We start from the raw sequence: 114,445 nt of genomic DNA, 5'->3' as shown, positions 1-114,445 counted from the left end.
AGGAAGATCCTGCAGGACTTCCCGCGCGAGCTGAATCGCCTGGTGGCCTACCGCCTCTCCAAGCTCTGACGGTTGCTTCACGGGTCCTCCCCGGGCCCCCGACCACTGCGGGTCGAAACGAGCGCGATCTTCGCCGCCTCGCAGACTTTGGGAATTGGTTTCCAGGGTTTCCATTCACAGTTTCCAGGGTTTCCAGACATGGGCGTTTCAGTTCGGGCATGTGCGCGAGAACTTGGGATCAGCCATACGGCGATCAACAAGGCCGTCGCGGCGGGGCGCGTGGCCAAGGCTGCGGACGGCACCGTGGAAGTTGAAGCTGTGCGCCAGGCCATGAACCAGACCGCAGATCCGTTTCGCGGCGGCCAGCGCCAGGCGGGTGTGGCCGGGCAGGTGCAGTTAGGGCCGACTGTAGGAGCAACTCAAGCCGAAGGAGCAGCTGGCGCATCACACCAATCGGCTCCGACCGTGTCTGCTCAGGGGGCGCTGTTGACGGCCCGAACTTTGAGCGAGCAGGCGAGGGCTGAGCGCGAGCAGATCGAACTGGCGAAGCTCAAGGGCTTGGTGGCTGAGCTGGCGCCCATGACCCAGGCGGTTCACGACGCGATGGTGGAAGCCCGCTCTGAAGTGCTGGCCCTGCCCGAGCGGCTGACCATGCTGGTCACGCCGGAGACGGATGCGGCGAAGGTCTATTCGATGATCGAGGCGGAAGCGAATCGCATATGTGATGCGCTGCAAAGCAAGCTGAAGCAGATGGCGGTCTTGCGGGCGACGGTGACGGTATGAACCTCAGTGATGGTTACACGGCGATCATGGAAGCTGCTGCAAGCGCCTGGGCGCGGCCTGAAAAGCTGTGGGTCTCCGACTGGGCGGACAAGTACCGTGTAGTGCCCAGCAAGTCGACGTCGGTGCGTGGGCCGTGGCGTACCAGCCTTACACCCTATGCGGCCGAGCCAATGAATGAGCTTTCGTCGCTTTCGCGGACGCAGGAAGTGGTCATCATGGCTGCCTCCCAGGTCATGAAGACCGAGGTGCTGCTCAACTGGGTTTTTGAGACCATTGATCAGGACCCCGCACCGATGCTGGTGGTGCAGCCGACGGAAAAGGCAGTCAAGGACTTCGTGACGCAGCGCCTGGATGCTGCCATCACCGTCATGCCGCGCATCGCAGAAAAAGTGCCCAGTGCGCGCAGGCGCGACAGCGGCAACACGATGACCGAGAAAAACTTCCCTGGCGGCGTGCTGTATCTAGGCTGGAGCAACAGCGCCAGTGAAATGGCGAGCAAGCCGATTAAGAAGCTCGCGCTCGATGAGGTGGACCGCTATCCCATCAGCGTGAAAGACGAAGGCAGTCCGGTCAAGTTGGCCGAGCAGCGCACCGCGAACTTTCCACGTCGCAAGATCCTCAAGACCAGCACGCCGAAGCGCAAGGGCGAGTCCGTTATCGCCGATGAGTACGAGGCCAGCAGCCAGGCGCAGTACTGGGTTCCCTGCCCGCACTGCGAAGGCATGCAGGTGCTGGAGTTCCCGAATCTGCGCTGGAAGAAAACCAAAGACCCGGGCACAGGAAAAAACATCCATTGGACCGATACGGCGGCGTACGTCTGCCAGCACTGCGGCGCGGAAATCGAAGAACGGTTCAAACCACAGATGCTGGCCAGAGGTGAATGGCGCCACCGGCACCCTGATCGCGCTAAGCGTGGCTATCACATCAACGGACTGTACAGCCCAGTGGGTCTGGGGTTCACCTGGGCAGAGCGGGCACAAAAATTTGTTGAGGCCAAGGCCGACCCGGCCAAGCTGCAGACCTTTGTCAACCTGCATCTGGGCGAACCGTTCGAGGACCACTCGGACGCCGTGCAAGCCAGCGCTTTGCAGCAGCGCGCGGAAGCCTACCCGCTGCGCACGCTTCTGCCGGGCTATCTGGTGCTTACGCTCGGCGTGGACGTGCAGCGTGATCGTTTCGCTTTCCACTTGGTCGCCTGGGGCCGTGGCGAACGCTGTCACACCGTGGATTACACCGAGATTCCTGCTGATACCACGCGCGAAGAGGAATGGGAGCGCATCACGGAATACCGGCGCAAGCCAGTGCGTAACGCCTTCGGTGTGGATCTGCGCGTGAGCATGACGGCCGTTGACAGCGGCGACGGCGTGACCGTTCATGAGGCCTACAAGTATGGTCGCAAGTACCGCCATGACGACGTCATCATCATCAAGGGTGCCAGCACGCAGAACCGCCCGATACTTGGCCGCCCGACGAAACAGGACGTGAAAAACGAGCGCGGCGCGATGGACCGCAACGGCGTGGATCTGTGGCTGGTGGGCAGCGACACGGCGAAAAGCGCGCTCTTCGCGCGCCTGGACGGCGATGCGCTACGCGAAGATAAAGCGGAGTGGCTGGTGCGCTTCAGCAGCGAGCTGCCGCCGAGCTTCTTCGAGGGCATCGTCAGCGAGTACTACGACAACGATCTGGGGCGATGGGTCAAGCGTAACGGCAAGCGCAATGAACCGCTGGACACCTGGAACTACGCATACGCAGCCGCGCACCATCCGCGAATCGAAATCCACAAAGCCCGCTCGGCGGACTGGGATGAACTGGAACGCCTGCTGGAGCCGCGTGTGCATGACATGTTCACTGCCGCACCGTCCACGAATGTGGACGGCAGTATCGAAGTGCAGACGCCTGTACCACCGCAATCCGAGGCCGGCAGGGAAGAGGCCTCGAGCTCGCAACGCGGCGCGCGAGATGATGGCTGGGTACCTGACGTGCCCGATAACTGGATCTGAAAAGGAGCGACTATGTTTGGTTTGCTTGAAAACTTGACCAAGGCAGCCGTGGCTGTGGCAGTCACGCCGGTGGCAGCGGCCGTGGATGTGTTGGCAATTCCTGCCGATGCCTACGATGGCAAGGATATGTTCTCGCGTACTGGTGCCATGCTCAGGGCCGCGGGCGAGAACCTCTCCGAAGCTGTCAAGCCGGATGGCAAGTGAAATGCCAGGCTTTACCGTCACCCAGCTCGAAGCCATCGAGCGCGCCATCGCCAGCGGCACCCTCAAGGTGCGTTACGACGGCAAAGAAGTGCAGTACCACAGCATGACGGACTTGATGAGCGCACGCGTAGTCATCCGTGAAGAGCTGCTGGCTACTGGCCTGCTGGCCGACGTCGCCACGCGTGGCCGCGCTACCTTGACCGAATTCAGCCGAGACTAACCCGCCATGCAGCACTCAGCACACATCGCGCCAAGCACTCGCCTGGAGCGCGCGATCGAGTACGTTGCGCCTAGCTGGGCGCTGCGCCGCTCCATAGCCCGCATGGGTCTGGACATGGCGCGCGGTTACGACGCGGCCAAGTCGGGCCGACGCACCGCAGGCTGGAACGCGACCAGCGGCAGTGCGAATGCGGAACTGGCCGAAGGTCTGTCCAGAATTCGTAACCGCGCGCGCGATGTCATCCGCAACAACGAATACGCGAAACGCGCCGTGCGCGTGTTTGCCAGCAACGTTGTTGGCTACGGCATCACGATCACGCCGGAGAACAAGCGCGAGCAAGAAGCCTATCTCGCCTGGGCCGATAGCCTGGAATGCGACGCCGACGGCAGCGGCAACTTGGCCGCGCTGCTCAGCTTGGCTGCCAACGAGCGATTCGGCGCAGGCGAGGTGCTCATTCGCCGTCGCTGGCGCCGCCTGTCCGATGGTTACTCCATCCCCATGCAGATCCAGGTGCTGGAGGCGGACCATCTTGATGAAAGCCGGACGGGTCCTATCGGCAACGCGGGTAATTTCTGCATCCTTGGCAAGGAATTCAACGCCATCGGCGAATGCGTGGCCTACTGGCTTTTCCCCGAGCATCCGGGCGAGATCGCGGGCCGCAGTCTGCGGGGCTTCGAAAGTCGCCGTGTGCCTGCCGGCGAGATCATTCACTACCGCTATCGAGACCGACCCAGCGCCGTGCGCGGCGTCAGCGAGTTGGCCGTCAGCCTCATGCGCTACCGCGACCTGGCCGACTACCTGGACGCTGAGTTGATCCGCAAGAAGATGGAGGCCTGCGTCGTCGCCATCGTCAGCAGTGACAAACCCGACAAGGCTCTGGGTTTGGCTGGTAGCGACAAGGGCGTGGAAAAGATGCGCCCCGGCATGATCTCGCGCATCGGCGCGACCGAAAGCGTGACGTTCAACAACCCAGTGCCCAGCGCGGGCGGCGGCGAATTCACCCGTCACCAGTTGCACGCCCTGGCCGTCGGCTCAGGTATCACCTACGCCCAACTGACAGGCGATATGTCACAGGCCAACTTCGCCAGCAACCGCATGGGTCTGATCGAGTTCCGCCAAATGGTGGAGCAAGAGCAGTGGCTGGTCCTGGTGCCGCAAGTTCTGCAGCGCATCCGCGCCTGGTGGCAGGAAGCGGCGGTGCTGGCTGGTGTACCTGTCGGCCCCCGGGCCAAGGACAAGTACTCGATGCCGCGCAAAGCACAAGTCGATCCGCTCAAGGACACCACGACTGCCAAGGAGGCTATCCGCGGCGGCGGCAAGACGCTCAGCGAATGGCTGCGCGAGGAAGGCACCACGCTCGAGGCCTACATCGAAGAGCGCAAGAAAGAGCAGGCCGCACTGCGGTCGGCGGGCATCGTGCTTGATACCGATGCAGCGACTACCGAGCTCGGACTGACTGGAGTAGATCTGCTGAAAACACCGCAAGAAGCCTGACAGCCTCACACCCCCTTAACCAGCCCGCCGCGGGTAACCCGGCGGGCTTTTTCCTTGGAGCTATCCAATGCCTCAAATCCTTGAACAGCGCCGCGCTGAAATGCCGCTGGCCAGCATCAGCATGGCCGTACGCAATGTCGTTGCACGCGCCGAAGCGGCAGCAGCGGAAGCGGCCGAAGGCGCGGTGACGGACGCCGCCGCCCGTTTCGAGCTGGTCTTCACCACCGGCGCGCCCGTGCGTCGCTACGACTGGCTAAACGACCGCTACTACCTGGAAGAACTGGTCGTTTCGCCCGAGGCCATCAACCTCGCCCGCCTGGAGCGCGGGGCGCCGCTGCTCAACACGCACTGGGCTTGGAGCCTGGAAGACCAGATTGGCGTTTGCGACCAACCCGCCATCGAAGGTGGCGCGGGCACCGTGCAGGCGCAGCTCAGCCGCCGTGACAGCGTGCGCGGCATCGTGCAAGACCTGGAAGACCGCGTCATCCGGAATGTCAGCGTGGGCTACAGCCGGGACGCCATCGAAATGGTGGCCCCGGGGGAAGAAAACGGCATGTGGGTCTATCGCGTTACGCGCTGGACACCCATGGAAGTGTCCCTGGTGCCCATACCAGCGGACATGGACAGCCAAGTTCGCAGCGAGTCTGTGGAAGGCCGTCAACGACTGCTCGACCGTGAAGGCCATGAACTGCGCACCTACCCCTGCGCAGTGACCGAAATTCAAACCCGAATCCCCACGGCGGGGTCAGCCGAACACCGCAACTTTGAAGGAAGCAATATGCCCCAAACTGCAACCCCGCAGTCCGGCAGCGGCAATCATGCCCCAGCCGATCAAACTCGCGCCACCCCGGTGCAAACGGCCACCGCTGCGCCCGCGTCCGATGCCACCGAGGCCGCGCGCCAGGCCGGCATGCAGGCCGAGCGCCAGCGTCAGGCCGACATCCGTGCTGCCGTGCAAGCGGCACGCTCCACGCTCGGCGCCTCGGATGCCGAGGCGTTGTCCGTGCGCCTCATCGACGCAGGTGTGAGCGTGGACGCAGCTCGCCGCGAAGTGCTGGAGCAGCTGGCTCAGCGCAGCGCCGCCACGGCCACGCGCAGTCCTGCCGACATCCGCACCGAGCGCGATGAGGTCGAAACCGCTCGCCACCGCATGGCGGACGCGCTGTTGCTGCGTGCCCGGCCCGACCGCGCCGCCGGGGCTGACGTCGGTGGTCGCGCCATTGACGCCGAAGGCGCGCGCAACTTCCGAGGCATGGACCTGATGGACATGGCCCGCCATGCCATCCGCGCGGCGGGCGGCAACCCGGATGGCCTCTCCCGTCGCGAGATTGCGCAAGCAGCACTCAACTTGGACAGCGATGCACGCCGTGCGGCCGGCATGCACGGAAGCAGCGATTTTCCCAACGTGCTTGCCAACACGGTCAACCGAAGCTTGCGCGCGGCCTATCAGCTCGCGCCGCGCACCTTCACCGGCTGGGCGCGTCGCAGCAGCAACAAGGACTTTCGCGAGAAGGCGGTGGCCCAGCTTTCCGAACTGTCGCGGATGCAGAAGGTAAACGAAGGCGGGGAATACAAATTCCTTTCCTTCGGTGACAGCGCTGAGAAATACAGCCTTTCCAAGTACGGCGGCATCATCGCCATCACCTGGGAGTCGCTCATCAACGATGATCTGGCCGCCTTCGATCGCCTGCCTCTCATGATTGCCGCCGAGGCCGCTGCCCTCGAAAGCGACATCGTCTACGGCATCTTGACGGGCAATGCCACCATGTCGGACACCAAGGCCCTGTTCCATGTGGACCATGGCAACTTGGCCGGTGCGGGTGCAGCCATCACGGACGTGACGCTGGGGGCCGCGCGTGCGGCCATGCGCAAGCAGACGGGCGCCAAGGGCCGCGTGCTCAACCTGACCCCCGACTTCCTCATCGTCGGTCCGGACAAGGAAGGCGAGGCCAACAAGTACACCAGCGCCCAGTTCGTCGCTGCCAAGAGCGCCGACGTGAACCCGGCTTACAACACCAGCCTGGAAGTGGTGGTGGAGGCACGCCTCACTGGCAACCAGTGGTACATGGCTGCTACTCCCGCGCTCATTGACACGGTCGAGTACTCCTACCTGGAGGGCGAAGAAGGCCTCTTCACCGAGCGCAAGGATGGCTTCGAGGTGGACGGCTTGCTGATCAAGGCCCGCCATGTCGTTGCGGCCAAGGCCATCGACTGGCGCGGTCTCTACAAAAACGCGGGCGCGTAAGCCGCTTGTCCACGCAGGTGCGGTCCAGCCTTGTTGCGCTGGACTGCACCGCTCGTCCCCTTCATCACTTTCAAGGAATTCACCATGAAAAACTTTGTCCAGCGTGGCGACACGCTTCCGCTCACCCCGACTGCGGCCGTCGCCAGTGGTGTCGGCTATCTCTTCGGCGCAGCGCTGTTCGGCGTTGCCGTCAGCGACGTGGCCGCGAACACGGAAGGCGAGTTCAAGACCGAAGGCGTGGTCGAGATCGGCAAGACCAGTGCCTTGGCCATCAGCGTCGGCGACCGCCTCTTCTGGGACGCGGCCAACAAGGTGGTCAACAAGACCACGGCTGCCCAGCAGTGCGTTGGTATCGCTGTTGCCGCTGCGGTCAACCCCAGCGCCACCGTGCTCATGAAACTGGTACCCAGCGTACCGGTGGCTACCTGATAGCCAGGGAGGCGGTTTTCGTGTTCGACCCCAGCATCTTCATGCAAGCCTTCGAGGCACATGGCTTGGTCCATCGTGCCACGCGCGCAAGTGTTCCAGGCGACACCGGGTTCCTATGCGGCTTCGTACGCCCGGATGAGCTCATTTTGGGCGACGACGTGCATGCGGCCGGTCCGGAAATCGAATTCGAGACTGCCGCCGCGCCGGGCCTGGTCCGCGGCCAGACGCTGACCATCAACGGCCAGGACTATCGCCTGGTGAGGGACCCGCGTCGCCAGGGCGATGGCTACTTCAGCCGCGCCGTGCTGAAGGAGATTTGACCATGCACCGTCGCACCGCCATCCGCGCCGCTGTCGCCGCGCGCCTGCAGGCCCATTTGGCCGTGGTGGGCCTGACCGACTGCTACGCTGGCCGCGTGCAGCCCACGCGTGAAGACCGAATGCCCTTCGCACGCGTCTTACTGGGCGACGAAAGCAGCGAGCTGTTGACCGACTCGGGCGACGAGAAACGGGCCCTTTCCGTGTCCATACGTGTATACGAAAGAGCCGAGGAAGACCTCGGCGCCGCGCTCGATGCCATTGCCGAAAAAATCGAAGGCCTGTTCTGGCACGGTGGCTTCCTCGGGGACCTAGCCGGCGAATGGCGACACACCGGCAGCGATCTCGAAGACGGCGAGGGCGACAGCGTGGCGGCGCGGCATGAGGCTGGCACGCTGACCCTCAACTACGAATGTACTTACCGCTGGTCCCCGCCCGACACCACGGCGGATCTGGCGCCCTTTGCCCACGCGCACGTCACCACCCAGGCCGCTTCGGCGTCCGGGGTGGCGCGTGCCGAGGATCACATCGAATTGCCTCAAGACTGAAAGGATTCACCATGGATGTCCAACCCGTGCCGGGTCGCCTTGTGCGAGACCCGGCTACCGGCCGTGAGCTGACGGAGCGCATGACCGTTCCCGATGGCTCGCCCTTCTGGCTTCGCCGCCTTACTGCCGGCGATGTCACGCGCGCCGATGCTGCGGCAGCTGCGCCGAAAGGCCGTGTGCAGACGCCTGCACCCGCCGCCGGTTCCCCCAGCTCCGCTGACAAGAAAGGCGGCTCGCAATGAATTTCAACCAGATCCCCGTCAACCTGCTGACCCCTGGCCAGTACGTCGAGTTCGACAACTCCCGTGCCGTCCAGGGTGCGGCGCAGATGCCGCAGCGAATCCTCCTCATCGCCCCGAAGTTGGCTGCAGGATCTGCTGCAGCTGACGTGCCCCTGCAGATCACCAGCAGCGCCCAGGGCGTGGCCGCTTGCGGCCGGGGCAGCTTTGGCGCTGCCATGTGCGATGCCCTTTTTCGTGTGCCCCAGGCGGGGGACGTGTGGCTGCTGCCGGTGGCCGATGACGAAGACGGTGTCGAAGCGACGGGTGAAATCACTTTCGGCGGCTCCCCCACGGCGGCCGGCGTGGTGTCGCTCTATGTGGCGGGCACGCTTGTCTCCGTCGCGGTCGCCGCCGCAGCAACCGCTGCGAGCGTTGCGACCGCAGTGGCTGCAGCGGTGAACGCGAACACGGATCTGCCTGTCACAGCGGCTGCGGCCGGGGTCGTTGTCACGCTCACGTCGCGACATGCTGGCGCCCTGGGCAATGACATCGATCTGCGCTTCAACTACTACCCGTTGACCGAGCGCATCCCTGCGGGTCTGACGGCCAGTGTCGAAGCAATGGCGGATGGGGCCACGAATCCGAGCGTTGCGGTCGGTCTGTCGAACATCGGCAGTTCCCAGTACAACACTGTCATCTGCGCCTTCAACGATGCGGCGAACCTTGCGCTGGTGGAAGCCGAGCTGGACACGCGCTGGGGGCCGATGCACATGAACGATGGTCACTGCCACGTGGGCCTGCGCGGCACGGTCGGCACCATCAACACGTTTCTCGCGACTCGCAACAACCCGCACCTGACGGTCTGGACGATGGAGCAGGGGGGTGAACCCCAGCCGTTGTGGGTCAAGGCAGCCACGGCTGGCGCGGTGGCGGCCTACTACCTGGCTATCGACCCGGCGCGTCCTTTGCAAACCCTGGCCCTGCCTGGCTTGCTGCCCGCGCCGCAGGAGAAGCGGTTCATCCGGGAAGAGCGCAACAACATCCTGAGCTACGGCGGCGCAACGACCGAGGTGAATGCCGGCGGCGAAGTGTGCATCGAGCGCGGGGTGACGACCTACACGCAGAACTCCTCGGGCCTGGCCGATCCCAGCTACCGGGACATCGAAGTCCTGTACACGCTGAGTCTGCTGCGCTACCAGGTGCGCGCCCGGTTCGCGCAAAAGTACCCGCGTCACAAGCTGGCCAATGACGGGACGCCGGTCCAGCCTGGTCAGCCTGTCATCACGCCGAAGATCGCCAAAGCCGAGATGGTTGCCCTCTGCGGTGAGTGGATTGACCTTGGCCTGGTCGAGAACCTGGAAGCCTTCAAGGCAGGCCTTGCCATCGAACGTGCCAGCGGGGACGCGGATCGCCTCAACGTCCTGCTCCCGCCGGATCTCATCAACCAACTGCGTGTCGTCGCCGCGCAGATCCAGTACCAGCTCTAAGAAAGGCGCATACCCACCATGAGCAAGAAGCTTCTCGGGCGCGCCTTTGTGCGCGTCAACGGCAACACGCTGGCCAGCCTGCCTGGCACTGCAAAGCTGCGCATTGGCGGCATGGCGCGCACGCCGATCAATGGCGACAGCGGCTACCTCGGTTACACGGAGAAATTCGTGAACTCCGAGATCTCGCTGGAGTACGCGGTCGATGAACTCACCGATCCCATCGCGCTCAACGATGTGAAGGACGCCGTGGTCACCTTCGAAGCGGACACAGGCCAGGTCTGGGTCATCCGCAATGCCACGGCCTCCGGCGCTGAAGACAACGAAGTCAGCAGCGGTGAGGGCAAGGCCACCATCAAATTCTTCGGCGATGCCGCGCAGCAGGTCTGACATGAGAAAACCAGTTGAAATGCCATTGGGCGAACCGATTCAGGCGCACGGCCAGACGGTGAATTCCTTGACCTTCAAGCCGCTGAAGGGCAAGGACATCCGACAGATGCCGGCGAGTCGCAGTGCTGACGCCCTGTTGGCCATGGTGGCGATCAGCGCCGGCATACCGCCTAGCTCGGTGGACCAGATGGATGGTGGCGATGTCACCCGCGCCATGGAGATCGTGAGCGATTTTTTGCTCCCGGTTACCCGGATTGGCGAAGCGTCTGGGGAGAAATCCGAGCCCTCGCCCCCGAGTGGGACTGGGGAGACGACAGGCGCAACGGCGACCGCCAGCTGATTCTGCAGGGCGTGCCAGGGTATCCCGCCTGGCACGTCGCCCTGCAGGTCATCCGGCCGATGGTGGCTTACATCTTCCATTTCCCTCCCTCAGAGATATGGGAGCTGGACGTGGACGAGCTGCACTTCTGGTACGCACAGGCGCAACAGATTGCAGAGAGCGCAAGGGGCGAGTAGGATGCCGACCATGGACAACCATCCCCGCCGCAAGAACCTTGTCGAGATCGTCAGCACCCTTGCGCTGGCCGTGAGGGCCGCACTCAGCCTCGGCGTGCTTGCAGCGATTGTCTGGGCGATCTGGCCACTGTTGAGCAGCTGATAGAGCGCTACACCGTTTCGTGTGAAACCCGCCTTCTGGCGGGTTTTCTTTTTGTGGGGTTGAAATGGCAACAAGACCAGAGCGCGCCGCAATCGTCCTCTCGGCCGTCGACCGCTTTACCGAGATGTTTGACCGGCTGGATGCACGATTGAACCGCGTGAGCAAGCCGGTGAAGGCTATGCAGAAGGCGCTCAAACCTATTGCCTCGGATCTCGCCACCCATATCCGCACGTGGATTGGTACGACGGTGGCGATCTGGGCCGGTGTGGGGGCGGTCACGGCATTTGCAAACCAGGCCGTGAACTCGGCGGACAAGGTGGGCGATCTGGCAGCTCGATACCAGCTGAGCGCTCGCTCAGTACAGGTCTACGGCAGTTTGGTGGAGGAGGCGGGGGGAAGCGTAGACACTGCCGCAAAGGCCATGGGGCGCCTGCGCAAGGCCATGAATGAGGCTGTTGCCGGGGACGAAGAGCAGCGGGCAGCCTTTGCTGGCGTGGGCCTGGGGGTCGAGGAATTGCGGCGCCTTGCGCCCGATGAGGTCATGCTGCGCATGGCCGATGCCTTCAAGGCCAGCGACCGGGAGGGACAGAAAAACGCGGTCCTGCTCAAGGTCATGGGCGAAGAGGGCACCGTCTTCATGGACGTGATGAACCAGGGTGGCGCGGCATACCGCCGCCGCTTGGCCGAGATGCGCGCCGATGGATCTCTCCTCAGCCGCGAGCAGCTCGACCAAGCCGATGCGTTCGACAAAAGCTGGTCGCGTCTCATGCGCACCATCACGGGGGTCAAGAACGCGCTGGGCCTGCAGCTCGCCAATGCGCTGGGGCCTTTTGTCGATCAGGTTCAGAAGTGGGTCTCGGCCAATCGAGGGTTGATCCAACAGAAGTTCGACACCTTCCTGGAGCGTTTGCCCGGACTGCTGGAGTCTGCCCGGCGGTTCTTCGTTCAATTGGCCACGGTGGCAGATGCGGCGGCGAGCGTCTTCGCTCGATTGGTGGATGTGTTGGGGCCAGTGGGCGCGGTGTTTTCCATCCTCACCGTTGTCTCCGCGCCTACCGTGGTGGCCTTCGTGAGCTTGATCGTCACGGTGGGTAAGCTGACATGGGCAGTGGTGTCATTCACCCGAATCCTGCCCGTGCTCGCCGTGCTGCTGAGGTTTGTTTGGGGCGTGCTGGCGGCCAACCCCATCGCAGCGATCATCATGGTGGTGGCCACCTTGGCCATGGTGGTCTACAACAACTTCGGCAAGATCGTCGACTACATTTCCGGTGCCTGGAAGCGTATCAAGTCCGTGTTTGAGATCGGCTTCTTTGATGGCCTCTTTCAACTCTGGCTGGAAGGGTGGCAGGCGTTCGGTAACGCGATCATCGGCATCATCAAGGCCATCACGCCGGATTTCTTGCTGCCTGAGTCGTTCAAGAATTTCCAGTTCACTTTCGCCACTGATCGCGCCAATCGTCTGCAGAACGGCGAGGAAAAGAGCCTCGCGCAAATGCAAGCGGAGCAGCCGAAGCAACAGTTCCCCCTGACTCTTTCTCGGGGGCCAGCGGCACCCACTACCGGCGGCATCTTCACTGCAGCCCAGGCCGCACAGGCTCAGGCGGGAGTCCAGCGCCAGGCGATCCAAAACACGATCCGCCTGCAGATCGACGGAGACGGGAGGCCAAAGGTGAAGGAAATCAGCTCTGGCTCGGCCAACACGAAGATCAGCGTTGGAACTGGCCATCAACTTTTGGGTGCTTTGTAAAAATGGCTTGGCGAGACGAACTGAAGCCCGCGAGCTTTCGCGGGAAGCCCTTCCATGTCGAAGGCGGCTCTGTCACCGGTGGCCGCAGACAAGCGGCGCATGAGTACCCGCAGCGCGATGCAGGCTGGCAGGAAGACATGGGGCGCCGGACCCGTGTTTATAAGGTGGATGCTTTCCTGCTCGGCGCTGGCTACATGACCCAGCGTGATGCGCTCATGGCCGCACTGGAGGCACCAGGCCCCGGCAAGCTGGTGCACCCGTACCACGGTGAGCAGCGTGTTGTAGTCGAAACCTTCGAGATGGAGGAGCGCACTGAGCGCGGTGGGTACGTCCAGATCTCGATAACCTTTACCGAGGCCGGCGAGCAGCTTGAGCCCAGCGCCACCACGGATCTGTTGGCACAGGTTCAAGAAAAGCAGGCCGCCGCCGAATCAGCTGCGGCGCAAGGTTTCGCGGACAAATGGAGGGTTCTCGGCCAAACAGGTAGCGTCGTGGGCGCTGCTCTGGACAAGGTCAACAAGCTGATGGCCCTACCCGCCATGAGCGTTGAGAACTGGGCCTGGGTGCGAAGCAATCCAGTTTCCGCCTTGGGGGCGTTGTTGCCAGAGCGGCTTCAGCAGAGCATGGGCAATCCCTTTGCCCTGGCGCGCGGCCTGCAGACGTTGATGCGCCGCAGTGAGCGGGTGGGTGACCTGTTGAAGGGAACGGCGGCTGATTGGGGTGGTGGCAGCACCAGATCTGCACCCTCCCTTTCACAGGCGGGCATCGCCCAAAGCAATTCCTCGGCGCTGGAAACCTTCGTGGCTCAGAGCGCAGCCATCAATGTGATGGCGTTGGCGGTGGGCGCGCCACGCGAAGATGCGCAGGGCAACATACCGACCAGTAGCAGCGCCTGGACGATCAACAGCATGGACGAGCAGAGCGCAGCCGTGGCGCGCGCGGCTGTCCTCGCTCAAACTGACGCGCTGCTCTTTGGTGATGGAACGGCCAGTGCCGAGGTGGGTGGCCTGGTCATCAACGCGCCCGAAACGGAGATTGCGCAATCGTTGATGGATCTGCGTACAAGCGTCATCGACCGACTGGCGGAGCTGGCGCGGGGAGGTGGCGTGGTTCGAAGTAGTACGCCCCTGCAGACGGTCCCCGCTGTAGTGCTGGCACATGCCCTCTACGGTGACGATTGGTTTCAGTCTGGCCGCGCGGAAGAGCTGGCTGCACGCAACCGCATCATTCACCCCGGCTTCGTGCCTGCTGGCCAGGTCATCACGTACATCGTCAACTGAACATGGCAAACGCTGATGACATGCTCACCTTGAGAGTGGGCGGGCAAAACTACGCCGGTTGGACGGGCATTCGCATCCCTCTCTCGCTGGAACAGCTCGCGGGTAGCTTTTCACTGAGCCTGACGGAGCGCTGGCCTGGTCAGCCTACGAGCTGGGCTATACCTCCCGGTGAGTTCTGCGAGGTGCTGATCGGGCGAGGCGAGGGGGGCGGTACGCCCGTCATCAGCGGCTATGTCGATACGGTGAATGTTGGGTATGACGGGCAGTCTCACTCGATCGATGTGGCCGGTCGCGACAAGGCTGGAGATCTGGTGGACTGCAGTGCGCCCATCATCACCTACAAGGACCTCACCTTCGGCCAGATCGCGGATAAGCTGCTGGCTCCCTACAACATGCAGCTCACGTGGCAGGTGGCGCAGGGCAAGAAGATTCCGGTGTTCACGGTCCAGCCCGGCGAAAGTGTGTACCGGGCGCTGGATCGTCTGGCCAAGCAGGAGGCCATCCTGCTCATCAGCGACGCGCAGACTACCGGTGGCCTCATCGCCACGCGCGCGGGCAAGGGTGGCTTTGCTGGCACAGCCTTGCGCTTCGGCCAAAACATCAAGGCTGCGACCGGTGAGCACAGTCACTTGGACCTGTTCAGCGAGATCTCGGTACAGGCCCAGCAGGGCGCGGGCGGGGCAGAGGAGTTCAACGTCAGCAAGTCCGCGCCGAAGGGCACGGTTCGACGCAACTCGGGACTGGCGGGCAGCAGCGCCGTGCTTCGTCATCGGCCCTTGCTCATCCTGGCAGAGACGCAGGCGGACGGTGCGCGCTGCCAGATTCGTGCGGAGTGGGAGGCCGCCCGCCGTCAGGCACAGGCGCAACGTTACGTCATCACGGTGCAAGGCTGGCGGCGGCGAAATGGCGAGCTATGGCGACTCAACCAGATCGTCTCGGTCTGGTGTCCTTGGCTTCGGGTGGATGGCGACCTGCTCATTGTCGGCGTGAACTACGTCCTCGATGACCAGGGCACTCGCACCGAGCTGATCGTTATTGACACCCAGGCTTACGTGCCCTTGCCCGAGATCCCGGCGCCGGGCAAAGGCAAGAAATTCGACCTGATAGGCTGATATGAGCATCGAGAGATTTGTCGCGGCCGCGCTTGAGCCGCTGCGCAGCCGTGTCCAGCTGATGGTCGGGCGCGCCATTCTGAAGGTCGTGGATGACGCTGGCGCCATTCAGCGAGTGCAGATGTCTGCACTGGCCGGCGAGCTGATTGAGGCAGAGCGGGTGCAGCAGTATGGATTTTCCAGTGTGCCGCTGCAGGGCGCCGAGGCCGTCTTCCTGGCCGTCGGCGGTGATCGGGGCCACGCGGTCGTGGTGGCCGCAGACGACAGGCGGCACCGCCCCCGGGAGCTGAAAGCCGGTGAGGTCTGTCTCTACAACAACAAGGGCGCGTTCATCCTGCTGGACAAGGACGGGCACGCCACTGTCTCCGCCCCGATGGTCACCCTCGTGGCCAGCGACAAGGTCCGGATCGATGCGCCGACAGCGGAGTTCACGGGGGACGTGGTGGACAACTGCGAAACCAACACCGTGACCATGGCTCAGATGCGGACCATCTTCAACCTGCATACGCAACCGGTTAGCGGCGGCACGGCGGGGGCTCCGACACCACTCATGGAGTAGTTCACACGTATGGACATTGCCACTTTGCCGCGCGCCGATGGCGCGGGGTACGACATTGCCGTGGACAACGGCGCGCTGGCCATGGACGCCAGCTTGCAGACGGACATCACGCTGAGTCTGCTCACGGACCGCCGCGCAGATAACAGCGAGGCAGAAGCCCTGGGCGCGAATGCCTCGCGGCGGGGATGGTGGGGTGACGCGCTGAATGCGCGCCCTGTCGGCTCGCGGTTGTGGTTGTTGCGCCGCGAAAAGCTCACCGCCGATGTGCTGACCACCGCTGCTGACTACGCGCAAGAGGCGCTTGACTGGCTGGTAACGAGGGGGCGGGTGGACAGTCTCAACGTTACAGCTTCTGCCGTTCGCCTTGCTGGCGCGGGCAACAAGGAAGCACTGGCACTGGCGGTACGCATTGTGCGCGGCGCAGAAGTCCAGATCTTCAACGTGAACGTACCGGGGGCCTGAGCGATGGCATACAACAAACCGAACCTGCGCACGATCATCGACGGTATTGTCACCAACATCAATGCCCGGCTTCAGGGTGTTGATGCCCGTCTACCGGGCAGCAACCTGAACGCGCAGGCCTATGCATTCGGAGCGGCCGTACACGGCCTGTATGGCTACGTCGAGTGGGCACTGAAGCAAGCCAACCCGATGACGGCCGAAGAGCAGTACCTGGAGGATTGGGCGGATCTTCTCCTGCCCACAGGGCGCCTGAGTGCCGTCCCAGCTGAAGGGGCTGTCGTGGCCTCGGGTGCAGAAGGCAGCGTCATACCGCAAGGCGCGCTGCTACAGCGTGCAGACGGCGTGCAGTACCAGACGGCGGAGGAGGGCGGTATTGGTGAATCCGGCTCTGTCGAAATTGACGCAGTGGCCGTTGAGCCTGGCCAGGCTGGCAACTCAGTGGCAGGCATGACCCTGAGCTGGATCAGTCCGGTCGAAGGTGTTGCCGCACAGGCAAGCGTTGCATCGGTCGGAATGACCGGCGGCGCAGAGGCCGAGCAAGATGATTCCTTGCGTGCCCGCATCAAGCAGCGCCTGCGTGCCCTGGCCTTCGGCGGTCGAGTGGAGGACTACATTGCCTGGGCGCTGGAGGTGCCAGGGACCACGCGAGCCTGGCTGCGCCGAGAGATCGACGGCGACAGCATCAATCTCACGCTGTATTTCGTGCGGGACGGCGACGAGTCCATCGTGCCAGACGCAGCAGAGGTAGAGGCCATGCAGGCGTACCTGGATGCGAAGCGCCCGGTCAAGGGGTTCTGCACGGCGGCCGCTCCCACCCTCGTCCCGATCAATTTCAACATCAGCAGCCTGCAGCCGGCCACGCTGGCGGTGCGGAATGCCATCGATGCTGAGTTGAGCGACCTCATCCTGCGCGAGGCCGCGCCTGGTGGTTCGGTCCTCACCAGCACGCAAACCGTACTCGGCGGGACGATTCCTTTGAGCCACATGCGCGCAGCCATCAGCGCCGCCAACGGCGAGGAGGACCACGTACTCACCAGCCCTGTGGCCAACGATGTGCGAGGCGAAGGCGAGTTGGCGGTGATGGGCACTATCGCCTGGAGTTGAGCATGGCAGACAACGTAAGCCTGGACGCGCTGGATGGCGTGGCCTATCTTCGCCAGCTACAGGCGCTTTTGCCCACCGGCGCCGCCTGGCCGCGCGACGACGACAGCAATCTCACCCGCCTGTTGAGTGCTCTGGCACAGACGCTGGCCAACGTGGGAATGACTGCCGGCGTCATGACGCAAATCCCGGATCTGTTCGATGTCAGTCTGGGCGGGGTCGGTGGTGGTGCAGCGCACCTGGAAGTTTTCGAGGAGTGGGAGGCCTCGCTTGGCCTTTCGCCTGTCGATGGGGATGGCGAGGCCTATTCCATGGCCGATCGCGTAATGCGCGCGCGCTTCATTCTGACGGACGCGGGGGGCGCGTCCAGTTCCTACTACACGCGCATCGCGGAGTTGCTGGGCATGCCAGGCGTCACGGTTGACGAGACCGGCACCGTGGACGGAGATCCCATGCCCGGTTATCTCTGGCGCGTGAACTTGCCCATCCCGATCAGTGGCGTGTTGCGGCTGGCCAGCTGCAATGACGATTGCAACATGGTGCTCGGCATGTTTTCGCGCAGCTTTGTCGAGGAAGAGATCTACAAGCGGCGCCAGGCGCAGACAGAGGTTCTGTTCGCCTATCTGGATGAATAAGGAAAAGGTCTATGCAGCGCATCGATACATTGACGAAGGCCGAGGACCTGTTCGGTCCCGGCAAGCACGGGTTCAAGGACGGCAATCCGGGCGAGGGCATTCTGCCCACGGGTCTGAATGCCAAGTATTTCAACATCACGCAGGAAGAGATCGCGTCGTTGGTGGAATGGGCAGGCATTGTGCTCAACGAGGCGGACAGCACTCAGTTGCGGCAAGCACTCATCGCGAAGTTCCAGGCCAAGCATGCGATCTTGACCGCGTTGGCAGGCCTCGCGGGTACTGCCAACAAGCTGCCGTACTTCACGGGGGCCGACACGATGGCCCTGGCCACCGTGTTCGAGCTGGGCGCGGCACCCCTGGACAGCGCTGCGCTCACGGGTTCGCCCACCGCGCCCACGCCAGCATTCGGGCTCAACAACAACCGGATCGCCACGATGGCGGCGCTTCAGGCGGTGCGTGCAGACATCCTCGGCGGCGCCGCGCCTGAACTGCTGAACCAGATCGCGGAGCTGGCAGCGGCCATCGGCAACGATCCCAACTTCGCGGTGACGCTGGCAACCCAGTTGGGCCAGCGCCCAAAGAAGTACGCCAAGAATGCGCTACCCGTTGTAGACGAAGGCCCCATCATCGTCGTCGGCGGCGATGGCGTTTGGGAGTGGTCCGCCTCGGCCTATTACACGGGCTACCGGCATCCAAGGTGTGGCGAACCTATCTTCGGCGTCACAGCCGCGCCTCGCCCGTTTGAACTTCCTGGCCTTGGGGGTCTTTTCGACAAGGCTGCATATCCGCAGCTCTGGGGTCAGGTCCAGGAGTCTGGTTTGGTCGTGTCTCAGGCCCAGTACGACGCGGAGCTGGGCGCGTATTGGTTTGTTAATGTGTCCGCAACGCAGTTTCGTGTGCCCAACATGCTTGGGCCGAATAGCTGGGGTATGTTTCCGCGCTGGGCAGCGGGTGGTGTAGACGCAGACACTGCAAATGCAATTGCCCTCGGCACGCGCAAGCTGGACACGATGCAAGGGCATTTTCACGGGCCATCAAGCATTGGCATATCCGTCGATTTAATCGGTCAATCTGGCACAAATCGCAACGTTCCACAGGGGGCAAGCACGACAGGAGGCCCGGTCGCAGACACGCAGCACGGCATACCTCGTGTCGGCATGGAGACCTCTGGTCGCTTCATTGCCTTCTATCCCCGCATTCACGTCTAGACGTGGATGCGGGGATGGAATGCGACGAAACGCGGCGTAGTTTCGGCTGTGCCTGCGCTACCGGTTTGGGTGCCGTCAGCAGTGCCGTCGTTTGATCGCGCACGGTTTCCTGCTCCGCCAGCAACGAACGATGTAATTGCCTCGTGGGTGTGGGCTTTGATCGTGTCCAACTTGCGCGTTCCGAGGGCAATTGCATTTGCAGCGCAACGGCCAGGTCAGACGTGGATGCGTGGATGAAAGGCCGTGTTGATCCCGCGCGTTTCCTGAGCCTTGCGGCCACTACCTGTCCCCATCGGGTCGGCGCGATTTACGTTGGACCCACTCGCGTAGTCAGCCACCGCGCCTCCCGCTCCAAACACGCGGGAGGCGCCGCTTCCGTTTGGGTGGGTGTGCTCTTGGTAGGCGTCAAGCTGCCTGGTGCCCATGCCCCGCGCATTTGCAGTGTCACAGCCAGTTAGCCACCAGCTCGCGTGCTGATCGGGCCTCTACAAGTAGGCACCCCTGGTGGGGTGAGCAGTTGATCATGAATCACAAGCCTGAGTTGAAAAGTCTGGCACGGGGCGTGAGTTGACTCGATTGCCGCGCAGAGCGTTACTGAGGCCATCGCAACACCCCGCCGGAGACCATGATGTTTAAGTTCACCAAGCTCGCCAACGCCCGCAGTTTCGCCAACCGCGCTGAGAAGCTGATGATGATCGTCATGGGGGATGACGAGCGCTTCTGGGTCACAACCCCGGCGCATGCAGAGCGCCTGGTTAAGGCGGGGTACGAGTACGCAATCTGAGCCACCGCAGAGCTGAATCTGGAAGGGCCACCACGCGGTGGCCTTTTCTTTTGCGCGCAACCAGTAGTTCAGGTTGTGAACGCGGTTCCCCCAAGAGTCGGCCAGAGATGTGGCCAGGATTTAAAGCTGTATCTCTTCTTTCTCGCCCGTACCAGGCCCTGGTGCGGGCTTTTTACTTTCCGCCTTCCATGACGGAGATATCAACCATGAGGATCAACATGACCGAACCTGGCACTACCGCTGGTGCGTTTGCAGCGCACAAAGCTTTTCTCTATTCGTTGCCGGTCATCGGCTTCGTGCTGACCTTCTGGCTCGGGTTGCGCTATGCGCCCCTACGCAAGGAAGCGCAGTGGAAAGACCTGGTGGACCGGCTTGCAGCTTGTGTCGTCAGCAGCTTCGTCTGCGGTGTGCCAGCGGTGCTGGCGCTCATGCACTACTACCCCGAGGCCTTCGCGCTGGCCAGCCAGCTTGCCTTGGCTATGGGCGTGCCGACGAACCTTGGCGCGGTCGCCGGCATCGTCATCGTGTGCGCCTGGATCTTGCCGCTCTGCAGCTTGCCGGGGCCTTGGCTCTTTGCGGCCGTCTACCTCTGGCTCAAGCGTCAGAAGGGCAAGGACGCCGGCGAGATCATCAAGACCGTGAGGGGGAAGTGATGAAGCTATCCCCCAATTTCTGGCTTTCCGAGTTCACGGACTCCGACACGGCCGAGCGCCTTGGCATCGACAACACATTGCCGGCTGAGCTGATGGCAGAAGCCAGGCAGACGGCTGCGTTCATGGAGCAGATCCGCGCCCATCTGAGCGGGGTCAAAGAGGATGACGTGCCCATCGATGCGTTGAGCGGCTATCGCTGCCTGGCGCTCAACCGTGCGCTGAAGAGCGACGACGGCAGCGATCACCGCCGCATGCAGGCCATTGACTTCATCGCGCCCACATTTGGCTCTCCCTTGGAGATCTGCCGCGCCCTGGCTCCTGTGGTGGACCGGCTGGGCATCGGCCAGCTCATCTACGAGCACACGTGGGTCCATGTCAGTCGCCGGCCGCAGGTCAAGGCGTTCAACCGAATCTTGACGCTCGCGAAAGCCGGCGGCTACCTGCCGGGCATTGTCGAGGCCAAAGCATGAATCCCTGGCTGATCCTCATCGCGGTCCTCGCGGCCGTGGGCAGTGGCGCAGTGGGCTTCAACCTTGGCCAGGATGCCGAAACCGCGCGCAACGCGCGGGAAGAGCGACTTGTGCAACAAGCCACCAATTCCGCCGCAACGGCCAGCGCGCAAGCGATCAGTGCCATCCGCGTCACCAACACCACCATCCACCAGGAGCTGCAGCGTGAAATCCGTGAAAAGCCTGTCTATTTTGACTGCCGTCACAGCCCTGACGGGCTGCGCGCCGTTAACGCAGCACTCGTCGGCGCCAGGCCCGAGTCCGTTGGTGGTGGCCAGCTGCCCGCCGCTGACAACCCTGGCCGATGACACCTTCGCGTCGACCAGCGAGAAACTGGTGGAGGTGGCCGGCCTGTACCACGCTTGCCGTGCTGCGGCCGGCATCGTCGATTTGCGGCCCCCCTGACGCAGTGCAGACGTCTGGACCGCCCTAGAAAAAAGACAAGGCGACCGGCCAGAGAGCGGTAACTCCCTGACCGGCCGCCAATTCACAGAGCAAGCCTGTGAGCCAGCCAAGGCCTTGCCACCTCCCGGGAGGCAGGGCAGTGTATCCCCTTGACGAAACTCACCCATGGCATTCCCCATCATCCCCTGGCTGGGTGGCAAGCGCCGCCTGGCCGAAACCATCATTCCCCGTTTCCCCGCACATGAGTGCTATGTCGAAGTCTTCGCCGGCGGCGCAGCGTTGTACTTCCTGCGGCCGCCAGCGGCCGTGGAGGTTATCAACGATGTCAACGGCGACTTGGTCAACCTGTACCGAGTCGTGCAGCGCCACCTCGAAGAGTTTGTGCGCCAGTTCAAGTGGGCGCTGTCGAGCCGCGAGATCTTCAAGTGGACGCAGGACACGCCACCGGAAACGCTGACGGACATCCAACGTGCCGCGCGCTTCTACTACCTGCAGCACCAGGCCTTTGGTGGCAAGGTGCAGGGGCAGACCTGGGGCACGGCTACGACGGCGCCTGCACCCACTGTGAACCTGCTGCGTCTGGAGGAAGACCTCAGCGCTGCCCATCTACGGCTCCATGGCGCCTATATCGAGCGCCTAGACTGGCAAGAGTGCATGCGGCGGTACGACAGGCCCCACACGCTGTTCTATCTCGACCCGCCGTACTGGCAGACCGAGGGATACGGCGTGCCCTTCGAATGGACGCAATACGTGGCCATGGCCAAGCTGCTGCACGAGATCCGCGGCAAGGCGGTTTTGAGCCTCAACGACCACCCGGAGATCCGAGAGTGCTTCAAAGGCCTGCACATGGAAACCGTCCCGATCAGCTACACGGTTGGTGGGGGCGGGCGGGCAGTCGAGCGCACCGAGTTGCTGATCTTCAGTTGGGACGTAATCGCTGAGCCTGCAGGTCTGTTTTGAGGCGATGAATAGAGCCTATCGCAGCAGGCAATGCTTGTGCGCTGCGCGGTGTCATTGGCAAATCTGCACCGCGCCTTCTCCCCGCCCCAGGTACCCCGCAATGGGGCGCTTGGGGCGGGGATTTTTGTTTTCTCCCGTGGTAGAAGCAGCGGGGTTCGCTGGCTTGCGTGACCCGATCACGTCCTCGAATGATTTATAGGCGAGGCAATCGCAGTGGTGGGTAATGCGCGTCGACATCAATAGCCAGCAATGCTGGACGTAAGGGCTTTTCGCCGCTCCGCTAGTCTCTGAATCTCAGTGTTGATTCGATTCTTCAATTTGACCATGTCTAGCTTGGAGAGATCGTCAACTTGGGAGTTGTGATACTTGATGTCCGTCAAAAGGTCTTCTTGAAACTTTAGAGCTATGCCGTTCTGAAAATCTGAGTACAAAAGACGATGGATTGTGAGGTTGATCCGCCGCACGCGCCTTTGGTAGTCGTTGATGTCGTTTGTAAGATCGAATGAGATGTCGCCAAGCTGTGGTGCTTGTGTATCAAACGAAGTATCGACCAGCATCTCGCGTGGCATCTTAAGTTGAAGCACTGGGACTGTCTTCTCGTTTCTTAGTGCTTGCATTGCCAATGCGGGGCCAATGGGGAAGACGCCGCCTACTTTCTTTTCAGCCTTTTTCATGACGTCAACCAGATCAAGAGGCTCACCCAATTTGATCTCAACACGGTAGTCTTGCTTCAGCAACAGCTCCGTGTTCTTGTCCACCTCTGCGCGGATGCTGTTTAAATAGGCGACGTCCTGTTGGAGGCTCTTAAGCAATTCAACGTTCTGTGAGTACTCAAATGACTTTGTAAGGCTGTATAGCCCAGTTGCAAACGAAATGGCTCCAGCTACAGACGCGCCTACGACTGCACCAATGACCTCGCGTTGATATCGTTTGATGAATGATTCCGGTCGCACTGAAGTTTCCGATGGCATATTCCTCCCTGTGGATAATTTAAATTGCAGTACCTTGCCCGATTAATTCAACGTTGACGCCATATGCTGGGCGCACGGTGATCGGCAACTTCCTTCTTTAGTGTACGGATTCAATTTGGTCTGGACAAGGCATCTGAGCATGATTGTGAGAGCTGGAAGCTTGCTCGCCTTGTGTGAGGCTTGATACTTGACCACGTGCCAAGCGATATCCGCCGTCATGAAGGTCTTCAAGGCAGCTATGTGCAACCGCTACGTCTCCCCCCAGGAAGCCGCCATCGAGCGCATGTGGCACATTGGCGGCCACAACAACAACCCTTGGCGTGGCGGAGGGGTCTTCCCGCGCGGCCAGGGTGCATTCATCCGGCGCGCCAGGCATGACGCCGGCTACACCCGCGAGCTGGCGGCGGGGCAGTGGGGCCTGATCCCATGGTTTGCCAAGACGCCGAAGCTGCCCTACAGCACCAACAACGCCCGCAGCGAGGAGCTGGCCAGCAAGGCCAGCTTCAAAGCCTCATGGGCGCGTGGCCAGCGCTGCATCATCCCAGCCGAGTCCTTCGACGAGCCGTGCTGGGAGACTGGAAAAAACGTCTGGTGGACCTTCCGGCGCGCGGACGGCGAGCCCTGGGGCTTGGCCGGCCTGTGGAACGTGTGGGTGGACGAGACCACGGGCGAGGAGGTCGAGAGCTACACCATGCTGACCATCAACGCCGACGCGCATCCCATCATGTCGCGCATGCACAAGCCAGACCCCAAGCTTCCGCCAGACCATCAGGACAAGCGCAGCGTTATTTCGATTGAGGTGGGGGATGTCGATCTCTGGCTTCAGGGGACGGTTGATCAGGCTCGGGCGCTGCTGGCTGCACCGGCTGCGGGACGGTTCGCTCCCCAGGGGTAACGCCGGCCGGCGGGGCAGTCATGTAGCGGCTGTGCTGGCTTGGGCCCAGGCGCTCATCGGGATCTGGTAGATCCCGAATTTCTTTTGTCCATTCCAGGGGCACCGCGCCGGGAAATCGCTCGGCTGCCGTCTCGATCGTCATGCGGTACGTGGTCCGCTTCGGACGCTTGGCGCCAGGAGGCAGATACTCAAAGAAGTAGAACGCGGTGGAGCGCACAGTCTGGCGTAGGTTTTGGCGTAGGTTCTTAGGAAAACCGACTAACCTCAGAGGGAGTTTGGTTCTACCATTGAACTACACCCGCCTTGCCGAAGCAGGCGCGCATTCTAACGTGCGCGGCCCGTTGTTTTCGACGCCTCTTACTTGAGAATGTCGCCCAGGCAGAGGTATTTCATCTCCACGTACTCGTCGATGCCGTGGCTGGAGCCTTCGCGGCCCAAGCCGGACTGCTTGACGCCGCCGAAGGGCACATGTTCCGTGGCGATGACGCCCGCGTTGATGCCCACCATGCCGTATTCCAGCGCCTCGCTGACGCGGAAGATGCGGCCGATGTCCCGGCTGTAGAAGTAGCTGGCGAGCCCGAAGATGGTCGCGTTGGCGGCGGCGATGGCTTCCTGCTCGGTCTTGAAACGGAACACGGGAGCGAAGGGACCGAAGGTTTCCTCGGTGGCGCAGAGCATGTCGGCCTTCGCTTCGGCCACCACGGTGGGTTGGAAGAATTGACCGTCCAGCTTCTTGCCGCCCGCGAGCAGCTTGCCGCCCTTGGCGACGGCATCGGCCAGGTGGCGCTGCACCTTCTCGACCGCCGCTGCCTCGATCAGTGGGCCTTGCACCACACCGTCCTCGAAACCGTTGCCGACCTTGAGCGTCTGGACCTTGGCAGCGAACTTTTGCACGAACTCGTCGTACACGCCGTCCTGCACGTAGATGCGGTTGGCGCAGACGCAGGTCTGGCCCGCGTTGCGGTACTTGCTGGCGATGGCGCCTTCGACGGCGCTGTCGATGTCGGCGTCGTCGAAGACAATGAAGGGGGCGTTGCCGCCGAGCTCCAGCGCGAGCTTCTTGACCGAGGGCGCGCTCTGCTGCATCAGGATACGACCCACCTCGGTGGAGCCGGTGAAGCTGATGTGGCGCACGGTTTCGCTGGCGCAGAACACCTTGCCCACGGCGATGCTGTTGGCGCTGTCGGCTGTCACCACGTTGAGCACGCCGGCCGGAATGCCCGCGCGCACGGCGAGTTCGGCGGCGGCGAGCGCCGTCAGCGGCGTCAGCTCGGCCGGCTTGATGACCACCGGGCAGCCTGCGGCCAGCGCGGGTGCCACCTTGCGCGTGATCATGGCCAGCGGGAAGTTCCAGGGCGTGATGGCCGCGCACACGCCGATCGGTTGGCGCAGCACCAGCAGGCGGCGGTTGTTGTCGAACTGGGGCAGGGTTTCGCCGTTGACGCGCTTGGCTTCCTCGGCGTACCACTCGACGAAGCTGGCGCCATAAGCTACTTCGCCCTTGGCCTCGGCATAGGGCTTGCCTTGCTCGGCGGTCATCAGGCGGCCCAGGTCATCCTGGTTGGCCATCAGCAGGTCGAACCACTTGCGCAGGATCAGGCTGCGCTCCTTGCCTGTCTTGGCGCGCCAGGCTGGCCAGGCCTTGTCGGCGGCGGTGATGGCGACCTCGGCATCCTGGGGCCCCAGATTGGCCACGTCGGCCAGCTTCTGGCCGGTGGCGGGGTCGTGCACGTCGAAGCGCGCCGCCGCGCTGCCCTTGACCCACTGGCCGTTGATGAGCGCGTCGGTCTTGAGCAGGGACGGGTCCTTGAGCTGGGTGAGAGGCGAGGCTTTCATGTCCATGGGATGATCTCCGTCAAACGAATGCTTTGCATTCTCTCACTTCCCCCTTTCCGCTTCCCTGCATGACCTGGTCTTCCCTGCTGTCCACTTTCCCCCTGATCACCCAGCCCGGCTTCTACGCCGTCGCCATTCCCGCCGTCCTGCTGATGGGCGTCAGCAAGAGCGGTTTCGGGGCCGGTTTCGGTGCCCTGGCCGTGCCCTTGATGGCGCTGGCCGTGCCCGTGCCGCAAGCGGCAGCCATCTTCATGCCCATCCTGCTGGTGATGGACCTGCTCGGCCTCTGGGCCTTTCGTCGCCACGTCAACTGGGCCTTGCTGCGCTTCATGCTGCCCTGCGCGTTGGTGGGCGTCGTGGTCGGCACGCTGCTGTTTCGCCTGCTGGACGCGCGCCTGGTGGCCGGACTGGTGGGACTGTTCACGCTGCTGTTCCTGGCGCAGCGCCTGCTGTTCCCACCTCGGCCCGACAGCGCGCCGCCGCCGCGCTGGCTGGGGGCCGTGCTGGTGGCCACGGGTGGTTTCACGAGTTTCGTGTCGCACGCAGGCGGGCCGCCAGTCAACGCCTATGTGATTCCACTGCGCCTGGCGCCCCTGGTGTTCACCGGCACCATGGCCTACCTCTTTTTCGTGGTGAACCTCAGCAAATGGGCGCCTTATGCCTGGCTGGGCTTGCTGGACCTGGGCAATCTGGCCACGTCCATCGCGCTGCTGCCGCTGGCACCCTTGGGGGTGTGGATCGGGGTGAACATCGCCAAACGCATTGACCAGAAGCTGTTCTACCGCCTCTTGTACTGGGGCATGGCCCTCACGGGCTGCAAGCTGGTCTGGGACGGCTGGCTGGCCTGAGCGTTCACAGCTTGACCATCACGTGCCGCGGCACCGTGTAGTCTTCCAGCGCGTACATGGACAGGTCCTTGCCGTAGCCGCTGGACTTGAGACCGCCGTGCGGCATCTCGTTGACCAGCATGAAGTGGGTGTTGATCCAGGTGCAACCGTACTGGAGTTTGCGCGCCACCTTCATGGCCCGACCAATGTCCTGCGTCCAGACCGAGGAGGCCAGGCCGTAGTCCGAATCGTTGGCCCAGACGATGGCCTCGTCCGGATCGCTGAAGCGCGTGACCGACACCACTGGGCCGAAGACCTCACGGCGCACGATTTCGTCGTCCTGCCGCGCGCCGGCGATCACCGTGGGTTCATAGAAGAAGCCGCCGCCCGCACGCGATTTGCCGCCGGTGGTGATCTCCATGTGGCCGACCATCTGTGCCCGCTCGACGAAGCTGGCCACGCGCTCGCGCTGACGTTCGGAAATCACTGGGCCCAGTTCCACGCCGTCCTCGTCCTGCGTGCCCATCTTGAGCGTCTTGACGGCCGCGCTGAGGTCGGCCACCAGGCGGTCGTAAACCTTGGCGCCCGCATAGAGACGGCAGGCGGCCGTGCAGTCCTGCCCGGCGTTGTAATAACCGAAGGTGCGGATGCCCTCGACCACGGCGTCGATGTCCGCGTCGTCGAAGACGATGACCGGCGCCTTGCCGCCCAGTTCGAGGTGCGTGCGTTTCAGCGTGCCGGTGGCGGCCTGAAGGATCTTGCGGCCGGTGGCCACGTCCCCGGTCAGCGAGACCATGCGCACCAGCGGGTGCTCCACCAGGGGCTGGCCCACGCTGGCGCCGCGTCCGCAGACCACGTTGAACACGCCAGGCGGAAAGATCTCGGCGGCCACGCGCGCCAGCAGCAGGGTGGTCAGCGGCGTCTGTTCGCTGGGTTTGATGACCACCGTGTTGCCCGCGGCCAGCGCCGGGGCCGTTTTCCAGGCCGCCATCATCAGCGGGTAATTCCAGGGCGCGATGGAACCGACCACGCCGATCGGGTCACGCCGGATCATGCTGGTGTGGCCGGCCAGGTATTCACCCGCCAGCGGGCCGTGCAGATTGCGTGCGGCGCCCGCGAAATAGCGGAAGCAGTCGGCGATCGCCGGAATCTCGTCTTCCAGTGCGCGCGCGTAGGGCTTGCCAGTGTTGAGTGATTCGAGCCGCGCGAATTGTTCGCCGCGCGTCTCGATGGCGTCGGCCAGCTTGAGCAGCAGGCGCGAACGTTCCTGCGGCGTGCTGTCGGCCCAGCTTTCGAAAGCGCGGTGCGCGCCCAGTACCGCGCGGTTGACTTGCTCGTGCGAGGCTTCGGGCACCGCGACAATGAGCTCGCCCGTGGCTGGGTTCAGCACCTGTTCGGCCTCGCCTTCGCCGCCGACGAACTGACCGTCGATCAGCAGTTCGGTGTGGATCAGTTGCTGGATTTCTTTCATGAAACTTCTCCTAAAGAGATGGTTTTGAATTGGCGCGAAACGCCGTGGACCCGGCTTTGCCGGTCCACCGGCGTTGCCCCTTGCGGGCTGAAAAGCCGCGGCTCCAAGCCTGCCTGCGCAGGCTGGGACGGCTTGAAGAGCCCCGGACTCTGGCCGTGGCACAGATGCGAGCTACACGCAGTGAGCGAGAGTCGGCGGGAGCCATTACTTTTCGTCGGACCGCGTGAGCCAGTACGCGGCCAGGATGGGGATGAAGGTCAGCGCGATGATCACGACCGCCACCACATTGGTCACCGGGCGCTGGCGCGGGCGGATCAGCTCTTGCAGCATCCAGATCGGCAACGTGGCTTGCTGCCCTGCGGTGAAGGTGGTGACGATCACCTCGTCGAAGCTGAGCGCGAAGGCCAGCAGGCCGCCGGCCAGCAGGGCCGAACCGAGCTGGGGCAGGATGACGTAGCGCACGGTCTGGAAGCCGTTCGCGCCCAGGTCCATCGAGGCCTCGATCAGGGACGGGCTGGTGCGGCGCAGCCGCGCGACGGCGTTGTTGTAGACCACGACCACGCAGAAGGTCGCGTGGCCGATCACGATGGTCCAGAAGCTGAACGGAATTTCCAGCGTGCTGTAGGCCGAGCGCAGCGCGATGCCGGTGATGATGCCTGGCAGGGCCAAGGGCAGGATCAGCAGCAGCGAGATCGCGTCACGCCCGAAGAAGCGGCTGCGCGCCAATGCTGCGGCAGCCAGGGTGCCGAGCACCAGCGCGATGGCGGTGGACAGGCTGGCCACCTTGAACGAGAGACCGATGGCGCGCCACACGTCCTCCCGTTCCCAGGCCACGGAGAACCAGCGCGTGGTCAGCGCGGGCGGCGGGAAGACGTAGCTTTTGTCCTCGGCGCTGAAGGCGTAGAGGATGATCAGCGCCAGCGGGATGTGCAAAAAGAGCACGGCCCCCCAGGTCGCGGCGCGCAAGCCCCATCCCGCCCTGGAAGTGTCAGACCGCATCGAAAGCCCCCAGACGTTTGGCGAACCAGAGGTAGACGCCGATCACCGCGATCGGCACCAGCGAGAAGGCGGCCGCGAAAGGGATGTTGCCGGCCACGCCCTGCTGGCGGTAGACCACCTGGCCGATGAAGAGCGTGGAGTCGCCGATCACCTGCGGAATGATGTAGTCACCCAGGGTGAGCGAGAAGGTGAAGATCGAGCCCGCCGCGATGCCGGGCATGGCCAGGGGAAAGATCACCTTCCAGAACGTGGTGCGCGGCCGCGCACCCAGGTCGTCCGAGGCTTCGAGCAGGGAGCCAGGGATGCGTTCGATGGCGGCCTGGATGGGCAGGACCATGAAGGGCAGCCACATGTAGACAAAGACGATGAAGGTGCCCAGGCGCGAAAAGGAGAGCGAGGGGCCGCCGATCCCGGGTGTGGCCAGCAGCAGATCGAGCAACCAGCTCAGGTGCAGCTCGGCCAGGGTCCAGGAGATGGCGCCTTCCTTGGCGAGCAAAAGCTTCCAGGCGTAGAGGCGCACCAGGTAGCTGGACCACAGCGGCAGCATGACCGCGATGTAGAGCAGGGCTTTTTGCGGGCCGCGCGCGTGACGGGCCATGTAGAAAGCCAGGGGGAAAGCGAGGGTGATGCAGGCCAGCGTGACCGCGAGGGCCATGCCGACGGTGCGCAAGGCAACGTCGACGTTGGTGGGGTTGAGCAGTTCGCGGAAATTGGCCAGCGTGAGCGACGAGTGATCCACCAGCCCGGAAAACTCGTCGAGCGTGAAGAAGCTGTTGGCCAGCAGGGCGAACAGTGCGCCCAGATAGACCACGCCGAACCACAGCAGGGGCGGTGCCAGCAGCGCGAGCAGCAGCAGGCCGCGCCGGGTGTAGAGCAGGTCGGAAAGCCAGCGCACGAAGCCACCGGACGGGATTGTTGCGCCGTCGGACAGAGGCGTGGCCGTGGCCGAGGCGGTGCTCATGCCGTCGCTTCCAGCACATGCACCGCATCGGCGTCCCAGTGCAGGTGCACCATGTCGCCGGGAGCGGGTGGCACGGCCTGCGGGCTCAGGTCCACCGTCACGGTCTCGCCGCGCCAATCGACGCGCAGGCGCGAGAAGGCGCCGAAGTACTGCTGATCCAGCACCATGCCACCGAGGCGCGAACCATCGGCCACGCCGAGCCGGATGCGTTCGGGTCGCAGCATCACGCTGTCGGCCTGCGCCAGTTCCCGCGCGCGTGCGCCGTCAAAGACATTGGCCGCGCCGACAAAGTCGGCCACGAAGCGCGTGCTGGGCTGGTCATAGATGGCGCGCGGCGTACCCACCTGTTCCAGCCGGCCCTGGTTGAACACGCCGATGCGGTCACTCATGGACAGGGCTTCGTGCTGGTCGTGGGTGATGAAGAGGAAGGTGATGCCGAGCTGGCGCTGCAGGGCCTTGAGCTCGGTCTGCATCTGCTCGCGCAGTTTCAGGTCCAGCGCGCCCAGGGGTTCGTCGAGCAGCAGCACCTGGGGCTGCTTGATCAGCGCACGCGCCAGGGCAACGCGCTGGCGCTGCCCGCCCGAGAGCTGCGCGGGGCGGCGTACGCCGACCTGGCTCAGGCGCACGAGTTCCAGCATCTCGTCGGCGCGACGATGGCGCGTTGCCTTGTCCACGCCTTGGACCATGAGGCCGTAGGCCACGTTGTCGCGGATGCTCATGTGCGGAAACAGCGCGTAGTCCTGGAACACGGTGTTCACGGGCCGCGCATAGGGTGGCAGATGGCTCACGTCCTGCCCGCCGATCAGGATGCGTCCCGCGCTCGGCAGCGTGAAGCCGCCGATCATGCGCAGGCAGGTGGTCTTGCCCGAACCCGATGGCCCGAGCAGGGTGAAGAACTCGCCCCCCTCGATGCTCAGGTCCACCCGGTCCACGGCGCGCACGGCCTGCGCGCCATGGCCGAAGACACAGGAAACGGATTCGAGAGAAACAGCGACGCTCATGAAAGCCGGGATGTTGGTAGGAATGGGGTTGAAACCAAGGGCACTCGCGGAGCTGGCTTTGCCAGTCCGCTGAGTGCGTCCCCCCTGCCACCGCAGGTTGGCGTTCAGGGGGGGAAGGCGCGCAGCGCCTCAGGGGGGCGGCCGATTCATCGGCCGCCTAATACAGCGATGTAGTCCGAAGCCCACTTGTGGTAAGGCACGCACTGGTTGTTTTGCGTCGCGCACTTGGTGGTGGGCGTCTTCCAGAAGGAGATGCGCGCGAAGTCGTTGTAGCCGTTGTTGGCACAGCCCTTGTCGCCCAGCAGCGCATTGCCCTTGCAGGCGGCGGGCACGGCAGGCACGGAGCCGAACCAGGCCGCAAGGTCGCCCTGCAGCTTGGGGTTGATGGAATGTTCGAGCCAGAGGTAGGCGCAGTTGGGGTGCGCGGCCTCGGCGTGCAGCATGGTGGAATCGGCCCAGCCGGTCGCGCCCTCGACCGGCACCACGGTGGCGATCGGCGCCTTCTTGGAGGCCAGGATGTTGGCCATGAACTGCCAGCTGGACGAGGCGGCCACGCCCTCGTTGGTGAAGTCGTCGATCTGCACGAAGGCGTCGTGCCAGTACTTGCCCACCAGCTTGCGCTGGCCGCGCAGCAGATCGAGCGCGGCCTTGTACTGGGTCTCGTTGAGTTCGTAGGGGTCCTTGATGCCGAGCTCGGGCTTTTTCTTCATGAGGTAGAGCGCGGCGTCGGCGATGTAGATCGGGCCGTCGAAGGCCTGCACGCGGCCCTTGTTGCTCTTGCCGTCGGGCAGGGTCTGTTCCTCGAACACCACGCTCCAGCTCGTGGGCTTCTTGTCACCGAAGACCTTGGTGTTGTACATCAGCACGTTCCAGCCCCACTGGTAGGGCACGCCGTAGTGCGTGTTGTTGACGTGGTGCCAGGGCGCTTTCTGCAGGCGCGGGTCGATGTTCTTGTAGCTCGGGATCAGGCTGACGTTGATGGGCTGCACGCGCTTGCCTGCGATCAGCCGCATGGAGGCGTCGCCCGAAGCGGTGACCAGGTCAAAGCCGCCTTCGTTCATGAGCGCCACCATCTCGTCCGAGGTCCCTGCGGTCTTGACGTTGACCTTGCAGCCCGTGGCTTTTTCAAAGCCGGTCACCCAGTCAAAAGCCTTGTCGGTTTCGCCGCGTTCGATGTAGCCGGCCCAGGCCACGATGTCGACCTGGCCTTCGGGTTTGCCGATCTTGCTGAGCGCGGTCTGGGCGAGCGCGCCCAGCGTGAAGGTGGTGGCGGCCGCGCCTGCCAAGGCGCGGACCAGGATGCTGCGTGCGGAGGTCATCGGAATCACCTTTCCTGGAAAACGGATGAAGGGGAGGGAACACCGGGCATCCTAGGCAGCCGATCTTTGCTTTCAAAGTTCAATATTCCTGCGGTAAGCTATCTGAAAAATAGATATCTGGGGTTAACCCCTGCATTTTTCTGCACCCCAACAGTGAAAACCCGAGGGGCCTTGCACCAGGATGAATCGCCACCTCACGCTCAAACAGTTCCGCTACTTCCTGACCGTCGCGGAGTCGGATTCGGTGGCCGCTGCGTCGCGCATGTTGAACATCGCGCAGTCGGCCATCACCAAGAGCATCCTGGAACTGGAAGACGAACTGGGCCTGGTGCTGTTCGAACGCAGCCCCAAGGGCATGCGTCTGACGCCCGAGGGGCACCGCTTCCTGGTCAAGGCACGCCGTGTGATCGGCGCGGTGGCCGACGCGACGCGCGGCGTGCAGCCCGCTGCGGTGCCGCAGGGCGGCAGCCTGACCGTGGGCGTGACCAGCCTGGTGGCGGGGTACTACCTTTCCGAGGTCTTCGCGCGTTTCGTGCGCACCAGTCCTGGGGTGGAACTGCGCATCGTCGAGGAGGCCCCGCCCTTCCTGGAGCACCTGCTGATCAACGGCGAGCTGGACATCGCCATCATGGTCAGCAATGCACTGGGCGAGCCGCAGGCTCTGGTGGCCGAGACGCTGACACGCTCGCCCAACCGGGTCTGGATGGCGGCCGACCATGCCCTGGCCAGCCAGGAGGAGGTGTCGCTGGCCGAGTGCGCGGACTACGACCAGGTGGTGCTGCTGGCCGACCGGGTGGAGCTGCTGATGCGGGGTTCCTGGGCGCAGGTGCAGGCGCAGCACGGCATCAAACCCCGGGTGGTGCTGCGCACCACGTCCCTCGAGGCCGTGCGTTCCCTGGTCGGCGTGGGCGCGGGTGTGGCCGTGTTGCCGGATTTTCTCTACCGCCCCTGGACCCTGGACGCCGAGCATGTGGCCGTGCGCAAGCTGCGTGACCCCGTGCCCACGGTGGACGTGGGCCTGGTCTGGCGGCGCGGTTCGCCTTTGCGTGGCGAAGTGCAGGAATTCATCGAGGTGGCGCGCGACCAGTCGCGGGGGCATCGGGGGCGCTGAGCCGAACTCCGACAGGGCGAAACCTATAATCGCGGACCCTCGGCGTTCAGTAGAAGAATCAAGCCAGAACAATCCAGTCTTTGGGCCGCGCCGGGTTTCCCCATTCAGTCCTGCCCACCATGAGCAAACCCATCTCCGTCGCGGACATCCGCAAGACCTTTCTCGATTTCTTCGCCTCCAAGGGCCACACGGTCGTGGCCTCCAGTCCGCTGGTGCCGGGCAATGACCCGACGCTGATGTTCACCAACTCGGGCATGGTGCAGTTCAAGGACGTGTTCCTGGGCACCGACAAGCGCAGCTATGTGCGCGCGGCCTCGGTGCAGGCCTGCCTGCGCGCCGGCGGCAAGCACAACGACCTGGAGAACGTGGGCTACACCGCGCGCCACCATACTTTCTTCGAGATGCTGGGCAACTGGTCCTTCGGCGACTACTTCAAGAAGGAAAGCCTGAACTGGGCTTGGGAGCTGCTGACCACGGTGTACCAGTTGCCCGCGGAGAAGCTGTATGCGACTGTGTACCTGGAAGATGACGAAGCCTACGCCATCTGGGAAGACATTTTCGTCAAGGCCGGTTGGACGCCAGAGCGCATCCGCCTAGAGAACCGCATCATCCGCATTGGTGACAACAAGGGCGGCCGCTACAAGTCAGACAATTTCTGGATGATGGCCGACACGGGTCCTTGCGGCCCCTGCTCGGAGATCTTCTACGACCACGGCCCTCACATCGCCGGCGGCCCCCCGGGCAGCCCCGAGGAAGACGGCGACCGCTTCATCGAGATCTGGAACAACGTGTTCATGCAGTTCGAGATGCACGAGGACGGTTCGGTCACGCCGTTGCCCGCGCCCTGCGTGGACACGGGCATGGGCCTGGAGCGCCTGGCCGCCATCCTGCAGCACGTGCACAGCAACTACGAGATCGACATCTTCGACGCGCTGATCAAGGCGGCCGCGCGCGAGGTCGGCACGAATGATCTGAGCAACCCCTCGCTGCGCGTGATCGCCGACCACATCCGCGCCACGGCCTTCCTGGTCAGCGATGGCGTGATTCCTTCCAATGAAGGTCGCGGCTACGTGCAGCGTCGCATCGTGCGCCGCGCCATCCGCCACGGCTACAAGCTGGGCCGCAAGACGCCGTTCTTCCACAAGCTGGTGGGTGAGTTGGTGCGCTTGATGGGCGACGCCTACCCGCGCCTGAAGGACCAGCAGCAGCGCATCACCGAGGTGCTCCAGGCCGAGGAGGAGCGCTTCTTCGAGACCCTGGCCAATGGCATGGAGATCCTGGACGCGGCTTTGGGTGGTGGTGCCAAGGTGCTGCCGGGCGACGTGGCCTTCAAGCTGCACGATACCTACGGTTTCCCGCTGGATCTGACCAACGACGTCTGCCGCGAGCGCGGCGTGAAGGTGGACGAAGCCGGCTTCAAGTCCGCCATGGACAAGCAGAAAAACCAGGCCCGCGCCGCCGGCAAGTTCAAGATGGACAAGGCGCTGGACTACACGGGCGCGGGCAACCAGTTCGTGGGCTACGAGAAGCTGGAAGCCCAGGCCAAGGTCGTCGCACTCTACGTGGATGGCACGCCCACGGCCCAGCTCAAGGCAGGTCAGGACGGCGTCGTGGTGCTGGATACCACGCCCTTCTACGCGGAGAGCGGCGGCCAAGTGGGTGACGAAGGCGTCATCCTTGCGGGTTCGTCCCGCTTCGAGGTCGCCGACACGCAAAAGATCAAGGCCGACGTGCATGGGCATCACGGCACCCTGGCCACTGGCACGCTCAATGTGGGCGACACGGTGACAGCCCAGGTCAACCTGAGCCGCCGTGCCGCGACCATGCGCAACCACAGTGTCACCCACCTGATGCACAAGGCCTTGCACGAAGTGCTGGGCGCGCACGTGCAGCAAAAAGGCTCGCTGGTGGACGCCGACAAGACGCGCTTCGACTTCACGCACAATGCGCCGGTGACCGCCGCCCAGATCGCCGAGATCGAGCGCCGCGTGAACGAGGAAATCCTGGCCAACAGTGCCACCCAGGCCCGCCTGCTGGACATCGAGGCCGCCAAGGCCACGGGCGCCGTTATGCTCTTCGGCGAGAAATACGGCGACACCGTGCGCGTCCTGGACATCGGCAGGAGCCGCGAATTCTGCGGCGGCACCCACGTCGCGCGCACGGGTGACATTGGCCTGTTCAAGATCGTCAGCGAGTCGGGTGTCGCTGCTGGCATCCGCCGCGTCGAGGCTGTGACGGGCGCGAACGCGCTCACCTACTTGCAAGGGCTGGAGAACACCGTGCATCAGGCTGCGAGCGCGCTCAAGGCGCCGGCGGCGGAGCTGCAGGGCCGCATCACCCAGGTGCTGGACCAGGTCAAGACGCTGGAAAAGGAAATCGCGGCCCTCAAGGGCAAGCTGGCCTCCAGCCAGGGCGACGAACTGATGGTCCAGGCCGTGGACGTGAAGGGCATCAAGGTGCTGGCCGCCACGCTGCAGGGCGCGGATGCCAAGGTGCTGCGTGAGACCCTGGACAAGCTCAAGGACAAGCTCAAGACTGCGGCCATCGTGCTGGCCACGGTCGAGGGCGGCAAGGTGCAGATCGCGGCCGGTGTGACCGCCGACAGCGTGGGCAAGGTCAAGGCGGGTGAGTTGGTCAACTTTGTCGCCCAGCAGGTGGGTGGCAAGGGCGGCGGCAAGCCCGACATGGCCATGGCTGGCGGCACCGATGCCAGCGGCTTGCCGAAGGCGTTGCAGGCCGTGCAAGGCTGGGTGGCCGAGCGCCTGTAAGCCCTGCAGAGCACAGGCACCCAAGCGCTCGATGGGGCGTGGGCGCTGCCGCCGGGATGTGCGGGCGCCCTCACTCGCTGAGCAAAGAGACGCGGCAAGCGTCCAGAGATGAGGATCAGGGCGGACGTTCAAACGGCAAGGTCGTTGGGGTATGAAGCCAGGCAAGTGCTTGTCATGGAGGAGGCTTTGCGCCGCCGCGCATGCGTTGCGGTGGGGTGCGCTGATGGGTGCGCTGGTCGGCGCGGCCCTGGTTGCGGCCGAGGCCAGGGCACAGAGGGTGGCCTTCATCAACCCGGGCAAGGTGGACGAGTTCTACTGGTCCGGCGTATCGCGATGCATGCAGTCCGCCGCGCAAAGCCTGGGGCAGACCCTGGAGGTCCACTACGCCGAACGCGAACACCTGCGGGTCTTCCAGATCGCGCGCGCCATCGTGGCGCGCCCGCCAGGCCTTCGGCCCGAGTACGTCGTGATCACCAACGACTATGGCACCGGCCCGGAGCTGCTCAATATCTTCGAGGGCAGCGACATCCGGGTCTTCATGGCCTACAGCAAGCCCACGGTGGAGGAACTGGCGCGCACCGGCACGCCCAGGCGCAAGCACAGGCTCTGGATCGGCTCGCTCGAGCCTCGCGCGCAGGACGCCGGTTACCTGACGGCCCGTGCCTTGATCGCCCAGGCCCGCGCGGCGCAGGCCCAGGGACCGGACGGCAAGCTGCACCTGCTGGTGATCGCGGGCGACCGCAGCACGCCGTCCTCCATCGCGCGCAATGAGGGCATGCGCCAGGCCGTGCGCGAGGCGGGCGACGTGGTGATCGACCAGGAGGTCTACGCCGCCTGGTCGCGCGAGAAGGCCGCCGAGCAGGCCGAAGTGCTCTACCAGCGCCACCCGCATGCCCGTCTGGTCTGGGCGGGCAATGACCTCATGGCCTTCGGCGCGATGAGCGCCTTGGAACGGCGGGGCGGCGTGCCAGGGCGGACGGTTTTCTTCAGCGGCATCAACACCTCCGCCGAGGCGCTGCAAGCGAAGGAGAGCGGGCGTCTGGCCGCGCTCGCGGGCGGTCACTTCATCACTGGCGCTTGGAGCCTGGTGATGATTTACGACCATTATCTGGGTCACGATTTCGTGAGAGAGGGTCTGATGCAGGAACGTCCCATGTTCGCCCTGTTCGACGCCAAGCTGGCGCAGGCCCTGCGCGCGCGCCTTGGGCCGGGCTGTGACCACGTTGACTTCAAGCGTTTCAGCAAAACCCACAACCCTGGGCTGCGCGGCTACGACTTCAGCATGGAGCGCCTGCTGAAGGACGCGCCGAGGTCCACCGAAAGGCATGCCGATGAACGCGCGCTTCCGTGATGACATGGGGTCGCGCCGGGGCGTGTCCCGGCCCCCGGCTTCCGTCGCGCCGGACGCGATTACCCCAAGCATGGCCTGGGAAGTCCCGCGCAATTTCCGTCCCCTGGCAGGCGCGCTGATCCGACGCATCGTGCTGCTCGCGCTGCTGTGCATGGCCCTGGTGCTGGCGGGACAGACCTGGTACCTGCTGCGCCAGCACGAGCAGCGTTTCGTGACCCAGGTGGAGAACATCGCCCGCGCCCATTTGCCGCAGCTGGCAACGGCCCTGTGGGACATTGAATTCGAGGCTGTCCAGCGGCAGGTGCAGGCCATCGCGGCCCTGCCCGAGGTCGGGTATGTGCGCCTGCGTTCCGCGACCGGCCCGGTGTTCATGGCAGGCGACCCGTCCGCGCGCGAAGCCCCCGCCGCCGTGGTGCGCCGCATGGACATCTTGCCCCTGCCGGGCCAGGGCGGGGCGAGCTTGCCGCTGGGGCAGGTGGAAATCATCGGCAATCCGCACTACGTGATGGGCGAGGTGCGTGCCTCGGCCTTGCAGGTGCTGCTGGGTTATGGGGCGTATACCGTCCTGGTGTGCCTGCTCGTGACCTGGTTGCTGCGCCGGCGCCTGCAGCAACCCTTGGAGGCCATGGCGCGTTTCGCCGCCGAGCTGACGCCCGATCGCCTCATGACGCCGCCGCCGCGCCAGCGTGCCACTGCACAACGGGAGGCCGATGAAATCGACCTGCTGGCCGACGGCTTCGCCAAGCTGCAGACAGGCCTGCGTGCCCACATCGACGGGCTGGATGAAAAAGTGGCGCAACGCACCGACGAGTTGCAGCGCCTGGTGGACGAGGTGTACCGACTGTCGCGCACCGACGCGCTCACCGGTTGCTGGAATCGCCGCGCCATCGAGGAGCGCCTGCCCGGCGAGGTGGAGCGTGTGCAGCGTTATGGCAGGCCCTTGTCGCTGCTGCTGGTCAGCATGGACGAGTACCGCGAGCGCCAGCAGGAACTGGGGCCGACCGACATCGACGAGCTGTTGCGCGAGATGGCAAGCACCTGCCGGGCCGCGCTGCGCAACGAGGTCGATTGGCTGGCGCGTGAGGAAGGCGGCCAGTTCCTGATCGTGCTGCCCGAGACCGAGCTCAGCGTAGCCATGCGCATGGCCGAGCAACTGCGCATCGCGGTCGCCGCCTTGGGGAGCAGGCGCTGGCGCGCCAGCGCCGATGCAGCGGACCAGCTCGCGCGTTTGAGCGCCAGTGTGGGCGTGGCGCAGTACCGAACGGGCGAGTTGGCGCACCATCTGCAAGCGCGCGCCAGCGAGGGCGTCCGACAGGCGCAGGCCGCCGGGGGGAATCGCCTGGCCAGCGTCTGAGTTACCTCCCCCTACACTGTCACCATGATGCAACGACGACTCTGTCTGCGGGCTGCCCTGGGTGCAGGTCTGGCTCCGCTCGCGTTGGCTCCGGTGCTGCGCGTGTCCAGCGTGAACGCCACTGCCGCAATCACGGCAGGGCAGGCCCTCACACCCTGGCCCCCCGGTCAAAAGGCGCCGCCGCTGCGCGCGCTCGACCTCCAGGGCCGAGCTTGGACCTTGGAGGCCTTGCGCGGGCGTGTTGTCCTGCTGAATTTCTGGGCCTCCTGGTGCGCGCCTTGCCGGGTCGAGATGCCCACCCTGCAGACCCTGGCCGCGTTTTATGGCGACGCTGTGCGGGTGCTGGTCATCAACGTGGGGGAAGGGCCACGTGCCATCACGCGTTTCCTGCAGAGCAGCGCGCTGGACACCGACGCATTGACCGTGCTGCTGGACACCGAAAAAGAAGCCGCGCGTGCCTGGGATGCGGCCAGCGTGCTACCAACGACGGTGCTGATCGACGCCCAGGGCCAACCCCGCCACCGCGTTCGGGGCGAGCTGGACTGGAGCGGTGAGCAGGCGCAGGCGCTGGTGGAGGCCCTGCTGCCCTGAATTCCCTGGGCTGGTGATAATCCGGCCCTACCGTTTCGGTGCATCTTCACCTGCGCCGACGGTGTGTTCCTCACCTACCGGAGATCGCTTCATGACTACCGTTCAACGTGCGTCCGAAGGGCGCGCATCGCAGCGCCGTGCCTTCCTGAAAAACGTGGCGGCGGCCGCGTCCTGCGCCACCACCGCTTCCGTGCTCGGAACCTGGCCGATCCGCGCGGGCGCGCAAAGCGCCACGCCCGAGCGCCAGTTCAATCCCCAGCCCGGCGCTTGGCGCAGCTTTGAAGTCAAGACCCGGGTTGACGTGCAATTGGCCGAAGGCCAGACCCGCGTTTGGCTGCCCGTGCCGTCCATCGACAGCGACTGGCAGCGCTCGCTGGACAACCGCTGGGACAGCAACGGCCGCGTCACCCTGAGCAAGGACGTGGCCCAGGGCGGCGTGCCGGCCACGCAATGGTTGACCGTTGAATTCGCGCCCGGTGAAAAAACGCCCTGGGTCGAGCTAACCAGCCGCGTGCAGACGCGCAGCCGCGCGGTGGACTGGTCGGCCAAGTCCAGCCAGACGCAGGACAAGGACCTCGCTTTCTGGACCCGCCCGACCGCGCTTCTGCCCACCGACGGCATCGTGCGCGAGACGGCGCTCAAGGCCACGCAAGGGGCCAAGACCGACTACGAGAAGGTCCGTGCCGTTTACGACTGGGTCGTCACCAATGCCTACCGCGAGCCCAAGGTGCGCGGCTGCGGCGAAGGCGACATCAAGACCATGCTGGAGACGGGCAACCTGGGCGGCAAGTGCGCCGACATCAACGCGCTCTTCGTTGGCCTGTGCCGTGCCGTGGGCCTGCCCGCGCGCGATGTCTACGGCCTGCGCCTCGCGCCTTCGGCTTTTGGCTACAAGGAATTGGGCGGCAACAACATGGGCAATCTCTCAGGCGCCCAGCATTGCCGTGCCGAGGTCTATTTGAAAGATCACGGTTGGGTGGCCATGGACCCGGCCGACGTGGCCAAGGTCATGCGCCAGGAAACACCCGAATGGATCAAGACCACGCATAACCCCCTGGTCGCGCCTGTCAACAAGGCCCTCTTTGGTCAGTGGGAAGGCAACTGGGTGGGCTGGAACATGGCGCACGACCTGCAACTGCCCGGCGCGCAGCGCGGGCCGCTGGGCTTTCTGATGTACCCGGTCTGCGAGACCGGCAAGCCGGGGCAGATCGAACGCCTGGATTCCTACACGCCGGACGCTTTCAAGTACCACATCACGGCGCGGGAAATCTGAAGACTGGCCTGGTCATCCGCTCTGGTGCAGGGCGGACCCAGCAAAAAGGGCGCTCATTCAGAGCGCCCTTTTTCACATGACGGAGAACCCGCTGGGGCCAGCGTTCACCAGCGCACGCCAAACTTCATGCCCCAGCTGATGGTGGAGCCGGTGATGTCGGTCTCGAAGGCCAGATTGGCCAGGCCCAGGCCCATGTTGATGCCCGCGTAGTACTTGCTGAGCTCCGGCGAGCTGTGGAGATGGTTGGCGGTCTTGCGGCCATCGCTGTCCACCCAGACATAACCGATGCCTGCGTAGGGCGTCAGCATGGCAAAGCCCTTGGAAATCGACACATCCAGGCTACGGGCATCGATGGAAATGTCGTCCGAGTTGGTGGCGTAGGTGTAGCCGCCGCGCAGGCTGATGGTGGGCGTGGCGAAGTCACCGGCCAGCAGGGCGTAGCGTGCCTCCAGGCCCCGAACGTCGATGCCCAGTCCGGGCACGTTCGCGAAATACGCGCCGACGTCCACGTCGAAGGGCAGACCTTTGTGGATGTCCAGGCGATAGGTCTGCACCGCGTCATCCAGGTACAGATTGCCATTGGCCTTCTCCAGCGCAGCCGCACCCTTGTAAGAGAGGGAACTGCTGGTCATGGACAGGCCAATGTCGAAACCCGTCAGACCCTGCGGTTGCGGCGGCGCGATGGGGCGGTAGCTGACCACCGCACCGATGGCCTCGGACGCGTGCTTGAATTCCCTGTCAGTCAGCTGGTCCAGGTCGCCAAGCCTGTCTGCCGAGGCTGTCGTGGTGATCATGCTCAGGGTCAGGCCGAGCGTGGCGCAGGCCAGGAAAGAAAGGTTTTTTTTCATGGTCATCTTGATGGGGGCGTACGGCCGCGAGGATTATCGCCGAGTGGCCTCATCCCGGAATTCGCGCTGCTTACAACGGTTTGCATCTCACCAGCGCAGGGCTGCCTTGAGTCCATAGGTTGTGACTTCGCCGGTCTGGTCCACCTCGATGTCCACGGCGAACAGTCCCAAGCCGATGTTGAGCCCTGCATAGGTCTTGGTCATGCTGGCATCGCCTTGCTTGCTGTCCACCCAGACCTGGCCGATGCCGGCATAGGGCGTCAGGAAGAGGAAACCCTTGGAGATCGCGATGTCGACGCTCTTGGTGTCCAGGTCGAGTGCGTTGTTGTCCAGCTTGGTATAGGCCCCGCGCACGCCGATCGCGGGCAGCGCCGTGTCGCCGCGCAGCAAGGCATAACGCAGCTCGTAGCCGTTGAGCGAGTTGCTCTCGCCGTCCTGGTGGGCGTTGCCGAAGAAGGCACCGATGTCGAAGCCGTAGGGCAGGCCCTTGTGCAGGTTCACCCGGGTCACGCTGACATCTTCGCTGTCGTTCATCTGGCTGAAGGTGGTGGCCACACCGATGTCAAAACCCGTCACGCCCTGGGCCTCCACGGGTTGCAGAGGTTTGTAGCTCAGGGCCGCGCCCAGGTCGGCGAGGTCATCGGCGTGCGCTGCGCCGACCATGCCCGTCATGGCCATCAGCCAGATCGCCAAGGCAGCGATCAGGCGACGAGAGCGGGTGAGGGTGAGTTGGTGTGAGGTCATGGCGTGTCCTGTGTCCGGATTTCGGAGTGGTTCGTGGTGTCTTGAAGGTGACGCGGCGATGATAGCGCCGCACGGTAAAGCCGCCCCCAGCGCGTCTGTTAGCTGATGTATCACCGCGCTCCTCGGGTTTTGCAGTGCGCCGTGTCAGACCGTGGATGCAGTCGAGTCCGGCCAGTCCAGTACCAGGCGGCTCTCGAACAGGCGTGCTTCACCGGTGCAGGGGTCGGTGAAGGCCAGGCGACGCGCCAGCAGGCGCAGCGGTTGGCTCCAGTCTTCGCGCGCGACCTCGGGGCCATGAACGATCTCGGGATAAAACAGATCGCCCACGATCGGCCGACCCAAGGCATTCATGTGCACGCGCAGCTGGTGCGTCTTGCCGCTGCGTGGGCGCAGGCGATACAGGGCGTGCGGTGTGCGTACCTCGACCAGCTCGAGCGCTGTTTCGCTGTTGGGCTCGCCCTCGGCCTCGTGTTGGCGGAAGAAGTGCGTGGGATCGACCTCGATGCGGCTGCGGTAGACCGCAGGCAGGGGACGATCCACGTCCCGGGCTGCGAGCGGGGCGATGGCTTCGTACACCTTCTCCACCGCCTGGGTGCGAAACAGCGCCTGGTAGGCGCCGCGTTCTGCCGCGCGCACGCTGAAGAGCACCAAGCCGGCGGTCTCACGGTCGATGCGGTGGATGGGGCTGAGCGTATCGATGCCGGTCTGCAACTTCAGCCGCACCAGCAGACTGTTGCGCACATGCCGGCCGCTGGGCGTGACAGGCATGAAGTGGGGTTTGTCGGCCACGAGCAGGTGTTCGTCCTGGAAGACGATGCGGGCCTCGAAAGGCAGGTCGGGCTCGGCATCCAGCTCGCGGTAGTAGTAGACCCGTGCGCCAGGGGCACAAGCGCTCATGGGTACCTCAGGCGACAGGGCGTGGCCTTGTTCGTCCAGCACGCGCCCCAGCGCCATGCGCTGCCGCCATTGGTCGGCGCTCACCGCAGGCAGGCGCTCGGCCAGGAAATCCACCAGCAGTGGCCATGCGCCGCCGCCAGGCAGGGCCACGCAGCTCGCGCTCACGCCCGCGATCATGGGCGGGCGATGACGGTGCGCGGGGCGTGTCATGAACTCCGGTGGACCAGCGCCCGGTCTCAGACCCGCTCGAACACCAAATCCCAGACGCCATGGCCCAGGCGCAGGCCGCGCCGCTCGAACTTGGTTTCGGGGCGGTAGGCGGGGCGGGGCGCGTAGTCCGTCGCCGTGTTGCGCAGCGCGGGCTCGGCGGACAACACAGCCAGCATCTGCTCGGCATAGGGTTGCCAGTCGGTCGCGCAGTGGAGGTAGCCGCCCGGCTTGCCATCCGCGCCCAGCGGGCGCAGGAAACCGGTCAGCTTGCGCACGAAGTCTGGCTGGATCAGGCGGCGTTTGTGGTGACGCTTCTTGTGCCAGGGGTCGGGGAAGAAGATATGCACGCCGGCCAGCGAGCCTGGCTGCAGCATCTGGTCCAGCACTTCCACCGCGTCGTGCTGCACGATGCGCAGGTTCGTCAGGCCGCGTTCACCGATGTGCTTGAGCAGGGCACCCACGCCGGGTTCGTGCACCTCGCAGCCGATGAAGTTTTTCTCGGGCATCAGCGCGGCGATGTGGGCCGTGGCATCACCCATGCCAAAACCGATCTCCAGGATGGTGGGCGCGGGATGACCAGGGTCGCGCTGGAAGGTGGCGTCCAGGTCCAGCGGCTCGGGCCGGAAGGGCAGCACGTAGAGCGGCCCCCATTCCTGCAGGGCTTTGGCCTGGCCCGTGGTCGTGCGGCCCGCGCGCGTGACGTAGCTCTTGATGGTCTTCGGATAGGCCACGCCCTCGGGTGGCGCGGTGGTGGGGCTGGACTGGGGCATGGCGGGCGTATCGTTCACGGACCCGGATTGTAAGAAGGCCTCATCTGGTTCCCATCCACCCATCGTGCTCGCCATTCGGCCACCCAGGCCGCCAGTGCGCTGGCAGTGTCGTTGGCCTGGGTGCCTAGGCCGGCAGACAGACCCAGCATCGTCGCCGCCGAATCAAGTGCGGCTCGAACGGCCTCGGGATGGTCCAACTCCAGGGCCTGCGCGCCGTTTTGCTTGCTCAGTTTTTCCCCGTTCGGGCCGAGCACCAGCGGGGTGTGCAGGTAGCTGGGCGTCGGATAGCCCAGGGACTGCAGCAGCAGGATCTGGCGCGGCGTGTTGTCGGTCAGGTCTTCGCCGCGCACGATGTGGGTGACGCCCTGGGCCAGGTCGTCGACGACCACGGCGAGCTGGTAGGCCCAGTAGCCGTCGGCGCGCTTGAGCACGAAGTCCCCGACCTCGGCGGTCACGTCCTGTGCTTGCGCGCCCAGACGCCGGTCCTGCCAGAGCAGCACACCCGTCGGTACCCGCATGCGCCAGGCCTGGGCACGCGCTGCAGGAGGTGGGATGACCGGAGCGACGGGGGCTGGGCCCGGCCCGGGCCGGCATGTGCCGGGGTAGACCAATTCCCCGTGGCGGCCACGCGGACGACCGAGTTGCTCCAGGGCCAGTTCGACCTTGCGGCGCGAGCAGGTGCAGGGGTAGGCGCGGCCACGCTGCACCAATGCATCCAGCACACGCTGGTACGTGGCGCCACGCCTGGATTGGTAGAGCGGTGTTTCGTCCGGGTGCAGGCCGCAGGTGGCCAGTTGTCGCAAGATCAGTTCGTCGGCGCCGGGCAGGCAACGCGCCTGATCCACGTCCTCGATGCGCACCAGCCAGCGGCCGCCATGTGCCCGCGCGTCCAGCCAGCTGGCCAGGGCGGCCACCAGCGAACCGGCGTGCAGGGGGCCGGTGGGTGAGGGCGCGAAACGACCGATGTAGGAAGTCGTCATGGCTGTGTCTGGGCAGCGTGCCAGCGCAAGGCCTTCAGCGTTGCAGTGGCCCCAGCAAGGCGGCGCGGGTGGTCGGGCTGTCCAACTGCTGCAACCACCACTGCAGGGCACGGCCCGAGCCCTGGCCCATCGCTTGGCCCGGTGCGCTGTTGCCGCGCCAGACGTAACTGGTCCGCACCACGCGTTGTGAACGCTCGGTCTGCTTGACGATCAATCGGCCGGCCTCGATGTAGGGGCGGGCATTGCATTCGGGCAGGAAACCGCCGCCCAGGCCGCGCAGTTGCGCGTCCAGTTTGGCCTGCATGGTGCTGACGGTCAGCACGTCCTGCCCGGCCAGCAGGCCCACGGTCAGGCCCTGGCCTTGACTGGACGAGTCCGCCACGGCCACTGCGCGGTGCTGCAGCAGCATGGCGTCGGTCAAGGGCTCGGGTGCGCTCGCCAGCGGGTGGTGGGGCGCGACGGCGTAGATGAACTCCACCTGCCCCAGGGGCTTGCTCTGCAGGCCGACATTGCCGGTGCTGATGTCGCCGGCCTCCAGCACCACGCCGATGGCCAGGTCGGCCTGGCCGCTGGTCAGCGCCTCCAGCGTGCCCATCAGCGTTTCATCGCGCAGCTTCAGGCGCGTGGGCGCGCCCAGGGTGAAAAAACTCTCGCACAGCTCCATGAGGGTGGGCCGGTGGATGATGCCGTCGACCGCGACGGTGAACTGCGACTCCCAGCCCGTGGCCACGCGCTGCACCCGGCGCGCCACGGCGTCGATTTCGCCCAGCAGGCGCTGACCCTCGCGCAGCAGCTCCGCGCCGGCCGCGGTCAGCCGGGCCTGGCGGGAACTGCGGTCGTAGAGCAGCACGTCCAGGGCATCCTCGATTTGGCGCACGCGGTAGGTCAGGGCGCTGGGCACCAGGCCTAGCGCGCGTGCCGCCGCCGCGAAGCTGCCCGCCGCTTCGATGGCCTGGAGCATGGCCAGTGCGTCCGGGGTCAGGACGTCGCGGGCGGAATGGGGAGCAGGTGACGGCGCTTGCATGGGCAGGGATTCGGCGGTTGATTTGCACGAAGCGCCAATCTTATTTCATTTATTTTGAACTTAATCCTCAAAGCAACTCGGCCTCAAGACCTCGGTCTTTTTTTACAGTGACTCCATCGGCCGGCCCCACATCCCATCTTGGCAGGCCCTACAGAAAGGAGCATCTCATGCTGACCGTTCGTAAATCCCAGGACCGTGGTTATGCCGACCATGGCTGGCTCAAGTCCTTCCACAGCTTTTCCTTCGCGGGCTACTATGACCCCGAGTTCATGGGTTGGGGCAATCTGCGCGTCATCAACGAAGACCGCATCGCACCCGGCACCGGCTTTGGCACCCATGGCCACCGCGACATGGAAATCATCAGCTACGTACTGGAGGGCAACCTCGCGCACAAGGACAGCATGGGCAACGTCAAGGGCATCCCACCCGGTGACGTGCAGCGCATGAGCGCGGGCAGCGGCGTGCTGCACAGCGAGTTCAATCACGCAGCGGGCCAGCAGACGCATTTCCTGCAAATCTGGATCGAACCGAACGTGCGCGGCATCACGCCGAGTTATGAGCAGAAGACTTTCGTGTCCGACGACAAGCGCGGCAGGCTGCGCCTGGTGGCCTCGCCCACGGGTGAAGACGGCTCGGTGACCGTGCACGCCGACGCGCGCTTGTACGCCGGCCTTTTCGATGGCGACGAAGAGGCGACGCTCCAGCTCGACGCCCAACGCAAGGCTTACGTGCACCTCGTCAAGGGCGAACTGGAAGTCAACGGCCAGAAGCTCACAGGCGGCGACGCGGCAATGATTGAGGCTGAGTCTGTACTGACCTTCACCAAGGGCAAGCACGCCGAGGTACTGGTCTTCACCGACCTGGTCCATTGAAGGACACGGCGCGCGATCTGCCGGTGCGGGTCGCGCGCAAAATCCCGCTACCATGCGTTCCGGTGTCTGGGCAGACCAGCGGACACCAGGCACGAACGTCAGAAGCGCTGGCCTGAACCCCAACAAACCATCGAGGACCACATCATGTTCAATCAACTCCAGGCGCCGCTCACCCTGATCGGCCGCATCCTGCTCGCGCTGCTGTTCGTGCCGGCCGGCATCAACAAGATCAGCAGCTTCTCGGGCGTGGCCGGGTATGTGTCGTCCACCATGCACCTGCCCCAGTTCATGGGTTACGCGGGCGCCGCCGTGGCCATCTTCGTCGAAGTGGTGCTCGGTCTGGCGCTGCTGGTGGGCTTCAAGACGCGCTGGAGTGCATTCATCCTCGCGATCTTCACCGTGGTGGCTGGCTTCTTCTTCCACAACTTCTGGAACATGCTGGTGGATCCGGGCAATATGCAGCAAATTCAGTTCTTCAAGAACATGGCCATCGCGGGCGGTCTGCTGGCCTTCGCCGCATTCGGCCCTGGCCGCCTGAGCTTCGACGGCAGCCGAGGCTGAACCCCGGCATCGTGCTCGCGGAAAACGGCCGGGTGATCCGGCCGTTTTTTCTCGTGGCGGTGGATGCGTGTCGGGCCCGGTTCCCCGCGCATCGCCGCGCCATTCAGGAGTAAAGACCATGACTTCATCCGTGCTGGTTCTCTCGGGCCATGAAAAAGACCTCGGCGGCGGTTTCACCGTGTCGCGTGTGCTGCCCTCGGCGCAGCGCCAATCCGTCGGCCCCTTCCTCTTCTTTGACCACATGGGGCCGGTCACTGAAACGCCGGGGCGTGAGCACGACGTGCGCCCCCATCCGCACATAGGCCTGGCGACGGTGACCTACCTCTTCGAGGGTGCGCAGATGCACCGCGACAGCGTGGGTTCGATGCAGCGCATCGAGCCTGGGGCCATCAACTGGATGACCGCCGGACGCGGCATCGTGCATTCCGAACGCAAACCCGACGACCTGGTGGACGCCACCTATGGCGTGCATGGCCTGCAGCTCTGGGCGGCCCTGCCGCGCGCGCACGAGGAGGCGGCGCCCAGCTTCGCGCACACGCCCGCGAGCGCGATTCCCGAGATCCAGGCGGACGGGCATTCCGTGCGCGTGCTGATCGGCGAGGCCTTTGGCGTGAAGTCGCCCGTGCAGGTGTTCATGCCCACGCTTTATCTGGACGTGAAGCTGCCCGAGGGTGGCATTTTCGAGTTGCCGCCCCTCTATGAGGAACGCGCCATCTATGCCGTGGACCAGCCCTTGCTGCTGGACTGCCCAGACGGTGCCCAGGTTGAGGTTGGCCAGCGCCAGATGGCCGTGCTGCCCAATCAGGAGGTGGGTGCGGGTGGAGGCTCGGTGCGCATCAAGGCCGGCGAGCGGCCCTCGCGTTTTGTCGTCATCGGCGGCGCGCCGCTGGACGGCCGCCGCTTCATGTACTGGAACTTCGTGTCCACGCGCAAGGAACGCATCGTCCAGGCCTGTGAGGACTGGGAAGCGCAGCGCATGGGCCAAGTGCCGGGCGAGACGGAACACATACCACTGCCCCTGCGCAAGTTCAATCCGGCTTGATCGGGGCTGGCGGCGCGGTTGTTAGCGGTACGCGCTCGGCCCTGCGCCGTCCGTGACACAGGGCCAAGCGGGCACTGTCAGTCCCCGCTGGTGTCGCGGTCGATGGACGGGTGTGGGGTGCCGGGCGGCAGGGGAGTCAGGTCCGGACTCAGGGAAATTCGCTCGTCGAAGACAAAGCAGTTGCCCTGGTAGTGCGCGCCGCCCGCTTCCTCGAAGTACTTGAGGATGCCGCCCTCGATCTGGTAGACGTGGCTCAGCCCGGCCTCCTGCATGTAGATGGCGGCTTTCTCGCAGCGGATGCCACCGGTGCAGTAGCTGATGACCGTCTTGCCCTCCAGCTCGGCCTTGTGCGCTTGCACGGCGGCGGGGAACTCCGAGAACTTGCGAATGCGCCAATCGATGGCGCCCTCGAAGGCGCCGTGCTGAACCTCGAACGCGTTGCGCGTGTCCAGCGTCACCACAGGCCGTCCCTCGTCGTCATGGCCCTGGTCCAGCCAACGTTTCACCGTCAGCGGCGTCACGGCGGGGGCGCGGCCCTCGGCGGGACGGATGGTGGGGTGGTTCATGCGGATGATCTCGCGCTTGTGCTTGACCACCAGCTTGCGAAAGGGCTGGTGGTCCGACCAGCTTTCCTTGGGCGCCAGATCGGCCAGTCGTGCGTCTGCGTGCAGGGTCGCGATGAAGTCGCGCACCGCGGCCTCGGTGCCCGCCACGAAGAGGTTGATGCCTTCCTCGGCCAGCAGCACCGTGCCCTTGAGGCCCAGCGCCTCGGCGCGGGCCTTCAGGCGCTCGCGCAGCTCGGCGGCGTCCGGCAGGGGCACGAACTTGTAGGTGGAGATGTTCAGGATGTTGGACATGGGCGTTGAGTGCGTCGCCTGATTCGTCATCGTGACTCCATCGAGGCCCCATCGACGCTGCGGATGACATCGACTGGCTCGGGACAAAGGAAAAAGCCGGGCAGATGGTGAATCTGCCCGGCTTTTCGTTTTTGGTGGGCCCTGAGTGACTCGAACACTCGACCTACGGATTAAGAGTCCGCTGCTCTACCAACTGAGCTAAGAGCCCGAAGCCTCAGATTATGCCACGGAATTTTTGGCGTGCTCGCCTGGATCAAGAAATTGTTTCGAGCGCGTTGCCCAACTCCAGCCAGCGCGCCTCCACGTCGTCCAGTTCGGCTTGCAGCGCGGCCATGCGCGCGCTCAGCCTTTGGATTTCCTCCAGCGGCGGGTTCGCGCCAAGGCGCGTTTCGATGCCCTGTCTTTCCTCAGCCAGCGCGGCCATGCGCGCTTCGCATTGCTCCAGCTCCTTGCGCATCTGGCGGGTGCGGTTGTTCTCGCGGGCGGCGGGCTTGGCGGCTGTGCTCGCACTCGTCGCGGCCTGGGCTTGCGGGACGGCGGCAGCCTTGGTGGACGGTGTCGCGGCGGCGGGCGGATTCAATGCGCCGGCCTTGATTGCCTCGCGCTGGCGCTTGGCTTCCTCCAGCAGGTAGCGCTGGTAGTCGTCCAGGTCACCATCGAAAGGCAACACACCGCCGCGCGTGACCAGCCAGAATTCGTCGCACACGGCGCGCAGCAGGGCACGGTCGTGGCTGACCAGCATCAGCGCACCTTCGAACTCGTTGAGCGCGACGGAGAGCGCTTCGCGTGTGGCCAGGTCCAGGTGGTTGGTCGGCTCATCGAGCAGCAGCAGATTGGGCCGCTGCCAGACCAGCAGGGCCAACACCAGTCGGGCCTTCTCGCCGCCGCTCATGCTGCCCACGGCCTGTTTGACCTGATCGCCCGTGAAGTTGAAGCCACCCAGGTAGCTGCGCAAATCCTGCTCGCGCGTGCTCTGACCGCTCAGGCGTCCGGCCTGCGTGGTGTCGCGGGCGAGGCGAATCATGTGGTCCAGCGGGGTGTCGTCCAGTTGCAGCACGTCCAGCTCCTGCTGGGCGAAATAGCCGATGGACAGGCCCTTGCCCTGGACGATGTCGCCCGCGATCGGCTGCAGGTCACCCGCGATGGTCTTGACCAGGGTGGACTTGCCCTGGCCGTTGGCGCCCAGGATGCCGATGCGCTGCCCCGCCAGTACGGACTTGCCGACGTTGCGCACGATGGTGATGGGCGCGTCGTCCGACTCCGCGCCCGGGTAGCCGCAGCTCACGCCTTGCAGCGTCAGCATGGGGTTGGGCAGGTTGGCCGGCTCCTTGAATTCGAAGGTGAAGTCGGCCTCGGCCAGCACTGGGCCGATCTTTTCCATGCGTTCCAGCGCCTTGACGCGGCTCTGCGCCTGCTTGGCCTTGCTCGCCTTGGCCTTGAAGCGGTCGATGAACTTTTGCAGGTGGGCGATCTTCTCTTGCTGCTTGGCGTAGCTGGCCTGTTGCAGCGCGAGCTGTTCGGCGCGCATGTCCTCGAAGCGGCTGTAGTTGCCGCCGTAGCGCTTGAGCTGCGCGCCCTCGATGTGCAGGGTCACGGTCGTGACGGCGTCCAGGAACTCGCGGTCATGGCTGATCACGAGCAGGGTGCCAGCGTAGCGCTGCAACCAGGCTTCGAGCCAGACCAGGGCGTCCAGGTCCAAGTGGTTGGTCGGTTCATCCAGCAGCAGTAGGTCGCTGGGGGCCATCAAGGCGCGCGCCAACTGCAGACGCATGCGCCAGCCGCCCGAGAAGCTGTTGACGGGTCGGTCCAGCTCGGTGGTCTGGAAACCCAGGCCGAGGATGAGGGCCTGCGCGCGCGCGGGCGCGTCGTGCGCACCCACGTCCTGCAGCGCCATGTAGGCATGCGCCATGCGCTCACCGTCCTCGCTGGCTTCGGCGGCGGCGACTTCCGCGTGGGCCGCGGCCAGGGCCGTGTCGCCTGCGAGCACGAAGTCCGTGGCGCTCTCACTCGTCTCGGGCATGTCCTGCGCGACCTGGGCCATGCGCCATTGGGCGGGGATGTTGAAGTCCCCGCTGTCTTCGTGCAGGCCGCCATTGAGCAGCGCGAACAGGGTGGACTTGCCTGCGCCGTTGCGGCCCACCAGTCCGACTTTTTCGCTGGGGTTGATGGTGGCCGAGGCGCCGTCGAGGATGACTTTGGCGCCGCGGCGCAGGGTGATGTTCTTGAGGGTGATCATGAAAGCAAACGTTCGGGCGAACTTGGCCTGTCCCAAGCTGGTCGAAGGCACGCAGCCCTCTGACAGAGCGGGGGTCGGGCGAGGATTATCGGAGCGGAGCCTCGCTCAGCGCCTCGCGCGTCAACAGCAGCACCTGGTCCGCGCCCGCGCTGGTGTCGAGCCAGACCGTGTGCTCGGCCAGGGCAGGGAAGGCGGCTTCGTAGTGTTCGCGCTCGTTGCCGATCTCAAGCACCAGCACGGCGTGTGCGCTCATGTGCGCGAGTGCGCCGTCCGGACTGAGCAGACGGCGGATGAAATCCATGCCGTCGCTGCCGCCCTCGGTGTTGCCGGACAGGGCCAGCATCGGCTCGGCCCTGTACTCGGCTGGCAGCATTGCCATGCTGCGTGCGTTGACGTAGGGCGGGTTGCAGAGGATGAGGTCGTAAGGGCCGCGCACGGCCGCGAGGCCGTCGGATTGCAGCAGCCGGACCCGATCCTCCAGGCCGTGCTTCTCGACATTGATCCGCGCCACGGCCAGCGCATCGGCCGAGATGTCCGCGCCATCCACCCGCACCTCGGGCCAGGCCAGTGCTGCCAGCACCGCCAGGCTGCCGTTGCCGGTGCAGAGGTCGAGCACGTTGCTGGTGTTCTCGTTCAGCCAGGCATCCAGCGTGCCTTGCCCGTCGGCGTCGGTGATCAGTTCGGCGATGAAGCTGCGCGGCACGATCGTGCGTTCATCCACGTAAAAGGGCAGACCCTGCAACCAGGCTTCGCGCGTGAGGTAGGCGGCGGGTTTGCGGGAGGTGATGCGTTCGTCGATCAGCGCCAGCGCGCCCTGTGCTTCGGCTGCCGTGACCGCGCGAGCACTCTCGGTGTCCAGGTCACAGTCCAGCGGCAGGCCCAGCTTCCAGAGGATCAGCCAGGCGGCTTCGTCCTGTGCATTCGTGGTGCCGTGGCCAAAAGCGAGCTGGCCTGCCTGCTGCGCCGCAGCGAGACGGGCGGAGGCCTCGGCAATGAGGTCGGCCAGCGTCATTGCGCGGCCAGCTTCTCTTGGGCCAGCTTCTCCATCGTGCGCCGGTAGATGTTCTTCAGCGGCTCGATGTCGGCCACGGGAATGTGTTCGTCGATCTTGTGGATGGTGGCGTTGGTCGGGCCCAGCTCGATCACCTGCGGGCAGACCTTGGCAATGAAGCGCCCGTCGCTGGTGCCGCCCGTGGTGGAGAGTTCGGTCGTGATACCGGTCTCCTCGCGGATCGCCGCCTGCACCGCGCCCACCAGCGTGCCCACGGGCGTGAGGAAGGGCAGGCCGCCCACCGTCCAGAGCAGTTCGTATTCGAGCCCGTATTTGTTGAGCACGCCGGTCACGCGCTGCTGCAGGCTTTCGGGCGTGGACTCGGTGCTGAAGCGGAAGTTGAAGTCCACCACCAGTGCGCCCGGAATGACGTTGGTGGCGCCGGTGCCGCCATGGATGTTGCTGACCTGCCAACTCGTGGGCTGGAAGTAGTCATTGCCCCGGTCCCATTCCATGGCCGCCAGCTCGGCCAGCGCGGGCGCGAACAGGTGGATGGGATTACGCGCGAGCTGCGGGTAGGCGATGTGGCCCTGCACGCCCTTGACCGTGAGCTTGCCGCTCATGGTGCCGCGCCGGCCATTCTTGATCATGTCGCCGGTCTGTTTCACGGAGGTCGGTTCACCGACGATGCAGTAGTCCAGCCGCACGCCGCGCGCCTGCAGCGCCTCGCAGACTTTGACCGTGCCGTCCACCGCCGGGCCTTCCTCATCACTGGTCAGCAGCAAGGCGAGGTTCAGCGGTGCCTGCGGGTGGGCCGCGACGAATTCCTCCGCCGCGACCACGAAGGCTGCGATCGAGGTCTTCATGTCGGCCGCGCCGCGTCCATAGAGTTTGCCGTCCCGGTGCGTGGGTGTGAACGGGTCTTGGCTCCACAGCGCCACCGGGCCGGTGGGCACCACGTCGGTGTGGCCCGCGAAGACCAGGGTGGGCAGGGACGTGAGCGCGTCCGGCGCGGCGGGGGAAGGGCGCACAGACCAGAGGTTGGTGACGCGAAATTCCTCTGGCCCGAAGGTCAGCGTCTCGTTCTGAAAGCCCAACGGCGCCAGTCGCCCGGCGATCAAGCCCTGGCAGCCGCCGTCCTCCGGCGTGACGGAGGGGCGGGCGATCAGTTGCTCGGCGAGCTGCAGCGTCGTGGTCATTGGCAAAAGCGAGCTTCAGTCACGCAGCAAGTCATTCAGGCTGGTGGTGGAACGTGTCTTGGCGTCCACCTTCTTGACGATGATGGCCGCGTACAGGCTGTACTTGCCGTCGGCGCTGGGCAGGTTGCCCGCCACGACGACGGACCCTGCGGGCACGCGGCCCTGGTGGATCTGGCCGGTGGCACGGTCGTAGATCTTTGTGCTCTGGCCGATGTACACGCCCATGCTGATGACCGAGTTCTCTTCAACGATCACGCCCTCGACGATCTCGCTGCGCGCGCCGATGAAGCAGTTGTCCTCGATGATGGTCGGGTTGGCCTGCAGCGGCTCCAGCACGCCCCCCAGGCCCACGCCGCCGGACAGGTGCACGTTCTTGCCGACCTGGGCGCAGCTGCCCACGGTGGCCCAGGTGTCGACCATGGTGCCCTCGTCGACATAGGCGCCGATATTCACGTAGCTGGGCATCAGGATCGCGCCCTTGGCGATGTAGCTGCCGCGCCGAGCCACGGCCGGGGGGACGACTCGCACGCCAGTGGCGGCCATCTCCTGGGCCGAGAGGTCCGCGAACTTGGTGGGCACCTTGTCGTAAAAGCCCAGATCACCGGCGCGCACGAGTTCGTTGTCCTTGAGGCGGAAGGACAGCAGCACGGCCTTCTTCACCCATTGGTGCACCGTCCACTTGCCCACCGATTCGCGCGTGGCCACGCGCAGCGTGCCGTTGTTGAGCTGGGCGATGACGGAATCCACCGCGTCGGCGATGTCCTGCGGGGCGGACTTGGGCGAGAGCTTGGCGCGGTCTTCCCAGGCGGCTTCAATGGTCTGTTGCAGTTGCTGGCTCATGGTGTCGGTGTTGTGCTGGTTATTGGCTGTGGGATTGAACGAACTGGACGATGCGCCGGGCGGCTTCCTCGCACTCCGCCGTTTCGGCGACGAGGGCCATGCGGATGCGACCCCGGCCAGGATTGAACTGGTTGGCCTCGCGCGCCAAATAGCTGCCGGGCAAAACCGTGACATTGTATTGAGCCAGCAGTTCCCGCGCGAAGGCTGCGTCATCGCCGCTGCAGACGCCGCGCACGCCAGCCCAGAGGTAAAAGCCCGCGTCGGGCAAGGCCACGTCCAGCGCCTCGGCCAGGATGGGCGTGACCCGGGCGAACTTGGCGCGGTACTGCTCGCGGTTGGCGACCACGTGCGCTTCGTCGCCCCAGGCCGCAATGCTGGCCGCCTGGGTGGGCGGGGCCATGGCGCTGCCGTGGTAGGTGCGGTAGAGCAGAAAGGCCTTGAGCAGCGCTGCATCCCCCATGACGAAGCCGCTGCGCAGGCCCGGCGCATTGCTGCGCTTGGACAGACTGGTGAAGGCCACCAGGCGTTCGAAGCCGCGGCCCAGCTTGGCGGCGGCTTCCAGCCCGCCCAGCGGCGGCTCGTCACGAAAATAGATCTCGCTGTAGCACTCGTCCGAGGCGATCACGAAGCCATGCCGGTCGCTCAAGTCAAACAGCTTCTTCCACTCGTCCAGCGGCATCACCGCGCCCGTGGGGTTGCCGGGCGAACAGACGTAAAGCAGTTGTGTGCGTTGCCACACCGCATCCGGCACGCTGTCCCAGTCCACCGCGAAATTGCGTTTTGGGTCGCTGGGTGCGAAGTACGGCTTGGCACCGGCCAGCAGGGCCGCGCCTTCGTAGATTTGGTAGAAGGGGTTGGGACACACGACGACCGGTCCGTTGCCTTGACCATCCTGCTTGTTTGGATCGATCACCGTCTGTGCGAACGCGAACAAGGCCTCGCGTGATCCGTTCACCGGCAACACCTGGGTAGCTGGGTCAAGTTCCAGTCCGTAGCGTTGTTTCAGCCAGTCCGTGAAGGCCGCGCGCAGCTTGGGCGTGCCGGCCGTGGGCGGGTAGGCGGCCAGGTCATTCACCGGGTCATACAGGGCGCTGTTCAGCGTCTGCTTGATGAAGTCCGGCGTCGGGTGCTTGGGTTCACCGATGCCGAGGCTGATGGGCCGGTAGGCGGGGTTGGGCGTGACGCCTTCAAAGAGCTTGCGCAGCCGCTCGAAAGGGTAGGGCTGCAGCTTCTGGAGCAGGGGGTTCATGCGCAAATTATCCCGGACGCAGATCTGGGGAGGTTTCCGGGGAGCGGGAAGTTATGATTTCCCGTTTTCCCCTGACATCGTCTTTCCCCCAGACATCCCGGATCCCGCCGTGCGCCTCAATTCCATCAAGCTTTCCGGTTTCAAGTCCTTCGCCGAGCCGACCAACTTCATGTTACCGGGGCGGCTGGTGGGCGTGGTCGGGCCCAATGGCTGCGGCAAGTCCAACATCATGGATGCGGTGCGCTGGGTGCTGGGCGAGAGCCGCGCTTCGGAGCTGCGCGGCGAGTCCATGCAGGACGTGATCTTCAACGGCACGACGAGCCGCAAGGCGGCCAGCCGCGCCAGCGTGGAGCTGGTGTTCGACAACGCCGACCACCGCGCGGGCGGGCAGTGGAGCCAGTACGCCGAGATCGCCGTCAAGCGCGTGCTGACGCGCGACGGCACCAGCAGCTACTACATCAACAACCAGCCCGTGCGCCGCCGCGACGTGCAGGACGTGTTCCTGGGCACGGGCCTGGGGCCGCGCGCCTACGCCATCATCGGCCAGGGCACCATCAGCCGCATTATCGAATCCAAACCGGAGGAACTGCGCCTGTTCCTGGAGGAGGCTGCGGGCGTCTCCAAGTACAAGGAGCGCCGCCGCGAGACGGAAAACCGCCTGTCCGACACGCGCGAGAACCTGACCCGGGTGGAGGACATCCTGCGCGAGCTGAACGCCAACCTCGACAAGCTGGAGCACCAGGCCGAGGTGGCGCAGAAGTACAAGGCCCTGCAGGCCGAAGCCAGTCTCAAGCAGCACCAGCTCTGGTTCCTGCGCCGTGCCGAGGCTGAGGCCGAGCAGAAGCGCATCCACGCCGAGGGCGAGCGTGCCGTCATCGACTTGGAGGCGCGCGTCGCCGATCTGCGCCACATCGAGGCCGAGCTGGAGACCATACGCCAGGCGCATTACGCGGCGGGCGATCAGGTCAACCAGGCTCAGGGCAAGGTCTACGAGGCGGGCGCCGAGGTGGGCCGGCTGGAGGCCGAGATCCGCTTCGTGGTCGAGGGCCGCCAGCGCGCGCAGGAACGGCTGAAGGCGCTGAAGGAGCAGAACAGCCAGTGGGGCGAGCGCAAGGGTGATGCCTTGGCTGAAATCGAGCGCCTGGCCGAGCTGGCCTCGACCGGCGAGGAAAAGAACGTCGAACTGGCCGCTCAGCTGGAAGAACAGTCCGCCGCTTTGCCGGAGTTGGAAGACGCGCTGCGCCAGGCCCAGCAGCGCGCCAACGAACAAAAGAGCAGCGTGCACGAGGTGCAGCAGCAGATCCAGGTGCTGGCGGCCGAGCAGCGCGGCATCGAAGAGCAGACGCGCCAGCTGCAACAGCGCCGCGAGCGCCTGGACACCGACAAGAAGGCCCTGGCCGCGCCCGACGAAGCCAAGTTGCAGGCGCTGCAAACCCAGAACAGCCAGACCCGCGAAGCCGCCGAGGAAGCCCAGGCCCGCCTGCACGAGTTGCAGGAGCGCACGCCCCAGCTGGACAGTGAGCGCCAGGAGAAGCAACGCGCCGCCAACACCGAAAGCGCCCGGCAGGCCGATTTGTCCGCCCGGCTGGAGGCGCTCAAGGCCTTGCAGGACAAGGTCAAGACCGACGGCAAGCTGCAGCCCTGGCTGGCCAAGCACGGGCTGGACGGCCTGCAGGCGCTGTGGACGCAATTGCACATCGAGCAGGGCTGGGAGCATGCCCTCGAAGCCGCGCTGCGCGAGCGCATGGCCGCGCTGCCCATCAGCCGGCTGGAGATGCTCAAGTCCTTCGCGGCGGACGCGCCCCCGACCAAGCTGGCCTTCTACAGCGCACCCGCGGCCGGTGCCGAGCCGCCTGCCAGCGGCAAGGTGAGCCTGCCCCGGCTGGCCAGCCTGCTGCGCGTGGGCGACGCGGGCCTCAAGGCCGTGCTGGGCGACTGGCTGCAGGGCTGCTACGTGGCGCAGAGCTGGGAAGAGGCGCAGGGCCAGCGTGAAATGCTCGCGGCGGGCGAGGCCATCTATGTGAAGAGTGGCCACGCCCTCGGCCGCCACAGCGTGAGCTTCTACGCGCAGGACAATGAACAGGCCGGCCTGCTGGCCCGGGCCCAGGAAATCGAGAGCCTTGAAAAGCAGGTGCGTGCTCAGGCGCTGATCAGCGAGGAGGCCAAGAGTGCGCTGGTGCGCGCCGAGGCGGCCTACGCCGACGCCGCGCAGCGCTTGGTGGCCGTGCGCCGCGAGGCCGACGAGGCCCAGGCCCGCGCCCACGAGGTGCAGGTCGAGACCCTGCGTCTGACCCAGCTGGCCGAGCAGACCCGCGCCCGCAATGAACAACTGCAAGGTGATATGGCCGAGGTGGATGCCTTGCTGGAAGACCTGCAGGAGCGCCGCATGGCCGCCGAGGCGCGCTTCGAAGAGCTGGACATGCGCCTGGCCGACAGCCAGGAACGCCAGGCCCAGCTGGACGAACGCGCGCTGGAGGCCGAGCGCAAACTGGCCGCCAGCCGTGAGCAGCTGCGCGCGCTGGAGCGCCAAGCCCAGGAAGCCACCTTCGCGCTGCGTTCGCTGGACGCGCGCAAGGCCGAGCTGGCCCGCGCCATCGAGACCGCCGAGCAGCAGTCCGCCGCCATCGCCAGCGAGGAGCAGCGTCTCAATGAAGAACTGACCCGCGCGACCGACGCCGCCGCCCAGGCGGGCCTGCAAGGCGCGCTGGCGCTCAAGACCGAGCGCGAGCAGCAGCTGGCTGCCAAGCGCAGCGAGTACGACGACCTCACGCTCAAGCTGCGCGCCAGCGACGAGCGCCGCGTCAAGCTCGAACGCGAGCTGGAGCCGTTGCGCGCCCGCATCACCGATTTGCAGCTCAAGGAACAGGCCGCGCGCCTGGGCCTGGAGCAATACACCCAGCAGCTGACCGAGGCCCAGGCCGACCTGGACGCCGTGGCACGCTCCATCGAGGAGGGCAAGGTGCGCCTGCGTGGTGGCGAGGGCGGCCTGCAGGGCGAGATCGAGCGCCTGAACCGCGAGATCGCCGCGCTGGGCGCGGTCAACCTCGCGGCGCTGGAGGAATTGGCGACGGCGCGCGAGCGCAAGCAGTTCCTGGACGCGCAGTCGGCCGACCTGAACGACGCCATGAACACGCTGGAGTCCGCCATCCGCAAGATCGACGCCGAGACGCGCGACCTGCTGGGCGACACCTTCAAGACCGTCAACGAGCACTTCGGCAAGATGTTCCCTGAGCTGTTCGGCGGTGGCCAAGCCAAGCTCATCATGACGGGCGAGGAAATCCTCGACTCCGGCGTGCAGGTCATGGCCCAGCCGCCGGGCAAGAAGAACCAGACCATCCACCTGCTCTCGGGTGGCGAGAAGGCGCTGACGGCCATCGCCCTGGTGTTCGCCATCTTCCAGCTCAACCCCGCGCCTTTCTGCCTGCTGGACGAGGTGGACGCGCCGCTGGACGACGCCAACACCGAGCGTTACGCGCGCCTGGTGGGCAGCATGAGCAAGAGCACGCAGTTCCTCTTCATCAGTCACAACAAGATCGCGATGGAGATGGCCGAGCAGCTGATCGGCGTGACCATGCAGGAGCAGGGCGTGTCCCGCATCGTGGCCGTGGACATGGAAGCGGCCGTGTCGATGGCCGAGGTATGAGCGCATTGCAGCTGGGCCTGCTGGTTGCCGGCCTGCTGGTGCTGGCGGGGGTGCTGGCGCACGGTTGGTGGACCGCGCGGCGCGGCCGGCCACGCCAGGCCGAGCCGGAGGGGGAACGCTGGTCTTTTGCCGCACGCACCCATGTGCCCTACGCCCAAGGTGCGCAGGCCACGCCCGCAGCATCCATCACGCCCTACGCGGGCCAACCGTTGACGGCGCGTGTGCACCTGTCTCCCGGAGACACCGATCCTGAGTCCGACGCCGACATCGTAGGGGCCGTTCCCGTCGGCGCACGCAGCAGCGGTGTGGCGTCGGGCTCCGAACGGCGCCCCCAGCAGAATCACCTGGACCCGTTGATCGACGTGCTGGCGACCATCGAGCTGGAATTGCCCATCTCGGGCGACGCCGTGTTGCACAACCTGCCCGCGACGCGCCGTGTGGGCAGCAAGCTGTTTTCAGTCGAAGCCCAAGGCGAGGACGGGGTCTGGGAGATACCCCAGCCTGGCCTGCAATACAGCCTGCTGCAGACCGGCGTGCAACTGGCCAATCGCGCGGGCGCCTTGAACGAGTTGGAGTATTCCGAGTTCGTGCTCAAGACCCAGGCCCTGGCCGATGCCCTGGGCGGCGCGGCCGAGCTGCCTGACATGCTCGAGGCCGTGGCCCGCGCGCGTGAACTGGATGCCTTTGCCCAGGCGCATGACGCGCAGCTGAACGTGACTCTGCGCGCCAGCCGCACGGCCTGGAGCGCGGGTTATGTGCAGCAGTTGGCCAGCCGACTGGGTTTCGTGGACGGCGTGCTACCGGGGCGCATGGTGCTGCCGCGCGTGGCCCCCTCGTCACCGGTCGCCACCGCGCACCCGCCCCACCTCGCGGCGGGCCTGGCCCACCAGGGCGTGCTCACACTGCATTACGACCCACAGGCTGCCACCTCGGCCGATCCGTCCATGACCGCGATCCGCGAGGTCACGCTCAGCCTGGACGTGCCCCAGGTGCCGCGTGTCGAGCGCCCGTACGAGCGCCTGCGCGCCGTGGCCACCAGCCTGGCCCAGCAGATGGACGGACGCCTGGGCGACGACGCAGGCCGTCAACTGGGGGAGGAAGACCTGGACCGCATCGGCGCGGAGCTGGAGGCCCTGCACGACGCGCTGGAAGCACATGGTTTGCCCGCCGGTTCGGCTGCGGCCCGCCGCTTGTTCAGTTAGTTGATGGATCGTTGAGTTACCGACCATGCCGGACCTTTTCAGCCAGTCTGCCGACCAGCCGCTCTCCGCAGTTGCCACACGCGCCGCTGAGTTGCGCGCGCTGCTGCACCACCACGCGCACCGTTATTACGTGCTGGACGCGCCCGAAATTCCCGACGCCGAGTACGACCGACTGTTCCAGGAACTGCAGGCCATCGAAGCCGCGCACCCTGAACTGCGCACGCCCGATTCGCCTACCCAGCGCGTGATTGGTCAGGTGCTGGATGGCCTGCTGCCCGTGCGGCACGCCGTGCCCATGCTCAGCATCGACACCGAGACCGACACCACGCCCGAGGGCGCGCGTGCCTTCGACGCCCGCGTGCGCAAGGCGCTGTCTTTGGAGGATGGTGCCCCGCCCGTGGAGTACGCGGCGGAACTCAAGTTCGATGGCCTGGCCATCAACCTGCGCTACGAACACGGCGTGCTGGTCCAGGCCGCCACGCGCGGCGATGGTGAGACCGGCGAGGACGTGACGCAGAACATCCGCACCATCAACCAGATTCCTCTGCGCTTGTTGGCCCCCCCACACACCGCTGCACTCGGCGAAGCAAGCCCATGGCCTCCCGAAGTTCTGGAAGTGCGCGGCGAGGTCTACATGCGTCGCGACGATTTCGAGGCGCTCAATGAACGCCAGCGCGAGAAGATCGCCGCCGGCGCCAAGGGTGAGAAGACCTTCATCAACCCGCGCAACACCGCCGCGGGCGCGGTGCGCCAGCTGGACCCGGCCATGGCCGCCCAGCGCCCGCTGAGCTTTTACGCCTATGGCCTGGGCGAGGTGCGCGGCTGGGCCGTGCCGCCCACGCATGGCGCGCTGATGGATGCGTTCGTCGCCATGGGTCTACCGGTGTGCGAACACCGCACATTGGGCGAGGGCGCCGAAGCCCTGGTGGCCTTCCACGCCCGCATGGGCGCGCTGCGCGACAGCCTGCCCTTCGACATCGACGGTGTGGTCTACAAGGTCAACAGCCTGGCCCTGCAGCAGCAGCTTGGCTTCAAGAGCCGCGAGCCGCGCTGGGCCGTGGCCCACAAATACCCAGCGCAGGAGATGCTGACCACCGTGCTGGCCATCGAGGTGCAGGTGGGTCGCACCGGCAAGTTGACGCCCGTGGCCAAGCTCGCGCCAGTCTTCGTGGGGGGCGTGACCGTGACCAACGCCACCCTGCACAACGAATTCGAAGCCCGGCGCAAGGACGTGCGCGTGGGCGACACGGTCATCGTGCGCCGCGCGGGGGACGTCATCCCGGAAGTGGTGGGCGTGCTGCCCGAGAAGCGCCCCGCGGGCGCCGAGGTGTTCACGATGCTCACGCATTGCCCGGTCTGCGGCAGCGCGGCCGTGCGCGAGGAGGGCGAGGCCGACCACCGCTGCACGGGCGGCCTGTTCTGCAGCGCCCAGCGCAAGCAGGCCCTGCTGCATTTCGCGCAGCGCCGTGCCCTGGACATCGAGGGCCTGGGCGACAAGCTGGTCGACCAGCTGGTGGACGGTGAGGTGGTCAAGACCTTGCCTGACCTGTACCGTCTGGGTCTGTCCTCGCTTGCCGCGCTGGACCGCATGGCTGAGAAATCGGCGCAGAACATCGTGGACGCGCTACAAAAATCGAAGCAGACCACCTTGCCGCGTTTTCTCTATGGTCTGGGCATCCGGCATGTGGGTGAATCCACGGCCAAGGACCTGGCGCGTCACTTCGGCCGGCTCGACGCCATCATGGACGCCAGCGTGGAGCAACTGATGGAAGCACCCGACGTCGGCCCCGTGGTCGCGCAAAGCATCCGCACCTTCTTCGACCAGGCCCACAACCGCGAGGTGGTGGAGCAACTGCGCGCCTGTGGCCTGCAGTGGGCCGAAGGTGAACCCGCGCCGCGTGCCCTGCTGCCGCTGGCGGGGCAGACCTTTGTACTGACCGGCACCCTGCCCACGCTGAGCCGCGAGGAAGCCAAGGAAAGGCTCGAAGCCGCGGGCGCCAAGGTGGCCGGTTCCGTCAGCAAGAAGACCAGCTACGTGGTCGCGGGTGAAGAGGCCGGCAGCAAGCTGGACAAGGCGCGGGAGCTGGGCATCACCGTGCTGGACGAGGCGGGGTTGCTGGCGCTGCTGCCCGTGGACGGATAGGCGACGATTTGCAGATTTGTGGACTCACTGGGAGCATCGAATGGCTGGCGCTGGTGGAGACTGGAAAGACATGTACTACGCTGCGGAGCGCGGTGACCTGGATTGCGTGCGCTACCACCTGAGTTGCGGCGTTGACGTGGATTACCAGCACCCCGAGGCCATGGTGTCGGCCTTGGTGGCCGCATGTCTGAACGGCCATGTGCCCGTGGTGCAGTTGTTGCTGGCGCATGGGGCCGACCCCAATCTGCCCGCCGAACTCGGTCCCATGACCCCGCTGGAGGCCGCACGCCAGGGCGGGCATGTCGCGGTGGAGACCGTGTTGCGGCAACATGGCGCGGACCCGCGGCGCACGACCCGCTCGCCGTGGTGGTTGCGCTGGCTGCCGGGGCTGTGAGGCTCGGCGCGGGCATCGCACGGTTGATCGATCGCGATGGGCCATGGGCCTTGTGGGGTGACACCGCGCTTGGCAAGGGGTTTCAGGCCGTTTTCAGTCGCGCTTCCCACACCAGCGCCCCGAGGTACAGCGTCGCCAGCAGGGCCAGCGCGTGCATCAGTCCGTCCGGACTGAAGTAGTCGATGGTCAGGCCACCGACGCTGGGGCCGAGCAGACTACCGATGCCTCAGAGCAGGCCGACGGAGGCGTTGGCCATCACCAGGTCCGGGCCCCGGAAACGGTCGCCGATGCGGATGATGCCCAGGGTGTAGATGCCGCCGGCCGAGGCGCCAAACAGCACCAGCCAGGGCCAGAGCAGGTAGCTGGTTTGCATCATGAAGGGCATGCCCAGAGCCGTGAGCAGCAGCACCAGCCCGCAGCCCACCTGCACGGGGGTGCGGCCCAGCCGGTCGGACAAAGCGCCCAGCGGCACCTGCAGGCAGGCGTCGCCCACCAGGACCACGGTCACCATCAGCAGCGCGATGCGCTCGGTGTAGCCGTAATGCAGACCGTAGAGCGACATCAGCGACAGCAGACCCACGTCGAAAAAGGCGAACAAGCCCACAGCGACGGCCACGGCGGGCGCCCGTTTCAGGAAACCGAGCAGGCCGAAGTTTTTTTCGCCGGAGAACTTCACCCCCGCCGGAAAGCCTGCGTACAGCACCCCGCCCGCCAGCAGGTGACTTGCCACGGCCAGGGCGATTGGCAGGAAGCTGACCGAGCCGAGCCAGGACAGCACGGTGGGCCCGGACACCTGGCAGACGGTGAAGGCCGTGGCGTAAGCCGCCACCAGGCGCCCACGGTTGCCGGCGCCCGCCATCTGGTTGATCCAGGCCTCGCCCAGGATGAAGAGCACGCTGCAGGCCGCGCCCATCATCAGTCGCAGCAGGAGCAGGGCGGGAAACAGGGTCAGCGGCACCACGGCCAGCAGCGCCATGCTCAGGGCGGCGACCAGGGCGGAACCGGCCATCAGCGTGCGCGTGCTGTAGCGTTCGGACTAGGGCGTGATGAAGGGCACGACCAGCAAGGTACCGATGGCCGGCGCGGCGGCGGCCAGGCCGATGAGGGTGGGGCTGAAGCCCGCCGCGTGCAGGGCCAGCGACACCCAGGGCACGGTGATGCCGGTCGCGAAACCGACGATGCAGACGCTGGTGATGACGGCGAGCAATTGCCCGGCTTGCCGTTGGCGGGTCGCTGGTGGTGCACCTTGAGGATGCAGCGGGTGGGTTTTGGTGGCTGTGATCGTTGAGTCGGGCGGCATGCCGGCGCGATTGTGCCGCAGCCCCGGCCGACGTAGCTGCGCGTCTGAACCGGATTTTTTCGCAGCTTCCACAATATCGGCAGCGCCTGATCGTCTTACCTTCCATATGGATGTGCCCATGCCCGACCTGAGCCGCGAATCCGAGCAGGACAGCCACATCGCGGCCACGGTCCGGCGTGAGCGCGGGCGGCTGCGTGGCTTCATCCGCCGCCGCGTGTCCGACGCGGCGGAGGCGGAGGACATCCTGCAGGACGTGCTGTACGAGCTGGTGTCCGCTTACCGTCTGATGCACCCGATCGAGCAGGTGGGGGCCTGGTTGGTGCGCGTGGCGCGCAATCGCATCATCGACCACTTCCGCAAGAAGAAAACCGCACCTGCGGGCGCGGCTTTCGCCAGCGACTTGGGCGGTGAGGACGAGGACATGCCGACGCTGGAGGATGTGCTGCCCTCCCTGGCGCCCGGTCCCGAGGGCGAGGTGCTGCGGCAGATGCTTCTGGCGCGCATCGAGGAGGCCCTGGAGGAGCTACCGCCCGAACAGCGCGAGGTGTTCGTCGCGCATGAACTGGAGGGTCTGAGTTTCAAAGAGATGTCGCAACGTTGGGGCGTGGGGGTGAACACCTTGCTCTCCCGCAAGCGGTACGCGGTGCTGGCCTTGCGCCAGCGCCTGCAGGTGGTGTACGAGGATTGGCTCACCGCAGTGTGAGCATTTTGAGGAGTGAGAGTCATGAAACGGCAATTGGTGAAGATGAAGCTGGCATTCCTTGTGCTTGGCATCGCATTTGTCGCGGCCTTCGGCGCGCTGGTGATGCTGTTGTGGAACGCACTCGTGCCCGAGCTGTTCGGCGGGCCCGTCATCGGTTTCTGGCAGGCCGCCGGCCTGTTGGTGCTGAGCCGCATTCTTCTGGGCGGCTTCGGCGGCCATGGCGGCCCGGGCGGGCGCTGGCACCGCATGTCGCCCGAGGAGCGGGAGCGTTTTCGCGAGGGCATGCGTCATTGGAAGCAGATGAGCCAGGACGAGCGCCGGGAGTTTCGACGCGGCTTTGGCGGCGGTTGTGGGCAGCGGTCAGATTCTGTCCGCGACGCAAATGACCGGCCTGCGGAATGACATTGTTTTCGGGTCTAATCACAGACTTCGCGCCGTTGCGCAAGGGGCACATGCCCCCTTGGGCCGGGCTGGATCGGTCTGCCAGCGTGCGGGGCGCCAGGCGCTGGGCGGACATGGATGACCCACCCTTGGGCTCTCGGTGCCCAGCGCCATGCGCCCCAGACTTTCCGACGAATTTCCTTTTTTGAAAAAACGCTGCATGAAAGACGTTTCCTCTTCTGTTGTCCTGGTTCAAGCCCGTGCTTCCAAACTGGGGCTGGTGCTGCCGGCCGCTTTGACCCTGGCCTTGCTGGCGGGTTGCGGCGGTTCGTCGGGCGAGGCCGCCGCGGCCGCGAGCGCTGCGGTGCCCACCGAAACCAAGCCCGCGCTGACCGTCACCGTGACCCGTCCGCAGAGCGCGCAACTGGCGGGTGGCCTGCTGGCCAATGGCAATGTGATGGCCTGGCAAGAGGCCATCATTGGCGCCGAAGTCAACGGCCTGCGGCTGGCCGCCGTTCATGTCAACGTGGGTGACAAGGTGAGCCGTGGCGACGAGTTGGCCCGCTTCGCGAGCGAGATTCCCTACGCCGCCGCCCTGCAGGCCCAGGCCAATTACGAGAATGCCAAGTCCGAGGCCGACCGCGTGCGCGCCTTGGGCGAGGAAGGCATCTATTCCCGCTCGCAGCTGACGCAGATCTACACGGCCGAGAAGGTGGCTAAGGCCCAGTGGGAGGCTGCCCAGGTCACGCTCGCCGCGACCCGGGTGCTGGCGCCCGATGACGGCGTCATCTCGGCGCGCAACGCGACGGTGGGCGCGGTGGAGAGCACCGGCAACGAGCTATTCCGCATGGTGCGCCAGGGCCGCATGGAGTGGCGGGCCGAGGTCACGCCGGCCGAGATCGGACGCGTGAAGATCGGCCAGCAGGTCGAGGTGACGACCGTCAGCGGCCTGCAGGTGCAGGGCCAGGTGCGTGCCATCGCGCCGACGGCCGATCCGCAGACGCGCAACATCCTGGTCTACGTGGACCTGCCGCGCAACGAGGCGCTCAAGGCCAACACCTTCGCGCGCGGCATCTTCACGCTGCCCGCCAGCGCGGCCCTGACCGTGCCCGCGCAGTCCGTCGTGTTGCGCGACGGTCACAGTTATGTCTTCGTGGTCGATGGCCAGAGCCGCGTGAGCCAGCGCAAGGTCGAGGTCGGCCGGCGCGTGGGTGAGCGCGTGGAACTGCTGCAGGGCTTGACGCCGCTGGAGGCTGTGGCCGTTCAGGGCGCGGGCTTCCTCAATGAAGGCGATGTCGTGAAGGTGGTGCAATGAACGTTTCCGCCTGGTCCATCCGCAACCCCATTCCGGCGGTCATGCTCTTTGTGATGCTGACCCTGATGGGGCTGTTTTCCTTCAGCTCGATGAAGGTCCAGAACTTCCCGGACCTGGACTTGCCGACCATCACCGTGGTCGCGAACCTGCCGGGCGCCTCGCCCAGCCAGCTGGAAAACGACGTCGCGCGCAAGATCGAGAACAGCCTGGCCACCCTGCAGGGCCTCAAGCACATCTACACCAAGGTGCAGGACGGCGTGGTGTCGATGACTGTCGAGTTCCGTCTCGAAAAGAGCACGCAGGAAGCGCTGGACGATGTGCGCTCCGCCGTCAGCAAGGTGCGCGGTGATCTGCCCTCCGATCTGCAGGAGCCCATTGTCAACAAGGTCGAACTGGCCGGTGGCGCGGTGCTGGCGTACACGGTGGCGTCCGACCGCATGGACGAGGAGGCGCTGTCCTGGTTCGTGGACAACGATGTGTCCAAGCTGCTGCTCTCTGTCCGTGGCGTCGGGGCGGTCAACCGCGTCGGCGGCGTGAACCGCGAAGTACAGGTGCTGCTGGACCCCCTGCGCCTGCAGTCGCTCGGGGCGACGGCGGCCGACGTGTCACGCCAGCTCGCACGCGTTCAGATCGAAAGCGCGGGTGGCAAGGCGGAGATCGGAGGGAGTCAGCAACCCGTGCGCACACTGTCCGCGCTGGGCAGCGCTCAGGAAATCGCTGGCATGCAGATCGCCCTGTCCGATGGTCGCAGTGTGCGCCTGGACCAGCTGGCGACCGTGCGCGACACCATCGCCGACCGCACGGCCGCGGCTTTCCTGGACGGCAAGCCTGTGGTCGGTTTCGAGGTCGCGCGCAGCCGTGGCGCGAGCGAAGTGGAGGTAGGCCAGGGCGTGCGCGAGCGACTGGCTGAACTGCGTGCGGCCAGGCCCGATCTGCAGATCACCGAGTCCTTCGACTTCGTGACGCCAGTGGAAGAGGAGTTCGATGCCTCGATGAAGCTGCTCTACGAAGGTGCGGTGCTCGCCGTGCTGGTGGTCTGGCTTTTCCTGCGCGATTTCCGAGCCACCGTGGTGTCGGCCGTTGCCCTGCCTCTGTCCGCCATTCCGGCCTTCATCGGCATGCATTACCTGGGGTTCACCATCAATGTGGTGACCCTGCTCGCGCTTTCGCTGGTGATCGGTATCCTGGTGGACGACGCCATCGTGGAGGTGGAGAACATCGTGCGCCACATGCGCATGGGCAAGTCGCCTTACCAAGCCGCCATGGAGGCGGCGGATGAAATCGGGCTGGCGGTGATCGCGACCACCTTCACGCTGATCGCGGTGTTCCTGCCCACGGCCTTCATGGCTGGCGTGCCGGGCAAGTTCTTCAAGCAGTTCGGCTGGACGGCCTCGCTGGCGGTCTTCGCGTCGCTGGTGGTTGCCCGTGTGCTCACGCCCATGATGGCGGCCTATCTGCTCAAGCCCGTGGTCATGGCTCAGGATCGCCCGCGCTGGGCACGCAGCAACGCTGTGTTGGGCAGGCTCTGGGCCTGGATGAACCAGCATGACGAACCGGCGTGGTTGACGGTCTACCAGCGTTGGGCGGCCTGGTGCATCCGCCACCGATGGATCACCATGGTGGGCGCGGGCGTTTTCTTCGTGGCGTCCGTGATGTTGATCCCGCTGCTGCCGCAGGGTTTCATTCCGGCTGACGACAACTCTCAGACCCAGGTCTATCTGGAGCTGCCGCCGGGCGCTACCTTGGAGCAGACCGTGGCGACCGCGGAACGCGCGCGCCAGCTGGTGATGGCCGTGCCGCACATCAAGTCCATCTACACCACGATTGGTTCGGGCTCGGCGGGCTCCGACCCCTTCGCGCCCCAGGGCGCGGCCGAATCGCGCAAGGCCGCCTTGACCATTCAGCTGGACCGGCGCGGCACGCGCCCGCGCAAGCAGGTGATCGAGAATCAAATCCGTGATGCGATGTCCAATCTGCCGGGCGTGCGCAGCAAGGTGGGGCTGGGCGGATCGGGTGAGAAATACGTGCTGACCTTGACCGGCAGCGACCCAAACGCCCTCGTCACGGCGGCGCGGCAAATCGAGCGGGATCTGCGCACCATTCCCGGCACGGGCAGCGTCCAGTCCACCGCGGCCCTCGTGCGCACCGAAATCCTCGTGACGCCGGACCTTGCCCGCGCGGCCGACCTGGGCGTGACCAGCAGCGCGATCGCCGAGACCTTGCGCATCGCCACCGTGGGCGACTATGACAGCGCGCTCCCAAAGCTCAATCTTGCGCAGCGTCAGGTGCCCATTGTCGTCAAGCTGGACGGCGCCGCGCGCCACGACCTGTCCGTGTTGGGACGTCTGACGGTGCCGGGCGCCAAGGGGCCGGTCCTGCTGGAGCAGGTGGCCGATCTGAGCTTTGGCGGTGGTCCCGCGGTGATTGACCGCTATGACCGCGAGCGCAACATCAACTTCGAGGTCGAATTGGCTGGCATTGCCTTGGGCGACATGCAAACCGCCGTGGACAAGTTGCCCATCATGAGCAACTTGCCCCCGGGCGTGCGCGTGGTACCCATCGGTGACGCCGAGATGCAGGGTGAACTGTTCGCCAGTTTCGGCCTGGCCATGCTGACCGGGGTGCTGTGCATCTACATCGTGCTGGTGCTGCTGTTCAAGGCCTTCCTGCACCCCTTCACCATCTTGGCGGCGCTGCCGTTGTCGCTGGGCGGCGCCTTCGTGGCCTTGCTGATCACGAACAAGAGCTTCTCCATGCCTTCGCTGATCGGCCTGATCATGTTGATGGGGGTCGCGACCAAGAACTCGATCCTGCTGGTCGAGTACGCCATCGAAGCACGTCGCGGGCACGATGGAAGCGACGGCCGGCCAGCCGTCGCCGGCATGAGCCGCCTGGACGCCATCCTGGACGCCTGCCACAAGCGCGCGCGACCCATCGTCATGACCACCATCGCCATGAGCATGGGCATGCTGCCCATCGCGATCGGTTGGGGCGCGGCGGACGCCAGCTTCCGCTCGCCCATGGCGGTCGCGGTGATCGGCGGCCTGATCACGTCCACCTTCCTGAGCCTCTTGGTGATTCCGGCCTTGTACACGTTGATCGACGACATCTCCCTGTGGCTGGGGCGCTTGATGGGGCGCTCCGGTTCGTCGGCGGGTGCGCAGGCCACGGGTGCTCACGCCGCACCGGCCATCGCGCAGCTGAAGCATTGAGGGACATGCCGTGGCCGTGCGCGAGATTCTGAAGATGGGTGATGCGCGCCTGCTGCGCGTCGCGCAGCCGGTGGTTAACTTCGACACCGACGAGCTGCACTTGCTGGTCACGGATCTGCTGGACACCATGCACGCCGCCCACGGCGCGGGCCTGGCGGCGCCCCAGATCGGCGTGGACCTGCGGGTGGTGATCTTCGGCAGCGGCCAACTCAACCCGCGTTATCCGGACGCGCCCGTGGTGCCGCGCACGGTGCTGTGCAACCCCGTCATCACGCCCTTGTCCGATGAAGAGGAGCAGGATTGGGAGGGCTGCCTGTCCGTGCCCGGCATGCGTGGTGTGGTGCCGCGCTGGCGGCGCATCCGATACCAGGGCGTCGATCAGTACGGCGATGCGATCGATCGCACGGTGGAGGGCTTCCACGCCCGGGTGGTGCAGCACGAATGCGACCACTTGGACGGCAAGCTTTATCCCATGCGAGTGCGTGACTTCACGCGCTTTGGTTACACCGAGGTGCTCTTTCCGGGACTGGACCCGAAAGCCGACGACTGAAGCTGCTGTGCTTCGACCTTTGGGTCTTGAGGGGCCGTCTGCACAAGCTGTGTACAAGCCGAAGTCATCGGGCGGTGGCCTGCAAGGACGGCAGGTCCGTCGCCCGGCGCACGACGTACACGCCCAGGCCGCCTTCTCGTCCGCGGATGCTGATCTGTTGCGTTTCAAAGGCAGAGAGGTCCAGCCCGCCGCGCTGCGCGACCTCGGTGGAGATCAGCAGCTCGCAGCCCACTTCCTTGGTTGCTGATTCCAGTCGACTGGCGACGTTGACCGAATCTCCGATGGCCGTGAGCGAGGTGGCGCGACCGTAACCCATTTCGCCCACGATCACCGGGCCGGCGTGGATGCCCAGCCCCAGGCGCAGCGGTGAGGACAGATCCTGCGCCAGCCGCGCGTTCAGTGCCTGCATGCGCTCGCCCATGGCCCGGGCTGCCGCGACGGCCTGCCGCGCGCCGGCTTCCACTCCTTTGCGTACGCCGTCCGCCTCGCCCTGACGCAGCCCAAACAGGGCCATGATGCCGTCGCCGATGAATTTGTCCAGGTAACCCCCGGCGGACTCGATGGCCTCGCCCATTTCCGAGAAATACTGGTTGAGGATGTGCACCACATCGAAAGGCAGTTTGCTCTCTGACATCTGCGTGAAGCCACGCAGGTCGGCGAAGAGGATCACGATGTCCTGCTCCGCGCCAAACTTCATGGGGTCGTAGGGCAAGGCGTCTTGTGCCCGTGCGTCGGCGGGCAGCAGGGGCGTCACGGCCAGGTCGTGGTGCGGACAAAGCTGGCAGGCCAGGCGCACGCGCGCGGGCGCGCGGATGCGCTGCAATACCCTTTGTTCGCCCTCCTGTGGCGGGTGCAGTTTCTCCCAGCCGGCATCGACATGGACCCGACAGGTGGAGCAGCGGCCACGCCCGCCGCAGACCGAGGCATGGGGCACGCCGCCCATGCGGCTGATGTCCAGCACGGAAGCACCCCGCACCGCTTTCACCTCGCGGCCCTGCGGATAACGCACGCTGACCAGGCCGTGGCGGCGTTCCCAGGTCTGGACCAGCCCGCGTGCCACCGTCGCCACGATCAGCAGTGCGATGACGATCAGGGCGGCATAGACCGATTGGGCGGAATGCAAGTCGGCGGGAATGATCCAGCTCAGCCACGATGCGGGACGGTCGGCACTGCCTGCCCCGGCGCCATAGGCGGCACCGGCGTTGCCATCACCGTTGCCATAAGTGCTTCCATAACTGCTGCCATCGCCGCCGCCGTAACTGTCACCGTAGCTGTAGTCCAGGCTGTTGCCGCCGCCGTCGCTGGCACCGTAGCCACCCGCGCTGCCATCAGCGCCGCTGTCGCCGTACCCGCCATCGGCCGCTGCGTAGCCACCATAACCGGCGTTGCTTTCGCCATAAGCGCCTCCTTGGGGGGCCCCCGCGTCCACCTGCACGGCGCGCGCCGCCGAAAGCAGGCCCAGCAAGGCCAGCAGCGGCACCAGCACCGCCGTGATCGCAAGCAGGGTCAGCCGCCGCCGGTACCAGCCGCGCAGACGCAGCCACAGGTGCACGCCAATGCAGCCATGGCTCCAGGCGGCGATCACCAGGATCAGCTGATTCCAGAGCATGGGGCTGCCACTGATCAGCAACTGAATGAAGTCGGGGTAGGCCACGGGCCGACCAGAGCCGGTCGCTTGCAGCCGTTCCAGCACCATGGGCGTGGCATGCAGCGAGAGGCCCAGCAGCGTGACGATGCCCAATAGGATGCGCAGTGCTTCGATCCAGGGCATGCGCAGCGTGGGGCGCACGACCTGCTTGTAGAGCACCAGGCTCAGGTGCGTCAGCGCCGCCAGGGTCAGCAGCAGGGCACCGGGCAGGCTGTGCCACGCCAGGAAAAACAGCGCTTGCCCAGCGCGCATCACGTCCAGCGAGATCAACCCGAGCGCGTGGTTGCTCAGGTGCGTGACGACGAAGGTGAACAGCGTGAGGCCGGACAGCAGTCGCAGGCGCGTCAGGATCAGGCCGTTGCCGCGCGCAGCACGTGCGGCGGGCAGGTCGCCGGAGGGAGGGTGGGACGAGGGCGTGGTGTCCATGCGGCCGATTCTCTACGACCCTGAGCACTGCTCGCAAGTTGCGCCGTGCCAGGGCGTGAAGTAATGCCCGGGCAGGGCCGATATCAGGACGCCAGCACGTCCAGCAACTCGGTTTCGATCGCGATCTGCGCGCGATTGTTCTGCAACTCGGGGCCATCAATCAGGAATGTGTCATCCACCCGCTCGCCCAGGGTGTTGACCTTGGCCAGTTGCAGGTTGATGCGGTGGTGGGCCAGCACGCGGGCGATCTTGTAGAGCAGGCCGGTCTGGTCGCTGGCTGTGATGCTCAATAGCCAGCGCTGGGCCTTGTCGTCGGGCTTGAGGCTCACGCGCGGCATCACGGGGAAATGCTTGACGCGACGCGATAGCCGCCCCTTGCTGGGCGGAGGCAGGGGGCTGGCGTCGGTGATGGTGCGGGCCAGTTCTTTTTCCACCTGAGCGCAAATGGCCTCGTGCCGCTGGGCATCCCCAGGATCACGCGGGGACGTGGGCGCGACGACCTCGAAGGTGTCGAGCGCGTAGCCGTTGCGCGCCGTGTGGATGCGTGCGTCCACGATGCTGAATTCGCTCTGGTCGAAATACCCGCAGATGCGGGCGAAGAGGTCGGGCGCGTCCGGGGTATAGACCAGTACCTGCAGGCCCTCGCCCGCGGGCGAGGGGCGCGCGCGCACCAGGGTCTGGCCCGCGCCCACCTGGCGCCAGAGCTGCTGCGTGTGCCAGGCGATGTCGTCCGCGTCGTGGCGCATGAAGTAGCTCACGTCCAGGGTCTTCCACAGCGCCTCGTGGGCCTGCGCCGGGGCCTGGGCCTCGGTGGCGTGGAACTGCGCGAGCGCCGCGTGCTTGTGGGCCTCGATCTCCGCGTGCGGCGCCGGGGCAGGGCCGTCCTGACCGCTGCGCAGCACACGCAGCGTATAGCGGTACAAGTCTTCCAGAAGCTTGCCCTTCCAGGCGTTCCAGACCTTGGGTGAGGTGCCGCGGATATCAGCCACGGTCAGCAGGTAGAGCGCGGTCAGGTGGCGCTCGTCGCCGACCTGGCGGGCGAAACTGGCGATCACCTCGGGGTCGCTCAGGTCGCTCTTTTGCGCGATGCGGCTCATGGCCAGGTGCTCCCGCACCAGGAACTCGATCAGTGCCGCGTCCTCGCGGGGGATGCCGTGGTCGCGCGCGAAGCGCCGTACTTCCTCGGCGCCCAGGTCGGAATGGTCGCCGCCCCGCCCCTTGGCGATGTCATGGAAGAGGGCAGCGGTGTAGAGGATCCAGGGTTGATCCCAGGCGGCGGCCAACTGCGAGCAGAAGGGGTATTCGTGCGCGTGCTCGGCCATGAAGAAGCGGCGCATGTTGCGCAGCACCATCAGGATGTGCTGGTCCACCGTGTAGACGTGGAACAGGTCGTGCTGCATCTGCCCTACAGTGCGACGAAAAGGCCAGAGGTAACGACCCAGCACCGAGGTCTGGTTCATCAGCCGCATGGCATGCGTGATGCCTTGCGGCTGCTGCAGGATCTGCAGAAAGGTCGCGCGGTTGACCGGATCCTTGCGGAACTTCGCGGTCATCAGGTTGCGCGCGTTGTAGAGCGCGCGCAGCGTGCGCGCCGACAGGCCCTTGAGCCCCTGGGTGGTCTGATAAACCAGGAAGGTCTCGAGGATGGCGTGTGGCTCCTTCTGGTAGAGCCGGTCGTCAGCCACCTCGATGAGCCCTCCGCGGTCCAGGAAGCGTTCATTGATCGGCACGGGCGCCTGCGTCTTGGGATTGAGCTGGGCCTCGATGTTGAGCAGCAGGATCTGCCGCAGCTGCGTCACGGCCTTGGCGGCCCAGTAGTAGTGCCGCATCAGTGCCTCGCTGGCGCGGACCTTGACCTTCACGGCCGCCGCGGGATCTGGTTTCGCCGCTAGGCCGCTCCTGGGCGAAACGGCCCCCTCGGGAGGCAGCGAGGATACGCCAGTGCCGAGCGTGGGCGCCGGCAGTCCGTAGCCAAAACGTGCCGCCACCGCCGTCTGCAGGTCGAAGACCAGCCGGTCCTCGCGCCGGCCCGCCGTCAGGTGCAGGCGCAAGCGGATCAGCGCCAGCATGGACTCGTTGCGCTTGATCTGACGGACTTCGAACGGTGTCGCCAGACCCTTGCGTGCCAGTTCGTCCCAGCTCTTGCCGTAACCCGCAGCGCGCGCGACCCAGAGGATGGTCTGCAGGTCGCGCAGGCCGCCCGGGCTTTCCTTGCAGTTGGGCTCCAGCGCGTAGGGTGTGTCCTCGAATTTGTTGTGGCGCTGCTCCAACTCCAGCGTCTTGGCGACGAAGAAGGCCTGCGGATCCAGCGCGGCCTTGAAACGGCGCTGGAAGTTGCGGTAGAGCGTGGCGTTGCCGCAGATGGCGCGCGATTCGAGCAGGGCAGTCTGCACCGTCACGTCTTTCTCGGCCTCGGCCAGGCATTCGTCGATGGTGCGTACCGAGGATCCGATTTCCAGCCCGGCATCCCAGCAGCCGCTGATGAAGGTCTCGATGCGCTGGCGCAGCACTTCGTCCGCGTCCGGACCGTCCACCACCCAGCCCGCGGGCAGCAGCAGCAGCACGTCGATGTCGGATGCGGGGTAGAGCTCGCCGCGGCCGAAACCGCCCACGGCGACCAGGGTGGGGCGCGGGCCGAAACCGGCCTGCTGCCAGAGTGTCTGCAGGGTGTCATCGGCCAGCCGCGCGAGGCGGCGCAGCACGCCATGAACGCCGCGCGTGGAGGTGCCGCCTTCGCCGATGGTGGCCAGCACCTCGGCCTTGCGGGCCTGGTAATGCTGGCGCAATGCTTGGGGCGTGGTCGCTTTCATGGCGACGGTTGCGGCGAGGGCGAGGCGCGGGCGCGGGAAAAACGCAAGGGCCGGCTCAGGCCGTCACCGAGTCCTGTCGTGCCTGCGTGAAGTTCTTCACGAAGGCGGGCGGCGGCGGGCTGCCTGCCGACAGCGTGAGCACTTCGTAGCCGGTGGGCGTGACCAGGATGGTGTGTTCCCACTGCGCGGAGAGCGAGTGGTCCTTGGTCACGATGGTCCAGCCGTCGTTGAGCTCCTTCACTTCGCGGCGGCCCGCGTTGATCATGGGCTCGATGGTGAAGGTCATGCCGGGCTTGAGCTCCTCGCCCGTGCCGGGGCGGCCGTAGTGCAGCACCTGCGGGTCCTCGTGGAAGACCTGGCCGATGCCATGGCCGCAGTACTCGCGCACGATGGAAAAACCCTGGCCTTCGGCGAATTTCTGGATCGCGTGTCCGATGTCGCCCAGGCGCGCGCCAGGGCGGACCTGTTCGATGCCCATCCACATGGCCTCATAGGTCAGCGCGCACAGGCGCTTGGCCGCGATGGACACCTCGCCAATCAGGTACATGCGGCTGTTGTCGCCGTACCAGCCGTCCTGGGTGATCACGGTCACGTCGACGTTCATGATGTCGCCCTTCTTGAGCGGCTTGTCGTTCGGGATGCCGTGGCAGACCACATGGTTGACCGAGGTGCACAGGTGCGCCGGGTAGGGGGGGTAACCCGGCGGTTGGTAACCGATGGTGGCCGACACCGTGCCCTGGGCCTTCATGCATTCCAGCGCCAGACGGTCGACTTCCTTGGTGGTGATGCCGGGTTGGATGTGCGGCGTGATGTAGTCCAGCACTTCGGAGGCCAGGCGGCAGGCCTCGCGCATCCCGGCGATGCCAGCCTCGTCTTTGTAGGTGATGCTCATGGGGCGAATTATCCTCTTTCGTCGTCGACATGGCATGGCGGGCGCGGCGGGGTCGGGAGGGTAAAATCGCACGCTTTCCTCCCGGCTTGAGTGCCGCCAGAACCTGGTGGCTGCGGCTCGCACACTCTCCTCTCCACAGGCCACGACGGTGACCCTCCACATCACTTCCTTCGAAGGCGGCAGCGCCCTCAGCCCTTACCGTGCCCAGCAGCTGTTGCCGCGTCTGCAGGCCATTCACGACAAGATCAGCGGCGTCGCGGCGCGTTACGTGCATTTGGTGGCGACCGAGTCCGCTCTCGCAGCGGCCGACCAGCAGCGCTGGGCGGCGCTGCTCGACTACGGCGAGCCTTACGAAGGCACCCACGAGGGGGCGTTGGTGGTCGTGGCCCCACGCCTGGGCACCGTGTCGCCTTGGGCGTCCAAGGCCACTGACATCGCGCGCAACTGCGGCCTGGGTGACAGCGGCGGCGCCCTGCACCGCGTGGAGCGTGTCGTGGAATACCGCCTGCAACTCAAGTCGGGCCTGCTGGGCAAGGGTGTCGCGCCGAGCGCCGAAAAACTGGGCCGGATCGCGGCCCTGCTGCATGACCGCATGACCGAGAGCGCGCTGGCCAGCCGCGACGAAGCCCTGGCCCTGTTCACGGCCCTGCAGGCCGTGCCCATGGACCACGTGGACGTGCTGGGCGGCGGCAAGGCCGCGCTGCAGCAGGCCAATGCCGACTGGGGCCTGGCCCTGGCGGAAGATGAGATCGAGTACCTTGAAACTGCCTTCAAGGGCCTGAAGCGCAACCCCACCGATGTGGAATTGATGATGTTCGCGCAGGCCAACAGCGAGCACTGCCGCCACAAGATCTTCAACGCCGATTTCACGATCGATGGTGAAAAACAAGCCAAGAGCCTGTTCGGCATGATCCGTCACACCCACCAGACCAGCCCGCAGCACACCGTGGTGGCTTATTCGGACAATGCCTCCATCATGGAAGGCACGCCCATCGAGCGTTTCGTGGCGCGCTTCGACGCGGGCAACGGCGAAGATGGGAAAGGCACACTGCGCGTGCCGGTCTACGAGAAGGCGGTCGCCTTGAGCCATGTGCTGATGAAGGTGGAGACGCACAACCACCCGACCGCGATTTCGCCGTTTCCCGGCGCCTCCACGGGCGCGGGCGGGGAAATCCGCGACGAAGGCGCGACCGGTCGCGGTTCGCGCCCCAAGGCGGGCCTGACGGGTTTCACGGTGTCCAAGCTTTGGGGCGGCTGGTCCGATGAGGCGGGCGGCAAGCCCGAGCACATCGCCAGCCCCTTGCAGATCATGATCGAAGGCCCGTTGGGTGGCGCCGCCTTCAACAACGAGTTCGGCCGGCCGAATCTCGCGGGCTATTTCCGCGAATACGAGCAGACCGTCGTAAGTGATGTTGATGTGGTGCAGCGTGGTTACCACAAACCCATCATGATCGCGGGCGGCGTGGGCGCGATCGACGCGACGCAGACGAAGAAGGTGCTGTTTCCCGCGGGCACCCTGCTGATCCAGCTCGGCGGCCCTGGCATGCGCATCGGCATGGGCGGTGGCGCGGCCAGTTCCATGGCCACGGGCGCGAACGCGGCTGAACTGGACTTCGACTCCGTCCAGCGCGGCAACCCCGAGATCGAGCGTCGCGCGCAGGAGGTCATCAACCATTGCTGGGCGCAGGGAGAGCACAACCCCATCCTCTCGATCCACGACGTGGGCGCGGGTGGCTTGTCCAACGCCTTTCCCGAAATCACCAACGACGCAGGCCGCGGCGCGCGTTTCGACCTGCGCGCCGTGCCGCTGGAAGAGTCGGGCTTGGCACCCAAGGAAATTTGGTGCAACGAAAGCCAGGAGCGTTACGTGCTGGCCATCGCGCCCGAGTCGCTGGAACAGTTCAAGGCCTTCTGCGAGCGTGAGCGCTGTCCTTACGCGGTGGTGGGCGTTGCGACGGAGGAACGACAACTGGTCTTGTCGGATGAAGTTGGCGTGAGCGGCGCCGGGCCGTCCCAAGCCGCGAGGGCCCCCTCGGGGGGCAGCGAACCACACGCAGTGGGGAGCGTGGGGGCTGCGGTGAACATGCCCATGGACGTGCTGCTGGGCAAGCCGCCCAAGATGCACCGTGACGTCAAGACCATCACCCGCCATTTCAAGCCGCTGGACCTGTCCGGTGTCACGTTGCAGCAAGCCGTGATCGACGTGCTGGTTCACCCGACCGTTGCGTCCAAGCGTTTCCTCATCACCATCGGCGACCGCACCGTGGGCGGACTCACGCACCGCGACCAGATGGTCGGACCCTGGCAGATCCCGGTGGCCGATTGCGCGGTCACGCTGGCCGACTACGCGGGCTTCGCGGGCGAGGCCATGAGCATGGGCGAGCGCACGCCGCTGGCCGCGCTGGACGCGCCCGCCTCGGGACGCATGGCCGTGGCCGAGGCCATCACCAACCTGCTGGCCGCCCCCATCGAACTGCCGCGCGTGAAGCTGTCCGCGAACTGGATGGCGGCCTGCGGTGAACCGGGCGAGGACGCGGCGCTGTACGCCACGGTGCGTGCCGTGGGCATGGAACTGTGCCCAGCGCTGGGCATCAGCATTCCCGTGGGCAAGGACAGCCTGTCCATGCGCACCGTGTGGACAGGCCCCTCCGGTAGCGGGAAAAACGAGGCAGGCGCGGCGAAGAAAGTCAGTTCGCCCGTGTCCCTGATCGTCTCTGCCTTCGCCACGCTGCCTGATGTGCGTGGCACGCTCACGCCGCAGCTCGACCGCGCGCAGGACACGACCCTGCTGCTGATTGACCTGGGGCGTGGCCGTAAGCGCATGGGCGGCAGCATCCTGTCCCAGGTGTTGGGGCAGACGGGCCATGAAGTGCCCGACCTCGACGATCCGCAGGACCTGGTCCGGCTGGTGAATGCCGTCAACGCCCTGCGCACGCAGGGCAGGATCCTGGCTTACCATGACCGCAGCGACGGCGGTCTGCTCGCCGCCGTGGCCGAGATGGCCTTCGCCGGCCAAGTGGGCGTGGCGCTGAACGTGGACCTGCTGGTCACCGAGGGCGACGGCATCAGCGACAGCCGCATGGATTCCGGTGACGCCAAGAACTGGGCCCAGCAAGTCGGTGCCCGGCGTGATGAGCTAACGCTCCAAGCCCTGTTCAACGAAGAGCTGGGCGTGGTGCTGCAGGTGCGCAGCGCGGACCGCGACGCCGTGCTGGCCCAGCTGCGCGAGCACGGTCTGTCCCGCCACAGCCATGTGATCGGCAAGACCCGTCCGGCCGGCGGCGAGATCCGGGCCGGTGTCGGCGAGCTGCAGGTCTGGCGGGACGCCAAGGCCGTGTTCACGGCCAAGCTGGCCGATCTGCAGCAGGTCTGGGACAGCGTGAGCTGGAAGATCAGCCAGCTGCGCGACAACCCGGCCGGCGCCGATTCCGAGCACGCCATCGCGGGCGCCGGTGTTGCCGAAGGCGATCCGGGCCTGCACGTGCACCTCAGCTTCGACCCGGCCGAGGGCCTGGCGCCGACCCTGCTGCAAAGCCGGCCCAAGATCGCCATCCTGCGCGAGCAGGGCGTGAACTCGCACATCGAGATGGCCTATTGCTTCACCGAGGCGGGCTTCGAGGCCTACGACGTGCACATGACCGACCTGCAGGCGGGCCGCGCGCGGCTGGCCGATTTCAAGGGCTTCGTGGCCTGCGGCGGTTTCAGCTACGGCGACACCCTGGGCGCGGGCATCGGCTGGGCGCGCAGCATTCTGTTCAATGAACGGCTGTCGCAGGAATTCCAGGCCTTCTTCGGGCGGACCGACACCTTCGCCTTGGGCGTGTGCAACGGTTGCCAGATGCTGGCCGAGCTGGCCGACATCATCCCGGGCGCCGAGGCTTGGCCACGCTTTACCCACAACCCGAATGGCTACCAGGCGCGGTTGTCGCAGGTCGAGGTGCTGGACTCGCCCAGCATCTTCTTCGCGGGCATGGCCGGCAGCCGCCTGCCGATCGCGGTGGCGCATGGCGAGGGCCACGCCAACTTCACGCGGCGCGGCAACCCGGCACAGGCCATCGCCGCCATGCGTTTCGTGGACCACCATGGCCGCGCAACGGAGGCCTTCCCTGCCAATCCGAACGGCAGCCCTGGCGGCCTGACGGCGGTGACCACGGCCGATGGCCGCTTCACGGCCATGATGCCGCACGCCGAGCGCGTGTTCCGCAACATCCAGTTCAGCTGGACGCCGCTGGATCCGAACCTGCCCAGCCCCTGGGCGCGCCTGTGGCGCAATGCGCGCCGCTGGGTCGGCTGAGCTGAGCCACGAGCGGGAACCCGAGCATGCCCATGCGCCAGCTCAGCGTTCCCTTGCTATGGCTGGCCTTGGGGTATGCCGGGCTGGTGCTCATCCTTGCCTGGCAGCTCAAGCGCGGGCATGACTTGGCGCTGGCCCGCGCCAGCGACCATGCAAACCACTTGGTGCAGACGCTGGACGCCCAACTCTCCGGCGGTTTGCGTCGGGTTGAGAGCAGCCTGCACCAGATCGCCCAGCGCTTGCCGCAGGCGGCCCTCAGCCAGGAGCGCAAGACATCCAGCCTCGATACGGAAGTTCTGAGCTTGCTGCGCTCTTACCAGGAGCGTTTTCCCGAGCTGGGTCAGTTTTTTGTCTGGGACCAGGCAGGGCGGCTCTTGCACGGAACAGCCTCCTCCCTGGGTGTCGGCACGTCCCCGGAAAACGGGGTGCAGGCGGCCTTGCTGCTGCTGCGCAAGGACCCGAAAACCTCGATCGTTTACGCGGACGCGCTGGACATGGGCAGTGTGTCGGCGGACCGGTTGGCGGTTGATGTTTACGCACCGATCCGCGACGCGTCCGGTCGTCTGATCGGCATCGTCAACGCCACCCTGAACCTGGCGCATTTCCGGCGGTGGTTCCAGGAAACGGAACTCGCGCCCGACAGCCTGCTGGGGGTGTACGGCAGCCGCACGCACAAACCGTTGCTGCAGCACCCCCTGGACCCGGGTTACAGCTTCGGCCTGACGCCGGGTGAGGCCGTCCAGCGCCGCGTGAACACGGGCGAGATGCAAGGGCGCGAGCGCCACACGCCCGCGTTCGACGGGGTGCCCCGGCTGTATGCCTTTCGCAAGCTGGAGGAGCACCCGTTCTACGCCGTGGTCGGCATGTCCGAACGGGACGCGCTGAAAAACTGGCGTGGCGAACTTGCCTTCATCACCGTCGCCGTGCTGCTGCTGGCGGCACTGTTCAGCTTCGCGCTCTTGCGCATGCGCGCCATCCAGGCGCAGCGCCTCGCCGCACGGCGCCAGGCCGACGAGGCCTCGGCCTTGCTGCGGGAAGCGCTGGAGAGCATTTCGGTGGGCATCGTCATTTACGACGCGCAAGACCGGCTGATCATGAGCAACCAGGCCATGAAGGACCTGTACCAGGAAGTGCGTGATGTGCTGGACCGCCCAGGGGTCCGGTTCGAGGAGATCATGCGCGTGGCCCTGGCCAGCGGTTTGTTCCCCGAGGCCAGGGGGCGCGAGGAAGCCTGGCTGGCCGAGCGCATGCAGGCGCGGCGTTCCGCCAGCGGTCTGCCTTACGAACAGTCGCTGCGCGACGGGCGTTGGGTGCAGTACAGCGAGCACCGCACTTCCAGCGGCTACCTGGTGGGCAGCCGCATCGACATCACGCAGCGCAAGCAACTGGAGGCCGAGCTGCGCGAGCAGGCCAGCACCGACGCCCTGACCGGACTGGCCAACCGGCGGCATTTCATGCTCAACCTGGAAAGCGAGCTGGAGCGCGTGCGCAGGCGCGCCACGCAGCGCGCCTGCGTGCTGATGCTGGACCTGGACCACTTCAAGCGCGTCAACGACCAATACGGCCACGCGGCGGGCGACAGCCTGCTGCGCCATTTCGCCGACCTGTTGCGCGACGAACTGCGTGGCACCGACACGGCGGGGCGACTGGGCGGCGAGGAGTTCGCGGTCATTCTGCCCGGCAGTGGCATGGAGGAGGCGCGCAACTGGGCGCAGCGCCTGTGCGACGCCGTGGCGGCCCGTCCGCTGGCCTGGGGCGCGCGGCAGATCCATGCCACGGTCAGCGTGGGCATTGCTGTGCTCAGCCCGGACGATGGCGCGGCGGACGCTGCCCTCTCGCGCGCGGACGCTGCGCTCTACCGTGCCAAGGAGGCGGGGCGCAATCGGGTGGAATTGGAGTGATCCCCCCTGAGGCGCTGCGCGCCTTCCCCCCGCTCATCCTTCGGTGGCGGGGGGACGCTCCCAGTGGCCCGGCAAAGCCGGTTCCACGGGAGCACTGGTATTCAGCGTGGCGTGCTCAGGCGTCCCAGGCCTCCATCAATTGGGCTGCTGCGGCATCTGGATTCGCCTCGGCCGTTATCGCGCGCACCACGGCCAGTGAGCCGACGCCGGTGGCTTTGATGACGGGCAGTTCGGCTGCCGAGATGCCGCCGATGGCCACGCCGGGGTAACCTGCGTTCTGAAGCAACCGTGCATAGACGGCCAGCCGGCCTGGGCCTTGCGGGGCCGTGGCCATTTGCTTGAGTGTGGTCGGGTAGACCGCGCCCATGGCGATGTAGCTGGGCTGCAGCGTGGCGGCGCGTAGCATTTCGGCGTAACCGTGGGTGGACAGACCCAGGCGCAGCCCGGCGGCGCGGATGGCGTCGAAGCCTTCCACCATGGCCGCCGCGTCCATGTCTTCTTGGCCCAGATGCACGCCCAGGAAGTCGAGGAGGCTGGCATCGGCCGCCAAGACTTCCAGGGTCTCGCGCCAATGGTCGTTGATGAACAGCAGGCTGCGTGCATTGCGCTGCTGGTTGGCGGCCTTCACGGCCTCGATGGCGGCGCGGACTTCGCGCCGCACGGCCCGCGGGTCCGGTGACTTGAAGCGCAGCTGCAGCGTGGGCACACCGGCTTGGGCCAAGCGGCCGACCCACTGCGCGTCCGGTAGCACGGCATAGACGCCCAGACGTGGTGGGCAACTGGCGAAAGCGCTCGCGCCCTCGCCGCGCGGGCGCAGGCCGAAGTCGACCGCCTCGACCGGCCAGATGTCCGGATCGAAGCGTCCGGTGCGGCGCGACTGCGCGTGCCAGGCCCGGGCCAGGCATTCTGCGTCGATCTCGATGAAACCCAGCGCCAGCGCCGCCTGAAGGGCGGCGCGGTAGATCGGGTCCTCGTTGCTGTAGCGCGCCTGCGGTGTGCCGACGACGGGGAGGGCCTTGTCGGGGTGGGCCGCGACGATGGCGCGCGCGTTGGTGCTCAGGGGCTGATTCATTTCGCGTGCCAAAAGGGCGTGCCCAGCACGGGCGTGGAGGGCTGGGCCGCGTCCTGCTCGTCCATCGCGCCGCCGAGGTAAGCCGCGCGCCCGGCCTGGACGGCGGCGGCGAAGGCGCCAGCCATGGCCACCGGGTCCCGCGCCAGGGCCACGGCGGTGTTGAGCAGCACGGCGTCGTAGCCCCACTCCATGACCGTGCAGGCATGCGAGGGGCGGCCCAGGCCCGCGTCCACGATCAGCGGCACGTCCAGGCGCTCGCGCAACTGGCGCATGGCGTAGGGGTTCACCGGTCCCTTGCCGGTACCGATGGGCGCGGCCCAGGGCATCACGGCCTGGCAGCCCACGTCCACCAGGCGCTGGCAGAGCACGAGGTCTTCCGTGCAGTAGGGCAGCACCTTGAAACCGTCCTTGAGCAACTGGTCCGCCGTCTCGACGAGCTTGAGCGTGTCGGGCTGCAGGGTGTAGTCGTCGCCGATCAGCTCCAGCTTGATCCAGTCGGTCTCGAACACCTCACGCGCCATCTGCGCGGTGGCTATGACCTCGCGCGGGCTGTGGCAGCCCGCCGTGTTGGGCAGCACCGGCACGCCCAGCTTGCGCAGCAGTTGCCAGAAGGCTTGGCCGCTTTCCGGCGAGACCGAACCCGCGCCCTGGCGGCGCAGCGACGCCGTCAACATGGCGGGCCGGGCGGTTTGCACCGCGGCCTCCAGCACGGCGGGCGAGGGGTAGCGCGAGGTGCCCAGCAGCAGTCGGCTGGGAAACGTTTCGCCGTAGAGGACAAGAGAATCGGGGATGGACATGTCGATGGACTCGTGGCGCGTGTTATCCCCCCGTCACCGGGGCGATGATTTCCACCTGGTCGCCGTCGCGCAGGGGGTGTTGTGCGTACTGCGTCCTTGGGACGAATTGGGTATTCACCGCGGCTGCGAAAGGCGGCCGGGCCTCGATGGCCGCGACAGCGTCGGCCAGCGTCGCATCGCTGTCCAATTCATGCGTCTGCTGGTTGATGAGCACTTTCATGCCGCGATCCTGAGTTCAAGTTGTTCGGCGAGCGAGTGGCGGCCGTGCTCGACGATTTCCAGCACCGCGTCGAGCAGGGCTGGCGAAATCATGAAGCCATGGCGGTACAGGCCGTTGATGCGCATGACCGGTGCGCCAGGTCCGCGCGTCACGCGGATCTCGGGCAGATTGTCCGGCAGGGCCGGGCGGCAGTGCGCGGCGATCTCGATGATGCGACCCTCGCCAAAGCCGGGGTGCACGGCATAGGCCGCACTCAACAACTCCAGTGTGGAGCGCACGCTGGGCGGGGACATGTCATCGCTCTCGATCTCGGTCGCGCCGATCACGTAAAGGTTGTCCTGCTTGGGCGCGATGTAAATCGGGTAGCGCGGGTGGATCAGGCGCGTCGGTCGCGTGAGTTTCACTTCGGGTGCATGCACCCGGGCGACTTCGCCCCGCACGCCGCGTACAGCGGCGTGCGTTGAATTGCCGTCGCCGCGTAAAGCCGCGTGCGTTGACCTTCCGCTGCCACTCAATGTCTGCATCTGCGCACGCGCGCCCAGGCCCCGGCAGTCGAAAACCCAGTCCACCGGCCCGTCCTCGGGGCGCGACAGGTCTTGCGGCCCACGCGGACTGTTCCAGTGCAGCGTTACGCTGAGGGCGTGCAGTTCGTGCAACAAGGCCGCGAGCAGCTGCCGGTTGTCGAGTTGGCCCTCGCCTGGCAGGTACAGGCCCTGAGCGAAGCGCTGTTCCAGGCCGGGTTCGAGCGCGTGCACGCCCGCGGCATCGAGCGCCTGCATGCGCGGCAGTTGCGGCACCCGTTCGCCCGTGGCCCGCAGCAGTTCGGCAAAGCGCCGGGCTTCGGCTGCGTCCTGCCGATGCCAGAGGATGAGCGTGCCTTCCTGCTGGAAGAACACGGGCTGCGCCAGTTGCGCGAGCAACTGCGGCCAGCGCGTCAGGGCGTAACGTCCCATCTCGACCACATTGCGTTCGGTGATGGCCGATTCCGCCAGCGGCGCCAGCATGGCCGCTGCCACCCGCGCGGCCGCACCCGGAGCCACGCCCCCGAGGTTGGCCGTGGCATCGGCGGCCGCAGCGTCGTGCACCGTCACGCGCCAGCCGCGGCGCGCGAGCTGCCAAGCCAGCAATCGGCCCATGAGGCCCGCGCCGAGCACGAGGGCCGTAGAGGAAGCGCGCGATGTCTGCATGGTCTGTTGTCGCTTATGTTCTCTCGTCGCGTTTCAGTCCAGCACTCGCATGGCCACGGGCGCATACCCATGGTTCAGCGGACCATGGCCCGCGCCGCCGTTCAGACCGCCGGTGTGCACGTCCTTGCCGGCCTGGATGGCGCCCAGGATCCAGGTTCGCGCGCGCCGCACGGCGTCTTGCAGGGCATGACCTTGCGCAAGGTAGGCCGCGATGGCCGACGACAGGGTGCAGCCCGTGCCGTGCACGTTGGTGCTGGCAATGCGCGCGGCCTTGAGGTGCAGCGGCGAGCTATCGCGTGGCAGCAGCATGTCCACCACCTCCTCGCCCGGCAGATGTCCGCCCTTGAGCAGGACGTTCTTTGCGCCCAGGGCCAGCAGTTCGCGCGCGGCGCTTTCCAGCGCCGGCACCCCGTCGATCTTGTGGCCCAGCAGCAGCTCCGCCTCGTCCAGATTTGGGGTGACCACGGTGGCCAGGGGAAACAGCTGCTTGACCAGCACGCTCACTGTCGCTTCGGCGATCAAGCGGTCACCACTGGTGGCCACCATCACCGGGTCCAGCACCACGCGTTCGATGCCGTAGTGGCGGATGGCCCAGGCCACCACCTCGACGATCTCCGGCGCATGCAGCATGCCTATCTTGATGGCGTCCACGCCGATATCCTCGACCACGGCCTGGATCTGCGCCTTCAGGAACTCGGGTGGCACGGCATGGATGCCCGTGACACCCTGGGTGTTCTGAGCCGTCAGCGCGGTGATGGCCGTCATGCCGTAACAGCCCAGGGCCGCGATGGTCTTGAGGTCGGCCTGGATGCCCGCGCCGCCGCCGCTGTCCGAGCCAGCGATGGACAGCACGCGCGGGTAGTGCTTCACGGGCGTCATGCCTTGGGGCGGCTCAGGTAGGCGAGCACGAAGCTGAAGGCCAGCGCGGGCAGGGCGGAACTGGTCTGGAAACCGACCGCAGGAGTCAGCAGCGGCGCGCCATGGTAGACCGCGATGCCAGAGAGCCAGATCAACAGGGGCCCGACGTGCACGCCCCGCGCACGGGCGAGCAACTGAACGGTGTTCGTGCCGAAGGCCAGGCGCCCCAGGATCACGCCGAACAGAGGCACGAAGACCGAGCTCAGCATCAGCAGGAAGGGTTCCAGCGCATGCATGGGCAGCACCAGGGCGCAGGCCGTGCAGGCCGCGGTGATGATGAACCCCCAAAAGCGGATGCCCTTGCCGGGCATCAGACTGTGGCTGGACACCGCGCCCGAATAGGCGTCGCCATAGGCGTTGTCCACCTCGTCGATCAGGATGAGCGAGAGCGCGATCAAGCCGCCCTGTGCCAGCAGCAGCGCGTTGACGAGGTTGGCGCTGGGCAGCGTCAGCACCACCAGCACGCCCAAGCCGTAGCACCACATATTGGCCAGCGCGTAACCCAGCCAGGTGCCGCGCAGCGCCGATTTGCCGTCACGCCCGTGGCGCGCGTAGTCCGCCACCAGGGGCAGCCAGGAAATGGGCATGGCGATCACCAGGTCCAGCGCCGACAGCACCCCCATGCCGCCCTCGCCGGGGCGGTTCCACAGGGCGGTGAAGCCTTGCGCGTTCGCCAGGGAGAGGAACTGCCAGCTCAGCCACAGCAAGGAGAGCACCACCAAAGGCAGCGCGAAACGCGCGATCAGTTTGCGCACCAAGGTCACCATCGACCCGCTGATCAGCAGGGCGACGATGGCGCCCCAGAACAGCGTGGCGAGCCAGGGCGCGTAGGAAGCTGAGGCCCCGGTGATTGCCACGCTGGCGTCGCGCATCACGACTAGCTCGAAGCTGCCCCAGCCGATCAGCTGCACGATGTTGAGCGCGATGGGCAGCATGGCGAAACGCCGGCCGTAGACCGCGTGCATCAGGCCGGCGCTGGCCAAGCCGCTGTCGGTGCCCAGCTTGGCCACCGAGCCCAGCAGGAAGGCGCCCAGGACGGAGCCGGCAACGATGGCGATCAACGCCTCTTTGGTGCCCAGCGCGGGCATCAGGTAGGCACCGACCTGCATGACCAGCAGGCCCACGCCCAGGCTGAACCAGAGCGAGGCATGGTCATGGAAGCCGAAGGCGCGGCGGTCGGTTGAAATGGGGGTGGTGGCGTCGTTGACGCTCTTGTTCGATGCAATTGCCATGCGTTAATTCCGGAATAACGTAGGCAGGTGGGCTGGGCCCCAGCGGATCGGTGTCTTGAGTGGACGGCTGGAGCGGCTTCCCTGCGCGAGGATTACCTCAATCAGGTTCAAAGGGACTTTCTCAGTCACCGCGTGTCTTGCGACGCGCGGCAACACCCCTAGCGGATGCACCCCAATAGTCAGAATGGGGCGCGGGTCCGATTTTACGGCGTCCCCAGGCTCCGCATGGGCCTGCCTTGCCGATTCTTGACGGCGGTCATGTTCCGTCGGCCTTGAGCAAAACCTTCAGAGACGCCGCAATTACGCGGCCCCGTTGGGCAAGGGCAGCGCCGTCTTGTAGCGAACCTGCTTGAGCGCGAAACTGGACCGGATCTTGTCGATGCCGCTGATGGGGCTGAGCTGTTCCAGGATGAACTTCTCCAGCGCGCCGATGTCGGGCAGGGCCACGCGGATGAGGTAGTCTGAATCCCCGGTCATCAAATAACACTCCATCACCTCCTCGTGTTCGGCGATGCGGCGTTCGAAGTCGGCCAGGTCCTCCTTGTTTTGCGACTTGAGGCTGATGGAGATGAAGACGTTCAGGCCCAGCCCCAGTTTGTTGGCGTTGGCTATCGCCACGTAACGCTCGATCACGCCCGACGCTTCCAAGGCCTTGACCCGGGCCAGACAGGGCGAGGGACTGAGATGCACGCGCCGGGCCAGTTCCACATTGGACAGGGCGCCATCGCGCTGTAGCTCGCCCAGAATCCGAAGATCGGTGTTATCGAGGTTCATTTGGCTATGAAAAATGAATTTCACGGCATTTTATGCTTCCAATGTCGCTGGGTTAAGCACGGATCGGCAGCCTATTTTGTGTGTGTCTCTCTACATTCAGGCGCATGAAAAGGCCCGACACTGACCCGCAAGAAACCGCCGAATGGCAGGACGCGTTTGCCGCGTTGATGACCAGCCAGGGCGCCGAGCGCGCCCGCCATATCCTGAATACCTTGGCCGCGCAGGCCCGGGCGTTGCGCATTGGCTGGCAGCCCGAGCTGGCCACGCCCTACGTGAACACCATTGCGGTGGACGCGCAGCCCGTGTTCCCGGGTGATCTGGCCATCGAAGAGCGCCTGGCCTCGCTGATCCGCTGGAACGCGCTGGCCATGGTGGTGCGCGCCAACCAGGCCTATGGTGAACTGGGTGGCCACATCGCCAGCTACGCCAGCGCGGCCGATTTGTTTGAGACCGGCTACAACCATTTCTTCCGGGCGCGTGGTGAGGGCTCGGCTCAGGCGTCCGACCCTTCGAGCCTGGGTGACCTCGTGTTTTTCCAGCCCCACAGCGCGCCGGGTGTGTACGCGCGGGCCTACCTGGAAGGCCGACTGACCCAGGACGACCTCGCCCACTACCGGCAAGAACTCACCTCGCCCCAGGCACGGACCGGCAGCGGTGCGCGCGGTCTGTGCAGTTACCCTCATCCCACACTGATGCCAGACTTCTGGCAGTTCCCCACCGGGTCCATGGGCATCGGACCCATCAGCTCCATCTACCACGCGCGCTTCATGCGCTACCTCACGCACCGCCATCTGCTCGATTGCGCGGGCCGCAAAGTCTGGGGCGTGTTCGGTGACGGCGAGATGGACGAACCCGAGAGCATGAGCGCGCTCACCCTGGCCGCGCGTGAGGGCCTGGACAATCTGGTGTGGGTGGTGAATTGCAATCTGCAGCGGCTGGACGGACCGGTGCGGGGCAATGGACGCATCATCGACGAGCTGGAAAAGCTGTTCGCGGGCGCGGGCTGGAACGTCATCAAACTGCTGTGGGGCAGCGACTGGGACGGGCTGTTCGCGCGCGACACCACGGGCGCCCTGGCGCGTGCCTTCGCGAACACGGTAGACGGCCAGATGCAGACCTTCGCCGCCAAGGACGGTCGCTACAACCGTGACACCTTCTTCGGCCAGAACCCGGAGCTGGCCCGCCTGGCCCAAGGCATGACGGACGAGCAGATCGACCGCCTCAAGCGCGGCGGGCACGACATCGTGAAGATCCACGCCGCGTATGCCGCTGCGCTGGCCCACACAGGCCAGCCCACGGTCATCCTGGCGCACACCAAGAAGGGCTACGGCATGGGCAGCGCGGGCCAGGGCAAGATGACCACGCACAGCCAGAAGAAGTTCGACGAGACCGACCTCATCGCTTTTCGCAACCGCTTCAGCCTGCCGCTGAGCGACGAGCAGGTCAGGTCACTGAGTTTCTACAAACCCGCCGACGACAGCCCTGAATTGCAGTACCTGCACGCGCAGCGCCAGCGTCTGGGCGGCTACCTGCCACGCCGCTTCAATGATTGCGCTCCGGTGAACGTGCCATCGCTGGACAGCTACGCGCCCTGGGCGCTGCACGCCGACGGCAAGGAGATGAGCACCACCATGGCGTTCGTGCGCATGCTGGGCAACTTGCTCAAGGACGGTGAACTGGGGCCGCGCGTGGTGCCCATCGTGGCGGACGAGGCACGCACCTTTGGCATGGCCAATCTGTTCAAGCAGGTCGGCATCTATTCCAGCGTGGGGCAACGCTATGCGCCCGAGGACATCGGCTCGGTGCTGAGCTACCGCGAGGCGCAGGATGGCCAGATCCTCGAAGAAGGCATCAGCGAGGCCGGCGCCATCGCCAGCTGGACCGCCGCTGCCACCAGCTACAGCGTGCACGGTCTGGCCATGCTGCCCTTCTACATTTACTACAGCATGTTTGGCTTTCAGCGCGTGGGTGACGCGATCTGGGCTGCAGCGGACCAGCGGGCTCGTGGCTTCCTGCTCGGGGCGACCTCGGGGCGCACCACGCTGGGCGGTGAAGGCCTGCAGCACCAGGACGGCAGCAGCCATCTGGTGGCAGCCACCATCCCCAATTGCAAGGCCTACGACCCGGCCTTCGCGGGCGAATTGGCCGTGCTCATCGACCACGGCATGCGCGAGATGCTGGTGGAGCAGAAAGACGTCTTCTATTACGTCACCCTGATGAACGAAAACTATGCTCAGCCTGACTTTCCGGTGGGAGCGGAATCGGATGCCGTACGTGGTTGCTACAAATTCAAGAGTTACTCGGGCGATGGCCGCGATGCTGCAGATGCCGCGGTGCAAACGCGTGCGCAAGTCCCGCCCAAGGCGTCGCCAGTGGCCACAGCATCACCTCACGTCACTTTGATGGGTTCGGGCGCCATCCTGACCGAGGTGATCAAGGCCGCGCAGCAATTGTTGGAGCAAGGCTTCAGCGTGAGCGTGTACAGCGTCACGAGCTGGAGTGAATTGGCCCGCGACGGTCTGGCTTCTGAGGCCCAAGGCACCACATCCTTCGTGGCCCTGCAGCTGCGAGATAGTCATGGCCCCATCATCGCCGCCACCGACTACGTGCGCGCCGTACCGGAGAGTGTTAGAGCCTATCTGCCTGCGGGCCGCAGCTACACCACCCTGGGCACCGACGGCTTTGGCCGCAGCGACACGCGTGCCGCTCTGCGCAGCCACTTTGGGGTGGATGCGGCCAGCATCGTGCGCGTTGCGCGACAAGCATGCGCTGTGTGTCGCGAACGAGGCTGACCGAGTTCAGTTCTGGCCCTGTGATTCACAGCCACCACGCCGCATGCGAGAAGCGCTCTAGCCTCAAGGCGAGAGCACCGTTTTGCTGAGGTGCAAGCGCGAGAAGCGGGCTGGCAGCGTGCTGGAGCGGCCGAGTGCGAGGTGGGCAGGGGGTGCGGCTGGCGCAGCCGCAAACTGAGTACAAAAAAAGCCCGCATCAACGATGCGGGCCTTCGGTGCTCGGCGCTTAGACTGGCTCAGCGCGAGCCACGCCAGATCACAAGTTGTCCGTGAAGCTACGCAGCTTGTCCGAGCGGCTTGGGTGCTTGAGCTTGCGCAGGGCCTTGGCTTCGATTTGGCGGATGCGCTCGCGCGTGACGTCGAACTGCTTACCGACTTCTTCCAGCGTGTGGTCGCTGGTCATCTCGATACCGAAGCGCATGCGCAGCACCTTGGCTTCGCGCGGCGTCAGGCCGTCGAGGATTTCCTTGACCACTTCGCGCAGGCCGGCCTGCATGGCCGCTTCCACCGGAGCGGTGTTGGCCGTGTCCTCGATGAAATCGCCCAAGTGGCTGTCGTCGTCGTCGCCGATGGGAGTTTCCATCGAGATCGGTTCCTTGGCGATCTTCATGATCTTGCGGATCTTGTCCTCGGGGATCTCCATCTTCTGCGCGAGCAGGCTGGCGTCCGGCTCGAAGCCGAACTCCTGCAAGTGCTGGCGCGAGATGCGGTTCATCTTGTTGATGGTCTCGATCATGTGCACCGGGATGCGGATGGTGCGGGCCTGGTCGGCGATGGAGCGGGTGATGGCCTGGCGGATCCACCAAGTCGCGTAGGTCGAGAACTTGTAGCCGCGGCGGTACTCGAACTTGTCCACGGCCTTCATCAAGCCGATGTTGCCTTCCTGAATCAAATCCAGGAACTGCAGGCCGCGGTTGGTGTACTTCTTGGCGATGGAGATCACGAGCCGCAGGTTGGCCTCGATCATTTCCTTCTTGGCCGCGCGTGACGCAGCCTCGCCCTGGTTCATGCGCTTGTTGATGTCTTTCAGTTGCTCCAGCGGAACCACCACGCGGGCCTGCAGGTCGATCAGCTTTTGCTGGATGTCCTGGATGGGCGGAACGTTGCGGCTCATGATGCCGCTCCAGGGTTTGCCTGCGCTGGCCTGCTTTTCCACCCACTTCAGGTCGAGCAGGTGCGATTTCGCGGGGTTGCCGTTCTTGTCGCGGCCACCGAATTCGAGCACGAACTGTTCTTGCGGGTAGCCGCAGCGGTCCACGATGATGCGGCGCAGTTCGCGTTCCTTGTGGCGCACATCGGCCACCTGCTCGCGCACCAGATCACACAGCTTCTCGATGGTCTTGGCGGTGAAGCGGATGGTCATCAGCTCATCGGACAAAGCCTTCTGCGCCTTCACGTAGGCGGGCGTGCCGTACCCCTCCTTGTCGTAGGCCTTGTGCACCTTCTCGAACAGCGAACGGATGCGGTCGAAGCGTTCCAGTGCCTGGTTCTTCAACTCTTCCAGCTTCTTGGTCAGGGCCTTGGAGCCGCCCTTGCCATCGTCATCGTCGGCTTCGTCGTATTCGTCGAAGTCTTCCTCGGCCACGTAGTCGTCGCTCTCCTCGGCATTGACGAAGCCGTCCACCACGGTGGAGATCACGACCTTGCCTTCGCGGATTTCCTCGGCCATCCCCAGCAGCGCGGCGATGGTGGTGGGCGAGGCCGAAATGGCCTCCATCATGTCCATCAGGCCGCCTTCGATGCGCTTGGCGATTTCGATTTCGCCTTCGCGTGTCAGCAGTTCCACCGTGCCCATCTCGCGCATGTACATGCGCACCGGGTCGGTGGTGCGGCCGAATTCGCTGTCCACGGTGGATACGGCAGCTTCGGCTTCTTCCTCGGCTTCTTCTTCGGAGGCAGCCGTGGGGGCGGTGTTGTTGATCAGCAGGGTCTCGGCGTCGGGCGTCTGCTCGAACACCGTCACGCCCATGTCGCTCAACATCGCGACCACCACTTCCAGCGTCTCGGCATCGGCCAGCTTGTCGGGCAGGTGGTCCGAAATTTCGCCGTGCGTCAGGTAACCACGCGTCTTGCCCAGCTTGATGAGCAGCTTGAGGCGCTCGCGGCGCTTGGCCAGGTCTTCTTCGGACAGGACGGTTTCGTCCAGGCCGAATTCCTTCATCAGGGCGCGTTCCTTGGCCTTGCTGACCTTGATGCGCAGGGGTTTGGCCTTCTCGGTCGTTCCGCTTTCCTCGACAGCGGGTTCCTCGGCAAACTCGGCTTCGATGTCAGACAGGTCGTCTTCTTCCTCGGACGCCTCGCCCGCCTTGGGCTTGCGACCGGGCTTGCCGGCGGTTTTCTTCGGCGGAGTGCTGGCTTCGGCGGACGCAGCCTTCGCCGGGCGACCGGGCTTCTTGGTCAGCTCTGAGTCTTTGTCGGCTTTGGTTTTGACGGTTTTCGCGGGAGTTTTGGCGGCGGACACGGTGGGTGCTTTCGAGGAGGCTTTGACGGCGGTCTTGGCCGCAGCCTTGACGACAGGCTTGGCGGCTTTGGCGGATGGTTTCACGACGGCTTGAGCAGCGCCCTTGGCGGCAGGCTTCTTGGCCTTTTGTGCGGAATTTTGAGCGGGCATAGGTCAACCTCTGGACAGCAACCTTGGAACACGGACATCAAAAACACGGATACACGAAGAAGAACACGCAGAAACACGACCGGGGGCGGCGGCGCGGAGCGCGCAAGCCGACGCGGCAGGGGGCAAAGGAAGGTATCGGCAGCCAGGCCCGTTGCATTAAACACAAGGCCGGACGTCGATCCTCTTCCTCGGGTGGCAAGATGGGAGGGCGAACATTTGGTGTGCAGTCCTTGCGGTGAGCCCCGTCGAGGGGATGGCCCACTTGATGTGTTGACTGTGCGCGTGTTGGCTACAGTCGGCCTGGACCGGAGGTGCTGCTGTCGCTCTTGCCGGAGAGTCTGAGGCGTGGATTATACCCGCGCTGACTGGAAAACCCAGCCGTGGTGCGGATTTGCGGGGCAAACCTCGCGCCACGTCACGCTTTGCCGCCGTCGGCCATTGCCGCTGCGGCGGTCGCTCGCCGGACGATGCTGGTCGCTGTCTCAAGAATCCGGAGTGGTGGCCGCGGCGGGGCTGACCAAGGCCAAGCGTCGCTCCTGCAGCTCGCGGTAGCGCTCACCGTCGCCAGCGGCGAGGGCCGCATCCTGCTCTGCCTTGAGTTGTTCGATCAGCATGGTCTTGAGCAGGCTGCGCAGTTCCTGGCCGGCCTCGGCCATGTCGTCGGTCGGGGTCAGGTCCGAGTTCATCAGCCGCTGGGCCAATGCGGACAAAGACATCCCGGTTTCGGGCTCTGCGCCTGTCTCAATCCCAGCCTCGACATGCGCCTGCAGGGCCTGGCGCAACACCGCCCAGGGTTGGGGGCCCTGTTCGTGCAAGCAGGTCTCCAGCCAGCTCAGCAGGGCGCCATGCTGGCCGGGCAAACCGCAGAGCAAGGCGTGGTCCTCGCTTGAGAGTTGTTCCCAGAGCCGGCTGTGCGCCAGCAGCAGGCGCACGGCGTGATCAGCGCGCTGGGGTAGCTGACGGGGGCCGCCACTGCGGCGGGTGCTTCCCGCGCCAGACGCGCCGGGATAGGCACGGTACCCTCGGCCCGCACCCGCGTAACCGGAGTTTGAACGTGACGCCAAGGCGCCATCACGCGCATCGTGGTCGTCGGCGCTGCCCGCGATCTGTCCGGACACCTTGCGTTGAGACCGGGTGCGAGAGGCCTCCCAGAGGCTCGCCAATTCCCGCGCATCCAGTTGGACCAGGGTCGCGATCTCGCTCAGCAACTGGCGTTTGAGCGCGCCATCGGGCAGGGCCTCCCACAAGGGCTGGGCATGCACACCCAGTCGCGCCCGGCCTTCGGCGCTGCTCAGGTCGCAGCCTTCGCGCGCCGAGTCGATCAGGAAGCGCGACAGCGGCGTGGATTCGCTGACACAGCGGGCGAAGGCTTCTCGGCCATGCTCGCGGATGTAACTGTCAGGGTCATGCTTCTTGGGCTGCGTCGGCAAGAACAGGAACTTCACCGTGCGCGTGTCACTGGCGTAGGGCAGGGCGGCCTCGAGCGCGCGGCGCGAGGCGCGGCGACCGGCTTCGTCGCCGTCGAAGCTGAAGACCACGCTGTCGGTGAAGCGAAACAGCTTTTGCAGGTGGTCCGGGGTGCAGGCCGTGCCCAGGGTCGCGACGGCATTCGGAAAGCCCAGCTGCGCCAGCGCCACCACGTCCATGTAGCCCTCGGTGACCAGCACGTAGCCCGCGTCGCGGATCGCGTTGCGTGCCTCGTACAGGCCGTAGAGTTCCAGCCCTTTGCTGAACACCGGCGTTTCGGGTGAGTTCAGGTACTTGGGTTTGGCGTCGCCCAGCACGCGTCCGCCGAAGCCGATGCATTCGCCCTTGACGTTGCGGATGGGGAACATGATGCGGTCGCGAAAGCGGTCGTACCGCTTGCCCTCGCTTTTGGGGACATCGCCTTCCTCTGATTCGCTGGCGATGACCAGACCGCTTTCCACCAGCAGCGGATCGTCATAGCTGGGAAACACGCTGGCCAAGGTACGCCAGCCCTCGGGTGCGTAACCCAGACCGAAGCGTAGTGCGATTTCGCCCGAGAGGCCTCGTCCCTTGAGGTAGGCGATGGCGCGGGGCGCACTTTTGAGCTGCTTACGGTAGGCCACACCGGCCTTTTCCAGGGTCTCGGACAGCGTGGCTTGCTTCTGGCGCTGCGCTGCAGCACGCTCGCGTTGTTGTGGCGTGCTGTCGTCCTCGGGCACTTGCAGGCCGTAGTGCTGGGCCAGGTCATGAACCGCTTCGATGAAGCTGGCGCCGGTGTGTTCCATCAGAAAACCGATGGCGTCGCCGTGCTTGCCGCAGCCGAAGCAGTGGAAGAACTGCTTGGTCGGGCTGACCGTGAAGGAGGGTGACTTTTCCGCGTGGAAAGGGCACAGGCCCATGAAGTTCGCGCCGCCCTTCTTGAGCTGCACGTAACGGCCCACGACTTCCACCACATCGGCGCGCGCGAGCAGCTCCTGGATGAAGGTGGAAGGGATGGCCATGCCCGCATTCTAGGAAAACGAGCTGGGCCGGGCCTGGGTCGGGCTGGCGAGGTGTGCTTAGTCCCCTCGCACCGTGCCTTCGCGCCGCGGATCGGCGCCTCCCTGCAAGCCGTAGCCCAGCACCTCGATGGCCTGTAGGCCGCTGGTCATGGAATGTTCGCGCACCGGGTGGCCACGCTGTTGCAAGGCCTTGACCGTGGTGGGCGGGTATCGCCCTTGCTCCAGCAGCAGCGGCGCGTCGTCCTGGGGTGACAACACGGCGAAATTGGGCAGATTGATGGCTTGTTGCACATCCAGTCCCCAGTGCAGCACGCCGTAGAGCATCTTTCCAGTGTAGTGGATGATGGACGCGCCACCCGGGCTACCACCGGAAAACAGCAGATCGCCGCGCGGACGGCTGAAGACCAGCAGCGGTGTCATCGAGGAGCGTGGGCGCTTGCGGGGTTCCACGCGGTTGGCGATGGCCGCATCGGCTCCCGCGCTGCCACGCGGCACGAAGCTGAAGTCCGTCAACTGGTTGTTGAGCAGGAAGCCACCGACCAGGCCCTGGCCCCGGTTCACCATGATTTGCGCGCCCCACACGGCTTCGACACTGCTGGTCATGGCCAAGGCGTTGCCGCGCGCGTCTACGACACTGATGTGACTGGTGCCGTACTCCGGTTGTGGCGGCATGGGGGCCAGCTTCAGCCGTGCGCCGTTTCGGCTGGTGTAGCTCGGGGCGTTCTGATGCTCGCTGTTGCGCTCAAAGTTCAAGGGGATGCCTGCCGGCGCTTGTTTCATGCGCGCAGCGCGAGGCGCTAGGTTGATCAGCTTGGCGCGTTCGGCCAGATAGGCCGGTTCAAGCAAAGTGCCCCAACTGGGGCCGGGTGGGGGCACATAGTCCGGGTCGGCCACGTACAGCGCGCGGTCAGCCATGGCCAGGCGCGAGGCTTCTGCATAGAGGTGCAGCCAATCGGCCGAGGGTAGGGGGCCTGCATAGGGCCGGGGCGGTTTGCGCTGCATCGGCAGCGTGGCCGCAGGCGTGCGCGCCAGGATGCCGAAGATCTGCCCCAAGGCCAGCGTGCCGGAGCTGGGCGGCGGCATGCCGCAAATTTGCACATCGCGCGTCGTGCCAGCCTTCCCGCGTCGCGGACTGTCGGGGCTGCGCTGGGCATGGTGCACGAAGCACAGAGGGGCGCGCACCAGCGCTTCGTAGTCGGCCAGATCGCTCAGTGTGAGGTGTCCAGGATTGCGCGGGTGCGAGCGCACCTTCTGCACGATGGCGGGGGCGATATCGTCGCTTTTTTCACCTAGGTAAAAGACGGAGGCGCCGCCTTCGGCGACGCGGCGTAACACAGCTGCCAGTTCCGGGTTGCGCAGGCGATGGCCCACAGGCCAAGGCTGACCCGCACCGTCAAAAAAATAAGCGGCCGCAATGGGGTCTTGCCGCAGGGCGTTGGGCTCGTTCAGCAACATGTGCAGGCGGGGGCTCACGGGGAAACCTTGTTCGGACAGCGTGATCGCCGGCTCGAACAGCTGCTTCCAGGGGAGCCGCCCATGTTGCTTGTGGGCCAGCTCCAGCATGCGCAGCAGACCAGGGGCGCCGACCGCGCGTCCGCCGACCGCAGCCTCCGCAAATGCCAGGGGCTTGCGCTGCGCATCGAGAAACAGGTCTTCGTCCACATCGGAGGGGGCGGTTTCACGTCCGTCGTAGCTTTCCGTGATCTGCCCGTCGTGGTGCAGCAGGAAGGCGCCTCCCCCAATGCCGCTGGCCTGAGGTTCCACCAGGGTCAGCACCATCTGCGCGGCAATCGCGGCATCCACTGCGCTGCCGCCCGCGCGCAGCATCGCGTAACCGGCGTCGGTGGCCAGCGGGTTGGCGCTTGCCACGGCCTGGCGCTTGCCTGACCAGGCCTGGTCAGGCCAGGCTGCTTGGCCCCATGCAGCCTGGGTCAGCGCCAGAACCACCAGCAGGGCGGGCAGATGCACCGAGTGAAGAAAGCGTCGATTCGGCGTGATGGGATGAAGCAGGTGGTTTGCGGGGGGCATGGACAGCGGCAGCGAGGGTATCGAGACAGCGGACAGGTCGCGGCGAGAGGTGGTGGGGCTGTGTGGGAGGCGCGGAAAGAATTCCCCGCAACTCGCGCGGATTATGGAGAGCCGCTGCGTGGGCCTGCTTGGCCTTGCTGGGGTGCACAGCAGGGTGAATGGCGAATTTGGGTGCTCGGAATCCTGCTATACTCGCTGTCTCACTGAAATTGAGTTAGCGAATTCAGTGAAGAAAAGCAAACAGGCGCGTAGCTCAGCTGGTTAGAGCACCACCTTGACATGGTGGGGGTCGTTGGTTCGAGTCCAATCGCGCCTACCAAACAACAAAAGAAAAAGAAAAAAGGCCCCGGTTCATCACCGGGGCCTTTGTTATTTCAGCAGTCTTTAATGGGCTTGCCTCAGCTCACATGCGGGTGGCCTGGGTCGACTCGGCCTGGAGTTCATGCATCCGCGCGGCTTCCTTTTGCGCGTAGAAGCCCGGGAAACGCTGACTGAGCGTTTCGTTGCCTTCACTGCCGACCACGATGTCACCGGTGCGCACGGCCTCGGCCAGTTCAGCGCGAACTTCAGCGCGGCTCTTGCCGGCCATGGCGACCTGCGGGTACAGGTCCGGGCGTTGTTCCTTCAGCGTTTCATTGCCTTCGCTGCCAGCAGCGACGATGTCGCCGGTGCGCACAGCCTCGGTCAGCTCCGCGCGGACTTCGGCGCGGCTCTTGCCGGCCACGGCAGCCTGGGGGTACAGGTCGGGACGTTGCTCGTTCAACTTGAGATTGCTGTCGTCGTTGGCCTGGATGTCGCCGGTGCGGATGGCTTCGGCCAGCTCGGCGCGAACCTGGGCACGGGTCTTGCCGGGGGTGCCGTTGTCGGCGAAGGCCGGGGTGGCCATCAGGGCGGCCAGGGCGATGGCGGAAATGGAGGCGTAAGTGCGGTTCATGATGACTTCCTTGTCTGCTTCATGCGGTCGGCGGGTCGAACTGACCGGGCTCAAGGCCGTATGGAGTCGATGGTTCGATGAAGCGGGTCGGTGAAACGGGGCGCTGCGTCGATGGGATGAACTGTAAAATTTTCAAAACAATAGATAAACTAGCGCTTCGTGATTTCGGTGTTTCTGAAATCGGAATAATCTGGGCTTGAAGCGCCGGGAGGTGATCCCAGCATTGGGGCCGGAAACGCCTTTTTGGGGGATTCGAGACGATGGACCGCCTGCAAGCGATGAAGGTGTTTGAACGCGTGGTGGACGAGGGCGGATTCGCCGCTGCCGCGCGTTCCCTGGACATGTCGGCGCCGGTGGTGACACGCCTGGTGGCCGACTTGGAATCACAACTCGGCGCGCGTTTGCTGCAGCGCTCCACCCGCCGCGTTTCCCTTACCGAGGCGGGGCATGCCTATCTAGATCGGGTGCGGCACATCCTCCAGGACGTCGACGAGGCCGAAGCTTTGGCCGGTTCCCACGCCACGGAGCTGGCGGGCGTGTTGCGCCTGCACGCCCAGCCTTTGCTGGCCAGTTTTCTGCTTGCGCCCCTGATCAGCGAATTCCGCCAACGCCATCCGCGCATTCACTTTGAGATTGAGGCGGATTTCCTGGACGACTCGCAGATTGAGAACCACGACATCACCATGCTGGTGACCGACGCGCAATTCGATGGCGACGTGGTGGCGCGCAAGGTCGTCGAGAGCGAGATGATTCTGATCGCATCCCCCCGCTATCTGGCCCGCCGCGGCACGCCGCAGGGTCCATCGGATCTGATGGTGCACGACTTCCTGCGTCTGCGACCCAAGCCGGGCGATCGACCCAAAGCTGTGCGCATGTGGCGACCCGAGGCTAGCCAGGACGTCGTGGAAGTCATGCCACCCCCCGCTTTCACCTCCAACCACATCGACACCTTGCTGCAGGCCGCGCTCAGCGACGCGGGCATAGGCTCGATGGCCGTTGATCTGGTGGCGCCTTACCTGGCCCGGGGCGATCTGGTGCGTGTGCTGCCCCCCTGGGTCACCGGACGGGTTGTGGTGTACGCGGCCTTGCCCAGCCGCAAGTTCATGCCGCGGCGCACGCGGGTTTTTCTCGACTACCTGGTGGAGGAAACACGCAGGCAGCAGGGCGAAATCACCTCCCTCCTGGGGTGCCCACGGTAAACTTTGCACGATGAACACCGGCTCCGCCAGCGCTGACGCCCAGCCTGATCCCGACCCCCAGACCGCCGCCGACGAGGCTGCGTCCGAGGGGCCGCAGCGGGTCATCAAGAAGTACCCCAACCGCCGCCTCTACGACACGCAGACCTCCAGCTACATCACCCTGGTTGAGGTCAAGCAACTGGTGATGGCGCAGCAACCTTTTGTGGTGCGCGACGCCAAGAGCGGTGTTGATTTGACGCGCAGCATCCTGCTGCAGATCATTCTGGAGGAAGAGGCCGGTGGCACTCCGCTGTTCTCCACGCAGATGCTGGGCCAGATCATCCGTTTTTACGGTCATGCGATGCAGGGTTGGATGGGGGGCTACCTGGAGAAGCACATCCAGACCCTGCATGAGATGCAGACGCGCATGACGGCCGTGGGGATGGCACAAAACATGGCCAAGAGCGTGGAGGATTCCACCCAGCGTTACCTGCAGATGCAGGAACAGATGCAGCGCCAGTTCCAAGAGCAGATGCAGAAGCAGAGCGAGCAGATGCTGGGCCTGTTCGCCGCGATGCGCCGTAACTCCGGCCGCTGATCACGGAACCGTAACGTATTTGTCAAATGGCGCGGGCACACTGCCGCTGCCATGCAGTCCGCATGGCAGCCGGAGACTGTTGCCCATGCGCATGTATTTCAAGGTAAGCACAGCCCTGACGGCCACGCTGACCCTGTTCGTCATCAGTTTCGTGCTGTCCGCGGGGGCAGCCATGTGGATATTCCAGAGTGACCGCGAGGCGATCGAGCAATTGGGGCGCGACAACATCGAACGCGCCAGTGAAATCAGCGACCTGAGCAGCCGCTTGTTCCTGGCGCGTGCCGATTTGGGGCAAGCCAAGAACCAGATGGAAAGCGGCCTCGAAGAGGGACGCGATGAAATGCTGCGGCGCGCCGATGTGCTGCTCGACGGCGCGCGTGCCAGCCTGCAGCGGCTGGAGTCCAAGCCGGATATGTCCCCCAGCGGACGCCCCCTGTTCGAGGCCTTGGTAAACACGGCGCGGCAACTTGAAAGTCAGTCCTTGACGCCATTGCGCACGGCTGTCCAGGGATGGAACGCCGTCGAGGCCAACAAGCTGGCGGGCCAGGCCTTGACGCAATCACTGCAGCGTTACATCGCCGCCGTGGATGCTTTTCAAGCTTATGCGTTGGCACAAGGCCGCAATGCGGTGGCCGAGGCCGCGCGCATGCAGGGGCGCGCCATGGCGGGCGCCGTGGTGGTATTGGTGACTGTGCTGCTGCTGGGGCTGATGCTGCGCCTGATGTTTGGTCGCATCATCCTCGCGCCCTTGCGCGAGGCCGGCCTGCACTTCGACCGCATGGCCGACGGCGACTTGACTGGCGTCATCCACGACCGGGGGCGCAACGAGATTGGTGGCTTGTACCGCGCCATGGCGCGCATGCAATCGGGCCTGGGCGGTGCCGTGACCCAGGTGCTGCAGGGCGTGGAGCAGATCACGGCCGGCACAGGCCATATCGCGGACAGCAGCCGCGACATCTCCGCACGCAGCGCGCAGCAGGCGGATGCCTTGCGCCAAGTCTCCATCAATCTCGCCCGTCTGTCCGAGACGGTCACCAGCAATGCCCGTCACGCCGGTGCGGCCAGCCAGCAGGCGCGTGAAGTGGCCCGACTGGCCGGCGCGGGCGGTGCCGAGGTCAACACGGTGGTGGCCAGCATGGAGGGCATCGCGGCCGTCTCGCAGCGCATTGGCGAGATCGTCGGCGTTGTCGATGGCATTGCATTTCAGACCAATCTGCTGGCGCTGAACGCGGCCGTTGAAGCCGCGCGGGCCGGGGAGCTGGGCAGGGGCTTTGCCGTGGTGGCCTCCGAGGTGCGTCAACTTGCGCAACGCAGCGCGGAAGCGGCGCGTGAGATCAAGGTCTTGATCGACACGGCCAATCAACGCGTCACGCAAAGCGTGCAACAGGTCGGACAGGCCGGCGCCACCATCGCGCTCGTCGTGCGCTCCGTGGATCAGGTGACGGAGATCGTCGCCGACATTTCTTCGGACAGCGCCCGCCAGGCCGACGACGTGAGCGCACTCAGCGGCACGGTGCGCGAGTTGGAAGGACACAGCCGCGACACGGCCGCCGGGGTTGCGCAGGCCGCTGTCGCGGCGCGCGCGCTGGCGGAGCAGGCGCGCGGTCTGCGCACTGCAGTCTCGGTGTTCCGGCTGGACGCGTCGTCCGCGCCGCGTTTGCCATCGACGGCACACAGGCCGCCGCTGACCGCGTCGCAAGTTGGCATGCCTGAACCCGCGAACGAGCTGTTTGCAGCGCGCGCTTGAGTCGGGCGGGCCTGGGCCACCGGTCCCAGCCGTGGTGGGGTAGCCCGGCCACGCGCTGGGCAAGACGGTCCCCGATACAATGCTGGCCCTTGCAGCGCGCCGGCCTTGGGCCACCTCCCGTGGCGCGAGGCCCTTCACGTGCTCGGTGCTCATGGCCTATTCAGCGATCCTGATCGTTTCCATCTTTCTGCTGCTGGCCTTTGCCGTCGAGCGCGTCAGTGCCCTGTTGCGCCTGCCCTCGGTGATCGTGCTGGTGGCCGTGGGCTTTGTCGCCAAGCCCTTGTTGGCGGCTTTGGGTTATCAACTGGATGGGGTGGGTGTGTTGGTGCCGGTGCTGGGTGCCATCGGCTTGATCCTGATCGTGCTTGAGGGCGCGTTCGACATCGAGCTGCGGCGCGATCGCCTTCCCCTGGCGGGTCGGGCTTTCGGCATGGCCCTGGCCAGTCTGCTGTTCTACATGGCCGTGTTTGCCGCCCTGGCCATGCTGGTCTTGGGCTGGTCATTGTTCTCGGCTTTGCTGCTGGCTGTGCCCTTCGCCATCATCAGCAGCGCGGTCGCGATTCCCAGCAGCCAGTCTCAGCCGGGGTCGGTGCGCGAGTTCGTGGTCTACGAAAGTTCGATTTCCGACATCTTGGGCGTGCTGGTGTTCTTCGCCCTCATGAACTCTGGTGGCACGGTGGTCGGTTTGCTCAGTGGCCTGATCGGTGGCGGTGTACTGTCCTTGTTGCTGTCGGCCGTATGTTCGATCGGCCTGGTGATGGTGCTGATGCGGGTCGACGGCCATATCCGTTTCGTTCCCCTGCTGGCCGGACTGTTCGGTCTGTACGCGGTCGGGGAGTTGCTGCACCTTTCGCCGCTCATCATGGTGTTGCTGTTCGGCCTGGTGCTCAACAACCCGAGCTTGATTGCCCGCATCCCCGGTCTGCGTGGCTGGATGGATGCCAGTTATGACACGACCCTGGACCAGTTCAAGGTGCTGGTGCAGGAACTGACCTTCGCGGTGCGGGGGGTGTTCTTCATCTTGTTGGGGTATTGGACCGAGCTGGCCGACTTGCTCGCCTGGCAGGCCTGGATGACGGCGGCGCTGGCGCTGGTCGTGATTTACGGCGGGCGCCGCTTGCTGCTGGCGTTCGCGCGGCAACCGGCGGCTGACCTGCTGCTGTGGTTCGCACCGCGCGGCCTGATCACCGTGTTGTTGTTCCTGAATGTGCAGGCCCTCCATGAATCCGAGGCTTCGGGCGCGATGGCCGTGCCGTCTCTGCCAGACTATTTCTCGGGCGCCGTACTCATCGTGGTGCTGGTGTCCACCGCCCTGGTCGCCATGGCCCGCCGACAGGCAGATGCTCCCGGGCCTTCAACCCTGAATTCTTCGACATGAACATGCAAACTTCCAAGGATGCGGCCACAACCGCGACGGCTTCGTTGGCGGCGCCCAAGGTCGGTTTTGTGAGCCTGGGCTGTCCCAAGGCCCTGACCGATTCCGAGCTCATCCTCACGCAATTGAGTGCCGAGGGTTATCAGACTTCCAAGACCTTCGCCGGCGCTGATTTGGTCATCGTGAATACCTGCGGTTTCATTGACGATGCCGTCAAGGAAAGCCTGGACACGATCGGCGAGGCGCTGGCCGAGAACGGCAAGGTCATCGTCACGGGCTGCTTGGGGGCGCGCACCGTCGGTGGAGCGGAGGGTGGTGAGGGTGGGACCAACCTTGTTCGGCAGATGCACCCCAGCGTGCTGGCGGTGACGGGGCCCCACGCCACCCAAGAGGTCATGGATGCGGTGCACCTGCACCTGCCCAAGCCGCACGACCCGTTCCTGGATCTGGTGCCGGGTGGTTTTGGCGAGGCGGGCTTGAAGCTCACGCCGCGCCACTACGCTTACCTGAAGATCAGTGAAGGCTGCAACCACCGTTGCACCTTCTGCATCATCCCCTCGATGCGGGGGGACCTCGTGAGCCGTCCAGTCGGCGACGTGCTGAAGGAAGCCAAGGCCCTGTTCGAAGGCGGCGTGAAGGAGTTGCTGGTGGTGAGCCAGGACACCTCGGCCTACGGCGTGGACGTGAAGTACCGCACGGGCTTCTGGGACGGCAAGCCGGTCAAGACACGCATGCTGGACCTCGTGCAAGCGCTGGGCGAGCTGGCCGCGCAACATGGCGCCTGGGTGCGTCTGCACTACGTTTATCCCTATCCGCACGTGGACGACATCCTGCCCTTGATGGCACAGGGCTTGGTGCTCCCTTACCTGGACGTGCCTTTCCAGCACAGCCACCCGGAGGTGCTGAGGCGCATGAAGCGACCGGCCAGCGGGGAGAAGAACCTGGAGCGTATCCAGCGCTGGCGTGAGATTTGTCCCGAGTTGGTGGTGCGCAGCACCTTCATCGCGGGTTTTCCGGGTGAGACCGAGGAAGAATTCGCGCATCTGCTCGACTTCGTGCGTGAGGCCCAGATCGACCGTGCGGGTTGTTTTGCCTACAGCCCAGTGCGTGGTGCGGCCGCCAATGAGTTGCCCGGCGCCTTGCCGGATGCGCTGCGCGAGGAGCGGCGCCAGCGTTTCATGGCCGTGGCCGAGGAAGTCTCCACCGCGCGTCTGCAGCGGCGTGTCGGGGCGACCATGCAGGTGCTGGTCGACTCCGCGCCTGGCCTGGGCAAGAAAGGCGGCGTGGGTCGTAGTTATGCCGACGCGCCGGAGATTGACGGCACGGTACGCCTGCTGCCGCCGGAAAAAATCAGCAAGACCTTGAAGGCCGGTGAATTCACCAAGGCACGCATCGTCGCGACCGACGGACACGATCTCGTGGCCTTGCCGATCTGAGTGAGACTGGGCGCGGACGCCATCGCCTCAAGCGGTGCGAGACGATCTGGCACGCGTTGCACCTTGATCGGGGCCTTGCAGATGTCCAAGAACAAGTAGCCGTTATCGGCTGACCATGACAAAACGGCCATGACATCGCTGTCATGGCCGTTGGCACCGGGCGTCTCGGCTTATTTGAACCCGACGCGGTCGAGCATTTGCTGTACCTTCAGGGAATTGCCGCCCACGGCGCTGATCGGGATGGTTTCGCTCTTGAAGTTGGAACCACCCATGCGCTGCAAGGCGCTGTTATTCACCTTGACGCCCTTGGCGGCGGGCCATTCATTGTTCGCGTCGGAGAAGACCTCCTGCGCTTCCGCACTGCTCAGATACTCCAGAAACTGGATGGCCCCAGCGCGGTTGGGCGCGTGCTTGGCCACGGCGGCGCCGGCGATGTTCACATGCGTGCCCCAGCTGGCCTGGTTGGGGAAGACCACTTGTACGCGATCGGCCACGGCAAGGTCTTCCGGCTTGGTCGAGTGCATCAGGCGCGCGAGGTAGTAGCTGTTGGTGACCGCGATGGCGCATTCGCCCGAGGCCACGGCGCGGATCTGGTCGGTGTCTCCGCCCTTAGGATCACGCGCCAGATTGGCGACCATGCCCTTGAGCCATGCTTCGGTCTTGGCTTCGCCCATGTGTTCGAGCACTGCGCCGAACAGCGAAAGGTTGTAGGGGTGCGAGCCGGACCGCAGGCACAGCTTGCCCTTGTTCTTGGGGTCGCCAAGTTCTTCGTAGGTGTCGACGTCCTCGCGCTTGACCTTGGCCGGGTCGAACACGACCACGCGGGCGCGGGTCGAGAAACCGTACCAGCTGGAGGCACCTTGGGCGTCGGGGGCGCCGCGCAGCGTCGCGGGAATGGCGGCGTCCAGCACGGCGGACTTGACCGGCTGGAACAGGCCCATCGATTCGCCTCGCCATAGACGAGCGGCATCGACCATCAAGATCACGTCGGCGGGGGAGGCTGCGCCTTCGGCACGCAGGCGTGCCACGATGCCGGCGTCGTCCGAATCCACGCGCTGGACCTGAATGCCGGTCTTCTTGGTGAAGCCTGCGTAGAGGATTTCGTCACTCGGGTAGTGGCGGGCGGAATAAACATTCAGCACTTGCTGCGCCTGTGCGGCGCTTGCGGCGACCAGGGTGGTGACGCAGAGCAGTCGGGCAAACGGAAGTAGAGCGGAGAGCTTCATGAGAATCGTTCTGATGGACGAAGGGAGTCGCATCATATAGGCGGTGAGAACCATTCTCACAAAATGTCAAGGAACGCCAAGGGTTAAGGCGCCTGCACCAAAGACGAAAAAAAAGCCCCATCCGAGGATGGGGCTTTGAAGGGATCCCTGAAGCCTGAGCTTGCGAAAGGACCCGAGGAGACAAACGGTGGAAATCGACGTCAGCGTTTTATGACAATTAATTCATAAAGCGAAATCAACTTCCGATGAGTGAATTATCTCAGGGTTTTTACCGGTTTGTAAAGTCGGCGGCTGTAAATCCTTGTAAAAAAACGCGCCGCACCGGCCTTCAAGCGCGCTTCCTGGACTTGCCCGAGTCGGCGGCACCCGCAGCGGCATCCATGGCGCTGGAGGTCGCAGCCTTGATGCTGGTTTCCGCGAGCGCGGCGGCTTGTTTGGCGGACTTCTGCGCGGTTTCCAGCACATTGTTGGCTGCCGCCACGGCGCTCTTGAACAGGGCGACAGCGGTTTCGGAGCCGGCCGGTGCGTTCTGGGCCGTGCTTTCCACCAGCTCCTGGAACTTCTTTTGCACTTCGGCGAATTGGGCTTCGAAGGCCTTGCTGAATTCGGCGCTGGTTGCGGTGGAGATCTCATACACCTCGCGGCTGTAGCTGGCGGCTTTTTCGCCCAGCGGCTGCAGCATGTTGGAGGGCAGGGTGAGCAGGTCCTGCGGGTCCTTGACGCTCAGCAGGGTCTGGGTCTGGCTGGCGCTGTCGGCCAGCAAGGCCTTGCTGGCGGCCAGATGCAGTTCCACCAGCTTTTCTATGCCTTCGAAAGCCTTGCTGGTCAGGCCGAAGAGGGATTCGATGTTGGCCTTGTTGGTGGCCAGGACTTGTTCAGCGGTCAGCATACGGTACTCCTTGAGGAAATGGGTTCATACACGAACTCGACACCACGGGACTCACGCGATATGTTGCACTGCAACATGACTGGCATTGTAGGGAGGATGCTTGTGAACGCAAGGTGTTTGGACTGGGTCTATGCGCTTTAGGGGCCAAGCCCTAATTGGGCTCGGCGCGGCGCGCTGGCAAAATGCCGCCCCATGACAAAAACAACGGGTGACGCCCGTCCCAGCCAGCCCGGATCGGCTCCAGAACGCCCCGGTCCGCAGACACGAGAGTCCTACCAGGTATTTCGCACCTTGACCACGCGCTGGATGGACAACGACGCCTACGGACATGCCAACAACGCGGTGTATTTCAGCTGGTTCGACACGGCGGTCAATGCTTGGCTAGTCGAACACGGCTTGCTCGATGTCGGGTCCGGCCAGACCATCGGTCTGGTGGTTGAAAACCACTGCAACTATTTCGCCTCCCTGGGTTTCCCGCAGGCCATCGAGGCTGGCTTGCGGGTCGGCCATGTGGGTGGCAGCAGCGTACGTTATGAAATCGGGCTGTTCGCGCAGGGCGCGGCGACGACTGCGGCGCGCGGCCATCTGATCCACGTCTACGTGGACCGCGACACGCGTCGCCCGGTTCCCTTGCCCGCGAACCTGCGCGCGGCGGCACAGGCCTTGAGCCTGGAAATCTGAGTCATGACATCGTTCGGTAAGAAAAGGAAGAAGTTGATGGGTGTGCAAGCGATGGGTCTGCGGAAACTGCGGGGGGCGCTGGGGTTGCTGGCGATGGGGCTGGTCTTTTGGCCTGGTTGGGTTTCGGCGGCGGAATTGGACGGCAGCCAGTTGTCGGCCCTCTGGGGCGTGCCCTTCGCCGGAATTCTGCTGTCAATCGCGTTGGTGCCTTTGCTGGCGCCATTTTTCTGGCATCACCACTTCGGCAAGATCGCGGCGGCCTGGGCGTTGGCTTTCCTGCTTCCCTTCGCGGTGGCCTTCGGACCCGGGCTGGCCGCGCACAGTCTCGTGCACGCACTGCTGGCCGAATACATCCCCTTCATCCTGTTGCTGACGGCCTTGTTCACCGTTTCGGGGGGGATCTACATCAAGGGCAATCTGCATGGCAGTCCAGCGCTGAACACGGCCATCCTGGCGATCGGCGCGGTGCTGGCCAGTTTGATGGGGACCACGGGCGCGTCGATGCTGCTGATCCGTCCGCTGATTCGCGCCAACGACAACCGTCGCCACAAGGTGCATGTCGTCGTCTTCTTCATCTTCATCGTCTCCAACGTGGGCGGGTCGCTGACGCCCCTGGGCGATCCCCCCTTGTTTCTGGGCTTCCTGAAGGGTGTGGATTTCTTCTGGACCCTGCAGCACATCTGGCCTGACACCCTGTTCCTGGTCGGGGCCTTGCTCCTGCTGTTCTATCTGCTGGACAGCTGGTACTACCGACATCGTGAGGAAATCAAACCGGTGGACCCGACGCCGGACACGCCGCGACTGGGCTTCGACGGGAGTGTCAACTTCGCCCTGCTGGCCTGCGTGGTGGGCCTGGTCTTGATGAGCGGCGTCTGGAAACCTGGCGTGGTGTTCGAGGTATTCGGCACTGAAGTTGGCCTGCCTGGCCTGGTGCGTGATGCCGGTCTGATCGCCGTGACGCTGATCTCTCTCAAGCTCACGCCGGGCGACGTGCATGAGAACAACCAGTTTTCCTGGGGGCCGATGCAGGAGGTGGCCAAACTGTTCGCAGGCATTTTCCTGACCATCATTCCCGTGATCGCCATGCTGAAGGCTGGTGTGAACGGGCCTTTTGGCGCTGTCGTCGCGGCGGTCACGAACGCCGATGGTTCGCCGAATCCGGCCATGTATTTTTGGGCTACCGGGGTCCTCAGTTCCTTCCTCGACAATGCACCAACCTATCTCGTGTTTTTCAATACAGCGGGGGGCGACCCGGCGGTGCTGATGGGTTCGATGGCCACCACCCTGGCGGCCATCTCGGCCGGCGCGGTGTTCATGGGTGCCAACACCTATATCGGCAACGCCCCCAATCTCATGGTCAAGGCCATCGCAGAAGACCGTGGCGTCAAGATGCCCAGTTTCTTCGGTTACATGCTGTGGTCGGTGGGCATCCTTGTGCCCCTGTTCGTCGCCGTGACATTCCTCTTCTTCCTTTGACCAGGAGCCCGTGATGAGCAAACCCCGCATCCTGGTGGCACGCGCGATCTTTCCCGAAACGATCACCAAGCTGGAGCAGCATTTCGAGCTGGAGACCAACCAGTCCGACGAGGAGATGAGCGGAGCGCGCCTGATCGACAAACTGCGCGACAAGGACGGCGCGTTCACCACGGGCAGTGTGCGCATCGATAAGGCCGTGCTGGAGGCCTGCCCGCGCCTCAAGATCTGCGCCAACATGGCCGTGGGCTACAACAACTTCGACCTGGATGCGATGACGGCGCATGGCGTCGTGGGCACCAACACACCGGACGTGTTGACCGACACGACGGCGGACTTTGGCTTTGCCCTGCTGATGGCCACGGCCCGTCGGATCACCGAAAGCGAGCATTACCTGCGCGCCGGCAAATGGCAGAAATGGGCTTACGACATGTTCGCTGGCGCGGACATCCATGGTTCGACCCTGGGCATCCTGGGCATGGGACGTATTGGGCAGGGCATCGCCAAGCGCGGCGCGCATGGCTTTGGCATGAAGGTGATTTACCACAACCGCAGCCGCCTGGACGCCGCGCTCGAAAGCGCATGCCAGGCCCGCTACGTGAGCAAGGAGGAACTGTTGAGAACGGCAGACCACCTTGTGTTGGTGTTGCCCTATTCCAAGGAATCACACCACATCATCGGGGCGGCTGAGCTGGCCCAGATGAAACCCACGGCCACGCTGGTCAACATCGCCCGCGGCGGCATCGTCGATGAAAACGCGCTGGTGCATGCCTTGCGCAAGGGCAGCAACGGTGGGGGCATCGCTGCCGCGGGTCTGGATGTGTTCGAGGGCGAACCCAAGTTGAACCCGGAGTTGCTGACGGTGCCCAACGTGGTGCTCACGCCCCATATCGCCAGCGCCAGCGTGCCGACACGTCGGGCCATGGCCGAACTGGCTGCGGACAATCTGATCGCTTATTTCCAGCGCGGCAAGGCGATCACGCCTTTGAACTGAGCGGATGCAAGGCTTGGCCGCATCGTTGCAGGGTCTACCGCGCTGCATCAGCAGGAATGCGATCGGTGATCGAGGTCCTGCCAGCTGAGCAGACAGTTCAATGTGGGAGTGAAAAAAAGCGGTCCGCAGACCGCTTTTTTTATTTGTAGATGATTTCGTCGCGGCGGTTCTTGGACCAGGCCGCTTCGTTGCTGCCTCGCACGGCCGGTTTTTCCTTGCCGTAACTGATGGTCTCGATCTGCGAGGCGTTCACGCCCAGCAGCACCAGCATCTGGCGCAGCGCATCGGCGCGGCGTTGGCCCAGCGCGAGGTTGTACTCCGTGCCGCCGCGTTCGTCAGCGTGCCCGGCGATCGTCACCGAGCGTGTCGGATTTGCCTGCAGGAAGCGGGCATGTGCCTCGATCACGGCACGGAACTCGGGCTTGATCGCCGAGCTGTCATAGTCGAAATAGATCAGCTTGGCGACATCTGCGATCGACTCAGCCTGCTTGGTGGTGGCCACCACCGGAGCGGCAGCGCTGGCTGGCGCTGCCTCGGGTGCCGCCGTCGTTGTTGGGGCGGCGGCGGCGGGCGCGGCTGTTGCAGCGCTGTCGGTGGTGCTGGGGGTATCGGTCAAAGCCACCGAGGAGCAGCCAGCCATGACCAGGGTGAGGATAGGGGCCACGCCAAGCAGAATCCATTTTTTTGAAGACATCTATTTCTCCTAGGGGTGAATTGGCGGCGATGAAGACACCATGCCGCCGAGGGGTCGGAGGCGTCTTGCGCCCAAGAGCCCGACCAGCCGGCCTCGGATGAGGAGCGCCTTGCGTCGGGTATGGCCGACCTTAAATAAGAAACGCCGAGAGAGCAAGGTTTTTCCCGGTGCAGCGGTGCGGATTTTTCGGTCTGGTAAAGATGCGTAAAGCAGGCTCGCGCTTGCTTCACGTCGTCTGCGGCGTTGCTCGGAATCGCAGACTCGCTTGGCGCGACACTTCACCAAGGAATTGTTCCTTGGCCTGTACCTCGCGCAACCAGCGTGCATCGTTGTGTCCTTGGTGCACACGTTCACTCAATTTTTTCAATGCGTCCGCCGCACCGGGGGCCTGCACATGCGGGCGCACCTGCTCCAGCGTCGTCAGCAGATGGTCTTTCAGTGACATATGTTCGCCGCGAGCCGGGTCCACATAGATGGCATCCAGTCCGAAGCGGCAGGCTTGAAATCGGTTGTAGTTGTAGACGAGGTAGTCGTCTTCCGCGGGCATGAAGGGTTCGTCGGCCAGGAACCATGCGGCCAGTGCCTGCACGTAGGCGGCGAGGGCTGTCGCGTGCTCGACACTCAGCGGCGTGTCGAAGACGCGGATCTCGATCGTGCCGAATTCAGGCTTGGGACGGATGTCCCAGTAAAAGTCCTTCATGCTGTTGACCACGCCGGTGCGCGTCATCTTGTCGAAGAACTTGCCGAATTCACTCCACTGCAAGACAAAGGGAGCGCGGCCGGAGAGCGGAAAGGCGTAGATCGAATTCAGTCGCGCCGAATCGAAGGCTGTGTCATGGCCCTGCACGAAGGGACTGGACGCGGACAGCGCGATGAAGTGCGGGATGTAGCGGCTCATGCGGTGCAGCATCAGCAGGGCGCTGTCGGCGTCAGGACAGCCCACATGCACATGCTGGCCGAAGATGGTGAACTGCTTGGACAGGTAGCCGTAGAGCGCTGAAATTTCCTTGAAGCGCGGCTTGTCGTAGATGCGCCGCTCATGCCATTGCTGAAAAGGGTGGGTACCGCCACCGACCACCGCGATGTTGAGTTTGTCGGCGCTTTGCACGAGCGCGTCGCGGATCTGGCCCAGTTCCTCTCTCACCTGCTGGGGTGAATGGCAGATCCCGGTGGAGATCTCGATCATGCTGGAGGTGATCTCCGGCACCACGCTTCCGGGCAGCTTGTGCTTGCGCATCAGGCGCAGCATGTCTTCGGCGTAGGGCGCGAGGTCGTAATCGTGCGTGTTGACGAGCTGCAGTTCCAATTCCACGCCCAGGGTCAGGGGTTCGGAGGGGTGAAAGGTTTCAAGCGCCATGGTGGGTGTCTTCCCGTTCTTGCGTGGTGGGGTTCGCGCGGCCAGGAGTGGCTGCTGCGTCGGGCTTGGCGGATGCCAGGTCGGCCGCCCTTGTGCGTTCGGCCGGATGATCGCTGGCTTCCCTTGTCTGGTTCAGGGTCCAGGTCATCAACAGGGGACCGAGCAGTTCCAGCAGCAGCAGCAAGGGCAGCGCGATGGCGGCGATCGCCGCACCGATCGTCGGGGTGAACTCGGAAAACTGGGAGATCAGCAACAAGGCCACGGCCGACATCGGCCACGAGGTATTGGCGGCCCAGACGGCCTGCCTAGGGCTGGCGCCGCTGCCCATGCCGAGCAGGGTGGTGGCGCCCAGCGCGCCGATGCGCGCAAGGCCCCGGGTCAATGCGAGTGCGAGCACCAGCGCCCAGGCCTGCCATTGCCAAGGCGCCTGGGCTGCGACCATGGCCACCAGCACGAAGGTGAGGATGCTCAGCACGCTGGCGGCCGTGCCAAAC

General features: G+C 65.2%; 98 protein-coding genes, 2 tRNA genes, 1 pseudogene and 1 riboswitch (2 of these 102 cut by a window edge). Of the genes and pseudogenes, 60 read left to right on the top strand and 41 right to left on the bottom strand.

Annotation, left to right across the window (positions count from 1 at the left end):
* From AZ34_RS11695 to AZ34_RS11575, 28 genes are all read left to right on the top strand, one after another.
* Window positions 1-69: the 3' end of a phage tail protein gene (locus AZ34_RS11695; protein WP_035608215.1), read on the top strand. The gene continues 561 nt to the left of window position 1, outside the view; only the last 69 of its 630 coding nucleotides appear in the window; its start codon lies off the left edge, out of view; its stop codon occupies window positions 67-69.
* A gap of 129 nt (window positions 70-198) precedes the next feature.
* Window positions 199-783, top strand: a complete 585-nt coding sequence (locus AZ34_RS11690) for a hypothetical protein (protein WP_051509748.1) — start codon at window positions 199-201, stop codon at window positions 781-783.
* A complete protein-coding gene (locus AZ34_RS11685; RefSeq protein ID WP_081767188.1) occupies window positions 780-2,783 on the top strand; it encodes a phage terminase large subunit family protein in 2,004 nt (667 codons plus the stop codon). The genes AZ34_RS11690 and AZ34_RS11685 overlap by 4 nt, the downstream gene beginning before the upstream one ends.
* Window positions 2,784-2,795: 12 nt before the next feature.
* On the top strand, window positions 2,796-2,987 hold the full coding sequence (locus AZ34_RS11680) for a hypothetical protein (protein WP_035608212.1): 192 nt from the start codon (window positions 2,796-2,798) through the stop codon (window positions 2,985-2,987).
* A gap of 1 nt (window position 2,988) precedes the next feature.
* Complete coding sequence (locus tag AZ34_RS11675) at window positions 2,989-3,207, top strand: phage head-tail joining protein (protein WP_035608209.1); 219 nt, start codon at window positions 2,989-2,991, stop codon at window positions 3,205-3,207.
* A gap of 6 nt (window positions 3,208-3,213) precedes the next feature.
* Window positions 3,214-4,701: a phage portal protein gene (locus AZ34_RS11670; RefSeq protein WP_081767187.1), complete on the top strand. Its 1,488-nt coding sequence runs from the start codon at window positions 3,214-3,216 to the stop codon at window positions 4,699-4,701.
* Window positions 4,702-4,768: 67 nt separating this feature from the next.
* A complete protein-coding gene (locus tag AZ34_RS11665; RefSeq protein ID WP_051509741.1) occupies window positions 4,769-6,946 on the top strand; it encodes a prohead protease/major capsid protein fusion protein in 2,178 nt (725 codons plus the stop codon).
* 84 nt (window positions 6,947-7,030) lie between these two features.
* On the top strand, window positions 7,031-7,375 hold the full coding sequence (locus tag AZ34_RS11660) for a DUF2190 family protein (RefSeq protein ID WP_035608207.1): 345 nt from the start codon (window positions 7,031-7,033) through the stop codon (window positions 7,373-7,375).
* 20 nt (window positions 7,376-7,395) lie between these two features.
* On the top strand, window positions 7,396-7,695 hold the full coding sequence (locus tag AZ34_RS11655) for a head-tail joining protein (RefSeq protein WP_051509740.1): 300 nt from the start codon (window positions 7,396-7,398) through the stop codon (window positions 7,693-7,695).
* A 2-nt stretch (window positions 7,696-7,697) separates the two neighbouring features.
* Window positions 7,698-8,240 (top strand): hypothetical protein, encoded by a 543-nt coding sequence (locus AZ34_RS18370; protein ID WP_035608205.1) that lies wholly within the window; start codon window positions 7,698-7,700, stop codon window positions 8,238-8,240.
* A gap of 11 nt (window positions 8,241-8,251) precedes the next feature.
* Window positions 8,252-8,482: a DUF2635 domain-containing protein gene (locus AZ34_RS18365; protein WP_155831797.1), complete on the top strand. Its 231-nt coding sequence runs from the start codon at window positions 8,252-8,254 to the stop codon at window positions 8,480-8,482.
* Window positions 8,479-9,948, top strand: a complete 1,470-nt coding sequence (locus AZ34_RS11645) for a phage tail sheath subtilisin-like domain-containing protein (RefSeq protein WP_035608202.1) — start codon at window positions 8,479-8,481, stop codon at window positions 9,946-9,948. The genes AZ34_RS18365 and AZ34_RS11645 overlap by 4 nt, the downstream gene beginning before the upstream one ends.
* An 18-nt stretch (window positions 9,949-9,966) precedes the next feature.
* The gene (locus tag AZ34_RS11640) at window positions 9,967-10,335 is read left to right on the top strand and encodes a phage tail tube protein (protein ID WP_035608200.1); all 369 of its coding nucleotides are present in this window, start codon (window positions 9,967-9,969) and stop codon (window positions 10,333-10,335) included.
* 1 nt (window position 10,336) lies between these two features.
* Window positions 10,337-10,675, top strand: coding sequence for a phage tail assembly protein (locus AZ34_RS11635; protein ID WP_155831796.1), 339 nt, complete (start codon window positions 10,337-10,339; stop codon window positions 10,673-10,675).
* 186 nt (window positions 10,676-10,861) lie between these two features.
* The gene (locus AZ34_RS18910; RefSeq protein WP_269320444.1) at window positions 10,862-10,993 is read left to right on the top strand and encodes a hypothetical protein; all 132 of its coding nucleotides are present in this window, start codon (window positions 10,862-10,864) and stop codon (window positions 10,991-10,993) included.
* Between the two features lie 64 nt (window positions 10,994-11,057).
* Window positions 11,058-12,740: a hypothetical protein gene (locus AZ34_RS11630; RefSeq protein ID WP_155831795.1), complete on the top strand. Its 1,683-nt coding sequence runs from the start codon at window positions 11,058-11,060 to the stop codon at window positions 12,738-12,740.
* A 2-nt stretch (window positions 12,741-12,742) separates the two neighbouring features.
* Window positions 12,743-14,020, top strand: a complete 1,278-nt coding sequence (locus AZ34_RS17640; protein WP_051509739.1) for a DNA circularization protein — start codon at window positions 12,743-12,745, stop codon at window positions 14,018-14,020.
* Between the two features lie 2 nt (window positions 14,021-14,022).
* On the top strand, window positions 14,023-15,132 hold the full coding sequence (locus AZ34_RS11620; RefSeq protein ID WP_035608194.1) for a phage baseplate assembly protein: 1,110 nt from the start codon (window positions 14,023-14,025) through the stop codon (window positions 15,130-15,132).
* A 1-nt stretch (window position 15,133) separates the two neighbouring features.
* Window positions 15,134-15,691 (top strand): phage baseplate assembly protein V, encoded by a 558-nt coding sequence (locus AZ34_RS11615; RefSeq protein ID WP_035608192.1) that lies wholly within the window; start codon window positions 15,134-15,136, stop codon window positions 15,689-15,691.
* Window positions 15,692-15,700: 9 nt separating this feature from the next.
* The gene (locus AZ34_RS11610) at window positions 15,701-16,153 is read left to right on the top strand and encodes a phage GP46 family protein (RefSeq protein ID WP_035608191.1); all 453 of its coding nucleotides are present in this window, start codon (window positions 15,701-15,703) and stop codon (window positions 16,151-16,153) included.
* Between the two features lie 3 nt (window positions 16,154-16,156).
* Window positions 16,157-17,257 (top strand): baseplate J/gp47 family protein, encoded by a 1,101-nt coding sequence (locus tag AZ34_RS11605; protein WP_035608188.1) that lies wholly within the window; start codon window positions 16,157-16,159, stop codon window positions 17,255-17,257.
* On the top strand, window positions 17,254-17,889 hold the full coding sequence (locus AZ34_RS11600; protein WP_197026540.1) for a DUF2313 domain-containing protein: 636 nt from the start codon (window positions 17,254-17,256) through the stop codon (window positions 17,887-17,889). The genes AZ34_RS11605 and AZ34_RS11600 overlap by 4 nt, the downstream gene beginning before the upstream one ends.
* Window positions 17,890-17,900: 11 nt before the next feature.
* Window positions 17,901-19,097: a hypothetical protein gene (locus AZ34_RS17635; RefSeq protein ID WP_051509737.1), complete on the top strand. Its 1,197-nt coding sequence runs from the start codon at window positions 17,901-17,903 to the stop codon at window positions 19,095-19,097.
* A gap of 628 nt (window positions 19,098-19,725) precedes the next feature.
* Entirely contained in the window at window positions 19,726-19,881 is a 156-nt protein-coding gene (locus tag AZ34_RS18355) for a hypothetical protein (protein ID WP_155831794.1), read from the top strand.
* Window positions 19,882-20,099: 218 nt separating this feature from the next.
* A complete protein-coding gene (locus tag AZ34_RS11590; RefSeq protein ID WP_051509736.1) occupies window positions 20,100-20,534 on the top strand; it encodes a hypothetical protein in 435 nt (144 codons plus the stop codon).
* The gene (locus AZ34_RS11585) at window positions 20,534-21,004 is read left to right on the top strand and encodes a D-Ala-D-Ala carboxypeptidase family metallohydrolase (protein ID WP_035608184.1); all 471 of its coding nucleotides are present in this window, start codon (window positions 20,534-20,536) and stop codon (window positions 21,002-21,004) included. The genes AZ34_RS11590 and AZ34_RS11585 overlap by 1 nt, the downstream gene beginning before the upstream one ends.
* Window positions 21,001-21,351, top strand: coding sequence for a hypothetical protein (locus AZ34_RS11580; RefSeq protein WP_035608182.1), 351 nt, complete (start codon window positions 21,001-21,003; stop codon window positions 21,349-21,351). Before AZ34_RS11585 ends, AZ34_RS11580 begins: the two co-directional genes overlap by 4 nt.
* Before the next feature lie 262 nt (window positions 21,352-21,613).
* Window positions 21,614-22,408 (top strand): DNA adenine methylase, encoded by a 795-nt coding sequence (locus AZ34_RS11575; protein WP_035608180.1) that lies wholly within the window; start codon window positions 21,614-21,616, stop codon window positions 22,406-22,408.
* Window positions 22,409-22,644: 236 nt separating this feature from the next.
* On the opposite strand, the gene AZ34_RS11570 is transcribed toward AZ34_RS11575, so the two are convergent.
* The gene (locus AZ34_RS11570) at window positions 22,645-23,379 is read right to left on the bottom strand and encodes a hypothetical protein (RefSeq protein WP_155831793.1); all 735 of its coding nucleotides are present in this window, start codon (window positions 23,377-23,379) and stop codon (window positions 22,645-22,647) included.
* Between the two features lie 238 nt (window positions 23,380-23,617).
* Here AZ34_RS11570 and AZ34_RS11565 point away from each other — a divergent pair, with 238 nt between their 5' ends.
* Complete coding sequence (locus AZ34_RS11565; RefSeq protein WP_035608176.1) at window positions 23,618-24,274, top strand: SOS response-associated peptidase; 657 nt, start codon at window positions 23,618-23,620, stop codon at window positions 24,272-24,274.
* A gap of 357 nt (window positions 24,275-24,631) precedes the next feature.
* Here AZ34_RS11565 and AZ34_RS11560 read toward each other — a convergent pair whose 3' ends face one another.
* Window positions 24,632-26,116: an NAD-dependent succinate-semialdehyde dehydrogenase gene (locus AZ34_RS11560; protein WP_035608174.1), complete on the bottom strand. Its 1,485-nt coding sequence runs from the start codon at window positions 26,114-26,116 to the stop codon at window positions 24,632-24,634.
* A 62-nt stretch (window positions 26,117-26,178) separates the two neighbouring features.
* Between AZ34_RS11560 and AZ34_RS11555 the strand changes: the two genes are divergently transcribed.
* On the top strand, window positions 26,179-26,958 hold the full coding sequence (locus AZ34_RS11555) for a sulfite exporter TauE/SafE family protein (protein ID WP_035608172.1): 780 nt from the start codon (window positions 26,179-26,181) through the stop codon (window positions 26,956-26,958).
* Between the two features lie 4 nt (window positions 26,959-26,962).
* On the opposite strand, the gene AZ34_RS11550 is transcribed toward AZ34_RS11555, so the two are convergent.
* The 5 genes from AZ34_RS11550 to AZ34_RS11530 all read right to left on the bottom strand — a co-directional run bounded on the left by AZ34_RS11550 (window position 26,963) and on the right by AZ34_RS11530 (window position 32,688).
* Complete coding sequence (locus AZ34_RS11550) at window positions 26,963-28,375, bottom strand: gamma-aminobutyraldehyde dehydrogenase (RefSeq protein WP_197026608.1); 1,413 nt, start codon at window positions 28,373-28,375, stop codon at window positions 26,963-26,965.
* A gap of 237 nt (window positions 28,376-28,612) precedes the next feature.
* Window positions 28,613-29,374, bottom strand: a complete 762-nt coding sequence (locus AZ34_RS11545; protein ID WP_231495520.1) for an ABC transporter permease — start codon at window positions 29,372-29,374, stop codon at window positions 28,613-28,615.
* Window positions 29,375-29,396: 22 nt separating this feature from the next.
* On the bottom strand, window positions 29,397-30,368 hold the full coding sequence (locus tag AZ34_RS11540) for an ABC transporter permease (protein WP_051509734.1): 972 nt from the start codon (window positions 30,366-30,368) through the stop codon (window positions 29,397-29,399).
* Window positions 30,365-31,369, bottom strand: coding sequence for an ABC transporter ATP-binding protein (locus tag AZ34_RS11535; protein WP_035608167.1), 1,005 nt, complete (start codon window positions 31,367-31,369; stop codon window positions 30,365-30,367). The genes AZ34_RS11540 and AZ34_RS11535 overlap by 4 nt, the downstream gene beginning before the upstream one ends.
* Window positions 31,370-31,515: 146 nt before the next feature.
* On the bottom strand, window positions 31,516-32,688 hold the full coding sequence (locus tag AZ34_RS11530) for an ABC transporter substrate-binding protein (RefSeq protein WP_035608165.1): 1,173 nt from the start codon (window positions 32,686-32,688) through the stop codon (window positions 31,516-31,518).
* 181 nt (window positions 32,689-32,869) lie between these two features.
* Here AZ34_RS11530 and AZ34_RS11525 point away from each other — a divergent pair, with 181 nt between their 5' ends.
* From AZ34_RS11525 to AZ34_RS11500, 6 genes are all read left to right on the top strand, one after another.
* Complete coding sequence (locus tag AZ34_RS11525) at window positions 32,870-33,799, top strand: LysR family transcriptional regulator (protein WP_035608163.1); 930 nt, start codon at window positions 32,870-32,872, stop codon at window positions 33,797-33,799.
* 119 nt (window positions 33,800-33,918) lie between these two features.
* Window positions 33,919-36,567: an alanine--tRNA ligase gene (gene alaS / locus AZ34_RS11520; RefSeq protein WP_035608162.1), complete on the top strand. Its 2,649-nt coding sequence runs from the start codon at window positions 33,919-33,921 to the stop codon at window positions 36,565-36,567.
* 223 nt (window positions 36,568-36,790) lie between these two features.
* On the top strand, window positions 36,791-37,918 hold the full coding sequence (locus tag AZ34_RS11515; RefSeq protein WP_051509732.1) for an ABC transporter substrate-binding protein: 1,128 nt from the start codon (window positions 36,791-36,793) through the stop codon (window positions 37,916-37,918).
* Window positions 37,899-39,272: a diguanylate cyclase domain-containing protein gene (locus AZ34_RS11510; protein ID WP_051509730.1), complete on the top strand. Its 1,374-nt coding sequence runs from the start codon at window positions 37,899-37,901 to the stop codon at window positions 39,270-39,272. Before AZ34_RS11515 ends, AZ34_RS11510 begins: the two co-directional genes overlap by 20 nt.
* Window positions 39,273-39,296: 24 nt before the next feature.
* Window positions 39,297-39,863: a TlpA family protein disulfide reductase gene (locus AZ34_RS11505; RefSeq protein ID WP_051509729.1), complete on the top strand. Its 567-nt coding sequence runs from the start codon at window positions 39,297-39,299 to the stop codon at window positions 39,861-39,863.
* Window positions 39,864-39,954: 91 nt separating this feature from the next.
* Window positions 39,955-41,136 (top strand): transglutaminase-like domain-containing protein, encoded by a 1,182-nt coding sequence (locus tag AZ34_RS11500; protein ID WP_035608160.1) that lies wholly within the window; start codon window positions 39,955-39,957, stop codon window positions 41,134-41,136.
* Between the two features lie 104 nt (window positions 41,137-41,240).
* On the opposite strand, the gene AZ34_RS11495 is transcribed toward AZ34_RS11500, so the two are convergent.
* The 6 genes from AZ34_RS11495 to AZ34_RS11470 form a co-directional block, all read right to left on the bottom strand.
* On the bottom strand, window positions 41,241-41,984 hold the full coding sequence (locus AZ34_RS11495) for a hypothetical protein (protein WP_051509727.1): 744 nt from the start codon (window positions 41,982-41,984) through the stop codon (window positions 41,241-41,243).
* Between the two features lie 87 nt (window positions 41,985-42,071).
* Complete coding sequence (locus AZ34_RS11490; RefSeq protein ID WP_051509726.1) at window positions 42,072-42,728, bottom strand: hypothetical protein; 657 nt, start codon at window positions 42,726-42,728, stop codon at window positions 42,072-42,074.
* A 144-nt stretch (window positions 42,729-42,872) separates the two neighbouring features.
* On the bottom strand, window positions 42,873-43,835 hold the full coding sequence (locus tag AZ34_RS11485) for a pseudouridine synthase (protein ID WP_035608158.1): 963 nt from the start codon (window positions 43,833-43,835) through the stop codon (window positions 42,873-42,875).
* 26 nt (window positions 43,836-43,861) lie between these two features.
* Window positions 43,862-44,668, bottom strand: coding sequence for a tRNA (guanosine(46)-N7)-methyltransferase TrmB (trmB, locus tag AZ34_RS11480; protein WP_081767184.1), 807 nt, complete (start codon window positions 44,666-44,668; stop codon window positions 43,862-43,864).
* The gene (gluQRS, locus tag AZ34_RS11475; RefSeq protein WP_051509723.1) at window positions 44,620-45,585 is read right to left on the bottom strand and encodes a tRNA glutamyl-Q(34) synthetase GluQRS; all 966 of its coding nucleotides are present in this window, start codon (window positions 45,583-45,585) and stop codon (window positions 44,620-44,622) included. The genes trmB and gluQRS overlap by 49 nt, the downstream gene beginning before the upstream one ends.
* Before the next feature lie 34 nt (window positions 45,586-45,619).
* On the bottom strand, window positions 45,620-46,609 hold the full coding sequence (locus AZ34_RS11470) for a LysR family transcriptional regulator (RefSeq protein ID WP_035608156.1): 990 nt from the start codon (window positions 46,607-46,609) through the stop codon (window positions 45,620-45,622).
* 167 nt (window positions 46,610-46,776) lie between these two features.
* On the opposite strand from AZ34_RS11470, the gene AZ34_RS11465 reads away from it, so the two are divergent.
* The 3 genes from AZ34_RS11465 to AZ34_RS11455 all read left to right on the top strand — a co-directional run bounded on the left by AZ34_RS11465 (window position 46,777) and on the right by AZ34_RS11455 (window position 49,084).
* Window positions 46,777-47,481 carry a pirin family protein gene (locus AZ34_RS11465; RefSeq protein ID WP_035608154.1) on the top strand — a complete coding sequence of 235 codons (705 nt, stop codon included), beginning with the start codon at window positions 46,777-46,779 and terminating at the stop codon, window positions 47,479-47,481.
* A 144-nt stretch (window positions 47,482-47,625) separates the two neighbouring features.
* Entirely contained in the window at window positions 47,626-48,042 is a 417-nt protein-coding gene (locus AZ34_RS11460) for a DoxX family protein (protein ID WP_035608153.1), read from the top strand.
* Between the two features lie 118 nt (window positions 48,043-48,160).
* Window positions 48,161-49,084, top strand: coding sequence for a pirin family protein (locus AZ34_RS11455; protein ID WP_035608152.1), 924 nt, complete (start codon window positions 48,161-48,163; stop codon window positions 49,082-49,084).
* Between the two features lie 77 nt (window positions 49,085-49,161).
* Here AZ34_RS11455 and AZ34_RS11450 read toward each other — a convergent pair whose 3' ends face one another.
* The 7 genes from AZ34_RS11450 to dapC all read right to left on the bottom strand — a co-directional run bounded on the left by AZ34_RS11450 (window position 49,162) and on the right by dapC (window position 56,456).
* Window positions 49,162-49,941, bottom strand: coding sequence for a sulfurtransferase (locus AZ34_RS11450; RefSeq protein ID WP_035608151.1), 780 nt, complete (start codon window positions 49,939-49,941; stop codon window positions 49,162-49,164).
* A 132-nt stretch (window positions 49,942-50,073) separates the two neighbouring features.
* Window positions 50,074-50,149 (bottom strand) — tRNA-Lys (locus AZ34_RS11445).
* A gap of 45 nt (window positions 50,150-50,194) precedes the next feature.
* Entirely contained in the window at window positions 50,195-52,177 is a 1,983-nt protein-coding gene (locus AZ34_RS11440; RefSeq protein WP_035608150.1) for an ABC-F family ATP-binding cassette domain-containing protein, read from the bottom strand.
* Window positions 52,178-52,262: 85 nt separating this feature from the next.
* Window positions 52,263-53,189 carry a 50S ribosomal protein L3 N(5)-glutamine methyltransferase gene (prmB, locus tag AZ34_RS11435; protein WP_035608149.1) on the bottom strand — a complete coding sequence of 309 codons (927 nt, stop codon included), beginning with the start codon at window positions 53,187-53,189 and terminating at the stop codon, window positions 52,263-52,265.
* The gene (gene dapE / locus AZ34_RS11430) at window positions 53,186-54,367 is read right to left on the bottom strand and encodes a succinyl-diaminopimelate desuccinylase (protein ID WP_035608148.1); all 1,182 of its coding nucleotides are present in this window, start codon (window positions 54,365-54,367) and stop codon (window positions 53,186-53,188) included. The genes prmB and dapE overlap by 4 nt, the downstream gene beginning before the upstream one ends.
* 15 nt (window positions 54,368-54,382) lie before the next feature.
* Window positions 54,383-55,207, bottom strand: a complete 825-nt coding sequence (dapD, locus tag AZ34_RS11425) for a 2,3,4,5-tetrahydropyridine-2,6-dicarboxylate N-succinyltransferase (protein WP_035608147.1) — start codon at window positions 55,205-55,207, stop codon at window positions 54,383-54,385.
* Between the two features lie 19 nt (window positions 55,208-55,226).
* A complete protein-coding gene (dapC, locus tag AZ34_RS11420; protein WP_035608145.1) occupies window positions 55,227-56,456 on the bottom strand; it encodes a succinyldiaminopimelate transaminase in 1,230 nt (409 codons plus the stop codon).
* A gap of 109 nt (window positions 56,457-56,565) precedes the next feature.
* On the opposite strand from dapC, the gene smc reads away from it, so the two are divergent.
* Genes smc through AZ34_RS11400 form a run of 4 tightly spaced genes read left to right on the top strand, consistent with a single transcriptional unit; the run spans window position 56,566 to window position 63,838 of the window.
* Window positions 56,566-60,099, top strand: coding sequence for a chromosome segregation protein SMC (gene smc, locus AZ34_RS11415; RefSeq protein WP_035608143.1), 3,534 nt, complete (start codon window positions 56,566-56,568; stop codon window positions 60,097-60,099).
* Entirely contained in the window at window positions 60,096-61,301 is a 1,206-nt protein-coding gene (locus tag AZ34_RS11410; protein ID WP_035608142.1) for a cell division protein ZipA C-terminal FtsZ-binding domain-containing protein, read from the top strand. The genes smc and AZ34_RS11410 overlap by 4 nt, the downstream gene beginning before the upstream one ends.
* Window positions 61,302-61,326: 25 nt before the next feature.
* Window positions 61,327-63,444: an NAD-dependent DNA ligase LigA gene (ligA, locus tag AZ34_RS11405; RefSeq protein WP_035608140.1), complete on the top strand. Its 2,118-nt coding sequence runs from the start codon at window positions 61,327-61,329 to the stop codon at window positions 63,442-63,444.
* 40 nt (window positions 63,445-63,484) lie between these two features.
* Window positions 63,485-63,838, top strand: coding sequence for an ankyrin repeat domain-containing protein (locus AZ34_RS11400; RefSeq protein WP_035608138.1), 354 nt, complete (start codon window positions 63,485-63,487; stop codon window positions 63,836-63,838).
* Between the two features lie 226 nt (window positions 63,839-64,064).
* Here the strand turns inward: AZ34_RS11400 and AZ34_RS11395 are convergent.
* Both AZ34_RS11395 and AZ34_RS18350 read right to left on the bottom strand, forming a co-directional pair.
* Window positions 64,065-64,862, bottom strand: a pseudogene (locus tag AZ34_RS11395) (MFS transporter); the annotation flags it as partial.
* A 12-nt stretch (window positions 64,863-64,874) separates the two neighbouring features.
* The gene (locus AZ34_RS18350) at window positions 64,875-65,138 is read right to left on the bottom strand and encodes a hypothetical protein (protein ID WP_155831791.1); all 264 of its coding nucleotides are present in this window, start codon (window positions 65,136-65,138) and stop codon (window positions 64,875-64,877) included.
* Window positions 65,139-65,256: 118 nt separating this feature from the next.
* On the opposite strand from AZ34_RS18350, the gene AZ34_RS11390 reads away from it, so the two are divergent.
* The 5 genes from AZ34_RS11390 to def all read left to right on the top strand — a co-directional run bounded on the left by AZ34_RS11390 (window position 65,257) and on the right by def (window position 71,299).
* The gene (locus tag AZ34_RS11390; RefSeq protein WP_231495518.1) at window positions 65,257-65,841 is read left to right on the top strand and encodes an RNA polymerase sigma factor; all 585 of its coding nucleotides are present in this window, start codon (window positions 65,257-65,259) and stop codon (window positions 65,839-65,841) included.
* A 42-nt stretch (window positions 65,842-65,883) separates the two neighbouring features.
* Window positions 65,884-66,243, top strand: coding sequence for a DUF3106 domain-containing protein (locus AZ34_RS18710; RefSeq protein WP_269320443.1), 360 nt, complete (start codon window positions 65,884-65,886; stop codon window positions 66,241-66,243).
* A gap of 199 nt (window positions 66,244-66,442) precedes the next feature.
* Window positions 66,443-67,537 carry an efflux RND transporter periplasmic adaptor subunit gene (locus tag AZ34_RS11380; RefSeq protein ID WP_035608134.1) on the top strand — a complete coding sequence of 365 codons (1,095 nt, stop codon included), beginning with the start codon at window positions 66,443-66,445 and terminating at the stop codon, window positions 67,535-67,537.
* Window positions 67,534-70,749, top strand: coding sequence for an efflux RND transporter permease subunit (locus AZ34_RS11375; protein WP_035608132.1), 3,216 nt, complete (start codon window positions 67,534-67,536; stop codon window positions 70,747-70,749). Before AZ34_RS11380 ends, AZ34_RS11375 begins: the two co-directional genes overlap by 4 nt.
* A 10-nt stretch (window positions 70,750-70,759) precedes the next feature.
* Window positions 70,760-71,299, top strand: coding sequence for a peptide deformylase (gene def / locus AZ34_RS11370; RefSeq protein ID WP_035608130.1), 540 nt, complete (start codon window positions 70,760-70,762; stop codon window positions 71,297-71,299).
* A 64-nt stretch (window positions 71,300-71,363) separates the two neighbouring features.
* On the opposite strand, the gene AZ34_RS17630 is transcribed toward def, so the two are convergent.
* The 3 genes from AZ34_RS17630 to map all read right to left on the bottom strand — a co-directional run bounded on the left by AZ34_RS17630 (window position 71,364) and on the right by map (window position 77,237).
* Complete coding sequence (locus AZ34_RS17630) at window positions 71,364-73,373, bottom strand: adenylate/guanylate cyclase domain-containing protein (protein ID WP_051509720.1); 2,010 nt, start codon at window positions 73,371-73,373, stop codon at window positions 71,364-71,366.
* A gap of 83 nt (window positions 73,374-73,456) precedes the next feature.
* Complete coding sequence (locus AZ34_RS11355; RefSeq protein ID WP_035608128.1) at window positions 73,457-76,183, bottom strand: [protein-PII] uridylyltransferase; 2,727 nt, start codon at window positions 76,181-76,183, stop codon at window positions 73,457-73,459.
* Window positions 76,184-76,238: 55 nt separating this feature from the next.
* Complete coding sequence (gene map, locus AZ34_RS11350) at window positions 76,239-77,237, bottom strand: type I methionyl aminopeptidase (protein WP_231495517.1); 999 nt, start codon at window positions 77,235-77,237, stop codon at window positions 76,239-76,241.
* Here map and purL point away from each other — a divergent pair.
* Together purL and AZ34_RS17625 are read left to right on the top strand one after the other, a co-directional pair.
* Entirely contained in the window at window positions 77,224-81,369 is a 4,146-nt protein-coding gene (purL, locus tag AZ34_RS11345; protein ID WP_035608124.1) for a phosphoribosylformylglycinamidine synthase, read from the top strand. The two genes, map and purL, sit on opposite strands and share 14 nt — an antisense overlap.
* 32 nt (window positions 81,370-81,401) lie before the next feature.
* A complete protein-coding gene (locus AZ34_RS17625) occupies window positions 81,402-83,270 on the top strand; it encodes a diguanylate cyclase (protein ID WP_197026539.1) in 1,869 nt (622 codons plus the stop codon).
* 115 nt (window positions 83,271-83,385) lie between these two features.
* Here the strand turns inward: AZ34_RS17625 and AZ34_RS11335 are convergent, their stop codons facing one another.
* From AZ34_RS11335 to AZ34_RS11305, 7 genes are all read right to left on the bottom strand, one after another.
* Window positions 83,386-84,342, bottom strand: a complete 957-nt coding sequence (locus AZ34_RS11335; RefSeq protein ID WP_035608122.1) for a thiamine phosphate synthase — start codon at window positions 84,340-84,342, stop codon at window positions 83,386-83,388.
* Window positions 84,339-85,139 (bottom strand): thiazole synthase, encoded by an 801-nt coding sequence (locus tag AZ34_RS11330; protein ID WP_035608120.1) that lies wholly within the window; start codon window positions 85,137-85,139, stop codon window positions 84,339-84,341. Before AZ34_RS11330 ends, AZ34_RS11335 begins: the two co-directional genes overlap by 4 nt.
* Window positions 85,140-85,161: 22 nt before the next feature.
* Entirely contained in the window at window positions 85,162-85,359 is a 198-nt protein-coding gene (thiS, locus tag AZ34_RS11325; RefSeq protein ID WP_035608118.1) for a sulfur carrier protein ThiS, read from the bottom strand.
* Entirely contained in the window at window positions 85,356-86,546 is a 1,191-nt protein-coding gene (locus tag AZ34_RS11320; RefSeq protein WP_035608116.1) for an FAD-dependent oxidoreductase, read from the bottom strand. The genes thiS and AZ34_RS11320 overlap by 4 nt, the downstream gene beginning before the upstream one ends.
* Window positions 86,547-86,579: 33 nt before the next feature.
* Complete coding sequence (gene thiD / locus AZ34_RS11315; RefSeq protein WP_035608113.1) at window positions 86,580-87,425, bottom strand: bifunctional hydroxymethylpyrimidine kinase/phosphomethylpyrimidine kinase; 846 nt, start codon at window positions 87,423-87,425, stop codon at window positions 86,580-86,582.
* Complete coding sequence (locus AZ34_RS11310; RefSeq protein ID WP_035608111.1) at window positions 87,422-88,696, bottom strand: purine-cytosine permease family protein; 1,275 nt, start codon at window positions 88,694-88,696, stop codon at window positions 87,422-87,424. Before AZ34_RS11310 ends, thiD begins: the two co-directional genes overlap by 4 nt.
* Window positions 88,697-88,757: 61 nt before the next feature.
* A riboswitch (TPP riboswitch) is annotated at window positions 88,758-88,866 on the bottom strand.
* Window positions 88,867-88,996: 130 nt separating this feature from the next.
* Window positions 88,997-89,470 (bottom strand): Lrp/AsnC family transcriptional regulator, encoded by a 474-nt coding sequence (locus AZ34_RS11305; RefSeq protein ID WP_035608109.1) that lies wholly within the window; start codon window positions 89,468-89,470, stop codon window positions 88,997-88,999.
* Between the two features lie 104 nt (window positions 89,471-89,574).
* On the opposite strand from AZ34_RS11305, the gene mdeB reads away from it, so the two are divergent.
* Window positions 89,575-92,262, top strand: a complete 2,688-nt coding sequence (gene mdeB / locus AZ34_RS11300) for an alpha-ketoglutarate dehydrogenase (protein ID WP_035608107.1) — start codon at window positions 89,575-89,577, stop codon at window positions 92,260-92,262.
* A 256-nt stretch (window positions 92,263-92,518) separates the two neighbouring features.
* Here the strand turns inward: mdeB and rpoD are convergent, their stop codons facing one another.
* The 3 genes from rpoD to AZ34_RS11285 form a co-directional block, all read right to left on the bottom strand.
* Window positions 92,519-94,873 (bottom strand): RNA polymerase sigma factor RpoD, encoded by a 2,355-nt coding sequence (rpoD, locus tag AZ34_RS11295; protein ID WP_035608104.1) that lies wholly within the window; start codon window positions 94,871-94,873, stop codon window positions 92,519-92,521.
* Window positions 94,874-95,355: 482 nt separating this feature from the next.
* Window positions 95,356-97,341, bottom strand: a complete 1,986-nt coding sequence (gene dnaG, locus AZ34_RS11290) for a DNA primase (protein WP_035608102.1) — start codon at window positions 97,339-97,341, stop codon at window positions 95,356-95,358.
* Between the two features lie 57 nt (window positions 97,342-97,398).
* Window positions 97,399-99,369 (bottom strand): gamma-glutamyltransferase family protein, encoded by a 1,971-nt coding sequence (locus tag AZ34_RS11285; protein ID WP_081767181.1) that lies wholly within the window; start codon window positions 99,367-99,369, stop codon window positions 97,399-97,401.
* 242 nt (window positions 99,370-99,611) lie between these two features.
* Between AZ34_RS11285 and AZ34_RS11280 the strand changes: the two genes are divergently transcribed.
* Window positions 99,612-99,688 (top strand) — tRNA-Val (locus AZ34_RS11280).
* Window positions 99,689-99,772: 84 nt separating this feature from the next.
* Here the strand turns inward: AZ34_RS11280 and AZ34_RS11275 are convergent.
* On the bottom strand, window positions 99,773-100,303 hold the full coding sequence (locus tag AZ34_RS11275; RefSeq protein WP_051509717.1) for a DUF4148 domain-containing protein: 531 nt from the start codon (window positions 100,301-100,303) through the stop codon (window positions 99,773-99,775).
* 260 nt (window positions 100,304-100,563) lie between these two features.
* Between AZ34_RS11275 and AZ34_RS11270 the strand changes: the two genes are divergently transcribed.
* The 5 genes from AZ34_RS11270 to rimO all read left to right on the top strand — a co-directional run bounded on the left by AZ34_RS11270 (window position 100,564) and on the right by rimO (window position 106,637).
* The gene (locus AZ34_RS11270) at window positions 100,564-101,502 is read left to right on the top strand and encodes a LysR family transcriptional regulator (protein ID WP_051509715.1); all 939 of its coding nucleotides are present in this window, start codon (window positions 100,564-100,566) and stop codon (window positions 101,500-101,502) included.
* A 10-nt stretch (window positions 101,503-101,512) separates the two neighbouring features.
* Window positions 101,513-102,079 (top strand): polyhydroxyalkanoate synthesis repressor PhaR, encoded by a 567-nt coding sequence (gene phaR / locus AZ34_RS11265; RefSeq protein ID WP_035608100.1) that lies wholly within the window; start codon window positions 101,513-101,515, stop codon window positions 102,077-102,079.
* 85 nt (window positions 102,080-102,164) lie between these two features.
* The gene (locus AZ34_RS11260) at window positions 102,165-103,826 is read left to right on the top strand and encodes a methyl-accepting chemotaxis protein (RefSeq protein ID WP_035608098.1); all 1,662 of its coding nucleotides are present in this window, start codon (window positions 102,165-102,167) and stop codon (window positions 103,824-103,826) included.
* A 151-nt stretch (window positions 103,827-103,977) separates the two neighbouring features.
* Complete coding sequence (locus AZ34_RS11255) at window positions 103,978-105,204, top strand: cation:proton antiporter (RefSeq protein ID WP_035608096.1); 1,227 nt, start codon at window positions 103,978-103,980, stop codon at window positions 105,202-105,204.
* A gap of 2 nt (window positions 105,205-105,206) precedes the next feature.
* On the top strand, window positions 105,207-106,637 hold the full coding sequence (rimO, locus tag AZ34_RS11250) for a 30S ribosomal protein S12 methylthiotransferase RimO (protein WP_155831880.1): 1,431 nt from the start codon (window positions 105,207-105,209) through the stop codon (window positions 106,635-106,637).
* 170 nt (window positions 106,638-106,807) lie between these two features.
* Here rimO and AZ34_RS11245 read toward each other — a convergent pair whose 3' ends face one another.
* Both AZ34_RS11245 and phaP read right to left on the bottom strand, forming a co-directional pair.
* Window positions 106,808-107,863: a Fe(3+) ABC transporter substrate-binding protein gene (locus AZ34_RS11245; RefSeq protein ID WP_035608094.1), complete on the bottom strand. Its 1,056-nt coding sequence runs from the start codon at window positions 107,861-107,863 to the stop codon at window positions 106,808-106,810.
* Between the two features lie 328 nt (window positions 107,864-108,191).
* On the bottom strand, window positions 108,192-108,752 hold the full coding sequence (phaP, locus tag AZ34_RS11240) for a TIGR01841 family phasin (RefSeq protein ID WP_035608092.1): 561 nt from the start codon (window positions 108,750-108,752) through the stop codon (window positions 108,192-108,194).
* Between the two features lie 192 nt (window positions 108,753-108,944).
* Between phaP and AZ34_RS11235 the strand changes: the two genes are divergently transcribed.
* The 3 genes from AZ34_RS11235 to AZ34_RS11225 all read left to right on the top strand — a co-directional run bounded on the left by AZ34_RS11235 (window position 108,945) and on the right by AZ34_RS11225 (window position 111,900).
* Window positions 108,945-109,433 (top strand): acyl-CoA thioesterase, encoded by a 489-nt coding sequence (locus AZ34_RS11235; RefSeq protein ID WP_035608090.1) that lies wholly within the window; start codon window positions 108,945-108,947, stop codon window positions 109,431-109,433.
* Between the two features lie 93 nt (window positions 109,434-109,526).
* Window positions 109,527-110,909 (top strand): sodium:proton antiporter, encoded by a 1,383-nt coding sequence (locus tag AZ34_RS11230; protein ID WP_035611551.1) that lies wholly within the window; start codon window positions 109,527-109,529, stop codon window positions 110,907-110,909.
* Window positions 110,910-110,922: 13 nt separating this feature from the next.
* On the top strand, window positions 110,923-111,900 hold the full coding sequence (locus tag AZ34_RS11225) for a 2-hydroxyacid dehydrogenase (protein ID WP_035608088.1): 978 nt from the start codon (window positions 110,923-110,925) through the stop codon (window positions 111,898-111,900).
* A 139-nt stretch (window positions 111,901-112,039) separates the two neighbouring features.
* Here the strand turns inward: AZ34_RS11225 and pal are convergent, their stop codons facing one another.
* From pal to AZ34_RS11210, 3 genes are all read right to left on the bottom strand, one after another.
* Complete coding sequence (gene pal / locus AZ34_RS11220) at window positions 112,040-112,594, bottom strand: peptidoglycan-associated lipoprotein Pal (RefSeq protein WP_035608086.1); 555 nt, start codon at window positions 112,592-112,594, stop codon at window positions 112,040-112,042.
* Window positions 112,595-112,820: 226 nt separating this feature from the next.
* Window positions 112,821-113,951 carry a YbdK family carboxylate-amine ligase gene (locus AZ34_RS11215; protein WP_035608084.1) on the bottom strand — a complete coding sequence of 377 codons (1,131 nt, stop codon included), beginning with the start codon at window positions 113,949-113,951 and terminating at the stop codon, window positions 112,821-112,823.
* Window positions 113,941-114,445: the final stretch of a cation:proton antiporter gene (locus AZ34_RS11210; RefSeq protein ID WP_035608082.1), read on the bottom strand. Its footprint extends 854 nt past the window's final position; 505 of the gene's 1,359 nt are visible here — the last part of the coding sequence; its start codon lies off the right edge, out of view — the gene reads right to left on this strand; it ends in the stop codon at window positions 113,941-113,943. The genes AZ34_RS11215 and AZ34_RS11210 overlap by 11 nt, the downstream gene beginning before the upstream one ends.

The organism is Hylemonella gracilis str. Niagara R, assembly GCF_000600295.1.
GTDB lineage: Bacteria > Pseudomonadota > Gammaproteobacteria > Burkholderiales > Burkholderiaceae_C > Hylemonella > Hylemonella gracilis_A.
Note: the sequence above shows the minus strand (reverse complement) of the source record. Positions and strands in the feature narration are given on the sequence as shown.

Coding starts and splice junctions, on each gene's coding strand:
- mdeB (WP_035608107.1), top strand. CDS start 89,575: ATGAAAAGGCCCGACACTGACCCGCAAGAAACCGCCGAATGGCAGGAC.
- map (WP_231495517.1), bottom strand. CDS start 77,237: ATGTGGAGGGTCACCGTCGTGGCCTGTGGAGAGGAGAGTGTGCGAGCC.
- AZ34_RS11665 (WP_051509741.1), top strand. CDS start 4,769: ATGCCTCAAATCCTTGAACAGCGCCGCGCTGAAATGCCGCTGGCCAGC.
- AZ34_RS11675 (WP_035608209.1), top strand. CDS start 2,989: ATGCCAGGCTTTACCGTCACCCAGCTCGAAGCCATCGAGCGCGCCATC.
- AZ34_RS11355 (WP_035608128.1), bottom strand. CDS start 76,183: ATGAAAGCGACCACGCCCCAAGCATTGCGCCAGCATTACCAGGCCCGC.
- AZ34_RS11375 (WP_035608132.1), top strand. CDS start 67,534: ATGAACGTTTCCGCCTGGTCCATCCGCAACCCCATTCCGGCGGTCATG.
- AZ34_RS11460 (WP_035608153.1), top strand. CDS start 47,626: ATGTTCAATCAACTCCAGGCGCCGCTCACCCTGATCGGCCGCATCCTG.
- AZ34_RS11645 (WP_035608202.1), top strand. CDS start 8,479: ATGAATTTCAACCAGATCCCCGTCAACCTGCTGACCCCTGGCCAGTAC.
- AZ34_RS11610 (WP_035608191.1), top strand. CDS start 15,701: ATGGACATTGCCACTTTGCCGCGCGCCGATGGCGCGGGGTACGACATT.
- AZ34_RS11635 (WP_155831796.1), top strand. CDS start 10,337: ATGAGAAAACCAGTTGAAATGCCATTGGGCGAACCGATTCAGGCGCAC.
- AZ34_RS11605 (WP_035608188.1), top strand. CDS start 16,157: ATGGCATACAACAAACCGAACCTGCGCACGATCATCGACGGTATTGTC.
- AZ34_RS11495 (WP_051509727.1), bottom strand. CDS start 41,984: ATGAAAAAAAACCTTTCTTTCCTGGCCTGCGCCACGCTCGGCCTGACC.
- AZ34_RS11390 (WP_231495518.1), top strand. CDS start 65,257: ATGCCCGACCTGAGCCGCGAATCCGAGCAGGACAGCCACATCGCGGCC.
- AZ34_RS11515 (WP_051509732.1), top strand. CDS start 36,791: ATGGGTGCGCTGGTCGGCGCGGCCCTGGTTGCGGCCGAGGCCAGGGCA.
- AZ34_RS18370 (WP_035608205.1), top strand. CDS start 7,698: ATGCACCGTCGCACCGCCATCCGCGCCGCTGTCGCCGCGCGCCTGCAG.
- thiS (WP_035608118.1), bottom strand. CDS start 85,359: ATGAAAGTGCTCATCAACCAGCAGACGCATGAATTGGACAGCGATGCG.
- AZ34_RS11455 (WP_035608152.1), top strand. CDS start 48,161: ATGACTTCATCCGTGCTGGTTCTCTCGGGCCATGAAAAAGACCTCGGC.
- AZ34_RS11680 (WP_035608212.1), top strand. CDS start 2,796: ATGTTTGGTTTGCTTGAAAACTTGACCAAGGCAGCCGTGGCTGTGGCA.
- AZ34_RS11660 (WP_035608207.1), top strand. CDS start 7,031: ATGAAAAACTTTGTCCAGCGTGGCGACACGCTTCCGCTCACCCCGACT.
- AZ34_RS11450 (WP_035608151.1), bottom strand. CDS start 49,941: ATGTCCAACATCCTGAACATCTCCACCTACAAGTTCGTGCCCCTGCCG.
- AZ34_RS18365 (WP_155831797.1), top strand. CDS start 8,252: ATGGATGTCCAACCCGTGCCGGGTCGCCTTGTGCGAGACCCGGCTACC.
- AZ34_RS11585 (WP_035608184.1), top strand. CDS start 20,534: ATGAAGCTATCCCCCAATTTCTGGCTTTCCGAGTTCACGGACTCCGAC.
- AZ34_RS18350 (WP_155831791.1), bottom strand. CDS start 65,138: ATGCCGCCCGACTCAACGATCACAGCCACCAAAACCCACCCGCTGCAT.
- AZ34_RS11525 (WP_035608163.1), top strand. CDS start 32,870: ATGAATCGCCACCTCACGCTCAAACAGTTCCGCTACTTCCTGACCGTC.
- AZ34_RS11410 (WP_035608142.1), top strand. CDS start 60,096: ATGAGCGCATTGCAGCTGGGCCTGCTGGTTGCCGGCCTGCTGGTGCTG.
- AZ34_RS17635 (WP_051509737.1), top strand. CDS start 17,901: ATGCAGCGCATCGATACATTGACGAAGGCCGAGGACCTGTTCGGTCCC.
- AZ34_RS11235 (WP_035608090.1), top strand. CDS start 108,945: ATGACAAAAACAACGGGTGACGCCCGTCCCAGCCAGCCCGGATCGGCT.
- AZ34_RS11640 (WP_035608200.1), top strand. CDS start 9,967: ATGAGCAAGAAGCTTCTCGGGCGCGCCTTTGTGCGCGTCAACGGCAAC.
- AZ34_RS11225 (WP_035608088.1), top strand. CDS start 110,923: ATGAGCAAACCCCGCATCCTGGTGGCACGCGCGATCTTTCCCGAAACG.
- dnaG (WP_035608102.1), bottom strand. CDS start 97,341: ATGGCCATCCCTTCCACCTTCATCCAGGAGCTGCTCGCGCGCGCCGAT.
- AZ34_RS11535 (WP_035608167.1), bottom strand. CDS start 31,369: ATGAGCGTCGCTGTTTCTCTCGAATCCGTTTCCTGTGTCTTCGGCCAT.
- AZ34_RS17625 (WP_197026539.1), top strand. CDS start 81,402: ATGCGCCAGCTCAGCGTTCCCTTGCTATGGCTGGCCTTGGGGTATGCC.
- pal (WP_035608086.1), bottom strand. CDS start 112,594: ATGTCTTCAAAAAAATGGATTCTGCTTGGCGTGGCCCCTATCCTCACC.
- AZ34_RS11330 (WP_035608120.1), bottom strand. CDS start 85,139: ATGTCCATCCCCGATTCTCTTGTCCTCTACGGCGAAACGTTTCCCAGC.
- AZ34_RS11245 (WP_035608094.1), bottom strand. CDS start 107,863: ATGAAGCTCTCCGCTCTACTTCCGTTTGCCCGACTGCTCTGCGTCACC.
- AZ34_RS11255 (WP_035608096.1), top strand. CDS start 103,978: ATGGCCTATTCAGCGATCCTGATCGTTTCCATCTTTCTGCTGCTGGCC.
- AZ34_RS11620 (WP_035608194.1), top strand. CDS start 14,023: ATGGCAAACGCTGATGACATGCTCACCTTGAGAGTGGGCGGGCAAAAC.
- AZ34_RS11400 (WP_035608138.1), top strand. CDS start 63,485: ATGGCTGGCGCTGGTGGAGACTGGAAAGACATGTACTACGCTGCGGAG.
- AZ34_RS17630 (WP_051509720.1), bottom strand. CDS start 73,373: ATGGACACCACGCCCTCGTCCCACCCTCCCTCCGGCGACCTGCCCGCC.
- AZ34_RS11690 (WP_051509748.1), top strand. CDS start 199: ATGGGCGTTTCAGTTCGGGCATGTGCGCGAGAACTTGGGATCAGCCAT.
- AZ34_RS11580 (WP_035608182.1), top strand. CDS start 21,001: ATGAATCCCTGGCTGATCCTCATCGCGGTCCTCGCGGCCGTGGGCAGT.
- AZ34_RS11590 (WP_051509736.1), top strand. CDS start 20,100: ATGACCGAACCTGGCACTACCGCTGGTGCGTTTGCAGCGCACAAAGCT.
- AZ34_RS11555 (WP_035608172.1), top strand. CDS start 26,179: ATGACCTGGTCTTCCCTGCTGTCCACTTTCCCCCTGATCACCCAGCCC.
- ligA (WP_035608140.1), top strand. CDS start 61,327: ATGCCGGACCTTTTCAGCCAGTCTGCCGACCAGCCGCTCTCCGCAGTT.
- AZ34_RS11685 (WP_081767188.1), top strand. CDS start 780: ATGAACCTCAGTGATGGTTACACGGCGATCATGGAAGCTGCTGCAAGC.
- rimO (WP_155831880.1), top strand. CDS start 105,207: ATGCAAACTTCCAAGGATGCGGCCACAACCGCGACGGCTTCGTTGGCG.
- prmB (WP_035608149.1), bottom strand. CDS start 53,189: ATGACGCTGGCCGACCTCATTGCCGAGGCCTCCGCCCGTCTCGCTGCG.
- AZ34_RS11335 (WP_035608122.1), bottom strand. CDS start 84,342: ATGAATCAGCCCCTGAGCACCAACGCGCGCGCCATCGTCGCGGCCCAC.
- AZ34_RS11485 (WP_035608158.1), bottom strand. CDS start 43,835: ATGACACGCCCCGCGCACCGTCATCGCCCGCCCATGATCGCGGGCGTG.
- AZ34_RS11465 (WP_035608154.1), top strand. CDS start 46,777: ATGCTGACCGTTCGTAAATCCCAGGACCGTGGTTATGCCGACCATGGC.
- AZ34_RS11530 (WP_035608165.1), bottom strand. CDS start 32,688: ATGACCTCCGCACGCAGCATCCTGGTCCGCGCCTTGGCAGGCGCGGCC.
- trmB (WP_081767184.1), bottom strand. CDS start 44,668: ATGGGTGGATGGGAACCAGATGAGGCCTTCTTACAATCCGGGTCCGTG.
- AZ34_RS11565 (WP_035608176.1), top strand. CDS start 23,618: ATGTGCAACCGCTACGTCTCCCCCCAGGAAGCCGCCATCGAGCGCATG.
- AZ34_RS18355 (WP_155831794.1), top strand. CDS start 19,726: ATGTTTAAGTTCACCAAGCTCGCCAACGCCCGCAGTTTCGCCAACCGC.
- phaP (WP_035608092.1), bottom strand. CDS start 108,752: ATGCTGACCGCTGAACAAGTCCTGGCCACCAACAAGGCCAACATCGAA.
- AZ34_RS11380 (WP_035608134.1), top strand. CDS start 66,443: ATGAAAGACGTTTCCTCTTCTGTTGTCCTGGTTCAAGCCCGTGCTTCC.
- AZ34_RS11630 (WP_155831795.1), top strand. CDS start 11,058: ATGGCAACAAGACCAGAGCGCGCCGCAATCGTCCTCTCGGCCGTCGAC.
- AZ34_RS11310 (WP_035608111.1), bottom strand. CDS start 88,696: ATGGCAATTGCATCGAACAAGAGCGTCAACGACGCCACCACCCCCATT.
- AZ34_RS11320 (WP_035608116.1), bottom strand. CDS start 86,546: ATGCAGACATCGCGCGCTTCCTCTACGGCCCTCGTGCTCGGCGCGGGC.
- AZ34_RS11260 (WP_035608098.1), top strand. CDS start 102,165: ATGCGCATGTATTTCAAGGTAAGCACAGCCCTGACGGCCACGCTGACC.
- AZ34_RS11560 (WP_035608174.1), bottom strand. CDS start 26,116: ATGGACATGAAAGCCTCGCCTCTCACCCAGCTCAAGGACCCGTCCCTG.
- AZ34_RS11575 (WP_035608180.1), top strand. CDS start 21,614: ATGGCATTCCCCATCATCCCCTGGCTGGGTGGCAAGCGCCGCCTGGCC.
- AZ34_RS18710 (WP_269320443.1), top strand. CDS start 65,884: ATGAAGCTGGCATTCCTTGTGCTTGGCATCGCATTTGTCGCGGCCTTC.
- dapC (WP_035608145.1), bottom strand. CDS start 56,456: ATGAACCCCCTGCTCCAGAAGCTGCAGCCCTACCCTTTCGAGCGGCTG.
- AZ34_RS11440 (WP_035608150.1), bottom strand. CDS start 52,177: ATGATCACCCTCAAGAACATCACCCTGCGCCGCGGCGCCAAAGTCATC.
- AZ34_RS11500 (WP_035608160.1), top strand. CDS start 39,955: ATGACTACCGTTCAACGTGCGTCCGAAGGGCGCGCATCGCAGCGCCGT.
- AZ34_RS17640 (WP_051509739.1), top strand. CDS start 12,743: ATGGCTTGGCGAGACGAACTGAAGCCCGCGAGCTTTCGCGGGAAGCCC.
- AZ34_RS11230 (WP_035611551.1), top strand. CDS start 109,527: ATGGGGCTGGTCTTTTGGCCTGGTTGGGTTTCGGCGGCGGAATTGGAC.
- AZ34_RS11615 (WP_035608192.1), top strand. CDS start 15,134: ATGAGCATCGAGAGATTTGTCGCGGCCGCGCTTGAGCCGCTGCGCAGC.
- rpoD (WP_035608104.1), bottom strand. CDS start 94,873: ATGCCCGCTCAAAATTCCGCACAAAAGGCCAAGAAGCCTGCCGCCAAG.
- AZ34_RS18910 (WP_269320444.1), top strand. CDS start 10,862: ATGGACAACCATCCCCGCCGCAAGAACCTTGTCGAGATCGTCAGCACC.
- AZ34_RS11570 (WP_155831793.1), bottom strand. CDS start 23,379: ATGCCATCGGAAACTTCAGTGCGACCGGAATCATTCATCAAACGATAT.
- AZ34_RS11270 (WP_051509715.1), top strand. CDS start 100,564: ATGGACCGCCTGCAAGCGATGAAGGTGTTTGAACGCGTGGTGGACGAG.
- alaS (WP_035608162.1), top strand. CDS start 33,919: ATGAGCAAACCCATCTCCGTCGCGGACATCCGCAAGACCTTTCTCGAT.
- AZ34_RS11505 (WP_051509729.1), top strand. CDS start 39,297: ATGATGCAACGACGACTCTGTCTGCGGGCTGCCCTGGGTGCAGGTCTG.
- AZ34_RS11510 (WP_051509730.1), top strand. CDS start 37,899: ATGAACGCGCGCTTCCGTGATGACATGGGGTCGCGCCGGGGCGTGTCC.
- phaR (WP_035608100.1), top strand. CDS start 101,513: ATGAACACCGGCTCCGCCAGCGCTGACGCCCAGCCTGATCCCGACCCC.
- gluQRS (WP_051509723.1), bottom strand. CDS start 45,585: ATGACGACTTCCTACATCGGTCGTTTCGCGCCCTCACCCACCGGCCCC.
- dapD (WP_035608147.1), bottom strand. CDS start 55,207: ATGAGCCAGCAACTGCAACAGACCATTGAAGCCGCCTGGGAAGACCGC.
- AZ34_RS11305 (WP_035608109.1), bottom strand. CDS start 89,470: ATGAACCTCGATAACACCGATCTTCGGATTCTGGGCGAGCTACAGCGC.
- AZ34_RS11215 (WP_035608084.1), bottom strand. CDS start 113,951: ATGGCGCTTGAAACCTTTCACCCCTCCGAACCCCTGACCCTGGGCGTG.
- dapE (WP_035608148.1), bottom strand. CDS start 54,367: ATGACCACGACGCTGCAGCTCGCCGAGCAACTGATCGCCCGCCCCTCC.
- AZ34_RS11275 (WP_051509717.1), bottom strand. CDS start 100,303: ATGAACCGCACTTACGCCTCCATTTCCGCCATCGCCCTGGCCGCCCTG.
- thiD (WP_035608113.1), bottom strand. CDS start 87,425: ATGACGCCCGTGAAGCACTACCCGCGCGTGCTGTCCATCGCTGGCTCG.
- AZ34_RS11670 (WP_081767187.1), top strand. CDS start 3,214: ATGCAGCACTCAGCACACATCGCGCCAAGCACTCGCCTGGAGCGCGCG.
- AZ34_RS11470 (WP_035608156.1), bottom strand. CDS start 46,609: ATGCAAGCGCCGTCACCTGCTCCCCATTCCGCCCGCGACGTCCTGACC.
- AZ34_RS11285 (WP_081767181.1), bottom strand. CDS start 99,369: ATGCCCCCCGCAAACCACCTGCTTCATCCCATCACGCCGAATCGACGC.
- AZ34_RS11490 (WP_051509726.1), bottom strand. CDS start 42,728: ATGACCTCACACCAACTCACCCTCACCCGCTCTCGTCGCCTGATCGCT.
- AZ34_RS11540 (WP_051509734.1), bottom strand. CDS start 30,368: ATGAGCACCGCCTCGGCCACGGCCACGCCTCTGTCCGACGGCGCAACA.